The sequence below is a fragment of the Streptomyces sp. AK08-02 genome, assembly GCF_033795085.1.
In the GTDB taxonomy this organism is placed as follows: Bacteria; Actinomycetota; Actinomycetes; order Streptomycetales; family Streptomycetaceae; genus Streptomyces; species Streptomyces echiniscabiei.
Map to the genome: position 1 here is coordinate 1 of NZ_JARAZV010000026.1, position 113,975 is coordinate 113,975.

The window sequence follows — 113,975 nt, forward strand, 5'->3', positions numbered from 1 at the left end:
AGGGAAACGCCCGGTTACATTCCGAACCCGGAAGCTAAGCCTCACAGCGCCGATGGTACTGCAGGGGGGACCCTGTGGGAGAGTAGGACGCCGCCGAACTCCTTTTAAAGCTCCGGCTCTTGGGCATACCGCCCGAGAGCCGGAGCTTTTTTGCGTTGAGGTAGGGTCAGGGGGCATCGTTGGCTCATTTCCTTCAGGAGGCCCCCGGGTGGAGGTCCAGGAGACCCGTGTCCAGACAGACCGGGTCCTCACCATCCCGAACATCCTCAGCATGGCGCGCCTTGTCGGCGTCCCCGTCTTTCTCTGGCTGATCCTTCGGCCTCAGTTCGGTGGTCCGCAGAGCGACGGCTGGGCACTCCTGGTGCTGATGCTGAGCGGGATCAGTGACTATCTGGACGGCAAGCTCGCGAGGCGCTGGAACCAGATCAGCAGCCTAGGCCGGCTCCTCGATCCAGCCGCCGACAGGCTCTACATTCTCTCGACTCTGGTCGGGCTCACCTGGCGCGAGATTCTGCCAATCTGGTTGACCGCTGCACTCCTGGCGCGAGAGCTGGTTCTGCTGGTGATGGTGGGCATCCTCAGGCGTCATGGGTACCCGCCGCCGCAGGTGAACTTCCTGGGGAAGGCGGCTACCTTCAACCTGATGTACGCCTTCCCTCTACTTCTACTCAGTGACGGAAGTGGATGGATCTCGTCACTCGCTGCTGTTTTCGGATGGGCGTTCGCCGGATGGGGTACAACCCTGTACTGGTGGGCAGGAGTCCTCTACGTGGTACAAGTCCGCCGGCTGGTCCGTGCGGACGCCATGGCCGATTGAGCTCGCCGATTGGGCGACTGCGACTGTAGTGGCTCGATGGCCCGCGTCGTAAATGTGCGGGACAATCAGGACGGGTGAAGTCGGCTAGACCGTCTCTTCAAGGAGGACGCTTCCGACATGAAGGCCGTCGTGATGGCCGGAGGCGAAGGCACACGCCTTCGCCCAATGACCTCGAGCATGCCCAAGCCGCTCCTGCCGGTGGCCAACCGGCCGATCATGGAGCACGTGCTGCGGCTGCTCAAAAGGCATGGGCTCAACGAGACAGTCGTTACTGTCCAGTTCCTGGCATCACTCGTCAAGAACTACTTCGGTGACGGCGAAGAGCTCGGGATGGAGCTCACCTATGCCAATGAGGAGAAGCCACTCGGTACTGCCGGAAGTGTCAAGAACGCCGAAGACGCGTTGAAGGACGACACTTTCCTCGTCATCTCCGGTGATGCCCTGACCGACTTCGACCTCACCGAGCTCATCAACTTCCACAAGGAAAAAGGTGCGCTCGTCACCGTCTGCTTGACGAGAGTCCCGAATCCACTGGAATTCGGTATCACCATCGTCGACGAGGAAGGCAAGGTCGAGCGCTTCCTCGAGAAACCGACCTGGGGGCAGGTCTTCTCCGACACCGTGAACACGGGCATCTACGTCATGGAACCCGAGGTCTTCGACTATGTCGAGGCCGATACCTCCGTCGACTGGTCCGGTGACGTCTTCCCTCAGCTGATGAAGGAAGGGCGGCTGGTCTACGGCTACATCGCCGAGGGGTACTGGGAAGACGTCGGTACGCACGAGAGCTACGTCAAGGCACAGGCCGACGTCCTTGAGGGCAAGGTGGATGTCGAGCTCGACGGATTCGAGATGTCGCCCGGTGTGTGGGTCGCGGAGGGTGCCGAGGTGCATCCTGATGCCGTGCTTCGCGGGCCCCTTTACATCGGGGACTACGCCAAGGTCGAGGCCGGTGTGGAAATTCGTGAACACACCGTCGTCGGCTCGAACGTCGTTGTGAAGAGCGGGGCCTTTCTGCACAGGGCCGTGTTGCACGACAACGTGTACATCGGGCAGCACAGCAATCTGCGCGGCTGCGTGGTCGGGAAGAACACCGACATCATGCGCGCGGCGCGGATCGAGGACGGAGCGGTCATCGGCGACGAGTGTCTCGTCGGTGAAGAATCGATCATTCAGGGGAACGTCCGCGTTTACCCGTTCAAGACGATCGAGGCCGGAGCCTTCGTCAACACCTCGGTGATCTGGGAGTCGAGGGGGCAGGCGCATCTCTTCGGTGCCCGTGGGGTGTCCGGAATCCTGAATGTGGAGATCACGCCCGAGTTGGTGGTGCGGCTCGCCGGCGCCTATGCGACCACCTTGAAGAAGGGGTCCACCGTCACCACTGCCCGCGACCACTCCCGCGGTGCTCGCGCGCTGAAGCGGGCGGTCATCTCGGCCTTGCAGACCAGTGCCATCGACGTACGAGACCTGGAGAACGTACCGCTGCCGGTGGCGCGGCAGCAGACCGCTCGGGGGAGTGCCGGGGGCATCATGATCCGGACGACGCCCGGGGTGCCTGACTCTGTCGACATCATGTTCTTCGACGGGCAGGGGGCCGACCTCTCGCAGGCAAGTCAGCGGAAGCTGGACCGGGTGTTCGCGCGGCAGGAGTACAGGCGGGCGTTCCCCGGGGAGATCGGGGATCTGCATTTCCCGGCCAGTGTCTTCGACTCGTACACCGGGTCGTTGCTGCGGAACGTGGATACGACCGGCATCGCGGAGGCAGGGCTCAAGGTTGTCGTGGATGCGTCCAACGGCAGTGCGGGACTTGTGCTGCCCAGTCTGCTCGGAAAACTGGGAGTGGATTCGCTGACCATCAATCCCGGACTGGACGAGTCCAGGCCGACGGAGACCGCTGATACGCGGCGGTCCGGGATGGTGCGGCTCGGCGAGATCGTGGCGTCGGCGGGTGCCGCATTCGGCGTGCGTTTCGACCCGGTGGGTGAGCGGCTTTCACTCGTCGACGAGAAGGGGCGGATCATCGAGGATGACCGGGCTCTGCTCGTCATGCTCGATCTGGTGGCCGCCGAACGGCGCAGTGGGCGGGTTGCGTTGCCGGTGACGACTACGCGCATCGCCGAGCAGGTTGCCGCCTATCACGGTACGCAGGTTGAGTGGACCACCACCTCGCCCGACGATCTCACCCGGGTCGGGCGTGACGAGGCGACCATCTTCGGTGGAGACGGGCGTGGTGGGTTCATCGTTCCCGAGTTCAGCAGCGTGTTCGACGGATCAGCTGCCTTTGTGCGGCTTATCGGACTGGTGGCGCGGACGCAGCTCACGCTCAGCCAGATCGATGCCAGGATTCCGCGGGCACACGTCCTGAAACGGGATCTGGCGACTCCGTGGGCCGTCAAGGGACTTGTCATGCGGCGGGTTGTGGAGGAGGCCGGAGACAGGTTCGTCGACACCACCGACGGGGTGCGAGTGGTCGAGACCGACGGGCGGTGGGTGATGGTGCTGCCCGACCCGGCGGAGGCCGTCACACATCTGTGGGCCGAAGGGCCCGACGACGCCTCCGCCCAGGCGCTGCTCGACGAGTGGTCCGCCGTGGTGGACGGCGCCGGTCGCTGAATCGAGGTCCACGCGCGCGTGCCGGACAGGAATCCCCAATGGGGCCTGTCCGGCGCGTCGGTGGGGCCGTTCGGAGGCACTGGTCGCGACGTGGGACGATGTGCGGCATGCCGCAGCAGCCCCCCGTTCGGAGCATCCCCACGAGTCGTTCCCGTCCGGACGCGTCCATGTCGCTGCTCACCAACGTCATGGACCACAGCCTCGACGAGGGGTATGCCGAGGCTGCCGCGCGTCGGAAAGCCACGGGTGACGCCGGTCTGGCGAGGCCGCTGAGGGCGAAGCTCGGCCTTGCCGCGGGCCTGGTGCTGGCTGCTCTCGTGGTCACGGTTGGGGCGGCTCAAGCACGGATAGCCGCGCCCGGCGTCGCCAAGGAGCGTGAGGAACTGATCGACCGCATCGACCGCGAGACCGATGCGGCCGACAAGCTGGAGAAGGCGGTCGACCAACTGCGCGACAACGTGAGCGCGCGTCAGCGTGCGGCGCTGAAGTCGGAGGGCGGCAGCGGACAGGCCGACCTGGTGGGCATCCTGTCGGGTGCGACAGAGGTGCACGGACCGGGCGTCAAGCTGGTCGTGGACGACGCGAAGGAAGCGAGTACCGGTGCCGGTGGGGATGCCCGGGAGACCTCCGGATTCTCCGACACCGGGCGGGTACGCGACCGGGACATGCAGCGGGTCGTGAACGGGCTGTGGCAGTCGGGCGCCGAGGCCATCGCGATCAACGGGCAGCGGCTGACGGCGCTCTCGGCGATCCGGGCCGCGGGAGACGCGATACTGGTCGACAACAAGCCGCTGGTGCCGCCGTACACGGTGCTTGCGGTAGGGGACGGGAAGCGACTGAGCACGAGGTTCCAGGACAGCGCCGACGGACTGTATCTGCACGCGCTGCAGGAGAACTTCGACATCCGGACCGGCATCTCCGTGGAGAGTGACCTCCGGCTGCCCGCCGCACCGAGCGTGATCGTACGTACAGCACAGCCGAGAACAGAGAAGGGCACATCGTGATCGCGGTACTGGGCCTCGTCGTGGGCGTCGTGGCGGGGTTGTTGGTCCGGCCCGAGGTGCCGGCGGTTGTCGAGCCTTACCTACCCATCGCTGTCGTCGCGGCCCTGGACGCCGTGTTCGGTGGTCTGCGGGCCATGCTGGACGGCATCTTCGTCGACAAGGTCTTCGTGGTGTCGTTCCTGTCGAACGTCGTCGTGGCCGCGCTGATCGTGTTCCTGGGCGACAAGCTGGGCGTGGGCGCCCAGTTGTCCACCGGCGTCGTGGTGGTCCTCGGTATCCGTATCTTCTCGAATGCCGCGGCGATCCGCCGGCACGTGTTCCGGGCCTGACGCCGATGACTGACAACGACAAGAACGACGCGGGCGACAAGCATCCTGAGGCGGGCGAGAGGCGATTGCGCGAGGAACTGCCCGAGGAGATCTCTGCCACTCCCGCGGACGCTCCGGACGCGCATACCGCAGCCACGGAGGCCGACGAGGAGACCGTCGCTCCGTCCCTGACCGGCCGTCAGCGGCTGGTGAAGGGGCTGTGGCCGCCACGCGTGACCCGGGCGCAACTTATCGTCGCCCTGTTGCTGTTCGGGCTCGGATTCGGGCTTGCGGTGCAGGTCGCGTCCACCAGTGACAGCGACGGTGCGCTGCGCGGGGCACGACAGGAAGATCTCGTTCGCATCCTCGATGAACTGGATGACCGTACGCAGCGTCTTGAGGACGAGAAGCAAGGTCTCGAAGATCAGCGGACCGAGTTGGAGAACAGCTCGGACCAAGCTGAGGAGGCCCGTAAGCAGACGGTTGAGAAGGAACGGCAACTGGGCATCCTCGCGGGCACGGTGGCCGCGCAGGGGCCCGGGATCACGCTGACCATCGAGGACACGAAGGGGACGGTCGAAGCCGACATGCTGCTCGACGCGATCCAGGAGTTGCGTGCCGCCGGTGCCGAGGCGATCCAGGTGAACGGTGTACGGGTCGTCGCGGGGACCTTTCTGGCGGACGAGGACGGTGGGGGAGTGAGTGTCGACGGGAACAAGATCGACGCTCCCTATCGTTTCAAGGTCATCGGGAAGCCGCAGGACCTCGAACCGGCGCTCAACATCCCCGGAGGTGTGGTGCAGACCCTGGAGAAGGAGCAGGCCACGGCTACCGTGGAGCGGGCGTCCAAGATCGTCGTGGATGCCTTGCGAGCCGCGAAGCAGCCTGACTACGCTCGGTCGTCCTCCGAGTGAACCGGGGGTGCATGGGGGTTGTCCGCGGAGGGCAGGAGGTTGCGGGGGGTCGGCGCACCGAATGGGTGGTGCGTGGTGGAAACTGTCAGGTGGCGGCGGACGTTGTGAGGATGTCCGGGTCGACCGGTAGGTGCAGTCAGGGTTCGTCCTGCCCCACGGGCGGGTCTGTTTCGGTCAAGGGGAATCGCCCGTGAAGTTGTTTGGGAAGTTGTTCGGCAAGAGCGCGCGAGAGGGCGGCGGCGACAACGCGACCGCCCGCCATCGCGCACAGCCCGACGCGGACGGTCAGCGTCCGTTGTTCCGGGATCAGGTCGGCGGTCCGGGTGGTGACGTTCCGGGAGGTCAGGGCGCGCCTTCTGTTGACCCTGCCCAGTCCGGGCGCATAGGTTTCGGGGAACCGTCAACCTCAAGTACGGGTGGAGACTTTTCCTCCGGTCCGTATGCGTCCAATGCCCCGGCGGGGCAGCCGCGGCAGGAGGATCCGTCGATGTCGGCCCTGGTGTGTACGAGGTGCGGTAACCGCAACGCGGAGAACAGCCGCTTCTGTTCCAACTGTGGCGCGCCGCTGCGGGCCGGGGTCACCCCCGAGCGCCCGTCGGAGACGACGTCCACGATCTCGATCTCCGGCATCGAGGCGTACGACGCCGAGGTCACCGGTCAGACGCAGATGCCGATGCTCTCGCCCGAGGCGCAGGCCGCGGTGGACGCTCTGCCGCTCGGGTCGGCGCTCCTGGTGGTGCGCCGTGGCCCGAACTCGGGCAGCCGCTTCCTCCTGGACGGCGAGCTGACCACGGCCGGGCGTCATCCGCAGAGCGACATCTTCCTGGACGACGTGACCGTGTCGCGTCGGCATGTGGAGTTCCGGCGGGGCCAGGACGGCCTGTTCACAGTCGCTGATGTGGGCAGCCTCAACGGCACGTACGTCAACCGCGAGCGGATCGACCAGGTCGATCTGTCGAACGGTGACGAGGTGCAGATCGGCAAGTACCGGCTGGTGTTCTACGCGAGCCAGCGGGGCTACTGACCCTCCTCCGGACCGAGTCCGGGGGGACCCACAGGGAAGGTCCATGCTTCAAACACCGAGCGGCGGTGCCGGGCACGGCATCGCCGCCGCGGACAGTGGGCTGATGAGCATCGGCACAGTGCTGAACGCGCTGCGCGACGAGTTCCCCGAAGTCACCATCTCCAAGATTCGTTTCCTGGAGTCGGAGGGGCTCATCGAGCCGCAGCGGACCCCGTCGGGGTACCGCAAGTTCGGTCCGAGGGATGTCGAGCGCCTCGGGCATGTCCTGAGAATGCAGCGAGACCACTACCTGCCCCTCAAGGTGATCAGGGAGTACCTGGAGGCCATGGAGCGTGGGGAGGTGGCCCCGCCCCCCACCGTCGGCCGGCAGCGGGACGGTGAGCCCGTTCTGGAGCCCGAGGGGCCCACCGCCGTCCGGATCGGCCGCGCCGAGTTGCTCGCCGCCGCCGAGATCGGCGACGAGGAACTCGAGGAGTGGCAGTCGTACGGGCTGATCGCGCCGCTGCCCGACGGGGCGTACGACGCGGAGTCGGTCACCGTCGCCGCGCTCGTTGCCGAGCTGGGGCGGTTCGGGATCGAGCCGCGGCATCTGCGGGTGATGAAGGCCGCCGCGGACCGTGAGGCCGGCCTCGTCGACCAGGTCCTGGCCCCGCTGAAGCGTCACCGCAATCCGCAGACCAGGGCGCTCGCGGAGGCCCGTAGCAAGGAGCTGGCAGGGCTCACGGTGAAGCTGCACGCGGCCCTGGTGCGGATCGCTCTGGGAGTGCGGCAGCCCTGAGCGTGGCGGGTCGGCGGAGGGCGGATCGGTCACCCGTTCCGTGCCCGACTACCCAAACGTCCCGGGCACGGCCTAGGGTTGCTGTGTGAACGAGCTCGATGTCGTAGGTGTCCGGGTCGAAATGCCCTCCAACCAACCGATCGTGCTCCTGCGTGAAGTGGGAGGCGACCGCTACCTTCCCATCTGGATCGGACCGGGGGAGGCGACGGCGATCGCCTTCGCCCAGCAGGGCATGGCCCCCGCGCGACCGCTGACCCACGACCTGTTCAAGGACGTGCTGGAGGCCGTCGGCCAGGAACTCACCGAAGTGCGCATCACGGACCTGCGCGAAGGTGTTTTCTACGCGGAGTTGGTGTTCGCCAGCGGAGTCGAGGTGAGCGCACGCCCGTCCGACGCCATAGCGCTGGCGCTGCGTACCGGTACGCCGATCTACGGCAGCGACGGGGTACTCGACGACGCCGGGATCGCGATCCCGGACGAGCAGGAGGACGAGGTGGAGAAGTTCCGCGAGTTCCTCGACCAGATCTCCCCCGAGGACTTCGGGACCAACAGTCAGTGAGCCGTGTCAGCGTCGCCTGACGAGGCTCGGCCGCCCCACGGACCCCATGGTCGGTGGGGCCTGTCTTTTGCCCGGTGACGTCACGGATGATGGCAATTGCCAGCGGCGTGTGAGAGCGTCGTGCGGCCCTGACGGAGCGCATTCGGCTAGCCTTTCCCCGCGGTGGGGTACGGGAAACCACTCCTAGGGTGATTATCACTCGGCGTGCCGAGTGTGGCGATCGTTGACGCACCCCTGGTGACTGCCTACCGTCGAGAAGGCAGGTCAAGGACGGAGGTCGGCGTGAGAAGCAGCGGCGACGGTACGGCTGGGGGTGCCCCTGGATGCGTTCCGGGGGAGAGCGGCCCGTACCCGCTTCAGGGCAACGCGGCCGATCACGTTCCGCGGCGGCCGACGGCTGTAGCAGGCAGCGGAGGGGCGACATCCATGGCGTCCGAGGAGATCGGCTACCGCGGCCCCACGGCGTGCGCGGCGGCCGGCATCACATATCGGCAGTTGGACTACTGGGCGCGCACCGGCTTGGTGGAGCCGAGTGTGCGGCCCGCGCACGGGTCGGGGACGCAACGGCTCTACAGCTTCCGGGATGTTGTCGTCCTGAAGATCGTCAAGCGCTTTCTGGACACCGGCGTCTCGCTGCAGAACATCCGCACGGCGGTGCAGCATCTCCGGGCGTGCGAACTCCACGACCTGGAGCGACTGACGCTGATGAGTGACGGTGCGACCGTCTACGAGTGCACTTCCCCGGATGAGGTGCACGCGCTGCTCCAGGGTGGGCAGGGCATTTTCGGTATTGCCGTCGGCGTGGTGTGGCGCGATGTGGAAAGCGCTCTCTCGCAGTTGCACGGCGAGCGTGTCGACACCGGGGAGACCCTCGTCGGGCACAACCCCACGGACGAACTGGCGCGGCGGCGCAACCGGGCGGTCTGACCGGCGCCGCTGTGGTCCAGGGCATTGTCAGTGGCGTAGGGCAGCATCGGTGATGTGAGAAACGCGCCCACGATCCTGCATCTCGACATGGACGCCTTCTTCGCCTCGGCGGAGCAGGCGTCCAAGCCGAGCCTGCGTGGGAAAGCCGTGGTGGTGGGGGGACTCGGACCGCGCGGGGTGGTGGCCACCGCGTCGTACGAGGCCCGGGTTTTCGGGGTGCACTCCGCGATGCCGATGGCGCAGGCCCGCAGGCTCGCACCGAACGCCGCCTATCTCGTGCCCAGGGGCAGCTTCTACCGGTCGATCAGCGAGCAGGTCATGGGCCTCCTGCACGAGCTGTCGCCTCTGGTGGAGCCGTTGAGCCTGGACGAAGCGTTCGTGGACCTGGAGGCCGGGGACACGGCCTGGGACGAGGCGTCGGCGCGGCTGGCCGGGACCAGGCTGCGCGCGGACATACGGGCCGTCACGGGGCTCACAGGGTCGGTGGGGCTGGCCGCCTCCAAGATGCTCGCGAAGATCGCCTCGGAGCAGGCCAAGCCGGACGGGCTGGTGGTGATCGAGCCCGGGACCGAGCGGGCACTGCTCGGCCCGATGTCGGTGCGGACCCTGCCGGGGGTCGGCCCGGCCACCGGGGACCATCTGCGGCGGGCCGGGATGAGTACGGTCGACGACCTGGCGGAGGCGGGTGAGGACGAGCTCGTACGGCTGCTGGGAAAGGCTCACGGGCACGCGCTGTACGCGATGGCGCTGGCCCACGACGAGCGGCCCGTGGTGTCGGAGCGGGGGACGAAGTCCGTGTCGGTCGAGGACACCTACGACGTGGACATCCATGACCGGGGCCGGGTGGGCACTGAGGTGCAGCGGCTGGCGGACCGGTGTGTGCGGCGGTTGCGGGGTGCCGGGCTGTCCGGGCGGACCATCGTCCTCAAGGTGCGGCGGTACGACTTCTCCACGCTGACCCGGTCCGAGACGCTCCGGGGGCCCACGGACGACCCCGCCGTGGTGCGGGAGGCGGCGGCCCGGCTCCTTGAGGCGGTGGACACCACCGGGGGCGTCCGGCTGCTCGGCGTCGGGGTGAGCGGGCTCGCCGACTACACGCAGGAGGACCTGTTCGCCCAGGCCGCCGGGGAGCTGGCGGCACTGGAGCCGCTGGAGGAGGCGGAGCGCGAGGCCGTCGAGGAGCCGGAGGCGTCCGCCGAGCGGCACTGGACCGCCGGGCACGACGTGCGGCATGCCGACTTCGGGCACGGGTGGGTGCAGGGTAGCGGGCTGGGGCGGGTGACCGTCCGGTTCGAGACGCCCGACTCCGAGCAGCCGGGGCGGGTGCGTACGTTCCGGACCGATGACGCCGCGCTGGAGCCGGCGGATCCGCTGCCGTTGGTGGCCGCCCCGCCGCGAAGACCCGGTCGTCCGGACGGAGGACCGGGGGATCAGGCGTCGTCCGTGCCCGCCAGCCTGCCGAAGTCGTGGTCGGGGAAGGGGGGAGGAGGAGCGACGTCGAGGCCGTAGTGGTGGTAGAGCTGGAGTTCCTGCTCCGGGGAGAGGTGGCGGCCCACGCCGAAGTCGGGTGCGTCCTTGATCAGGGCTCGCTCGAAGGGGATGCGCAGAGTGCCGTCGATCAGTTCGCTGGGCTCCAGGGGCACGAAGGCGTCCCTGCTGAACAGCCCGGTTCTTATGGCCGCCCACTCCGGCACTCCCGTCGCGTCGTCGAGGTAGATCTCGTCGATCGTGCCGATCTTGGTGCCGTTGCGGTCGAAGGCCTTGCGGCCGATCAGGTTGCGCGGATCGATGTCGGTCTGCACGGCGCCTCCGTATGGTCGCAACTCATCCGTAAACACTACAAAAGAGCACATCCGCTGAGGCGGCCACTCGAAGGAGTGTGCGTGGAGCCCGCTGGTAGGCTGGCCAATGGCTGCTGACCCTGTGCGGGAGAGTCCTCCGGAACGTCGGAGGACGCCGAAGGAGCAAATCCTCCCCGGAATCTCTCAGGCCCCTGTACCGCACGGACGAGGTCACTCTGGAAAGAAGAGCGGATGGCGACAGCTTCCGCTCTCACCGACGGTGAAAGCCGGGACGTCAGCGCGTTGGCGGCCCGGTGAAGCTCTCAGGTTGAGATGACAGAGGGGGAGGCCGTTCGGGCACCCGTGTCGTGGTGCCCCTCGAAGGTCGCGACGACCAGGAGGCCTCCGCAATGACCGCCCACCGCACTCCGCTCGCCGTACTCGAACAGGGAACGCCCTTCGAGCGACGTCATATCGGGCCGGACCACGAGGACCGGGCCAAGATGCTCGCGCAGGTCGGCTACGGCTCGCTCGACGAGCTGACGGCCGCCGCGGTCCCGGACGCGATCAGGAACGCCGACGCGCTCGATCTGCCGAGCGCCCGCACCGAGGTCGAAGTGCTGTCCGAGCTGCGGTCGCTGGCCGACCGGAACCAGGTCCTCGGGTCCATGATCGGGCTCGGGTACTACGGGACCTTCACCCCGCCGGTCATCCTGCGGAACGTGATGGAGAGCCCGGCCTGGTACACCGCGTACACGCCGTACCAGCCCGAGATCTCGCAGGGGCGCCTCGAAGCGCTGCTGAACTTCCAGACCATGGTCGCCGACCTCACCGGGCTGCCCACCTCGGGTGCCTCGCTGCTCGACGAGGGCACCGCGGCCGCGGAGGCGATGTCGCTGTCGCGGCGCATGGGCAAGAACAAGAAGGGGCTCTTCCTCGTCGACGCGGACGCCCTGCCGCAGACCATCGCCGTGATCGAGACGCGGGCCGAGCCCACCGGTGTCGAGGTTGTCGTCGCCGACCTGAGCGCGGGCATTCCGGACGACCTCGCGGGCCGTGAGATCAACGGGGTGCTTCTTCAGTACCCGGGCGCCTCAGGTGTCGTACGGGACCTGAAGCCGGTCGTCGAGCAGGCGCACGAGCTCGGCGCCGTGGTCACCGTGGCCGCCGATCTGCTGGCCCTGACGCTGCTCACCTCGCCGGGTGAGCTCGGCGCTGACATCGCGGTCGGGACGACCCAGCGGTTCGGCGTGCCGATGGGCTTCGGCGGGCCGCACGCCGGATACATGGCCGTACGCGAGCAGTTCGCGCGCAGCCTGCCCGGGCGGCTCGTGGGTGTCTCCGTGGACGCGGACGGGCACAAGGCGTACCGGCTCGCCCTGCAGACGCGCGAGCAGCACATCCGCCGCGAGAAGGCGACCAGCAACATCTGCACGGCGCAGGTCCTGCTGGCCGTGATGGCCGGCATGTACGCCGTCTACCACGGGCCCAAGGGGCTGCGGATCATCGCCCGGCGCACCCACCGGTACGCCACGATCCTCGCCGCGGGGCTGACGGCGGGCGGTGTGGACGTCGTCCACGGCGCCTACTTCGACACCCTCACCCTGCGGGTGCCGGGCAGGGCCGGTGAGGTCGCCGCCGCCGCGCGCGAGCACGGGGTCAATGTGCACCTCGTCGACGCCGACCGACTCTCCGTCTCCTGTGACGAGACCACCACCCGGGACCAGCTGGGTGCCGTCTGGACCGCGTTCGGGGTCGAAGGCGACATCGACGCGCTCGACGCCGAGGCCGGGGACACGCTCCCCGAGGTGCTGCTGCGCACCGACGAGATCCTCACCCACCCCGTCTTCCACCAGTACCACTCCGAGACCGCGATGCTGCGCTACCTGCGCCGGCTCGCCGACCGGGACTACGCGCTCGACCGCGGCATGATCCCGCTGGGCTCCTGCACCATGAAGCTCAACGCGACCACCGAGATGGAGCCGGTCACCTGGCCCGAGTTCGGCCAGCTGCACCCCTTCGCGCCCGCCGAGCAGGCACAGGGCTATCTGACGCTCATCCGTGAGCTGGAGGACCGTCTCGCCGAGGTCACCGGCTACGACAAGGTGTCGCTGCAGCCGAACGCCGGTTCGCAGGGCGAGCTGGCCGGGCTGCTCGCCGTACGCGGATACCACCGGGCCAACGGTGACGAGCAGCGGACCGTCTGTCTGATCCCGTCGTCCGCGCACGGGACCAACGCGGCCAGTGCCGTCATGGCCGGCATGAAGGTCGTCGTCGTGAAGACCGCCGGGGACGGTGAGATCGACGTCGAGGATCTGCGGGCGAAGATCGAGCAGTACCGGGACGAACTGTCTGTGCTGATGATCACGTACCCGTCCACGCACGGGGTGTTCGAGGAGCATGTCGCCGACATCTGTGCCCAGGTGCACGAGGCCGGCGGCCAGGTGTACGTCGACGGGGCCAACCTCAACGCGCTGGTGGGGCTGGCCAGGCCGGGGCACTTCGGCGGGGACGTCTCGCACCTGAATCTGCACAAGACGTTCTGCATCCCGCACGGGGGCGGCGGCCCGGGAGTCGGCCCGGTGGGCGTGCGCGAGCACCTCGCGCCCTATCTGCCCAACCACCCCTTGCAGCCCGCGGCCGGGCCCGAGACGGGTGTGGGGCCGATCTCGGCGGCGCCCTGGGGCTCGGCGGGCATCCTGCCGATCTCGTGGGCGTACGTCCGGCTGATGGGCGGCGAGGGGCTCAAGCGGGCCACGCAGGTGGCGGTACTGAGTGCCAACTACATCGCCAAGCGGCTCGAGCCGCACTTCCCGGTGCTCTACACCGGACCCGGCGGGTTGGTCGCACACGAGTGCATCATCGACCTGCGGCCGATCAGCAGGACGACGGGCGTGAGTGTCGACGACATCGCCAAGCGGCTGATCGACTACGGCTTCCACGCGCCCACGATGTCGTTCCCGGTGGCAGGGACGCTGATGATCGAGCCGACCGAGTCCGAGGACCTGGGAGAGCTGGACCGCTTCTGCGACGCGATGATCGCCATTCGCGGCGAGATCGAGAAGGTCGGCGCGGGCGAGTGGCCGGCCGACGACAACCCGCTGCGCAACGCTCCGCACACCGCCGCCGCGCTCGGCGGCGAGTGGACGCACGCCTACACGCGCGAGGAGGCGGTCTTCCCGGCCGGGGTCTCGGCGGCCGACAAGTACTGGCCGCCGGTGCGCCGGATCGACCAGGCCTTCGGTGACCGGAACCTGGTCTGCTCCTGCCCGCCGCTGGACGCTTACGAGGAGTAGTCACCCTCGGACATGGGTCGGGGCCGGTTCGCAGTGGATGTCTGCGGGCCGGCCCCTCTTCGTCTCTTCCTCGGTTCAGCTCTGTTCGGGCAGTCACTCCTGACGTCGGGAGGCCGCCCTTCGTCCCCTGCGAGCAGGCCGTCAGGCGGCTGTCATCACGCGGTGCGGGGCGATGATCTGGCCGTCGGGCAGGAGCTCACCCGTGTCCTCGAAGAGGAGCACGCCGTTGCACAGCAGGCTCCAGCCCTGCTCCGGGTGGTGCGCCATGAGGCGGGCGGACTCCCGGTCGGTGGAGTGAGCTGTCGGGCACGGTGGCTGGTGCTGGCACATTGGTGGGATCTTTCGCTCTGTCGTGGAGTGTGAGATGGCTGTGGTGTCCGTCTTGCGGCTCGAAGCACTGTTCATGGCCGCCCCCCGTTGTGATAAATCGGTTTGAACCCAGTGTTGCCCCACGGGCGTCAATCCGCAGGTATTTGGGCGCACCACTTCTCACAGGTTCAAGACGCGTCACCCGGGCGGACGGTTCAGCCCAACTGGACTGTCCCTTTGGGTGGTTCTTGGGGGTCGGATAGGGCTAGTCCGGTCGGGTCGAAAGCTTTTGGTGGCTCGTACGAGCATATTGCCGCGCGAAAGAGCAGCTTGCCCCGCCGTCGGGAATTCGACGGCGGGGCACAGGTGAATACGGAGAGTGTCGTGGCGTGTGCGCTCAGGCGGAGGAACTCAGGAGCGGGGCCGGAGTCACCCGATGGGTCAGCATGGGGAGCAGTTCGGCGACCCGGTGCGGACGATGTGCGGCGATACCGGGCGGGGCGGGCGCCAGTGGGACGAGCAGGTCGGTCGCGGCCGGTTGGCCCTCGGCTCCGTCGGCGGTGCTGTCGCCGTGCAGCCAGAGCGTGAGCATGTAGAGCTCGGGAACGGACAGCAGGCGTGCCTGATGGGTCTGTTTCATCGCCTCGGCCTGACGGAGGGCGCGCTCGGTGGAGGCGATGTAGGGCCCTTCGAAGAAGTGCGAGAAGGCCCAGCCGTCGGGCGTCAGCATGGTCTCGGCGGCGGCCACCGCGCGGTCTCCGCAGCGGATCAGGAAGCGCCACCCGGTCAGCCGGGTGACGGACGCGCCCGCGGGGGTGACGTGGTCCAGGACGTGCACGGGCAGCGGGAGTTCGGGGGTGATGGGGCCCTGGGCGGTACGGAGGGACGGGGTGCGCGCCTCGCGGACCGCGGTGGGGGAACCGAGTGCCGTGAGGACGGTGCGCAGTGCGGGTGCGGGAGCCGGGGGGACATGCAGGGGCATGGTGGAACGCCTCTCGTTCGACAGGCAGGGTGGCGCGAGGGCGGGGGCGGACGGCGCTGTCAGCTCTCGAAGTCTGTCGGGGGCGAAGAGGCGGGGCCGGGGGCGCGGGCGTGGATGCGGCCTGCCGTACGGCATCTGGATGGCAGGACCCAGGACCTGGGCGCCGACTCTTCCCTTGTTCGCGGAGTTTATACGACACGTGTTCTGACTATGTTTCGTCTAACTGTTTTCCGCGTGAAGAGCAAGGGCTTGTTCGGTCGGCGTTGCGTGGTGTTTCTACCGTTACCCGGCCGGTCGCACGGCGATGACCTCGGTGGACGGGTCGGAGGCGGTCGGCCAATTACCGTCGGCGTTTTTCACGAGTTCGCAAGTGCGCGAAACTGTCCGGTCGGCCGGCCTGAACCGGCCGCGGCGCCATGCCGGACGAATGTGCCGCGGGTCATGTTGGCCAGCGTAGCGGGTGACGAGAACCCGGGGGACGTTATCGATCGCGTTTGGTGGGCATCATCCCACGTGACCCGGGACGTCAGCGGCCGATCTTCGGCCTGCCCATTCGAGGAGGAGGGACGCTTCCGATGGGGGAGAAGGTCGTGGCGGGGCCGTTCGACCTGTCCGCTCGCCGGCACTACCGCACCAAGCTCCGGCAGTGTCTGACGGGGCTGGAGCGACTGCTGGCCGAGAAGCGGTTCGACCGCCCGAAGAATCTCCTGGGCCTGGAGATCGAGTTGAATCTCGTCGGGCCCGACGGGATGCCGAAAATGATGAATGGGCAAGTACTCGAAAGGATCGCGAGTCGAGATTTCCAAACAGAACTCGCCATGTTCAATCTGGAAGTCAACATTGCCCCACACCGTCTTGCCGGGCGGGTATTCGACCGGCTCGCCGAAGAGCTCCGTACGTCACTGGCATATGCCCATCGGAAAGCGAACGAGGTCGACGCGGGAATCATGATGATCGGCATTCTGCCGACGCTCGGCCGTGACGACCTGGTTTCCTCCAACCTTTCCGACGTCGACCGTTACACCCTGCTGAACGACCAGATCGTGGCGGCCCGCGGTGAGGACTTCACCCTCGACATCGAGGGCGTGGAGCGCCTCTCGTGCACGTCGAGGTCGATCGCTCCCGAGGCCGCCTGTACATCCGTGCAGCTGCATCTTCAGGTCACTCCGGCGCGGTTCGCCGATGTCTGGAACGCGGCGCAGGCGATCGCCGCCGTGCAGGTCGCGATCGGAGCCAACTCGCCCTTCCTGTTCGGCCGTGAGCTGTGGCGCGAGTCGCGGCCCCCGCTGTTCACCCAGTCCACGGACACGCGTCCGCCGGAACTCCAGGCGCAGGGCGTGCGGCCGCGCACCTGGTTCGGGGAGCGGTGGATCTCGTCGGCGTACGACCTCTTCGAGGAGAACGTGCGCTACTACCCGGCGGTGCTGCCGATCTGTGACGACGAGGACCCGCTGAGCGTCCTCGACGCCGGAGGTGTGCCGAAGCTCGGTGAGCTCGTGCTGCACAACGGCACGGTGTACCGCTGGAACCGACCCGTCTACGGCATCGCGGACGGCGTTCCCCATCTGCGTGTCGAGAACCGGGTGCTGCCCGCGGGCCCCACCGTCGTGGACGTCATCGCCAACGCGGCCTTCTACTACGGTGTCGTCCGGGCGCTGGCCGAGGAGTCGCGGCCCGTGTGGAGCCGACTGCCTTTCGAGGCCGCCGCCGCCAACTTCGACGCCGCTTGCAGGCACGGTATCGACGCGCGGCTCCAGTGGCCCCGGGGCGGCCGGTTCGGCGGCACGGCGGAGGTCGACGCGGTGCGACTCGTACGGGACGAGTTGCTGCCGCTCGCCGAGGCCGGCCTCGACGCGTGGGGGGTCGAGCCCGCTGACCGGGACCTGTACCTCGGGGTGATCGAGGAACGGTGCCGGCTGCGGACCAACGGAGCGTCCTGGCAGTCGGCCACCTTCCACCGGGCGCTCGACAAGGGGCTGTCGCGGGAGGCCGCGCTGGCCGCGACCACCCGGCGCTACAGCGAGCTGATGCACCTGGGGGAACCGGTGCACACCTGGCCGGTGGGACTGCCGGAAGCGGTGCCCCTGGGGTGATCCCCGAGGTCCGGTGAGGGGCGCGGGGGATGCCCGGTGGGCGAGATCCGGGGTGCCTTCGCGCGGTGTCCGCCGTAGCCGCGGTGGTGGCGAGGCCGAGGGCCGCGGCGAGGGTGACCGGGCGCCGCCGGGCCGGCGCGGGGGTCGGTCACGCTCGTCTCAGGTGGATCGGGCAGACTGCGATGGCCCATGACGGTCGTATCCCTCGCAGGTGGGCGCGACGCGCGGCGCGAAACAGTCGTATGAGGTGAATCGGCCGCACCAGCCGTAAGGCAGGGAGCAGGGGAGGCACGCCGGAAGCGGCCCCGCCCCTTGACGGCCCGTCGCGCACGATCTTCGCAGCGTGTCGTCAGACTGCGGTCGGGCGCGGGCGTCCGTGCGGCGCGTATGACACAACTGGAGGCAGGAGTGCAGGTGGAGGCGGGCTCAGTGGCTGAGGCTTTTCCTGAGGAGCGGCCGTCGCGGCGGACTCTCCGGGACGAGACGCTGTTGGTTCTGGGGCTTTCACTCGGCGCGAGCGGTGTCTCCGCCCTGATCAGTTTTGTCGGGTCGGTCACGAAGCCGGGCGGCCTCAAGGACCAGGCGGCCACCCTCAACGCCTCGGCGGCGCCGGGCCGGCCCTGGCTGGACCTCGCCTGGCAGCTCTTCGGTATCACGACGGCGCTGGTCCCGGTCGCGCTGGTCGCGCACTTCCTGCTGCGCGAGGGGAAGGGGCTGCGGACACTGGGCTTCGACCGCACCAGGCCCTGGCCCGACCTGGGGCGCGGGGCCGCGATCGCGGCGGTGATCGGCAGCACCGGAATCGCCTTCTATCTGGCGGCCCGTGGCCTCGGTTTCAATCTCACGGTGGTGCCCGAGGCGCTGCCCGAGGTGTGGTGGAAGTACCCGGTGCTGATCCTCTCGGCGGTACAGAACGCCGTACTGGAGGAAGTGATCGTCGTCGCGTATCTGCTGCGCCGGCTGGGCCAGCTGGGGTGGACCCCGGGGACGGCACTGGTGGCCAGTGCCGTCCTGCGCGGGTCGTATCACCTGTACCAGGGCATCGGCGGGTTCATCGGCAACATGGTGATGGGGGTGGTGTTCGTGTACCTCTACCGGCGTTGGGGGCGGGTGGGTCCCCTGGTCGTCGCGCATTCGCTGCTCGACATCGGGGCGTTCGTGGGCTACGCCCTGCTGGCGGGAAAGGTCGGGTGGCTGCCCACCGCCTGAGGGTTCCGGGGGAGGGGGTGAGGGGCGTATCAGGGTTTCGTACGCCCCTTCCGTGTGCCCTCAGACGAGTAGCTCGCCGTCGATGGTGGTGACCGCTCGGCCGGTCAGCAGGGTGCGCTCGCCACGGAGTTGCGTACGGACCAGACCGCTGCGGGCTGAAGCCTGGAGGCCGGTGAGGTCGGGGCGGCCGAGACGCTCGGACCAGTAGGGGGCGAGGGCGGTGTGGGCGCTGCCGGTGACCGGGTCCTCGTCGATGCCGATCCGGGGGAAGAAACAGCGCGAGACGAAGTCATAGGCCCCGGCGGGGTCGTCGGCGCGGGCGGTGGCGATGACCCCGCGTTCCGAGTGGGCGGCCAGGGCCTTGAGGTCGGGGGCGAGAGCAAGGACCGTTTTCTCGTCCGCGACCTCGATCAGCAGGTCATTGATGTTCGGGCCCGTGTCGAAGGCCGCGAGAGGTTCGGTGCCCAGGGCCTCGGCGACCCCGGCGGGGGGTTCGACGCGGGTGAGCGGGGCGGTCGGGAAGTCGAGGGTGATGGAGCCGTCCTCGTGGGGCGTCGTGGTGAGGACGCCGCTGAGGGTGGCGAATCGTACGGGTCCCGTATGGCTGCCCGTGGTGTGCAGGACGTGGGCCGTGGCGAGCGTGGCGTGGCCGCACATCGCGACCTCGGCGGCCGGGGTGAACCAGCGCAGCGCCCAGTCGGCCTCGCCGTCGTCGGACAGCGGGTGCGCGAACGCCGTCTCGGCGTGGTTGACCTCCAGGGCGATCCGCTGCAGCCGGATGTCGTCCGGGAAGGCGTCGAGAAGCAGGACGCCGGCCGGGTTGCCGGCGAAGGGGCGGTCGGTGAAGGCGTCGACGATTCGTATGCGCATGGGGATGACGCTAAACGGGTGGCGGGGAGGCGGGCCAAGGCCAATTTCGGGGTGCTGGACCTGGTTCGGCGGGCGGGGAGGCCGGTGGACCTGTCGGGTGGGGCGGAGCGTCAGGCCGCCGCAGGTCGGACGAGGCCGGACTCGTAGGCGAAGACGACCGCCTGCACGCGCGCGCGTGCGCCGATCTTCGCGAGGATGCGGCTGACGTGGGACTTGACCGTGGTCGGCGAGATGGACAGCCGGGTGGCGATCTCGGTGTTGGAGCAGCCGGCGGCGACCGCGGTGAGGACGTCGCGTTCGCGACTGGTGAGCGCGACGAGCTCGCTCACCCGCTCGGGCGGGCCGAAGGCGCGCTCGTGCCGGACGGTGTCGATGAGCGCGCGGGTGAGGTCGGGGGTGGTGACGGCGTCTCCGGCAGCCACGATACGGACGGCCGCGGTCAGTTCCTCGGGGGTGGCGTCCTGGGGGAGGAACCCGCCGGCTCCGGCGCGCAGGGCGGCGTAGGCGTGCCGCTCGTGGCTGGTGGGGGTCAGTACCAGCACACGCGGGCGGGGTGCCGCCACTCTCGCGGACTCGGCGACCGGCAGCTGGGTGGGGGGCCGGCTGATGCGACGGATGACGTCGACGCCGTCCGTGTCGATCACCAGGCTGTCCATCAGGACGACGTCGGGTCCGAGCGCGGCGCTCATGCGAACGGCCTCGGCGCCGCTCGTCGCCTCGCCGGCGACGGTCAGGTCGGGCTGGGCCGCGAGAAACATGCGTAGTCCGAGACGTTGCAGGGACTGGCGATGTACGACGAGTACGGAGGCCATGGGGGGCACTCTCCTTGTACGAAACCGTTTCGTTCACTTCGGTGTCGTCAGCCTAGCTCTCACCTCTATCGAAACGTCATCGTTTCTACTGTGGTCTGGGTCACTTCTGCGTGGGGGTTGTCGTACGAGCTATTCCGATATATCGTTGACGCATCGCGACAGATCAACGACAAGACAACGAATGGAGTGGTTGCGATGCGTTCCCATGGAGAGGAATTCGGTCCGGGCTTCGGTCCCGGGCACGCACATGGTCATGGCGGCCCCCGAGCCTTCGGGCGGGGCGGCTTCGAGGGGCGGCGCGCCGCCTTCGGCCCCTTCGGGCCGGGTTTCGGCGGTCCCGGCGGTCCTGGTGGACCCGGCTTCGGCCCGGGACCCTGGGGCGGGCGCGGCGGCCGGGGCGGACCGCGGGGCAGGGCGCGGCGCGGTGACGTCCGCGCGTCGATCCTGGCCCTGCTGAAGGACCGGCCCATGCACGGCTACGAGATGATCCAGGAGATCGCCGAGCGCAGCGGAGGGGCCTGGAAGCCCAGCCCGGGCTCGGTCTACCCCACCCTTCAGCTGCTGGAGGACGAGGGCCTGATCGCCAGCGAGAGCGAGGGTGGCAAGAAGTTGTTCGCGCTCACCGAGTCAGGTCGCACCGCGGCCGACGAGGGTCCCGACGCGCCCTGGGAAGAGGCCGGGCGCGGCGTCGACTGGGAGGCGCTGAACGACATCCGCCAGGCCGGCGTCGGTCTGATGGAGGCCTTCGGCCAGGTCTGGAAGACGGGCAGCAAGGAGCAGCGCGAGAAGGCGCTCACGGTGATAAACGAAGCGCGCAAGAAGCTGTACCTGATCCTCGCCGACGAGGACTGATGGGCCGCCCTCGGAGACGTGACCGCCCCGGCGGCGTGTCTCCCAGTGCGCACAGGCGCCCCGCGGAAGTGTCCGCGGGGCGCCTTTCGCGCTGTCCGCCGTACGGTCATGGCGGCCGGGCTCAGCTCACCAGGCCGGCCAGTTTGCGCAGGGACTCGTTGAGGGCGGCCGTCCCCGAGTCCTTCAGTTTGCCGGCCATCAGGGAGACGGCCGCGCCGGTGAACTCACCGTCGATCCGGACCGTCGTGGCATCCCCGTCGGGTGTGAGGGTGTAACGCGTGGCCACGGTCACGGCCATCGGTCCCTTGCCCCGGATGGCCAGTGTGCGGGCGGGCTCCAACTCCGCGATGGTCCATTCGACCTCGGCCGGGAAGCCCATCAGCTTCATGTTCTCCTCGAAGGTGCCGCCGACCTCCAGAGTGGAGGGGCCGCCCTTCGGGAAGCTCGTGTGGGTCGCGTTCCACGCTCCGTACGCCGACCAGTCCGTCAGCTGCGCCCAGATCTTCTCCGCCGGTGCCTGGATCTGAGCCTCCGCGCTTATTTCGGCCATGCGACCACCTCTGTGTCTCGGGCTGCGGTGTCGCGGAACGTAGTCGCAAGGGCCGGAACATTCAATACTGACGAGTCGTCAGAAAATGTCGCGTCGGGTCGGCGAACGGGACCGGCTCAGCCGACCCGCCGTATCTCGGCCGCGTCGAACAGGTCCCACGCGCGCGGGAAGGGCCCTTCGTCGTGACAGTGCCACGCCTCCCAGAACAGGTCGGCGAGCAGCGCGTCCTCCGGGGCGTACACCCGGTACACGTACTGCCTCCCGTCCGTGGCCGGCAGCGCCACCAGCCAGCACCTCTCCATGTTGGTGTGGGACGTGGGAGGGGGTGGTCCGGTTGCGCCCGGGGCGTACGGAATGAGCGTGCGCGCCCCTTGTGTCGACCTCGTGGGGGAGCGGCGTGATGTCCTCCGTAAGGAGGAGATTCCACCGCTGGTGCACACCCTCCGTGGGATACGGAAATGGTGCGTCGCGGGGATGACCGGGAATGCGGGGACTGATGGGGTGGGGGTGTGCGATCCCGTATTCCCCGGCAGTCGACCACCGAGCACGGCGCGAACCGCTTGGACAACGATGCCAGGCTCACCTCCGAGCTGGCAGCGGTGGTCGCCGGCGCGCGCAGACGGGCGCTGCGGGACGGGGACCGGCAGATCGACACGGCCCATCTGCTGCACACGCTCCTGGAGTCCGATCCCGAGGTGCGTTCGGTGTTCGAGGGCGGCGACCCGCAGGTCGCACGGCTGCTCGGCTATCTCGTGCAGCGCAGCATCGGCTACGGGCTGCGCTGGCAGGGCTCGGTCGAGGACTCCGGGGCACTGCCCGTGCTGCCGGGGGCAGGCGGTACGACGGGCTGGTCGCCGGTCGCGGCGAGCGCGTTGGAGGAGGCGTGCGAACGGGCCGCGCGACGCGGTGACGCACCGGCCCGCGGGGTGGATCTGCTCGCGGCGATCATCGGGGATCCCCAGTCCCGGGCCGTCGAGGTGCTGCGCCGGGGCGGAGTCGACGCGCGGGAGCTGCCGGAACGGCTGAGGCAGGTCGAGCTGAGGGCGGCCGGCTGCGAGGAGTACGCCGAGGGACTCGACGGTTACTGCTGAGCCGTCGCCGTTGCCGCTGAGCGGTAGGCCTGTGTGAGCCCGCTCGGCGGGGTCCCGCGGGACGGTCCAGCCGGTGAGACAGGTGTCATCGGGGGTGACGCTCATGTCTTTGCCTGTCATCATGTTGCCGGTGCGTACGTCAGGGAGCGGTGAGGTCGGTCGGGGCAAGGGCGTGGGGCTCGGGTTCGCGCTGGTGTCGGCGGTCGCGTTCGGCGGGTCCGGGGTCGCGGCCAAGCCGTTGATCGAGGCGGGACTCGATCCGCTGCACGTGGTGTGGCTGCGGGTGACGGGCGCGGCCCTCGTGATGCTGCCCCTGGCCGTGCGGCACCGTGCGCTGGTGCGTCGGCGGCCCGCGCTGCTCGCCGGGTTCGGACTGCTCGCCGTGGCCGGGGTCCAGGCCTGCTACTTCGCTTCGATCTCCCGGATCCCGGTCGGGGTCGCCCTGCTCGTCGAGTACCTCGCACCCGCCCTGGTGCTCGGCTGGGTGCGGTTCGTGCAGCGGCGGCCGGTCACCCGTGCCGCCGCGCTCGGAGTCGTCCTCGCGGTCGGCGGCCTCGCCTGTGTCGTCGAGATCTGGTCCGGGCTCGGCTTCGATGCCGTGGGGCTGCTGCTCGCGGTCGCCGCCGCCTGCTGCCAGGTCGGCTACTTCGTCCTGTCCGACCAGGGCGGCGACGCGGGGGACGAGGCACCGGACCCGCTCGGTGTCATCGCGTACGGCCTGCTGGTCGGCGCCCTCGTGCTGACCGGCGTGGCGCGTCCGTGGCGCATGGACTGGTCGGTGCTCACGGGCACGGCGCACATGAACGGCACACCCGTCGCGGCCGGCTTGTTGCTGGGCTGGATCGTGCTGGTCGCCACGGTCGTCGCCTATGTCACCGGCGTCCTCGCCGTGCGGCGGCTCTCGCCGCAGGTCGCCGGGGTCGTGGCGTGTCTGGAGGCGGTCATCGCGACCGTGCTGGCCTGGGTGCTGCTGGGCGAGCATCTCTCGGCTCCCCAGATCGCGGGGGGCGCGGTGGTGCTCGTGGGGGCGTTCATCGCCCAGTCGTCGGCGCCCGCCAAGGGGTCGGCGAAGCCGGTCGCCCGAGGATCCGAAAAGGATGTGGCGGCCCGCCGTACCGCCGCATAGGGTCGTGATCATGCACGCGCGCGCACTCGTCCTTCCGCCTCCGGCCGCCTGAGGCGGGCTTCCCGAAGAACATGCCCGACGTATCTCCGTCGGGCTGGACGGTGCTGCCCGCAGACGAAGCCAGAGGACCTCGTGGAGCCCTGAGGGCTCGGGTCCTTTCGTCGACTTCCGCGCGGCGGGCGGCCTTCGGCCGGTCCTCGCGCGTCTGCGGAGACCCTCGTGTCGAATGCTGTTTCCGGTCTGCCCGTCGGGCGAGGCCTGCTCTTCCTGACCGTCGCCGGTGCCGCCTGGGGTACCGCGGGTGCCGTCGCCTCCCTGGTCTACCGGGTGAGCGACCTGGGCCCGGTCGCCCTCTCCTTCTGGCGCTGCGCGGGCGGCTTCGTGCTGCTGCTCCTCGCCCGGTCACTGCGCCGCCGTCCGGCCGTCAGGCCCGAACCCCGGCGCCGAAAGGCCCTGCGGGCCGGGGTCACCGGGTTCCTGCTGGCGGTGTTCCAGACCGCGTACTTCGCGTCGGTCCAGGCCACCGGCCTCGCGGTCGCCACCGTCGTGACTCTCGGCGCGGGGCCCGTCCTCATCGCGCTGGGCGCCCGGCTGACCCTGGGTGAACGGCTGGGGGCCGGCGGGACCGTCGCCGTCGCCGGGGCGCTCACCGGACTCGCGGTGCTGGTGCTGGGCAGCGACGGTGCCCAGGTGCGGCCGTCCGGTGTCGCGTGGGCGCTGGTGTCGGCGGCCGGCTACGCGGCGATGACCCTTGTCACCCGGTGGTGGGGGCGGGACGGCGGAACGGACGCGTTCGCCACCTCCGTCAGGGTCTTCGGTGTCACGACGCTCTGCCTGCTGCCGTTCGGGCTCGCCGAGGGGCTCCTGCCGCACACCGGCGACGGCCTGCGGTTCGCCGGGCTTCTGGTGTACGTCGCCGCCGTACCGACCGCGCTGGCGTACGGGCTGTACTTCGCCGGGGCGGCCGTCGTCCGGTCGGCGACGGTGTCCGTGGTCATGCTCCTGGAACCGGTGAGCGCGGCGGTTCTCGCCGTCACCCTGCTCGGTGAACGGCTGACGGCGGCGACGGTCGTGGGCACCCTGTTGATGCTGGGCGCGGTGGCCGGGCTCGCGGTGGCGGAGACGCGGAGCACCGGTACGCCGACGTGCTCGTCGACGTGACAGGGGAGGCCCGCTTCGCTACAGACCCCGCCTGCGCCGCTGAACCCTCAGCGCGTCCGCGTCCCCAGGGCCGCCCCGCGCCGCGAGCCCGGCGGCGATACGGTCCTGGACCTCCGTCGGCTTCTTCTCGGCGTACTTGAACTTCGCCTGTACGTCCGTCACTTCGAGCCTGATGCCACGGATACCGGCGAGCATCCGTCCGAACGGGTCCTCGCTCGCCGCCACTCGCGCCGAGCCGCCTTCCGGCTGGAAGTGACCCACCTGGCGGTTGAGCAGCGCGGCCTTCTCCGCCGGGTGGTCCACGATGTGGGCGGTGCAGTGGAGTTGGACCGCCGTGTAGAAGCTCGTCGGCGTCCCGTGCTCGGACGGACCGTCCGGCGCGGCCTGCCACGGGCCGGGGACGAAGGCGTAGTCGTCGACCACGCTGAGTACGACGTCCGGGTTCCTCTCCAGCGCGGGCCAGAGAGGATTCGGGCGGGCCAGATGGGTGACGGCCTCGGCGCGCTCGGCGTCGTACGCGAAGTGCAACGGCTGGACGTACGGCGCCTCGCCCGGAAGGCCGTTGACGCAGAGCTGGCCGAAGTCGTGTGCCGACAGCCACTGTTGCCATTCCGCGTCGTCGCGCGGCGCGTCCCAGGGGTGGATCAGCATCCGGATCAGAGGGTGGTGAGGTAGGCCGGGAGCTGGGTGCCGGGCGCCAACTCCGCGTCGTCGACCGGGGTTTCGTAGCCCTTGCGCAGTGGGACCACGCCGGCCCAGTGGGGGAGTGCGAGGTCCTCGGGCTCGTCGTTCACCCCGCCCGTGCGCACCTTCGCGGAGACCTCGTCGAGGTCGAGGCGGATCACGGCGGTGGCGGCCAGTTCCTTGGCGTTGGCGGGCCGCGAGTCCGCGGAGCGTCCCGCCACGACGTGGTCGACCAGGGCGTCCAGAGCCATGCGCTTCTCGTCGGGGTCCGTCACCTGGTGGGCGATGCCATGGACCACCACCGAGCGGAAGTTGATCGAGTGGTGGAAGGCGGACCGGGCCAGGATCAGGGCGTCCACATGCGTGACCGTCAGACACACCGGCAGGCCCGGGTCGGCCTGGCCCGTCATCCGCAACGGGCGCGAGCCCGTCGAGCCGTGCACGTAGAGGCGCTCGCCGACCCGCCCGTACAGCGTCGGCAGGACGACGGGTGCGCCGTCCCGGACGAACCCGAGGTGGCAGACGTACCCCTCGTCGAGGATCGCGTGCACCGACTCCTTGTCGTACGAGGCCCGGCCGGGAGAGCGGGTGGGGACCGTGCGGTCGGTCGGGGCGTAGGTGTCGGCGGTGGGTTGCGGGGAGGACTCGGCAGCTCCCCGCGGTGCCGCTGTCTGTGTGGCGTCCCGCGCGCCCTGAGTGTCCCGTGCGTCCTGTGTGGTCCCCGGCATCGTCGTCTCCTTGCGGGCTTGATTGCACTAGTGCATAATATGTGTTGTGCTAGGAGAATATCCGATCAAAGGTCGAGGCGCAGCAGAGATTTCCGCGAGCGTCGAACACGCGGTGGGTGCCGGCGAGCTGGAACCCGGGCAACTGCTGCCGCCCATGCGGGAGTTGGCGGAGCGGCTCGGAGTGAATCCGAACACCGTCGCCGCCGCCTATCGGACCCTGCGTGACCGCGGGGTCATCGAGACCCATGGGCGACGCGGCAGTCGGGTGCGCTCCAAGCCGGCCACCACCGGGCGCGAGTACATCCGGGTGGAGGTGCCGGCCGGGGTGCGGGACGTGGCGCACGGCAACCCCGATCCCGTGTTGCTGCCGTCTCTGGCGGCGGCCTTCGCGGCGGCGGGAGAGCAGGGTGACCTGGCGCCGGTGCTCTACGGGGACGCCATCGTCGAGCCGGAGCTGGCCCGCATCGCCCGCGCCGACCTCGACACCGACGGTGTGCCGGACGGGCCCCTCGCTGTCACCTCCAGCGCGCTGGACGGCATCGAACGCGTCCTCGCCGTACATCTCAAACCCGGTGACACGGTGGCCGTCGAGGATCCCGGGTGGGGCGGGCTGCTGGACCTCGTGCCGGCACTCGGGCTGCGCATGGTCCCGGTCGGCGTCGACGACGAGGGTCCGATCACCGAGGACGTACGACAGGCGCTGGCGGCCGGGGTGCGGGCGCTGATCGTCACCGACCGGGCGCAGAACCCGACCGGGGCCGCGCTGAGCGCCACGCGCGCGCGTGCCCTGCGTTCCGTGCTCCGGGAGCATCCGGAGACACTGCTCATCGAGGACGACCACGGCTACCGGATCGTCGACCAGTCACTTCACCCGCTGGCCGGGGTCACCCGGCACTGGGCGTTCGTCCGCTCGGTGGCCAAGGCCTACGGCCCTGATCTGCGCCTCGCTGTGCTCACCGGGGACCCCGTCACCGTGGACCGGGTCCTGGGGCGCCAGCGGCTCGGGCCGGGCTGGGTGAGCCGGCTGCTGCAACGGGCCGTCGTGCGGCTGTGGGTCGATGGCGCGCTGGACGCGCGCGCGGTCGCCTCGGCCTACGGGCGGCGCCGGGACGCGCTGGTCGACGCGCTGGCGCGGCGCGGGGTCAGGGCCCACGGGCGCAGTGGGCTCAACGTGTGGATTCCCGTGCCGGACGAGACCGGTGCGGTCGCCCGGCTGCTGCACGCCGGCTGGGCCGTCGCCCCCGGCGCGCGTTTCCGGATGAACGCCCCTTCCGGTATCCGGGTGACCGTCGCGACACTGACCCCGCAGGAGACGGGCCCGCTGGCGGACGCCATCGCCGCCGCTGTGAGACCGACGCAGGCGCGGACCTACGTCTGACGCGGATCCGGTCGGTGTTTGGCTCGGGGTTGAGCTCGGCGCGGACTCATGACGGAGGTTCGGTCCGACGGCGGCGGCCGGGCGTGGCCTGGGTGAGTGCCGCTCCGGCCAGGACCACCACCGCGCCCACCGGTGTCGACCAGGACAGGCTCTCGCCGAGCAGGGTGACGCCCGCGACCGTGGCGATGACCGGGATGAAGTACGTGACCGTCTGGGCGGTCGTCGGGCCCGTCTCGGCGACCAGGCCGTACTGGAGCAGCATCGCGAACCCTGTGCCCAGCGCGCCGAGGGCGACGATCGCGAGCAGCGGCCCGACCGGGAGATGGTCGGGTATCTCGGTGAACAGCGGTGTCACCAGGGCCAGTTGCAGGGTGGCCAACAGCAGCTGGGCGCCGCTGAGCGACAGATGGGAGTGACTCGACCCAGCCAGCGTACGACGGACGTAGATCCAGCCGACCGGATAGCTGAGCGACGCCAGGAGTGCCAGCGCCGTGCCCGTCGCGTCCAGGCCGTGGAAACCCTGCCAGGCGCCCAGAACGGTCAGTACGCCCAGGAAACCCAGGCCGAGACCGGCCACCCGCACCCGTGTGGGCCGGTCCTCCGAGAGTGCGACCAGGGACAGGGCCATGCCCCACAGGGGCGAGGTCGCGTTGCAGATACCGGCCAGGGTGGACGGGATCGTCAGCTCCGCGTACGCGAACAGCGAGAACGGCAGCGCGTTCAGCAGGAACGCGGCCACCGCGAGATGCCCCCACGTGCGGGCGCCGCGCGGCAGCCGCTCCCGCTTCACCGCCAGCGCAGCCGCCAGGACCGCCGTACCGAACAGCAGCCGGCCGAAGGTGACCTGGAACGGCGCGAACGCCTGGGTACCGACCTTGATCAACAGGAAGCTGAAGCCCCAGATCAGGGACAGCACGCCGAAACGCACGCGCCAGTCGAGGGTGGAGCGGTGGCCGCGGTCGGCGGCTGAGGCGGGGGTGGGCGTGGGGTCGGGCGGAAGTGCCGGTGTGGTGGGCTTCGGGGTGGTGAGGCGGCTCATACAGGCCAGGATCCCGGAGTCGATCTCGTAGCACAAGCGAGCATGCGTTCGCCTTATCTCGTAGAATCACTTACATGTTGAACCTGGAGCGCCTGCGTACCCTCGACGCCCTCGCCCGGCACGGCTCGGTCAGCGGGGCGGCCGACGGGCTGCATGTGACGACCTCGGCCGTCTCGCAGCAGATGTCCAAGCTGGAGCGGGAAGTGGGGCAGCAGCTCCTCGCGAAGAACGGGCGGGGCGTGCGCCTCACCGACGCCGGACGGCTGCTCGCGGACCATGCCGCGCGCATCCTGTCCCAGGTCGAGCTGGCCCAGTCGGATCTGGAGGCACAGCGTGGGCAGGTGGTGGGTGAGCTGCGGGTCTCGGCGTTCCCGACCGCCGCGCGCGGACTGTTCCCGGCTGCTCTCGCGGCCCTGCGCGCGGAGCACCCCGGGCTGCGGCTGCGCTCGTGCGAGCTGGAACCGGAGGCCGGGGTCGCCGGGGTGGTGCGCGGGGACCTCGACCTGTCGGTCGTGCTCGACTGGTACAACAAGCCGATGCCGCTGCCCGACGGCCTGGTGAAGGCACCGATCCTCGACGACCCGGCGGACGTGGCGATGCCGGTGGGCCATCCGCTCGCCGGCCGCGCCGAGGTGGACCTGGAGGAGTTCGCCGAGGACGAGTGGATCACGTGGGGCGAGGGCGAGTTCTGCCACGAGTGGCTGATGTTCACGCTGCGGTCCAAGGGCGTCGAGCCGTGCGTCGGGCACCGGGCGGCGGAGACACATACGCAGCTGGCGCTGGTCGCGGCGGGGCTCGGGGTGTGCATCGCGCCGTTGCTGGGCCGCCATCCCGTGCCGGCGGGAGTCGTCACCGTCCCGCTGCGGCAGCGTGTGCGTCGGCATGTGTATGTGGTGTGGCGTGCGGATGCGGATCGACGGCCGTCGATCCGGGCGGCGGTGGAGGCGTTGCGGGTGGTGGGGCGGGCGGTGGAGTCCGCGTCGTAGCGGGGGCTTGCCCCCGCCGCCCTTGTCTGGCCCGTTCCTGGGGGCGGCGCCCCCAGACCCCCTGTCGGCCCTGAACGGGCCTTGTCCTCAAGCGCCGGACGGGCTGGAAATGCGGTTCCCGTTACTGCGGGGGCAGTTTGCTGAAGTCCCAGGAGATCGTCTTCTCCGGGGTCAGGCGTATCCACGCGTGCCTGCCGTCGTGGGGCATCTCGTCCAGACGGAAGTTCTTGCGGGCGAACAGCGTCTCCGGGACGTCCAGTTCGGCGCGCAGTTCCCCGGTGCGCGGCGACTCGCCGACGAACTCGACGATGCCGGACAGCTCGACGCCGCGCAGTTCGTCGTACTCCTCGCCCGTGTCGACGACGATCGCGACCTTCGGGTTCCGGGTCAGGTCGGTCCAGCGCTTGCTGCGGACCACCGAGTACAGCCACATCGAGACGCCGTCCCAGGCGAACCACAGCGTGCTCACATGCGGTGCGCCGTCGGCCGACACGGTGGCGACCCGGCAGGTGCGCTGGGTCGTCAGGAACTCGTCCAGCTCGCCCGGCGTCATCATGATCTTCCGGCCTCGGCGCTGAGCCACGGTCATGTGATCCCCCTCTTGCTCTTGTTGCTCTTGTTGTCTCGCGTCGTCCTGCGTCAGAAGAGTAGATCGGGCCGTCTTCCGCCCGCACGCGGTGGGCGTTAGTCTCCCCCGGCCGTCCATACGGTCCGCGACCAGGGAGCGCCATGCCGTCGTACGAACAGCTCAGCGAACTCCTCGACCCCGCGACCACGGTCCTGCTCACCGTCGAGTGCCAGCAGGGCGTCGTCGGTCCGGACAGCGCCCTGCCCGAACTCGCCGGGGAGGCGCGGTCGTCGGGGGCGCTCGGCCAGGTCGCCAGACTGGTCGAGGCCGCCCACGAGACCGGGATCCAGGTCATCCACGCCATCGCCGAACGGCGTCCGGACGGCCGGGGCGCCAACCACAACGCCCGACTGTTCCGCGCCGCCGAACGGCTTCCCGTCCAGCAGCTCTCGGGTACCACCGCGGTACGCGTCGCGCCGCCGATCGAGGTCGCCGACGAGGACTTCGTCGTACGGCGGCTGCACGGCCTGTCGCCGATCCAGGGCACCGACGTCGACGCCCTGCTGCGCAACCTGGGCTGCCGCACGCTCATCGTGACCGGCGTCTCGGCCAACGTCGCGATCCCCAACGCCGTGTTCGACGCCGTGAACCGTGGCTACACCGTCGTCGTGCCCAGGGACGCCATCGCGGGGGTGCCCTCCGACTACACCCCCGCGATGATCCGCAACACCCTCGCGCTGGTCGCCACGGTCGCGACCACCGACGAGGTGCTGGCCTGTCTCGAGCGGCCTCGCCCCGACGGGCGAGAGTGAAGGTCAGGCGAGTGTGATGGAGTCCCCGGACACGGTGATCGTCTCGGCGGCCAGAGCCTCGGTCGCCGGGCCCTTCTTCACGCTGCCGTCCGCGACCGAGAACTCGCTGTTGTGGCACGGGCAGGTGATGACGCCGTTGGTGATGCCCGTCACCGCACAGCCCGCGTGCGTGCACTTCGACGAGAACGCCTTGTAGGTGCCCGCCGTCGGCTGTGTGACCACCACACCCTGGTCCTTGAAGATCTTGCCGCCGCCCTCCGGGATGTCGGAGGTCTTGGCGAGGGCGGTGCCGGCGGCGGCGCCCTGCTCTGTGGCGGAGTCCGACGAGTCGTCGTCCGAGCCGCACGCGGTCAGCGCGACGGCGAGCCCCGCCGCACCGGCCGCCGCCATGACCGTACGACGACCCGGTCCCGATACGGGCTGAAGCGAGGCGCTGCTCATGCTGACGTTCCTTCCGGAGGCGTTTGCTGATCCGTACGAAGATACGAACCCTGCGCGCGCGCCGTTCAGGCGGCCCGGGCATCAAGGCCGTGAACGCCCCGATACGTTCGTCGCCGACGCCTGCCGCCGGACCATCGGCTTGCTCGGTCGGGACAGGGCCGGAACGCCGCGCACGACCGGGGGCAGGCCCCGGGCCCGGTGCCCCCACGGGTCGGACGCCCCATCCCGTTACGATGCCATCGCCCGACCGGCGGACCGTACTCACCTGCGCCGGTGCGTGCGCCGGACAAGGAGATTCCGTCACGTCGATCATCAGGCTCACCGTCCCGTCAGGCTCCCTGGGTGAGAAGGGCCGCGAGACTGTGCAGCGCGACCTGGCCGACGTCCTGCTGCGCTCGGAGGGTGCGCCGGACACGCCGTTCTTCCGAGCCCAGTTGTGGAGTTACCTCGTCGAACTGCCCGTAGGAGCGCAGACCACCGCCGAGGACGACGCGCCCCGCTTCCTCGTCGACGCGACGGTCCCTCGGGGCGCGCTCTCGGAGGAGGGCAAGGCGAGCCTGGTGCGGGACGCCACGACAGTCGTGCTCTCGGCCGCGGGGCTCACCGAGGCCGACGCGTCACGGGTGTGGGTGCTGGTGCACGAACAGCCCGACGGGACCTGGGGCGCGGGCGGGTCCGTCATCCGCTACGCCGACCTCGTGGCCATCGCCCGAGGACAGCACGCCGAGGACTGAGCGGGCTGCTCCGCCGTCACCCTTGGTTACTGTGCTCCCTTCACGCCGGAGGTCGGCAGTCGCCCGCAACGCAGGTCGGGAAGCCCCGGATTCTCCCCAGGGTCGTTGACGGACCGTTCTCGCCGGGGCGCCTCTCCGGCAGTGTCGGCACTGCCGGCAGTGCTCGCGGAATTCACGGTCGAAGAGACGGGTGGCCTGGGAAAATGCTGAAAAGAGGTCACCGCGACCCCTCCATCACGCCTCTGCGTGAGGGCGGGTCGCTGCCGGGGCTCGTCGAGGGTGACGATCTCGGGACGTACGTCGTGAAGTCGTCCACCTGGTGGCGCTGACCTGCGCAGATGAGTCTTTCAGAGCGTTTCTCGCCCCGCGAACCGATCGGCGACCTCCAGCCGCAATCGTTCCCGATGGGTCCGCTCCTCGGGTGTGTACCCACCCGCTGCCGCATGCCTCACGATCCAGCAATGGCGTGAGGATAGTGACCCGTCGCCATCCATGGCGACTGGGAGTTCAATCTGGGCACGGATACGGCGTTTAAACATTGAGAGCGTCTTTGCTGGGCTGTGTATTGATATGCGGCATCGTTTGCCACCTCCCTCCGCGGTGGCGTTTGTCGGATTTCAACAACGTTGCCCCATTTTAAATGATGAACGCTTGACATCGCCCGCCAAGGCGGTCAGGATGGAGATCGGATTTCAGCGATCAGTCACGGGGGAGTGATTCGCGCTTGAATTTCTTCCTGCATTTGAGTCGGCCATTCTTTGGCGAATTTCTCAATGCAGTTGACGTAATCCGTTAGGTTCGACATCGGATGGACTCTTTCCTTTGGGTGGCCCTGGTGGCCTATGGCAAGGAAGATGGAAAATCATGGTGATCGTTATCGAGACGTGGCGTCTTAGGCCTGAGTTCGGGGGCCGAGCTTTGGAACTCATGCAGGAAATGGATGACATCGTGGGCCCGGCGGCCCATGTGAATCCAGGATGGTGTGAGCATGGCCGTTTCTTTCAGTTGCAGGATAACGTCTCCGAAATATGGATGAAGTACACGTGGAGGAGTCGGCCCGAGCATGAGAAATTTATCGCCGAGGAAGAGTTAATCCTCGGAGAATTCTATTCAAAATACTGCGTCGGGCCGCGTAGGATAACCTATCTGACGGAACTTCCGGTCGACGTCGACGCCTCAACACATGAATGATCCGACAGAGGGTGACAGTCATGCGGGCGACTGGGATCCGAGAATATTCGAGCAGAACGGCCGTGAAGTCCTCAAGGTGATTCGCGATCACTTCGAGTTGATTCACGAGACTCCCGTCACGAAACCTCGCGGCGCGGCAGAGATAACGGCTCTCTTGGATGCCGATCTCCCGGAGTCGGGCACGGATTTCTCTACCATTCTCGCCGATACGCGTGAGAAGGTGATCCCTAATCTGGTCCTCTGGAATCATCCTTCATTCTTCGGATACTTTCCGACCTCCGCGAGCTACTCAGGAGTTCTGGCCGAGACGCTGACCGCCGCGTTGAATGTCAATGCGATGCTGTGGAAGACCAGCCCTGCGGCATCCGCACTCGAACGTGTGGTGCTCCGCTGGATCGCCCAGCTGACCGGGTATCCCGAGGCCGCTGACGGCGTCCTGGTGAACGGCGCCTCCCTGGCCACCCTCTACGCCTTGACAGCGGCGCGTGACGCGGCGCTCGACTTCGACGTGCGAGCCACGGGCATCGCGGGCACAGGGGCAGCAGTGCAGCGCGTTTATGCTTCCGATCAGGCTCACAGTTCAGTGGACAAGGCAGCGATCACCCTGGGCATCGGTCTGGACAACGTGGTGAAAGTGCCGTCGGACGCCAGGTACCGGATGCGGCCGGATCTCCTGGAGGAGGCGATCCGATCCGACATCGCCGCCGGACTTAAACCGGTCGCCGTCGTCGCAACGGTGGGGACGACCTCGGTCGCGTCCGCCGATCCGCTCGAAGCTGTGGCCGCGGTCTGCTCCCGGTACGGTGTCTGGCTGCATGTCGACGCGGCCTACGGAGGCTTCTACGCCCTGGCGCCTTCGCTCCGCGGAAGACTGGAAGATCTGTCGGTCGGTGACTCCCTGGTGGTCAACCCGCAGAAAACACTGTTCGTGCCGTTGGAGGCGACGGCTCTGTACTGCCGGCGCGTCGGTGCGCTGGCCAACACCTTCCGTCTGGTGCCGGAGTACCTGACCTCCGAGCCCGATCATGACACTGTCGACTACATGGACTTCTCGCCACAGTTGGGGCGCAGCTTCCGTGCCCTCAAAGTGTGGTGGGTCATCAGATCCTTCGGCCGCTCGGGCCTCGCGGCCCGGCTCGACCACGCCGTTCAGCTCGCGGAATGGCTGCGGAAAGCCGCGGACGAGCATCCCGACTGGACGTGCGTCAGCAGCTCGGTATACCCACTGGTGTGTCTCCGCTACGAGCCCGCAGGGCTGCTCTCGGACGGCACGGACGACCGGACGCGGAGGGCGGAGCTCGACGCGCTGAACGCCAGGATCACCGATGCGGTCAATGCCGACGGCAGAGTGTACGTATCGCATTCGGTGATCGAATCGGGATACATCATCCGTGTGTCCATCGGGAATATCCACACCACACGTGTCGATGTGGAACAGCTCTGGGATGTGATCAGGGAAGTGGCCGAGCGCCAGTCGCCGCCTTCCCGTACCTAAGCCCACGGTTGCCCCGGAAGCCGCTGAAAAGTAAAGGGGGATGTGTGTCGGTACCAGCGCAGTCATATTCTCTGAGCGATTCCGAACGTGAGCTGCTGCCGTCCGATGACGAGGTCGCCTTCTATGTCGAACACGGCTGGTATCTCTCACGACAGCTGCTTGGTGACGACGAGGTGGAGTCGCTTGCCGAAGCGAGTGAGCGCTTCTATGCCGGCCACCGCGATCGTGTCCTGCCGTCCCGGCCGCCGCGGCTGTCGTACTGGAAGCCGGAAGCCGGGGACGTGCAGCGGCACAACGACTACATCCACTACGAGAGCGCCGCTGTCGCCGCCGTACTGAGAAAGCCCCTCCTGGGCGCGGTCGCGGCGAGGCTCGCCGGTGCCGTGGAGATCCGGGTGTTTCAGTCCACGCTCATCCTGAAGCCTCCTGGTGCCGCCGACCCCGACAATGTGGTGCCCTGGCACTACGACCGCGACTACTGGGCGACGTCGACGTCGGAACGGATGCTGACCGCGTTCGTCCCGTTCCACGACTGCGATGAGTCCATGGGCACGATATCCATGATCGACGGAAGTCACGTCTGGCGGGATGCGGGGGTCGAGAACATCACCTCGCTGCATTTCGCTGATCGCCGCAAGGACCTCGACGCCGTACTCCGCAGGACCGCGGAATTCAACGGTGCCGAAGTGCGCGAAGTTCCGGTCGTCATACCGAAGGGCCATGTGAGTTTCCATCACTGTCGCACCTATCACGGGAGCGGGCCCAATAGGTCGTCCGCGCCCAGGCGGGCAGTCTCTCTTCATCTGCAGGACGGGGAGAACGCCTACCGTGAATTCATCCTGCCTGATGGAAGCAGAGCTTCATACAATCACGACGCACTGGTGCGAAGAACGGCTGGGGGTGTCCCGGACTATGCAGACCCGGAATATTGCCCGGTGATATGGCGTCAAAACGACCAGTGAGGGAGCGGCCATGTCGAAAGAGATACTGCTGAGTCATCTGGAACTTTATGTGGGTGACGCCGCGGCCGGAGCGGCAGGGTTCGTGGAGAAGTACGGATTTGAGGTTGTGGAGACCTCCGGCTTGCCGGACGAGGGCGACGACCACTACTCGGTCGCGTTACGTCAGGGCGGGGTCCGGCTACTCCTCACCGAACCTCGGTCCGAGGAGCACCCCGCACACGCTTATCTGGCGGCCCATGGGGAGGGCGTGGTCGACATCGCACTGCGTGTTCCGGATGTGGCGGCCGCATTCGACGATGCGGTGGCGCGTGGCGCCCGGTCACTCATGCCGCCGGCGCCTGTCGGGGGCTCCCACGGGATCGTCACCGCTGTCATCGACGGCTGCGGGAGTGTCAGACACACACTCGTCCAGGAGTCCCCCCAGAGCGACGACACCGCGTGGCTGCACGGGTTCGCCACAGCCGAGTCCGCGTCCGGAGGACTGACCGGCGAGGAGGTCGGACTGCTCGCGGTCGACCACTTCGCACTCTGCCTCGGGGCCGGTGAACTGGACCCGGCGGTGGCTTACTACGAATCGGTTCTGGGATTCGAGACCGTCTTCGAGGAGCGGGTCGTCGTCGGTGCGCAGGCGATGCTCTCCCGAGTCGTGCAGAGCGCGTCCCGGGCCGTCACCCTCACCCTGCTCGAACCCGATACCTCCGCGGCACCAGGACAGATCGACGACTTCGTCGAGAACCACGGCGGCTCCGGCGTCCAGCATGTGGCCTTCAGTACCGACGACGTGGTGCGCACGGTCTCGGTGCTGAGGGAACGGGGGGTGGAGTTCCTGGAAGTGCCCGACGCCTACTACGGGATGCTCGCCGAGCACCTCACCCTGGCCGCGCACACCACGGCCGAACTGCGGCGGCTTCAGATCCTGGCCGACCAGGACCACGACGGGCAGCTCTTCCAGATCTTCACCCGTTCCACCCACGAGCGCCGTACGTTCTTCCTGGAGATCATCGAGAGGCTGGGCGCTCGGACCTTCGGCAGCGGCAACATCAAGGCCCTGTACGAGGCTGTCGAAGTGGAGCGGACCCAGCCGCGGGTCCTGTCGTGACCATCGCCGGGTCACCGAGAATCCTGGAACTGGCGGACGCCGCCGCAGCGGCAAGGCAGATCCTCCCCACTGACGTATGGGACTTCATCGAGGGTGGTAGCGGGGCGGAAACCACTCTCGCCGAGAACCGGGCCTTCCTTGACCGGACCTGGGTCACCCCGCGAGTGCTGGCCGGGGCCACGCACGCGGAGACCGCCGATGACCTGCTCGGCACCCCGGTCTCGATGCCACTCGGCATCGCACCCATGGCCTACCAGAGTCTCGTCCATCCCGACGGGGAGCTGGCACTGGCACGTGCGGCTCGATCGGCCGGCACGCTCTTCGTCGTCAGTACCATGAGTAGCCACTCCGTGGAGCGGATCGCCGAGACCGGGGCCCGGTTGTGGTTCCAGCTGTACTGGCTGCGTGACCGCGCGAAGACGGCGGAGCTGATCGAGCGGGCCGTGGCGGCCGGTTGCCGTGCGCTGGTTCTCACCCTGGATGTGCCCGTCATGGGCCGGAGGTTGCGGGACATGCGCAACGCGTTCGCCCTGCCCAGTGGGCTCACCGCCGCACATTTCACCGAGGACTCCGGCAGCGGGCTGCCGGGCACCGCCCGGCGCAGTGTGTCCGGGTCCTCGGCCCTGATGGTGCACACCGCGGCTGCCATCGACCCCTCGCTGAGCTGGGCGGACCTCGGCTGGATCCGTGAGCGGACCCGGATACCGCTGGTCCTCAAAGGAATTCTGAGTCCGAAGGACGCGGACCGGGCGGCGGCCATGGGGGTGGACGCCATCGTGGTTTCCAACCACGGGGGGCGCCAGCTGGACGGGGCGCCGCCCGCCGCCTCGGCGCTGCCAGCAGTGGTGCGGACCGTGGCGGGACGGTGTCCGGTGTATCTGGACAGCGGCATCCGCAGTGGTGCGGACATGGTGAAGGCGCTGGCGCTCGGAGCCAAGGGTGTGCTGTTGGGACGGCCCGCGCTGTGGGGGCTGGCCATGAACGGCGAAGAGGGCGCGGGCGAGGTTCTCGATCTGCTGCGTTCCGAATTCGAGGACGCGCTGCTGCTGGCTGGCTGTTCCGGCCCGGTCGCGGCCGGGCGGCTCACCGTGACGACGGGCGGTGCCCCGCCGCGGACCGAGGAGACCATGACGGAGGTACGACGACGATGAACCGGCTCCAGGAGCCAGCGATCTCCGCGCCGCCCTCGCGGCCCGGCCAGGTGACCTTGTGCGTCAGCGAACTGCACGGTTCCCTCGGCGACCCTGTGCTGGAGTCGATGAACTTCCTCAACGAGGTCTCCCACCGTTTCCCCGACGCGCTGTCGCTGGCCGCGGGCCGCCCCTACGAGGGTCTGTTCGATGTCGAGGACATCCACCGGTACCTGCGCACCTTCCACGAGCACCTGTCCGGCACCCTGGGCTGGCCGGAGGAGCGGGTACGTCGGACGATCTTCCAGTACGGCCGCACCAAGGGCATCATTCACGATCTGATCGCCCGCAACCTCGCCATCGACGAGGACATCCATGTCGACCCGGAGTCGATCGTGGTCACCGTGGGCTGCCAGGAGGCGATGTTCCTGGTGCTGAGGGCGCTGCGAACCGACGAGCACGACGTGCTGCTGGCCGTCGCGCCCACCTACGTGGGCATCACCGGTGCGGCGCGACTGGCCGACCTTCCGGTGCTGCCGGTGAACTCCGGGCCCGGCGGGATCGATCTGACCGACCTGGCGCAGACGGTGCACGGCGCCAGGGCGCAGGGTTTGCGGCCCCGCGCCCTGTATGTGATCCCGGACTTCTCCAACCCGCTCGGCGTCAGCCTCGACACCGCCACCCGGCAGGGCCTGTTGGAGCTGGCCGACGAACTCGACCTTCTGTTGCTGGAGGACAACCCGTACGGGCTGTTCTTCGCGGGCGAGCGCCTCGCCACGTTGAAGTCGATGGACAGGCAGCGGCGGGTCGTCTACCTGGGTTCCTTCGCCAAGTCCGCGCTGCCGGGTGCCCGGGTCGGCTACCTCGTGGCCGACCAGCGCGTCACGGCCGAGGGCGGCGGCGAACTGGGCTTTCTCGCCGACCAGTTGTCACGGATCAAGAGCATGCTCACGGTGAACACGTCACCGGTGGCCCAGGCCGTCATCGGCGGCAAATTGCTGACGCACGGCGGGAGCCTCGCCAAGGCCAACGCCCGCGAGACCGAGGTGTACCGGCGCAATCTCCGGCTGCTGCTCCAGGGCCTGGAAAAGCGTTTTCCCCAGGAGGGCGGTGACTCGGACGTCACCTGGAACATTCCCAGCGGCGGCTTCTTCCTCGTGCTGACCGTGCCCTTCGCCGTGGACGATGCGCTGCTCGAACATTCGGCCAGGCGGCACGGTGTGATCTGGACACCGATGCACCACTTCTTCACGGGGCGGACGAGCAGCAGGCAGATGCGCCTGTCGTACAGCCAGTTGGAGCCGGAGCAGATCGACGACGCTCTGGACCGGCTGGCGGCGCTGATCCATGAGCAGCGCGTCCTGGGGGCCGCCTGATGCTGTTGTCGAGCCACGAGACGAAGAGGCGGCTTCACCTCTGCCTCGATCCTCTTCAACCGGTCCTTTCCGGTGTGGAGACCACCCCTGCCCCACCCGCGCGGTCCCAGAGTCGTAAACCCGTGGGACGTACTCAGGAAGGCAGGGCGGCATGACGACCGGATCGGTCGCCGACGGGATCGACATGCTGGCGACGGGGCTGCGCGCGGGCCGGCTCACCAGCGTCGGACTGGTCGAGGAGTGCCTTCGGCGCATCGAGCGGGGCGCGTCGGTCAATGCCGTAGTGGAGTACTTCCCCGATGAGGCGCTACGGTCCGCCCGCGTGGCTGACGATCGGCTGAGGCGGGACCCGACGGACGTCGGGCCGCTGTGCGGGATACCTGTGACAGTGAAACGGACGTTCGCGGTCCGAGGGTTCACCCATGGTGAGAAGGACGTGGACCCGGGATCCCCCTACGGGGTCGCCGCCCGTCGTGACGCGGCGGTGGTCGCCTCCCTGCGCACGGCCGGGGCGGTTGTCCTGGGCCGTAGCAACGCCCCCGTCCGGGCGGCGGACATCGACACCTGGCACCCTGACCACGGCAGAACCGCGCACCCCATCGACACCCGGCTCAGCCCCGGTGGCTCCTCGGGAGGCTCGGCCGCGGCGGTGCGCGCCGGTCACAGCACCTTCGACATCGGCAGTGACGTGGCGGGCTCGGCCCGTATCCCCGCACACGCCTGCGGTGTGTTCGCCCTCCGGCCGACGATGGGGACCACCTCGGCACTGGGCCACGTACCGGGTCCCGCCACGCAGGACGACATGGCCGAGATGCTCACCGTCTGCCCCGTCACACGATCCGCCGAGGACCTCGAAATCGTGTGGAACGTGCTGTGGGGTCGTCACCGGCCCGAGCACGCCGCCGGGCGCTCGCCCGCGGGGACGGCGCGGCCCCCCCTCGCCGTCGTGTCGGCCGACGCGTCGGCGCCGCTGTCCGGCGAGGTGGCGGAGAGCCTGGAGATCGCCCTCGACCGGCTGCGCGCGCACGGCCACCGCGTCGAGGAGGTCCGGCTTCCCGTGGATCTGGCGGAGAACTGGCTGCTGTGCCAGCAGTTGCTGTACGCGGAGGACGAGGCGGACTCGCCGGCGCACGCCCTGCCGCGGCCACTGGCGGGGGCGGACCCGGTCGAGGTCGCGTGGTGGAGCGCCGGTATGTCCCATCGTGACTGGCGGCGGCTGCACAGGCAGCGCATCGACTTCCAGCTGAAGTGGGCACGCTTCTTCTCCGCGTACTCGGCGCTGCTGCTCCCTGTGCTGGGCAGGACCGCACTGCCACCGCGCGACCCGCGGATTCCCCTGCTCGCCGACCGGACCAGTGTCGGCGGCACGGACCTGCCTGTGTTCTCGCTGTCTGCCTGGTGCGCGGTGCCCAGCGTCGCGGGGCTCCCCGCCGTCTCCATGCCGGTGGTCCCGGGCGGCTCCGGCCTGCCCGTCGGCCTCCAAGTGATCGCCGGGCATGGGCAGGAGTCGGAACTGCTGGCCCTGGTACGGCGGTTCGCACGGCTGATCAGCCCGAATCCGGCACTGGAGGTGCGGACGTGAATCCCGTGGACGGCCACGACACCGCTCTCGCGGTCGAGACCGCGGGCGAGTACCTCGGTCACGTCGCCCGATGGCTGAACGGCCGGACAGCCTACGGCGGCTCCCTGATGGACCACGGCGTCCTTCGGCAGCGGCTGGCCCTGGGGATCACCGCGCATCGGGCCGCCGCCGCGGCCCAGGCGCAGGCCCAGGCACGAACGGGGCCCGAGCCGAGAACCCGGGAGGTGCACGCCCTGCGGGCCGCCGCCGTGAGTTCCGCGCTCGACTGTGTCCGCAGGTGCCAGGAGATCCACGCCGGCGCGGGGGTCTTCGACACCCGACCGGACACCGTACGCCGGATACATCTGCGACTGCCGGGGGCGCCCGGCCTCGGACCGACACCGGACCACCTGGGCCTCGGCCCGCTCGGCAGACTGGATCCGCCGTTCACGGATCGGCTGGCGAAGACGCTCGGAACCTCCCTCTCCGTGCCTGTGGTCCCGCCCCCCGTCTCGTCGTCCGGTCCCGTCACGGCCGAAGCTCGGCGGCTGGTGATGGCCCTGCAAGAGGCGAACCCCGCCGCGGCGACCACACTGCTCGACGACGTCATCACGGCCGAAGCGCTGGCCCGACTGCTGCCGCCCGGTCTTGCCGCCAGGGTGATGACCCACCGGCAGGTAGTACGGAGCTATCTGACGGGCCCCGGGGCCGCGCCGGCGAGCGCGCGAATCCTTCAGGAGGTACGAGCCGAGGGCGCGCTGGTAGCCGTCGCCGTCACCGAGCCGCAGGTGGGCAGTGATCTCTCCGCGCTGCGGACGACCGTGCGCCGGGCGGGGCCGGACCTCATGCTGGACGGCACGAAGACCTACGTCGCCGGCGCCGCCGACTGCGATTTCGTTCTGGTTGCCGCGCGGTGCGAAACCGGTCTGGTCCTCGCGTGGGCGGACACCCGCCGACCTGAGGTGCACCGCAGGCCGCTGCCCACCCGGGCCTGGCGCGGTGTCGGCTTCGCGGCGCTCGATCTGCGTTCGTACGCGTTGTCCGAGAGGGACCTGCACCGCGGAGAGGCAACAGGAACCCTGCTGACGGGACTGATCAGGGAGCGGCTGATCCTGGCGGCCCAACAACTGGCCTACGCGCGACGGTGGATCGCCGACATCCGCTCCGGTCGACGTACGGAACTGGCTCGTCGGACGCTCGCGGCGCAGGCGCTGCTCGAAGCGGTGCTGCGTGGCCCCGGTGCGCCGTCCATGGCTGACAGCGGCATGGCGAAAGTCGCCTCTTGCGCGGTCGCGTTGGAGGTCGCCGAGGCACGGACGGAGGCCGCGGTGGAACAAGGCCCGCGGGGCGTACCTGTCGACGAGTTGCTCGACGACGAGGCGAGTGCCAAAGCGTGCACGTTCGCTGGCGGAACCGCCGACCTCAACCTGGCCCTTGTCGAGGGAAACATCCTCTCTCTGCTCGCACCCCCAGCACCCCGTGCCTCTACCGAAGGTGGGCAGAATGGCCGAGCCGCAGAATGACCCGACGCCGTCCCCCGACTTACTGTACGACTTCGACGTACCGCCTGACCTCGGTGAATCGCCCGACGTCGGAGAGCTGATCGACAAGGTGTGCCTCGAACTGCGGGCGCACTCGGCGGCATTGGAGTTGCCTGGCGACTTTCCGGAAGAGGTCGCGGACCTGTTGTCACGCTCCGGGCTGACCGCGCTGTGCCTGCCCCGGAGGTACGGCGGCCGGGGTGGCCGGCTGCGGGATCTGGTGACCGCGGTCGAGCGGGTGGCGACGGTGGACGCGGCCTCGGCCTGGTGCCTGTTCATCATGGGTACCGCACCGTGGTTGCTGTGCCATGCGACGCCGGAGCTTGTCGCCGAGGTCTACGCCCGACCGGACACACGTATCGGCGGCGCCCTCGCACCCACGGGAACGGTTCGGCGCGGTGACGACGGGTATGTCGTCGAGGGGCGCTGGGCATTCGGGAGCGGGGTGAACTCCTGCCAGTGGGTGGCGGTGCACGCGGTCTTCGCGGACGAGCCCGTCCCTCGCTCGGCCTTCGTGGTGGTGCCCACGTCCGAGATCGCCTACCGCGAACCCTGGGACGGTCTGGGACTGGCTTCGTCGGGCAGCGGATTGTTCGCCGTCGACGCGCTGACCGTCCCGGCGCACCGGGTCGTCTCCAGCCTCAGTGGCCCCCCGGCCTGGCCGGACCTCGTTTTCCGGATGTCGTTCCGGGCGACTTTCGCCGCGTGCGCGGCGGTCCCGCTCGGCATCGCCACCGAAATGCTCACCACGTTCACCGACCACGCCCGGAGCAAGCGGCCGACGTTCGGCAACGGCCTTCTCGCGGACCAGCCGCATGCGCAGGCGCTGGTCGCCGAGTCCTGGGGCACGGTCCACGCGGCACGTGCCTTGCTGTACCAGTCGGTCGACCGGCTGGAGGAGGCATGCGCCGACGGCACACCCTCCGTCCGACACCAGGCCGAACTGCGCATCGCGATGAACACGGTGCGCGCCGGCTGCCTGCGGGTGGTCGACCGGCTGCACCTGGCTGCGGGCGGCGGAGCCGCGAAACGCGAGTCCCGGTTCGCGCGACTGCTGTGCGACGCGCACACCGCCAGCCAGCACGCCATGTTCGGCGCGGAACTGACGGCGCTGTCGGGCGCGGTGCTGCTCGGCAGGGACGTGCCGGAGGGACTGCTGTGAGTGACGGTCCGGTCCGCCGACCCCGCGTGCCCGGCACAGGCGCCCCTCGCGGGTGCTGGCGCCCTCCACCCGACCACGAGCGAAGTGAGGCCAGCACATGACGTCGTATCACCCCCTTGTACTGGACCGATGGCTGAGCGCGTCCGAACAGGCCCATGACGCGCCCGCCTGTCGTGACAGTCGCGTCACTTTGAATCATCAGGAGGTGTCCGATCTGGCACACCGCCGCGCCCGCCTTCTCGTGTCCCGGGGACTTCGGGTGGAGGACCGCGTCGTCGTCCTGCTGGGCACGGGGACGGACCAGGCGGTCTGGATCGCCGCCGTCATGCTCGCCGGCGGATGCGCGGTCCCGGTGGGCCTGCACCAGCCCGAGCACCGGCTGCGCGCACTGGTCGAACTCGCCAGTCCGGCCGCCGTGATCACCGATGCCGCGACGCGGTCGCTGGCCGATGGCTTCGTCAGCCACGATGGGTCGCACCCTGGCGAGGAGGGGACGGCGGCACTGCCGGCCACCGACCGGGACCGCGCCGCCTACATCTGCTTCACCTCGGGAACGACCGGTCGGCCCAAGGGCGTTGTCGTACCCCACGGCGTACTGGCCCACACCAGCGGGGAGATGGCCGCCTATCTTGGCCTGGCCGACCGACCGCGCACCCATGTGCTGACCACGTCGTGGTCGTTCGACGTCGCGATGATGGATCTCTGGCTCGCGCTGACGACCGGGGGAACGCTGTACGTGCCGGACCGCGACGACCTGCTGGGACCGGCGCTGGTCGGCACTGTCGCGGACATCCGCGCTCCGATCGTGCACGGGGTTCCCAGCCTGTTCGGCGCCTTCAGCGACAGCGACTTCCGTAGGCTGCCCGAGCACACGACGGTGATGCTGGGCGGTGAGTCGGTGCCGGCGTCGATGCTGCGCAATCTCTCCGACCACACCGACATGCACGCGGTGTACGGCATCACCGAGACCGGAGTGATCACCACCACCCACCGGGTGACGCCGAGCACCACGCCCGAGATCATCGGCAGGGCGCTGCCGGGGGTCGACTGCGTGGTGGTCGGCAAGGACGGGACGCCACTCCCGGACGGCGAGCAGGGTGAACTGCTCATCGGCGGCCCGGTGGTGGCTCGTGAGTACCTGGACGATCCGGCGGGTACGGCGGCCCGGTTCGTCGTGGACAAGGCGGGCGTGCGGCGCTACCGGACCGGTGACCTGGTACGCCGTGACGCGAACGGTGTCCTCTCCTTCCACGGCCGGATCGATCAACAGCTCAAGATCCGCGGTCACCGTCTGGAACCGTCCGAGATCGAGCAGGTACTGCTCGGCCTGCCCGGGGTCCGGCAGGCCGCCGTGGTGGCCAGGGCGAATCCCGCCGGGGAGCTGGCGGTGGTCGCCTACCTCGTCGGCACCGGACTGCGGGCTGACGAGGTGGGGCGGGAGCTGGCGACGAGGATGCCCGACTGGATGCGGCCCTCCGCCATCGAGCTGCTGCCGAGCTTGCCGGTCAGTGTCACCGGCAAGGTCGACCGTCAGCTGCTGCCCGAACCTCGCTGGCCGGCGGGAACGGACACGGGCGCGTCGGACACGGACGACAGGACTGAGACAGAGCGGGTGATCGGTGGGATGTGGAATCAGCTGCTCGGCACCAGACAGGCGGGGGCCGGCGACAACTTCGTCGCGCTCGGCGGCCACTCGCTCAAGGCCGCCCAGTTGAGCACGGCGCTCCGCGACCGCCTGGGGGTCTCCATCCCGGTCTCCGATGTGCTCAGCGCCGACACACTGAGGACGCTGGCGGAACTGGTGGACAGCGCCGTCGGCCAGGACCCGGAAAGCACCGAGCTGTCGGGGCCGCGGGCCGACGGTCCCTCCCCGGTGCAACGGCAGTTGTGGCTGCACCAGGAGCTCGCGGGCACGGACGGGATATACAACCTCGTGGTGGGCGTGCGCCTCCGAGGGCCGCTCCAGACCGTGGCACTGCAACGTGCCCTCCATTCGGTGGAGCGTCGCCACCCCGCGCTGCTCACCACCTTCCACTTCGACGGCGTCGATCTGACGACGGTCCGGCAGAGTCCCGGTGCCCGCCCGCTGGCCGTCAGCACCGTAGATCCCGCCGAGGCGGTCCGGCGTGCCGGTGCGCGGGCCATCGACGTTTCCAGGGAACTGCCGTGGAGATATCAGCTGATCAATACCGGTGAGAAGGAGCACCTGCTCCTTCTGACGTTCCATCACATCTCGGTGGACGGTGTCGCGATCTACCGGCTGTTGGAGGAGATCGCGCAACGCTACTCCGCCTTTGTCGAGCCCGCCCGAGCCTCGCGGGCCGGATCGCTCACTTCCGACGCCCGCACTTCAACGGCCCGCCCCGCAGTCGGCGAGGAGGCGGCGGACCGGGCCTTCTGGGCGGCCATGATGGGTGACGCACCGGAGCCGACCGCACTGCCCGGGCAACGGACCGCCACGGACCTGGCGGACTTCGCGGGCTGGTGCCGGCCGGTGGAACTGGCCGGCACCGAGCCCGACGGGCTTCGCCGAGCGGCGGCGGCGCACGGCGTCACTCCGCAGTCGCTGCTGCTCGCGGCGTTCGTACGTACTCTCGCCCGCCAGACCGGAACGCTCGACGTCACCGTCGGCGTGCCCGTGTCACGCCGGGGAACGGACACCGGCTTCGCCGCGATCGGCCAGTACGTGAGTGTGCTGCCGGTGCGCTTCCGGCTGCCCGCCGGTCTGGCCCCCGCCAGTTGCCTCGCGGCCGTCGCCCGGACGATGAGCGAGGTCCAGCGGCACGGTGCCCTCGACCCGGCGGTGATCCTCGAAGCCGCTCGCTCGGGGCAGGGGCGATCGGCGGGCGACCCGTTCCGGGTGGTGTTCGCCTGGGAGGACGAGCTGCCGGCGCCGGAGTTCGCCGGGCTGGAGAGCTTCTGGGACCTGGAATTCAACGGTTGGTCCGAATCGGACCTGACCGTGGAACTCGCCGACCGAGGTCACACCGTCGCGGGCCGGATCGTCGGACGGCAGGCGACCAGTACGGACGTCGATGTGCCGGGACTGATGCGCGCACTGGTCGAGAACATACGAGAAATCGTGGACAACTGACCGGAAGGGCGACTGGCCGAATGAACAGGGGAACCGAGAAATGAGCGATTCCGCAGAAGAGAAAAATGACCTCACCGGGACCGAGCGGACGCTGGCAAAGATATGGCAGGACCTGCTCGGCCCGGCCGTGATCGGACCCGACGACAACTTCTTCGCACTGGGCGGACGATCTCTCCAGGCGATGACCGTGGTCGTACAGGTGCGCCGCCAGAAAGGCGCGGAAGTGAGGCTCGCCGATGTATTCCGCGCCCCGACACTGGGCTCCTTCGCCGAGCTGATCGACAAGAAGGTCGCGGAACAGGGTGGGTCCGATGACGCGGGATGAGACCACCGTTCTCTACCGGGTGGTGGTGAACCACGAGGAGCAGCACAGTATCTGGCCGGCCGACAAGGACGTACCGGCGGGCTGGAGGGCTGTTGGTGAGGCGGCGGGCAAGGACCGGTGCCTGGCGGTGATCGCCGAGGTCTGGGTCGACATGCGCCCGTTGTCCGCGCGGCCTCCGTCCGGTGGGACCGAGAAGTGAGCGGATATCGCGCGATTCTCCACGAGAAAAGGGGACCGAGAACATGTCACTTGCGGAAATAAGGGCATCCTCTCTGGAGGACTGGCTTCGGGACCGGTACTTCACGGCGCGTATCGACATCTCCAGTTCGGGAGTCGAGGGGTATTCGCTGGGAGATCTGCGGCGTGAACTCGACATCACAGTCGAGGCTCTGGACGCTGTACCTCTGAGGGACAGTCCGTCACTGGGCAGTGACGAACTCCGTTCCGCCGTCGCTGACAGATACGGCGGTTCCGCGTCGAAAGTCATGGTGACGCACGGCTCCACGGAGGGGATATTCCTCGCATTGTCCGCTCTGGTGCGCCCGGGCGACGAGGTCGTGGTGCTGAGCCCGGTGTACGCGTCGCTCTCGGCGATCACCGAGTCGATCGGCGCCCGGCTGCATGTCTGGGAGCTGGACGCCGACGACGGCTTCAGGCCCGGCCTCGACCGGCTCCGTTCACTGCTGACCCCCCGGACCAGGGCGGTCGTGGTCAATTTCCCACACAACCCCACCGGGGTCTCCCTCGACCGGGAGACGTTCGAGGAACTTGTGCGAGCGGTCGCCGCGAACGGCTCCTACCTCATCTGGGACGGTGCCTTCGCCGAACTCGCCCACGACCGGCCTGCGCTGCCCGATCCGACCCTGACATACGAACGTGCTGTGTCCTTCGGCACATTGTCCAAGGCGTTCGGCCTGCCGGGTCTGCGGGTCGGCTGGTGCACAGGCTCCCCCGAGGTACTCGACCGCATGGTCCGGCTGCGGGACTACGTCACGCTCAACACCTCCCCGGTCACCGAGTTGCTGGCCACAGCCGTTCTCAGCCAGGCTGACCGGATCATCGCCCCGCGCCGCGCCCAGGCCCTCCACAATCGCGAGTTGCTCGGGGAATGGGTCGACAGCCACAGCGATCTCGTAACGTGGCGGCGTCCTGACGGCGGCGTCGCGGCGTTCCCCCGCATCCTCGGCGTGGCCACCACGGACGACATCTGTTCCGAACTCGCCGACAAACACGGTGTCCTGGTGGTCCCGGGTAGTTGCTTCGGTCATCCCGAGCGCATCCGGATCGGATTCGGCGGGCCGTCCGGCGAACTGGTGGCCGGGTTGGACGCCATCGCGTCGGTGGCCGCCGCGCACTCGCTCGACAGGGCCGGCCGATGACCACCGGCGCGGGGGGCACCTGGGACGTCGGGCAGGCTCGGGACGTCTGGACGGAGTTCAACCGGACGCGTCGGTCCTATCCCGAAACCGGTGGGATCGTTGCCTGGATCGAGCACGCGGCACGGGAGCATCCCGACCGGCCGGCCGTGCACACCGAGCAGGAGACACTCAGCTACCAGGAGCTGAGCCGACGGGCGGACCGGGTCGCGGATCTGCTGATCGCCTCCGGTGTGCCGCGGGGTGGCATCGTCGCCGTCGCGGCCGCACGGAGCGTCCATCCCTTCCCGGCCATCCTGGGCGTGCTGAAGGCAGGCTGCGGATACGTCCCCGTCGACGCGGGGGATCCGGAGTCCCGGCTGCGCTTCATCCTGGAGGACTCGGGAGCGGTGGCGGTCCTGGCCGGGCCCGCCGAACTGAGCGCACTGAGCGGGTCGACCGGGTCGGTTCCGGTGCACCCGATCCCCGCCGGACCCACCTCGCCGGACGGCACGGAGCGCTCGCCCCTGCCGAACGCCCGTCCGGTGACCGGCGGTGACCCGGAGCGGATCTGCTACATCATCTACACCTCCGGCACCACTGGGAGCCCCAAGGGCGTGCGCATCACCGAGGCGAACCTGCTCAACTTCGTGCACTGGTTCCTGGCCGAGCACGACATCGTGCCGGGCGACCGGCTGGCGCAGACGGCGCCACTCACCTTCGACCCGTCGGTTCAGCAGATCTTTCCGGCCTGGGCGGCGGGAGCCTCTCTCGCCCCCGTGCCCGACGCCGAACTGGTCGACCCGTTCGGCCTGATGCGCTGGCTCGCGGCGGAGCGGATCACCATCGTGGACGCGGTCACCGCCCAATGGCACCACTGGCGGGAGGCGGCCGAGCAGGAGCCCGCACTGCGCTCGTTGCCGGACCTGCGCTGGGTCGTGGTGGGCGGCGAGACCGTATACCACCACGAAACCCATCGATGGCACGAGGTGATCGACTCGCCGGCCGAGCTGCGCAATGTCTACGGCCCGACCGAGGCCACCATCAACGCCAGCTCGGTCGTGGTCGACCCCGTTGTGTCGGACGGGCAGGTCTCCATCGGAGTACCGCTGCCGAACTACCGCCTCTACGTCACGGACGCGGACGGAAAGCTCTGCGCGCTCGGTGTCGGCGGTGAGCTGCTCATCGCCGGTGACGGTGTGGCCGACGGTTACCAGTCGGCCGAGGCGACGGCGAAGGCGTTTGGCGAGCTGGCCCTCCCTGACGGCCGCACCGAGCGCGTCTACCGTACCGGGGACCTGTCGCGGCTGGTCCGTACGCCGGAAGGCACGCTGGTCCTGGACTTCCTCGGTCGCGCCGACACACAGGTCAAGATCCGCGGTTTCCGGATCGAGCTGGAAGAGGTCGAGCAAGCGGCCAAGACCACGGTCGGCGTCCGTGACGCGGCCGTACAGCTGCGCAGGGAAACCGCCGACCAACTGGTGTGCTTCTACACCGCGGACCCGGCTGTGGACGCCGACCACGTCAGAACCCACCTGAACGCACGACTGGCGGCGCACCAGGTGCCCAATCTCTTCTTCCGCCTCGACCGGTTTCCCGTGACACGCAACGGAAAGCTCGACCGGGCGGCCCTGGCGGCCGCGCTGGAGGACGGACTGCTCACCCGGGAGCCCATCGGAGACCGGCCGCGGACGGCGGTGGAGCGGCTGATCGCGCAGACCTGGGAAGAGGTGCTCGGGGTCGGTGGCGTCGGTCTGGACGAGAACTTCTTCGCCATCGGAGGCACATCGCTGCTCGCCGTGAGCGTGGTGCGCAAGCTACGGGTCGGCGGACTCTCCGTCCTGCCCACGGACCTGTTCGCCACACCGACAGTGTCCGGCCTCGCCGGTCGCGCGGGAGTCGTGTCGGACGGTATCGCGGCGTCGTAGGGAACCCCAGGGACGACCGGCGACGCGAAGGACCGCACGAATCCGACCACAAAAAACGGGAGGACCACCGGATGTATCGAGTTGTGATCGAGAAACAGGACGTCAAAGAGATCGAGGCGGTGGTCGGCGAGGTCGCCGCGACGTTCTCGTCCGTCGAGGACCCGGACTTTCAGCGCGTCGCGTCGGAATACGCCCAGGAACTGCCCAGGTCACTGCGCGCGGAACTCAACAACTTCCGGCTGACCGAACCGCACGGTGCCCTCGTGATCAGCGGATATCCGGTGGACGACGCCAGCCTCGGCCCCACACCGGGGCACTGGAAGGACCGCGTGGAAACCGCCACCCACAGCCACGCCGTCTACTTCTTTCTGGTCGGCTGCCTGTTGGGCGATCCCATCGCGTGGTCCACCCAGCAGGCCGGTCGTATCCTCCACGACGTCGTGCCGATCAGGGGTGACGAGTACGCGCAGGTCGGCTCGAACAGCGAGGAGCCGCTGACGTGGCACACGGAGGACGCGTTCCACCCGTTGCGCACGGACTATGTAGGTCTGCTCTGCCTGCGCAACCCCGACAACGTGGAGACCACCTACACCGCCGTGCGGGACCTGATGCTGGACGGCCCGGAGTACGAGGCCCTCTGGGAGGAGCGGTTCCCGATCCGGCCCGACAGCTCCCATTTCCCGGACCGCGCCGTCGAGGGCGCCGACGCCGAGCCGGAGACCGAGCGGCTGCGCCGGCGCAGCTACGAGTGGATCACCTGGCTGGTCGAGCGACCCGAGCGGATCGCCGTCCTGTTCGGCGACAGGTCGCGGCCCTATCTGCGCCTGGACCCCTTCTTCATGGAGCGGGCCTGGGGGGACCCGGAGGCCGAGCAGGCCCTCAAGGCGCTGGAGACCTCCATAGAGGGGGCCATGACCAGCTATGTCCTCGCCCCGGGCGAGGTGTTGATCCTGGACAACTACTCGGCGGTCCATGGCAGGAGACCGTTCACCGCTCGCTTCGACGGCAGCGACCGCTGGCTCAAGCGGCTGAACATCGCCCGGGACCTGCGCAAGTCCAGGGCAAGCAGGCAGTCCGCCGGGTCAAGGACGATCTTCTGACATGACGGCGCCCGTGCTCGCGCTGGAGTTTCCCGGGACCGGCACCGGGGACAGCACCGACTTCGCATTCCTGGCAGAGGCGGTCGGCCGTCACTGTCTGCGCCGCGTCGACCCCCTCGTCTTCCACACCGGACCGCCGAGGTCGCTGGCCGACCAGGCCCGTGAGCTCGCGTCGGAGACGCCCCGGCTGGTGCTGGCGCACTGCTCGGCGGCGGCACTCGGACTGCGGGTGGCCGGCCTGTCCGGTGTGCCACTGATCCTGGTGGACCCGGATCCGGTGGCCGAGGACTACCTGCGCCAGGAGTTCGCCGTCCTCTTCCGGCGACTGGGGCACGATCCGGACCCCGTGCTGGACCTGGCGGGCTTCTCGACCGGCGAGGAGCTGACCGGATATCTGGAGTCCGCGCTGTTCGGTGTGGCCGACACGCTGGCCGAGGAGTACGGGGGCGACGACGAGGCCCGGGTACTGGCCAGGGACCTGCTGGGACGGTACCGGGCCTGGCTCCGGTTCCTCGGGGCCAGCACCGAGGCCTGCCCCGCATACCCGGATGTCCGCGTGACGATCGTCGCGGGGAAACCGCTGCCGGCCCTGACCACGCTGCTGGTGGATCCCGGCAGCGCGCTCATCCACCATGTGCCGGTCGAGCCGGGCGGCACGCTGGACTCGCCGGAGATCCGCGACCTCCTGTGCACCCTGGCCTCCGGCGGCCGACCAGCAGAACAGTTCACCGGCGAACAGTGAACTGAGGAACAGCGCACCGGCGAACAGCGCCCAGAGGGAACGCAGATGGGAGAACAATGACCAACGCCGTCGATCCGGTCACCGCGCCTGCCTCCTCTTTCCAGGAGCAGATGTGGCTCAACGAGACACTCCGGGGAAAGGACGCCGACGCCGTCTACACGATGGCGGAGGTGCTCCGCGTCGACACGGACCTGGACCCGACCGGGCTGGCTGAGGCCATCAGGGCTCTCCAGAACCGTCACGAGGCGTTGCGCACCACCTTCGAGGCCGACGGGACAACACTCCGCCAGCTGATCCACCGTTCGTACCCCGTACCGTTGACAGCCCACGTTCTCGACCCGAGCGGTGACTCCGAGGGGGAGTTCCGGGCCGTACTGGATGCCGTACAGGCCGAGCCGTTCGCCCTGGAACGGGCCCCGCTGTGGCGCTGCGTGGTGGCCACGGGCGGTGGAGTGTCCTACCTGGCAGTCGTGATGCACCACATCGTCGCCGACGGCTGGTCGGCCGGCCTTCTGGTCGATGAGCTGGGCGCGCTGTACGCGGGGGCCGAACTGCCTCCTCCGGCGCCGCCCTACCGGGAGTTCAGCGCCGCCCAGAGGGACTGGCTGACCGGAGACGAAGCCGCCGCGTCGGTGCGCCACTGGCAGCATCGGCTGGCGGACGCGCCGACGGCCACCACCTTCCCCGGCCCCGGCCGCCGCACCTCGCACCGGGGCGAGCGTATCGGTTTCCCCTTCCCCGAAGGGATCGAGAGCGCGGTCGCGGAGGCGGCCTACGCCGCGGGCGTCACTCCATACATGCTGTACGTCGCCGTGTACGCGGTTGTTCTCGGGCGGCGCTGCGGCCGGGACGACGTTGTCATCGGGATACCGACCGCAAACCGTTCCGACGAGCGCTACCTCGGGACGATCGGCCTGTTCTTCAACCCGCTGCCACTGCGGATCAGGCTGCCCGAGCACTGCACACTGAGCGCGGTCGCGGAGGCCGTACGGGACGCCATGGTCGAGGTCGTGGAGAATCAGCAACTGCCTTTCAGTACGGTCGTCAAAGCGACGGGAGCGGTCCGGGAAGGCGGCGCGAGCCCGCTGTTCCAGACGATCGTGTCCCAGCGCACCGGCCAGACCGGATTCGTGAAATTCGCCGGGCACCGGGCGGAGCGGCTGCAGACCTCGACCGGGACGGCGAAGTACGACCTGATGGCGACATTCCCGGACGCGGACGACGACCGTCTTGGCCTCGTCATCGAGTTCGATGTCGGGCGCTACGACCGCCGGTACGTGAACGGTGTCGCGACCGACTACCTGCGGACGCTGGAGTCCCTGCTCGCGACCGGCGAGGACGCCGCGCCCCCGGTAGCGGGGAACGAACCGCCGACCAGCGGGTTTCAATCGGTGCATCACCTGTTCCGCCGGACAGCCCACCGCCACCCGCAGGCCGTCGCCGCCGTACAGGGGGAGCGCTGGAGCACTTACGCCCAACTGCTCGGCCGGTCGGAGCAGATCGCCGCAGCGCTGCACGATGCCGGAGTGACCCGGGGGTCGGTGGTCGGCCTCAGGCTCGCCAGGGGCACCGACTTCGTCGCCTCGGCCGCCGCGGTCCTCGCGCTGGGGGCCGTCTACCTCCCCACGGACAGACACTGGCCGTTGGCGAGCCTCGTGCAGGTGCTTGGGGAATCCCGGGCCGACGTCATCGTGCTCGACGCGTTCGCCGATGTGGCGGCCGGCGATCTGCCTGGGACAAGGGTCGTCGACCTGGCGGACGTATCCGGTCGTCCGGATGAGGGGCTCGGCGGGAGCGGCGCGTACGCCGAGGTCGGACCGGACGATGTGGCCATGGTCTGCTACACCTCCGGATCCACCGGCACACCCAAAGGGGTGATGGTCCGGCACGGCTCGCTGGTGGAGCTGTTGAGCGCGCGGCAACCGCACGCGGTGCGCGGCGACGACCGGGTCGCGCAGCACTCCAACCTGGCATTCGACGCGACGACGTACGAGGTCTGGGGCGCGCTGGCGGCGGGAGCCGCGCTCGTGTTCCCGCCCGACGGGCAGACGGGCCCCGCGGACTACGCGGCGATGTTCGAGTCGAGCACGGTCGCGTTCATCACGACCGGCCTGTTCACCGAGCTGATGCGGCACAGCGGATGCCGCCGTGCCCTGCGCGCGCTACGGCTGCTGCTCGTCGGCGGCGACGTGCTCGATCCTCTGGCGCCGACCTCCCTCAACCGGCCCGGCCAGACCCGTCTGCACGTCTACGGTCCGACAGAGACGACCACCTTCGCGACGTCGGGATCCCTGGACACGCGAACCCCCTGGAACACCGTGCCCATCGGTTCCCCGATCGCCGGAACGTGGTGCTACGTCCTGGACGACGGAGGGAATCCGGTCGCGCCGGGCACCGAGGGCGAACTGTTCATCGGGGGAGCGGGGGTGTCGCACGGCTATCTCGGGCAGCCTGCCCTGACGGCAGCCGTCTTCCTGCCCGATCCGTGGCGGCCGGGACAACGGATGTACTCCACCGGCGACCGGGTACGGATACTTGAGGACGGCACGCTCGACTTCGTCGGACGCCGCGACCAGCAGGTGAAGGTCAGGGGCTTCCGCATCGAACCGGGCCAGATCGAGGCTGTGCTCAGGAACCACCCTGTGGTACAGACCGCGCGGGTCGGTGCCGTGGGGTCCGGGTCCTCGGAGCGCCGTCTCGTGGCCATCGCACAAATTCCGGCCGACGCCGACCGCGCGGCGGTGACGGCGCAACTGCGAGAGGCGCTGCGGGTTGGGCTGCCCGCGTTCATGCAGCCGCACGACCTGCTCGTTGCCGATCGTATGCCGCTGACCGCCAACGGAAAGGTGGATCTGGCCGCAGCGGCAGCCCTTGCCGTGCGGGACGTGACGGCCACGGCGGGCAGCCCGGTTGTCGTCGCACCCGAGCCCGGCAGCCGGGACGACGACGCCGTACAGCGCATGGCCGGGATCTGGCACCAGATACTCAAGGTGCCGGTCGCCGAGGACGCGGACTTCTTCGCACTCGGTGGCGACTCGCTTGCCGCGTTGAGGGCCCTGGTCGCCGTCGAGGCCGAGTTCGGGGTGGCCCTGAGCCCGACCGACCTGTTCAGCAACTCGGACCTGCGCAGTTTCACCGACACGGTCACTGATTCCGCCGGGCATCCGATGACCGCCGCCGTCCATCACCGGTCCCTGATCCGTAGCGCCGCACGACCTGAGCGTGTCCCGCTCTCCTTCGCACAGCAGCGGCTGTGGTTCCTGAACCGGCTCGACGGCACGGCGGCTCCCTACAACATCCCGTTCGCGTTCCGGATAACGGGAACACTGGACCGCGACGCCCTGGCTGTCGCGCTGGAGGATCTCGTCGAACGACACGAGGTCCTCCGCACGGTCTTCCCCGAGGAGGACGGGACACCGGTGCAACGCGTTGTGACGGTCGGCCCCGCCCGGACGGCAATGATCCGGGCCGAGACCACCGAGGCCGGCCTCGCGGCGGACCTGCGGGAGGCGGCCCGGCACGCGTTCGCCCTCACCGAGGAGACGCCGCTGCGCGCCACCTTGTTCCGGCTCGGACCGGACGAGCACGTCCTGCTTCTGGTGCTGCATCACATCGCGGGGGACGGTTGGTCGCTGAAGCCACTGACGCGCGACCTGGCGGCTGCCTTCGCCGCCCGGCGCCGTGGGGAGGCACCCGACTGGCCGGCGCTGCCGACGCAGTACGCCGACTACGCCCTTCGGCAGCGTGAACTCCTCGGCCGGGAGGATGATCCGAACAGTCCGATCGCCCGGCAACGCGACTTCTGGGCCCGGACCCTGCGGGATCTGCCCGGGCAGCTTGCCCTGGCGACCGACCGGCCCCGGCCTGCGGTAGCGGGCCACCAGGGCGCCCGGGTTCCCCTCGCGCTCGGCCCGGCGCTGCACGAGCAGCTGACCGCCCTGGCCAGGCAGGGCGGCGCCACCTTGTTCATGGTGCTGCAGGCCGCGTTCGCCGCCGTACTCACCCGATCGGGAGCAGGAACGGACATCCCGCTGGGCAGCCCGGTCGCCGGCCGGTCCGACGCCGCCGTCGATGATCTGGTGGGGCTGTTCGTCAACACCCTTGTCATCAGGGCGGACACCTCGGGGGATCCCACCTTCCTGGAACTGCTCGCCCGGCTGCGCGCGGCCGATCTGGCTGCCTACGAGAACCAGAACATCCCGTTCGAGCACGTGGTGGAGATCCTCAATCCGGCGCGGTCCCTGGCCCGGCACCCGCTGTTCCAGGTCCTGTTCTCTTTCCAGGCCGACGCAGCGCTGGAACTGGACCTCGGCACGCTGCGGACCGAGCGGGAGCCGGTCGAATTCGACATGGCCCAGTTCGACCTGGCACTGCACCTCTTCGAGCACTCCGCACCGGTCGGCATCCGCGGATTCCTCGAATTCCGCACCGACCTGTTTGACGACTCGACAGCCGAAGCCCTGACACAGCGGCTGGTCAGGCTGCTGTCGTTCGTGACGGCCCACCCGGATCAGCCGCTAAGCCGGGCCGGACTGCTTTCGCCCGAGGAACTGCACAACGTGTCGGAAGGATGGAACGACACCTCACACCCCGCACCGCACACCACTCTTTCCGCACTGTTCGAGGAGCAGGCGGACCGTACGCCGCAGGCCACCGCGCTCGTCCACGGAAGGACGCGGCTGTCCTACGGGGAGCTCAACACCCGGGCGAACCGCCTCGCGCACCAGCTGATCGCGGGCGGGGCCGGCCCGGAACAGGTGGTGGCGGTCTCGCTGCCTCGCTCGGCGGAGCTCGTGATCGCTCTGCTCGCCGTGCTCAAGTCAGGTGCGGCGTACCTTCCGATGGACCCCGCCCTTCCGCCCGACCGCGTCGCGTTCATCCACCAGGAAGCCGCCCCCGTCCTGGTCGTCGACGACGCCGCCGCGGTCGGCCGTACCAGCGATCAGCCAGGTACCAACCCCGCCGCCGAACTCGGGGGAGCCGACCCGCAGAACCCGGCCTACGTCATCTACACCTCGGGGTCGACGGGCCGTCCCAAGGGTGTGGTGATCCCGCACAGAGGCATCACCAACCGGCTTCTGTGGATGCAGGCGACGTTCGCCCTCGATGCCGACGACCGTGTTCTGCAAAAGACACCAGCGAGTTTCGACGTCTCGGTGTGGGAATTCTTCTGGCCGCTGATCGCGGGGGCGACACTGGTGGTGGCTGAGCCGGAAGGGCACCGCGACCCGGCCTACCTGTCCGACCTGATCGAGGCCGAGGGCGTGACAACGGTCCACTTCGTACCATCGATGCTCAGCGCCTTCCTGGACGACCCCGACATCACCCGCTGCCCGAGCCTGCGGCGGGTGATCTGCAGCGGTGAGACGTTGCCGCCCGACCTCGTGGCCCGCGCACACCGCCACTTCGACGCGGAGTTGTACAACCTCTACGGGCCGACCGAGGCTTCGGTGGACGTGACCTGGTGGCATTGCCGACGTCACTCCGCCGAAGCCGCGCACGGTCCCGTTCCGATCGGCCGCCCGGTGTGGAACACCCGGGTCCACGTGTTGGACGACAACCTGCGGCAAGTCCCGCCGGGCGTATGCGGCGAGCTCTACCTGTCCGGCGTACAACTCGCCAGGGGGTACCTGCGCCGGCCCGGTCTGACCGCGGAGCGGTACGTTCCCGACCCCTTCGAGGGCGGGGGCGCGCGGATGTACCGCACGGGTGACCTGGCACGGTGGCGCGCCGACGGCGTCCTCGAGTTCGTCGGCCGGGCCGACCAGCAGGTCAAGATCAGGGGGTTCAGGATCGAGCCGGGTGAGGTCGAGGCGGCGCTCACCGAGATGTCCGAGGTCGCACAGGCCGTGGTGACGGTACGAGAGGACCGGCCGCGCGATCGGATGCTGGTCGGGTACGTTGTGCCCGTCGCCGGTGCCACGCCGGATTCACGGGCACTGCGCGCGGCGCTGGCGTCCCGGCTTCCGGAGTATCTGCTCCCCGCAGCCATTGTGGTGCTCGCCGAACTGCCGGTCACCGCGAGTGGGAAGACCGACCACCGCGCGCTTCCCGCACCGGACTTCAGCTCCGGCGCGGAGAACTACCGAGCTCCTGGAACGCCGCTGGAAAGCCTGCTCTGCGAGTTGTTCGCCACGACGCTCGGCCTGTCCCGGGTCGGCGTCGACGACAACTTCTTCGACCTTGGCGGGAACAGCCTGCTGTCTGTGCGGCTCGCCGGTGACCTGCGCCGCAGGACGGGACGGGAACTGCCCTTGCGTCTGGTCTTCGCGGCGCAGACGGTGTCGGTCCTCGCCCGCGCCCTGGAGACCGGCACCGAATCCGGCGATCCCCCCGACCTGCGGGCCGAGGCGGTGCTCGACCCGGCGATCGAGACCGGCTCCAGTGCACCGTACGACCCGGCACGGGCCCTTGACCCGCAGCACGTCCTGCTCACCGGCGCGACTGGGTTCCTCGGTGCCTACCTGCTCAGGGGAATCCTGGACCGGACGCAGGCAGAGGTGACCTGTCTGGTCAGGGCGTCGGACGCCGAGGACGGGTTCGAACGGATCCGGCGCAATCTGCGCAGGTATCACCTGTGGAGCCCCGAGCTGGAGCACCGGATCGTGGCACTGCCGGGTTCTCTGGAACTGCCGCTGCTGGGGCTGGCCCCGCAACGGTTCCACCAGTTGGCCGCTCAGGTGGACGCCATACACCACAACGGAGCGCGGGTCCATGTCGCCGACTCCTACGCGCGAGTGAGGGCCGCCAACGTGGCGGGGACGAAGGAGATCATCCGGCTTGCCGCCCGACACCGGGTGACGCCGATCCACTACGTGTCCACCAGCAGCACGCTCATCCCCCGTGTGCGAAGCACCGGGACGCTCCTCGAGGACAGCCGCCCGGCGCCGGAATCGGTGCCTGCCAACGGATACGTACAGAGTAAGTGGGTGGGAGAGGAACTGATGAGGATCGCGCGAGAGCGCGGGGTGCCCACCTCGATCTACCGGCCCGGCCGGATCAGCGGGCACACCGGCACGGGAGCGACGGGTGGCGACGACGCCTTCTGGCATTACGTCAGAGCATGTGTGGAGATCGGTGCCATGCCGGATCAGGACGGCGCCGACGCCTGGCGGGCCGAGGCGGACCTGGTTCCGGTGGACTACGTGGCTGACGCCATCGTCCATCTGGCGCACCATGAGCTGCCCGCGGGGCGGGCCTTCAACCTGGTGAGCGGATCCCGTACCCCGCTCGGGGCCGTAATGCGCCGGGTCCGGGCTGCCGGGTACCCGGTCATCAGTGTCACGCACCGGGAGTGGGTGGCAGAGTTGGCCGCTGCGGCCCGCAGGAGCCTCACGGACGAACGGAGTTCGGTTGCCGCGGTGGCCGTCCTGCACAGCTCGGTCACTGGCACGCAGCAGGATACTGTCCCGCCTTTCGGCCAGGACAACACGCGTAAGGGTCTCGCCGGATCCGGGATCGAGTGCCCGGAGATCGACGACGCCCTCCTCGACCGGTACCTGGCCCACTTCCTCGAATCCGGGTTTATGCCTGCGCCAGATGCATAGGAACAACTGACATTCACCGTCGATCGTCGGGAGAGAACACTGTGGAAACTATCGGAGTGAGGAAACCGGGCGGCCTCGGGGCTCGCCGGTCTCTTCCCTGCGGCTGCGATGGTACGAGGGCGAAGTGAAGAGCGAAGAGAGCGAGAACGTCCTGTCCGGCGCGGCCGGGGCCCAGCCCGGCACGGTCCTGAGTGACGACCCCGCCAAGTGGTGGCGGAAGAGCCGGTTCCCGCTCTTCATCGGCTCGCGCGCATTGTCACTGACGGGTGACATGGCGGCGACATCGGCGCTGTCGATCCACGTCTACCAGAGCACCTCGTCGGGACTGGCAGTCAGCGGAGTGTTCGTGGCGCGCGTACTGCCGCGCATCTTCGGGGCGTTGGCGGGTGCGATCGGCGACAAGGTCGATCTGAGGCAGTTGCTCATCTGGTGCGATCTTGTCGCCGGCCTGGTCTTCGTGGTCATCGGCCTGTCCGCGCCGGGGTATTTGGTACTACTGGGCATGCTGCTGGTCGCCGAGTCGGTGGCGACGGTGGCCTCACCCGCCAGCGAGACCATGGTGGCCAGAACCATCCCGGACCACGCGTTGGCCCGGGCCAACGGCCTCGTGATGGCGGTCGAGGCCATCGGCTTCGCGGCGGGATCGGCGCTCGGGAGCCTGGCGGCCATCAGTTGGGGCTACCAGTACGCGCTCTACGCCAACGCGTCGTCGTTCGTCCTGTCGGCCCTTCTCATCTCAGTGATCCCCAAGGTGCCCCCCGTGGTGCGGGAGGACGCTGCGGGTACGGGTTTTCTCTCCGAGACCCTTGCCGGGCTCCGTGAACTCCGGGGCGATCGGCAGGTGATGGTCGTAGCGGTCGCCATGATCGGTGTGACGTTCGGCGCTGCCCTGGACCGTCCGGCGCTCGTCGTACTCACCCAGCACAACCTCGGCGGTTCAGGTGTGGGCTACGGCCTGGCGTTGGGCGGCGTCAGCTTCGGTGTGCTGGCGGCCACGGTCCTGATGGGCCGGTGGCGATTGCTGACGCCTTCGGCCACTGTCCTCCTCATAGGGGTGGCCCTGGAAGCACTGGGCCATCTGGCGATGGGACTTTCACCGATGGTCAGTTGGCTGGTTGTCGCGGCCTTCGTCGGCGGGTTCGGCAACGGGGTCGAGGCCATCAGCGGCACGACTCTCCTGCAACGGTCTTCCGCCAGTGGGTCGATCGGACTGCTGATGGGGGTCGTGATGAGCGGCTGTTACCTGGCTGACGCGATCGGGTCCATCGTCGGCGGCGCCATTGTCGGCGTCACCGGCGCACGTTGGAGTTTCGTGATCGCCGCCGCACTAATGGCCGGTTGCGCCATTGTCGTTGGCCTGTCCAGCCGGCAGCCGACGTCGGAGCGGTCGGGAAATTCGGTTGAGAGCTCGATTTGATGCACAAGGAGCGCACAATGATCTCACCGCAGGACTACCCGATGTGGCACGGAGGTCGTCCGATGTCACGAGTTCTGAGAGACACTCTCGACGAGTCGAATTTCGTGGTGGAGGGCACAGGCGTCCGGGTGCGCGACCAGGGCGGCCGCTGGTACCTCGACGCGCGTTCGGCATTGTGGAACGTGACCCTGGGCTACGACCATCCGAAACTGCTCGCCGCGTTACACGCGCAGGCCGACCAGCTGCCGTTCGGGACGCTGTTGTCCTATGGGCGACCGCCGGCCGTCTCCGTCGAGTTCGCCAAGGCTCTCGCGGCACGCCTGCCGGAGAACCTCCGGCATATACGCCTCGGCAGTACAGGTTCGCAGATGACCGAAGGGGCGATGCTCCTGTCGCGATTCTTCCGGCACGCGACCGGTGAGCCGGAGCGGACCGCGGTCATCAGCTTCGAAGGGAGCTATCACGGCATGGGTCCCGGGGCGACCACGCTGAGCGGAGTGCTGCGCGGGGCGCACAGCTGGTGCGGGCCGGCTCTGCCGGACGTCCACCATGTTTCTCCCTACGGCGACTGGACCGGTGCCGTGACGAAGCGAGTTGAGGAACTCGGTGGAGAGCGTGTCACCGCGGTGATCGTGGAGCCGCTGATGGGCAGTGTGGGCGTAATCCCGGATGCCGGTGATCTCGTACGCCTTGCGGCCTACCTCGCGGCCCAGGGCATCCATCTCATCGCAGACGAGGTCACGACGGGCTACGGCAGAACCGGCCACCTGTCGCGTGTCCTGCAACTCGGAGTAGTGCCCGACATCCTGGTCCTGAGCAAGGGGATCACCGCCGGATACGTACCCGGAGCGGCAATCGCTGTGAACGATGCGATATTCGACCCGCTCTTCGAGCTGGAGTCCGGTGAGGCGTTTCTGCACGGATCGACGACGGACGGCCACCCGCTCGCTGCAGCGGTCGGCCTCGCGGTGCTCGAGGTTCTCTACGAGGACGGGCTCATGGCCACCGTGGAAGCGAAGGGGAAGGTGCTTCAGGAAGCGCTCGAACAGGTCCACAAGGAGAACGTGCCTGGGGGCGAGGTGTCGGGTGTCGGGCTCATGCAGCGGTTCCGACTGCACGACGCGGACGGACAGCCGTGGTCCGTGGAGAAGATCGACCGATTGCACGCCGCCTGTGAGGAGGCGGGCCTGCTGACCAGCATCGGGGACGCCTGCCTGTGGTTCCTCCCGCCGCTGGTCATCACCGAGCGCGAGTGCGAGGAGATCGCGGAGCGGATGGTCGAGGCGTTCCGGGCCCTGAGAGGGCGTTAAGTCCGTTTCAGGTAGCGGCCTCGTCCGGGCTGGGTGAGGAAGCCTTGGCGGGTGGGGCGTCCGAGGCAGCTGTGGGTGATGTCGACGGTCGCCTCGTCGGTGGGTATCCCGAGGAGTTTGTGCAGATCACGGGCTCTGAATGCCTGGTCGGGGTGCTGGTTGAAGGCTTTCACGATGGCCTGGTGGACGGTGTTCGTCTCGGACGTTTCGGGCTCGGTCCCGGGTGGGACGCATGCGGTGATGACCTTCTGCGTGTGGCCAGGTCCGCGAGTCGCGCTTCGGTCTCGGTCAGGGCGGCGGTCAAGTGCGCGATCTGGTCGCGTAATTCGTCGGTCCGGGCCGGTGGTCGCACTCGCGGGCCAGGCGGCGGTGGAGCATCAATGTGCCGTGGACCTGCTCCACTCTCCATCGCCTGGGCTGCTGGACGAAGCCCTTGCCCCTGGTCATCGGGGTTGCGGCGCACGATCTCGACGTCGATGTCCATCAACGCCGTGGATGAGAACCTCGTCCTTGAAGTCCTGGTCCACCAGAACTTTCTCCAGACACATCCCGCACCGCTCGGCTGCCTGGTCGAGCAGGGCTGTGCCGGCAGCGTTGTCGTGGGCGGAGGCGGCCGGCACCACGACGCCGATGATTCAGTCCAAGGACGTCGAAGGCCAGCCCCCGGCTGCGCCCCGATACCTTTGATCGGCCGGCGTTCTCCCGTACCTGGCAGCGCAGGAGGTCCTGGATCCGCTGGTCGAGCCCGTCCTGACGCCACGAGTTCGTAGACCCGCGCGATGACTCCATCACGCCGGCCGACTACATCGCGATGCACGGGACGCCGGGCAGAGGCGGTGTCCAGAAGACCCGGGGCCACCCGGTGGAAGTGGAGCTTCCCCGGGGGAAACCGGAGGGGCAGGCGAGGAAGTTCTCGCTGCTCCTCACCGCCCGATTCGGCAACGCCGTAGCAGTGAACACGTGGAACACCTACACCTGGAGGCCCGCGTTGGCTCGGGCACTCCTCGCCCGCGATCACCCTCGGTTACTATGCTCACTTCATGCCAGACGCTGGAAGCAAGGGGCGAACCGCCATCGACGGACTGCTCGGGGAGCAGGGAGAACTGCGAGCCGGCCGAAACTCCCCAGATTCTCCCCAGGGTCGCTGACGGGCGATTCGCGCTACCGCGCCCCTCTGGTAGCGGTCGTGGATTTCAAGGTTGAAGAGATGGGTGGCCTGGGAAAATGCTGAAAGAGGTCACCGCGACCCGCTTCATCACGCCTCTGCGTGAGGGCGGTTCGCTGCCGGGGCTCGTCGAGGGTGACGATCTCGGGACGTACGTCATGAAGTTCACCGGCGCGGGACAGGGCCGCAAGACGCTCGTCGCCGAGGTCGTCTGCGGTGAACTGGCCCGCCGACTGGGGTTGCGGGTGCCCGGGCTGGTGACGGTCGCCCTCGACCCGGTGCTGGGCCTTGGTGAACCCGACCAGGAGGTGCAGGGGCTGCTCAGGTCGAGCGGTGGCACCAACCTCGGTATGGACTTCCTGTCGGGAGCCCTCGGCTTCGACCCCCTCGCTTTCGAGGTGAGTGCCGAGGACGCCGGGCGGGTGGTGTGGTTCGACGCACTCGTCAACAACGTCGACCGGTCCTGGCGCAACCCCAACCTGCTGATGTTGCACGGCGACCTGTGGCTCATCGACCACGGCGCCACGATGATCTGGCACCACAACTGGCCCGGCGTACAGGCGTCCGCCGCCAAGCCGTACGACGTCTCCGAGCACGCGCTCGCCCGCTTCGGGCCTGACATCGCCTCGGCCGCCGCCGAACTGGCGCCGCTGGTCACCGCCGAACTGCTCGCCGAGGTGACCGCGGAGATCCCCGACGCGTGGCTCGCGGACGAACCCGGGTTCGACTCCCCGGACGCGCTCCGACGGGCCTACGCGGAGCCGCTTCTCGCGCGTGCCGCCGTCATCCACGAGCGGCTCAAGGGCGCCACCGGCTTCAAGGGCGTCACGGGCTTCGAGGGGGAGAAGTGAGCGAGCGGGACGTCTTCGAGTACGCGCTGCTGCGGGTCGTACCGCGGATCGAGCGCGGTGAGTGCTTCAACGCCGGTGTCCTGGTGTACTGCCGCGCCAGGTCCTTCGTCGCGGCGCGTACACATCTGGACGAGGGCAAGCTGAGGGCGCTGGACCCAGCGGCCGACGTGGCCGGTGTGCGGGCCGCGCTGCATGCCGTGGAAGGGGTCTGCGCGGGCGGCGAAGCGGCAGGTCAGGCCGGGTTGGACGACGCCGGGCGGCGCTTTCGCTGGCTGATCGCGCCGCGTTCGACGGTGGTCCAGCCGGGGCCTGTGCACACCGGGCTCACGGCCGATCCGATGGCCGAGACGGAGCGACTGCTGGCTCTGCTGGTCAGGTAATGGCTCACACCGGAGTGACATGGCGTTGACACCGGGTGCCAGGACTTCTAGCGTCACGGGTACCGAAGGTACTAAGCGGTCGCTCACCTGAGGGCGTACCGTGGACCGCAGGCTTTTCAAGGGCGAGGAGAACCAGCAATGTCCACCACTGAGCAGCGGGTCGCCGTGGTCACCGGCGGCGCGCGAGGCATCGGCGCCGCGACCGCCGTACGACTGGCGGCGGAGGGCCGCGCCGTCGCGGTGATCGACCTCGACGAGGCCGCGTGCAAGGACACCGTCGAGAAGATCACCGCGGCCGGTGGCAAGGCGATCGCTGTCGGCTGCGACGTCTCCGACGAGGCGCAGGTCGCGGCCGCGGTCACGCGCATCGCCGAGGAACTGGGCGGACCCACGATCCTCGTCAACAACGCGGGCGTCCTGCGCGACAACCTGCTCTTCAAGATGAGCGTGTCCGACTGGGACACGGTCATGAACGTGCACCTGCGCGGCGCCTTCCTGATGTCGAGGGCCTGTCAGAAGTACATGGTGGACGCCAAGTTCGGCCGGATCGTCAACCTGTCCTCGTCCTCCGCCCAGGGCAACCGGGGTCAGGTCAACTACTCCGCCGCCAAGGCCGGTCTCCAGGGCTTCACCAAGACCCTCGCCCTCGAACTCGGCAAGTTCGGCGTCACCGCGAACGCCGTCGCCCCCGGCTTCATCGCCACCGACATGACCGCCGCCACCGCCGAGCGCGTCGGCATGGGCTTCGAGGACTTCAAGGCCGCCGCCGCGACCCAGATCCCGGTGCAGCGCGTCGGCACCCCGGACGACATCTCCAACGCGATCGCCTTCTTCACGGACGAGGCCGCCGGATTCGTCTCCGGCCAGGTGCTGTACGTCGCCGGCGGACCGCTCGACTAAAGGCCGGGGAACAGGAAATGACCACAGTGGAACTCTCGGGCAAGGTCGCCCTCATCACGGGCGCCAGCCGGGGCATCGGCTACGGCATCGCGGAAGCGCTCATCGCGCGCGGTGACCGGGTCTGCATCACCGGACGCAACGAGGACGCGCTCAAGGAAGCCGTCGAGGCACTCGGTGCCGACCGGGTCATCGGTGTGGCCGGCAAGGCCCACGACGAGGCCCACCAGGCCGTCGCCGTCGAGCGCACCATCGAGGCGTTCGGGCGCGTCGACTTCCTCGTCAACAATGCCGGTACGAACCCGGTGTTCGGGCCGATCGCCGACCTCGACCTCAACGTGGCACGCAAGGTCTTCGAGACGAACGTCGTCTCGGCGCTCGGGTTCGCCCAGAAGACCTGGCACGCCTGGCAGAAGGACAACGGCGGGGCGATCGTCAACATCACGTCCGTCGCGGGCCTCTCGGCCTCGCCGTTCATCGGCGCGTACGGCATCAGCAAGGCCGCGATGGACAACCTGACCGTGCAACTGGCGTTCGAGTACGCGCCCGGGGTACGGGTCAACTCGATCGCGCCGGCGGTCGTGAAGACCAAGTTCGCGCAGGCGCTCTACGAGGGCCGCGAAGAGGAGGCGGCCGCCGCCTACCCGCTCGGCCGGCTCGGCGTACCCGCCGACATCGGGGGCGCCGCCGCGTTCCTGACCTCGTCCCAGGCCGCCTGGATCACCGGCCAGACGCTCGTTGTCGACGGAGGCATCTTCCTCAAGGCCGGCAACAGCTGACCTGTCGGTACGGAGTGAGGCGGGCGCTCGTCGAAAGGCGGGCGCCCGCTTCCGTGTGACGCCGAGTTGCTCGAGGTGTCCGGGAGCGGTCGGGCAGTGGGTTTTGACGTCTGCTTTGCCATTTACCGGAAGATGCATGGCGAAAAGCCTTTATGTCGACCGCTGCAAACTTATGCGTGTCACCTGACAGAAAAAGCTTCGGTGTCGACGCCCGAGGTCACACCGTCAGAGGGCGGTGCCGTCCGATACGTGCTGATCAAGTGGCCTGCCAAGAAGCTGGACCACCCGGTGGGGCACTGCGGTATGGTCTGCCGACCGTTGGCTTGGTATGGCAGATCGAGGAGCGTGCGCGTGTTCAACCGGAACCGGGGCCTGCGGCAGCTGGCGACAGCCGCGTCCATATCCATGGTCGCCGGATGCGGAGTCTTCTCCTCCGACTCCTCCAACGAGGGGAAGCCGATCGTCGTGGGGACGACCAGCGAGCCCAGCACACTGGACCCGGCCGCCTCCTGGGACAACTCGTGGGAGCTGTTCCGCAACGTGCACCAGACGCTCCTCAACTTCGACACCGGCGGGACCGAGCCCAAGCCGGACGCCGCCGAGAGCTGCGAGTTCACCGACAGTTCGAGCACGGTGTACAGCTGCGAGCTGCGCGACGGCCTGAAGTTCTCCGACGGACACGACCTGGACGCGCGGGCGGTCAAGTACTCCATCGACCGGATCAGGACGATCAACGTCAACGGCGGCCCCGCCGGACTGCTGACCAGTCTCGACCGGATCGAGCTGAAGGGCGACCGCGGGATCGTCTTCCATCTGAACCAGGCCGACGCGACCTTCCCCTTCGTGCTCTCCACGCCCGCCATGTCGATCGTGGACCCCGAGGAGTACCCCGCGAAGTCCCTCCGCCAGGACGGCAAGGTCAACGGCTCCGGGCCGTACACCCTGGAGTCCTACGACGAGGGCGACAAGGCCGTACTCGTCAAGAACGACCGCTACAAGGGCATCGCGTCTCCCAAGAACGACGCCGTCACCATCCGCTACTTCCAGAAGTCGTCCGCGTTGGCCGACGCCCTTCGGGACAAGTCGATCGACGTCGTCTACCGAGGTCTCAGCGCCGACGACATCGTCGACATCGAGGACAACGAGAAGAAGGAGGGGCTCCAACTCGTCGAGAACGCCACCACCGAGATCAGCTACCTGGTGTTCAACCCCAAGGACCCCTGGTCGAGCAAGCTCTCGGTCCGCAAGGCGATCGCCCAGATCGTCGACCGCCCGGCGCTCGCCCACAACATCTACAAGGACACCGTCGAGCCGCTGTACTCCATGATCCCCAAGGGTCTGGTCGGCCACACCACGGGCTTCTTCGACAACTTCGGCAATCCCAGTTCCTCCAAGGCGCGGCAGATCCTCCTTGAGGACGGCATCACCGAACGGGTCCCGCTCACCCTCTGGTACACGAGCGACCGTTACGGTTCCCAGACCAAGCCGGCCTTCGAGGAGCTGAAGCGGCAGCTGGAGTCCTCCGGCCTCTTCACCGTCACGCTGGAGAGCCGCCCCTGGAAGACCTACGTGGACGGCTACCAGAAGGGCGAGTACCCGGTGTTCGGGCGCGGCTGGTTCCCCGACTTCCCCGACGCCGACAACTTCATCGCCCCCTTCGTGGGTGAGCAGAACGCGCTCGGTACGCCGTACAAGTCCCCCGAGATCACCGGCGTCCTGCTGCCCGAGTCACGCCGCGAGAGCGACCGCGGGGCCGTGGGTGATCAGTTCAAGGCGGCTCAGCAGATCCTCCTGGACGACGCCCGCCTGCTGCCGCTGTGGCAGGGCAAGCAGCATGTGGCGGCGAGCGAGGAGATCGGCGGCGCCGAGGTGTCCATCGACCCGGCGACGATGATGGTGATGTGGCAGCTGTACTGGAAGACCAGCTGGTAGCGGAGCCCGAGGCAGGGGCAGGGGCCGACGTCGTTTCCCGTCGGCGGTGACCCGTTGTCAGTGGGCGCCGGTAGGTTCTTCGGTGAGTGGAACACACCGCACATCGGAGGAAGTTCACGTGACCGACATCGCCATGCTGCCCGAGTCCTGGCGCGGCGTCCTGGGTGACGAGCTGCAGCAGCCCTACTTCAAGGAGCTGACCGAGTTCGTCGAGGAGGAGCGGGCGAAGGGTCCTGTCTATCCTCCGCGCGACGAGGTGTTCGCCGCGCTCGCCGCGACCCCGTACGACAGGGTGAAGGTCCTGATCCTCGGTCAGGACCCCTACCACGGCGAGGGGCAGGGCCACGGCCTGTGCTTCTCGGTCCGCCCCGGTGTGAAGACCCCGCCCTCTCTCCGCAACATCTACAAGGAGATGAAGGAGGAGCTGGGCACGCCCGTTCCCGACAACGGCTATCTGATGCCGTGGGCCGAGCAGGGCGTGCTGCTGCTCAACGCGGTGCTCACGGTCCGTTCCGGCGAGGCCAACTCGCACAAGGGGAAGGGCTGGGAGAGGTTCACGGACGCGGTGATCCGGGCCGTGGCCGATCGTCCCGACCCGGCGGTGTTCGTCCTGTGGGGCAACTACGCGCAGAAGAAGCTCCCGCTCATCGACGAGGAGCGGCACGTGGTGGTGAAGGGGGCGCACCCGTCGCCGCTGTCGGCGAAGAAGTTCTTCGGTTCGCGCCCGTTCACCCAGATCAACGAGGCGGTGGCCGGTCAGGGCCACGAGCCGGTCGACTGGACGATTCCCGACCTGGGCTGAACCCGGAGCGGTGAGCCGTGTCGCCGGGCCGGTGTCGCACCGGCCCGCCTGACCACGATTGTCAGTGCCTGGAGCTAGCGTCGGGAAGGACAACGGGCACAGCTGACGAGGGTGGAGGGTGCGGTGACGGAGCGGCGGGATCAGGTGGCACCGGATGCCATGATGACCAGGATCGGACAGGCCGTCATGCTGCATCACGGCGGTGACCGCGAGGAGGCCCGGGGGCGTCTCCTGGTGCTGTGGGCGGAGATCGGCGCGGCCGGTGACCCCCTGCACCGATGCACACTCGCGCACTACATGGCCGACACGCAGGACGACCCCTCGGACGAACTGGCTTGGGATCTCCGGGCGTTGTCGGCGGCGCAGGAGCTGTCGGACGAACGGGTCGCGGAGGTCGTACAGCACGAGGGGGCCCTCGCGGTGCGCGCCCTGTACCCGTCGCTGCATCTGAACCTCGCCGCCGACTACGTGAAGCTGGACCGCCCCGACGCCGCCCGGACCCACATCCGACGCGCCCGGGGCGCGGCCGCCGCCCTGGGCGACGACAGTTACGGCGACGGGGTCAGGGCGGCCATCGGTCGGCTGGAGCAGCGACTGGGGGAGGGGGACTCCTCCGGGGGGCCGGAAGGGGATTCCTGGGGGACGCCGAGACAGTGGCCCTGAGGGGTCCCGTACGGCTCCGGGAAGTGCCCGCCCGTCAGCGGTCCTGCCCGGACCGCTCGACTGATCTCCGGACCGACCCCCGCGGGCTCAACGCCCGTACGCCTCCTTGCAGATGACCGTCTGGGGGCTGTCCTTGCCCCAGCCGCCGTACTTCCTGCCGAGGGCGCACACATCCGTGTTCTCGCGTACGGGGCGGGACACGTCGGGGACTTCGACGCGGGGCTGGGTGTGGCGGCGCTGCGGCTTCGGCGGACGCTTCTTCGGCTTGGTCCGGCGGGGCGGAGGCGCCGGAGCGGCAGCCGGTGGCGGCGCGGGCGCCGCTCCGGCCGGGCGGTGCCGCTCGTCCACGGCCCGGGGGGCCCGAGGGGCCTTGGGGGGCTCTCGGTCGGGGCCGATGAGCTCCAGTGCCTCCCGCGCGGGGGCCTGCACGATCTGGGGTTCGGCCCGGACGTCCGGACGTGGCACCGACACCTGGGACGGCGCCGGGAACGGGCCGGGAGCGGTCGGGTGCTGGATCGTGACGCAGCCGGAGAGGGCCGTGACAGCCACGGTCACCAGGAGCGTTGCGGTGGTCGTCGTTCGATGCACTCGCGCAACTCTGCTGCGTCCGGCCCGTTTCGCAGCCGTGGACGACCGCAGGATGCCCCACACGGGTGATCTCCGGCCCCTTAAGAAGGGGGCGAGGGGGTCCCGGCTGACGGCCTGGGCCGGTTCGACGCACGCACCTGCACCGGCTCGCCTCAGTCGCCGGTCGTTCCGTCGATCCGTTCGCGGAGCAGGTCGGCGTGGCCGTTGTGGCGGGCGTACTCCTCGGTCATGTGCGTGTAGATCCAACGCAGGTTGAACGGTTCGTCACCGCGCCTGTTCCTGCCCTTCGAGAGGTCGTCGAGGCCGAAGCCGGCGGCATTGGTCCGAGCGATCCCGATCTCGGCCTGCCAGGTGCCGTACGCCTCCTCCCAGGTGTCCGCCTCGGTCAGGTGGAACTCGCCGTCCGGATCCTCCTCGCTGTAGTAGATCGGGCCCACGGCCTCGGCCACGAGGACCTTGCGGAACCAGCCGCGCTCGACCTCTGCCATGTGTCGCACCAGGCCCATCAGGGAGAGCTCGGAGGGTTCGACCGATGTGGCCCTGAGCTGGGCGTCGGTCAGGCCCTCGCACTTCCACGCCAGGGTCTGCCGGTGGTAGTCCAGCCAGCCCTCCAGCATGGTGCGTTCGTCGGCGTTCTGGGCGGGTTCGCTGCGCGGGACCTGTGTCGTCATGCAGGCATGATCGCTCACGGAGACCGCCTCCACCATGTGTTTTCCGCCGGGCTCGGCCTGCCTGCGAAGCCTTTGGCGGCCGTATGCTTCCCGGATGACCCCGGCAGGGCAACCACTGAAGGAGACCCCGTGAAGGTCGGCTGCATCGGACTCGGTGACATCGCGCGGAAAGCCTATCTGCCGGTGCTGGGCGCGCGGGCCGAGGTCGAACTGCATCTGCACACACGGACGCCCACGACACTCGCCCGGGTCGCCGACGAACTGCGGCTGCCGGCCGGGCAGCGGCACGCCGGCCTCGACGAGCTGATCGCCCAGGGCCTCGACGCGGCCTTCGTGCACGCGCCCACCGTCGTGCACCCGGAGATCGTGACCAGGCTGCTGGAGGCGGGCGTGCCCACGTACGTCGACAAGCCTCTCGCGTACGAACTCGCCGAGTCGGAGCGGCTGGTGAGGCTGGCGGAGGAGCGCGGTGTCTCGCTCGCCGTCGGGTTCAACCGGCGCTTCGCGCCCGGGTACAACCAGTGCGCCGACCATCCGCGCGAGCTGATCCTGATGCAGAAGAACCGCATCGGACTGCCCGAGGAACCCCGCGCGATGATCCTCGACGACTTCATCCATGTCGTGGACACGCTGCGGTTCCTGGTACCGGGCCCGATCGACGACGTGACCGTGCGCGCCCGCACCGAGGGCGGTCTGCTGCACCACGTGGTGCTCCAGCTCGCCGGGGACGGCTTCACCGCGCTCGGCGTGATGAACCGGCTCAGCGGCTCGGCCGAGGAGATCCTCGAAGTGTCCGGGCAGGACACCAAGCGTCAGGTGATCAACCTCGCCGAGGTGATCGACCACAAGGGACAGCCGACCGTACGGCGGCGCGGCGACTGGGTGCCGGTGGCGCGGCAGCGCGGAATCGAACAGGCTGTGCTCGCCTTCCTCGACGCCGTGCGCACGGGCAAGGTGCTCAGCGCCCGGGACGCACTGGCGACCCATGAGCTGTGCGAACGGGTGGTACGAGCGGTGGAGAAGCGGACCGACGCCGCCTGAGCAGGCCCAGGCCCTCGACGCCGCCCAGGACGACGATGACCAGGACGGCCGCGTGCACCGGCCAGTCACCGAAGCGGACGTACGGCGTGACACCCCGGGCCAGCGGTACGTCGTACACCGCCGAAGTGCTCGCGTCGGTGCCGAGCCAGGAGCCGACGCGTTCGCCGCTCGGGCCGTAGACGGCGGAGACGCCGGTAAGCGTGGCGTGGACCATGGGGCGGCCGGTCTCGGCGGCACGCAGGGCGGCGATCGACGCGTGCTGCTCGGGGGCCCAGCTGTGCTGGAACGACGAGGTCGACGACTGCGCGACGAGCAACTCGGCGCCGTCCTGGGCGAGATGGCGGCTCATGTCGGGGAACGCGGACTCGAAGCAGACCATGGGCCCGATACGCAGCCCGTGCCCGACGTTCATCACCACCTGCTCGGTGCCGCGTTTGCGGTCCTCGCCCGCCGCCTTGCCGACGGAGGTGGCCCAGCCCAGCAGCGAACGCGCCGGAACGTACTCACCGAAGGGCACGAGCCGCATCTTGTCGTACCGGTCGCCGGTGGGGCCGTCCGGCCCGACGAGCACCGAACTCTTGTAAATGCCGGGCCGGTCGGAGCGCCTGGCATCCACGTTGACGAGAATGTCGGTCCCGGTCGCGCGTGACAGCGACGCAAGCCGTTTCGCCAGGTCGGGACGGTCGGCGAGGTCATAGCCGACGCTGCTCTCGCCCCAGACGACCAGATCCACGTCCTGCCCGGCCAGCCGACGCGTCAGCGCCTCCTCGAGCGCGAACCGTTTCCCGGCACTGTCCGCACCGTCGACGATGCCCGGCTGCACGACTGCGATCCGAACCCGGCCGTCCGCCTCCGGACGCGGTGACCACATCCAGGCCGCGGAGGTCACGGCGGCGGTGGCGAGGAGCCCGGCCACGGCCGGAGCCCGGGAGGCGCGCACCGTGACCAGCACGGCGACCGCCACGTTCACGGTCACCACCAGAAAGCTGAGCAGCCACACCCCGCCGACCGAGGCCAGCCGAAGCGCGGGCGCCACCTGCCACTGGCTGGATCCGATCATTCCCCAGGGCCCGCCCAGCCCCTGCCACGAGCGGACCAGCTCGACCATGAGCCACGCCGACGGCAGCACGACGAGCCCGGCGGCGATCCGCCCGGCCGACGCGCCGACCGCCAGGAACCGGCGTACGAGCAGGCCCCAGGGTGCCCAGAGCGCGCCCAGCAGCGCCGCGAGGACGAAGATGAACACATGGAGGCTCGGCAGCAGCCAGTGGTGCACCGCCACCATGAACCCGAGCCCGCCGAACCAGCCGTCGTACGCCGCCCGTTTGCCGGTGGGCGCGGACCGGACGAGCAGGATCCAGGGCACGAGCGCGACGTACGCGAACCACCACAGGGCCGGCGCCGGGAAGGCGAGCATCGGCAGGGAACCGGCAAGCGCGGCGACGACAGAACGCCGCCAGGGGGAGGCGAGCCAGTGGCCGGGCAGTTTCATACGGCGCCTCCTACCAGTCGGTTCCCCCGGATCACCGGTTCGACTACCCGGTCGATCACCCCTTACGTGTGTCCAGTGTGCGCGGTGTGGACGATCTCGGACCAGCAGGACTCCGGCCAGGAACGCTGGATTCCTCGTACGGCGTACGACCGCTGGTCCGTGCGCCGGGTGAAGCGTCAGTCGCCGGCCGGTTCGGGGACGGGTTCGGTGGCCGGGTCGGTGGCCCGTGCCGGCATGCGGCGCCACTTCTCCTGCACGACCACTTCGCGCAACCGCCAGCCGTCCGCAGTCCGGATCAGCCCGAAGGCGTAACGGCCACCGCACACGAAGTCGGGCGCGGTGGACGCGATTCCGGCTCCGCCTCCACGGTCCCGGTCCGCGAGGCGCATGGGATTGACGTAGTCGGCCTGGACGCGGGCCGTGTCGCCGGTGTCCTGCTCCAGGATGCCGAAGCCGACCCGGCGGTTGACGATCAGATGCTGCCGCATCGGAAACAGTTCCATGCTCTGCCTGAGCCACCCGGCCACCTGCCGGGCGTCCCCCTCGATGCCGCCGGCCGAACGGTAGTCGGCCCGTCCGTCCGGCGCGAACAGTTCCACGTACGTCTCCCAGTCGCCGTCGTCGACCGCCACCGCGTACGCGGTGACGAGTTCGTCGAGGGAGAGCCGGTCCATCACGGTCGCGAGCTCCACACGCTGCGTCATCGGCTCAGCGTTGGGCACGGGGCGGGCACAACCAAGGGAGGCGCGGATATTCGGTGGCCGATGAGCGCGTCCGGCCCCGAAGCTGGTCGCGTGAACGATCAGACCATCGGCCTTTCGGGCGTCTCTGACACCCAGGAACCCAAGTACCGTGTACGCGCCCGGCACACGGCGTCCACCGTGACCGTCTATCAGGCCTACCGCCCGGAGATCGGCCTCCCGGCGGCCCGCGCGGGGCGCTTCCCGGCGACGTGGAAGCGGGACCGTATGACATGGGTCATCAAGCCGTGCCGACAGACTATTGGGCGTTGCTGACTACGAAGGCTGAGGAGCGGTGGGCCCGCAGGTCGGGCCTGGCACCTGGAGCCAGCCCGCTCGGTAGACGTCGCACCCAGTGCGTTAGCCTCGCGAACTGTGTCAGACCTACCCGATTTTCATAGTGCGACCATCGACGCGATAGTCGATCACGCCGGCCGCTCGACGCTTCCCTTCCAGCGAGGCCACCGGAGGGAACAGCACGCCACGGCCTTCTGGTTCAACGAACTCGTGGAGACGACCGCCGACGGCGAGGTCATCCGGCAGTACCTGGTGACTGCCAGCGAGCCGGCGAGAGTCGAGTTGGCCGAGTTCACCCTGCGCCCGGACTTGTGCGCACCCGCGATGAGCGCGGAGAAGCTGATGATGATCGACTTCGCGGAGGGCTGGACTCATCTCGGCGATCTGGGGGTGGCAGTCATGCCCACCACCGGATTGCACGCGCACGGCGCTCGCAAGGGGTGGCGCTGGACGACCGACGAGATCACCGACGGCATCGCTGCGACGGAACAGGACATTGCCGACCTCGGGGAGCACCCGATCGCGGCCTACGTGCTGGGGCACATCACCGAGGACGGTGACCGGGAACAGGCGGTGATCCTCGGCGAGGTTACGTGCACCAGCGACGGCAGCATCCATTGGAGCGGAGACCTGCCGCAAGGGTGCGTGGGTGCGCCGGTATTTATCGGCGCCCGCCTCAGCGGGAACAGTTTCAAGCTGGTTTGTCTGGGGGTGATGCTGCGCGCCGACGGTCACTACGTGATTGCCCCGTTCGACCGGATCCGCGCCGCGCTCGCCACCTTCGGCGCCATTCCCTCGAACGCTGCGTCAGTCTCTGACGGGACTGCTGCCCCTCGGGCGACCGAGCCGAAACGGCGCTGGTGGCAGCGACGCGGCTGATCCTGCCCAACATCCTCAGAGGTACGTCCAGGGATGACCAGCCCGGACACCTTTGGCGGAAAGGTCTGTGAACGCGGCTTGACATGGATCAAGCCCAGCTTTCTCTGGATGATGTACCGCTGTGGATGGGCCACCAAGGAGGGCCAGGAGACCGTCCTCGCTGTGGAGATCACCCGTGAGGGATTCGAGTGGGTGCTTCGGCACGCGTGTCTGTCGCACTACGTGCCGGAACTGCATGCTGACCGGGCCGAGTGGCAGCGCCAGTTGAAGCGGGCTCCGGCGCGGGTGCAGTGGGATCCGGAACGGGATCTGCGTCTCGGCCCCCTTCCCTACCGTTCGCTCCAGCTGGGGCTCGCGGGCGAGGCGGCGGTGCGGTACGCCGACGAGTGGATCGTCGGGATCGAGGACGTGACGCCGCTGGCCGACCAGATCCATGCGCATGTGCGTGCGGGCGAACTGGTACGAGCGGCTGCGTTGTTGCCGGCGGAGCTGCCGTATCCGGTGGCGGAGGGGACCGTGTCGCGTCTGCGGGGATAGGTCCGCGGGGCGAGCCCAGTTCTGATGCGTGATGGTCGGGACGAGTGGTCTCCGGCTCACCTGGTCTGCTGTGCGGCCCGACGCAAGGCGTCCGACAAGGTGAGGAACAGAACGGCGTCCGGCACGGCCGCGACCGGCTCCCGGACCGGCTTGCGCTCACCGATCACCACCACGCAGACGGTCGATCCCATCAGCTCGACCTCGCTGATCTTCTTCCAGTCCATGACGGTGTCCCCGTGCTCGAGTCCGGCCAGGCTCACCGTGAACGGCCCGAACTCCACTCGTCCGCCGCTCTCCAACAACGCGCTCAGCTCGGCCATGCGGACCGTGGCGTCTTCTTCGGCGATCCGGTTCTGGACCGCCACCCAGCTGTTCGCGATCAGGGCGCAGACCTGCTCGGCGTCGGGCGCGTCACCCGACACCGTGAAGTTGCCGGCGGGCATCCGGACGTACACGGAATGTGTGGTGGACATGGTGACCCCGTTGCGCACGAGGTCCGTCGCATGACGCTGGCAGCTGGTGATCTCGTCCCAGGCCCCGGCGATCGGTGGCTGCGAACCGTACTGGTAGACGACACCGTGCTCGAAAACGACACACCAGGTGACCGGCCTGAACAGTGCGACCAGGGGGACGGCAATCGCTCCGAGGAAGGAGCACGCACCAAGGATGATGAAGAGGATCGCGTTCGTCCACTCACTCTCACCCTTGATGACGAAGAACATCATCACGCAGAACGCCGTGACGAGCAGGAACATGATCGAGCCCGCCCAGGACACCGCACTGGTCCGGGTACGAAAGGCGTATCGACCGGCGCCGAGTTGCCGCTCGAACGCCGCACCCGGCACGGTTTCCGGGATCTCGTCCCATGGATTTCCAGCCCCCACAGTCACTCCCACCCCGCGCTTCTGTGCCCCAACTGGCTTGCCAACAAGTCAAGTTGACGATCCAGAATATCGTCGAGATGCTACGGCGTCTGGCTGGAAACCGGTAGACGATCGTCTGCGGCCCGGCTGTTGCCGGTGGAGCTGCCGACCCCCTCGACGAGGATGTGCTCGCGCGCCTGCGACCGTGGAGGGCGTGGAGGACCTGGTGCGGAGCGACGCGATTCGGAGGTACGTCCATGAGCGGGTCGTCGGTCACTGTGGTCACCGGGGGCAGTCGGGGTATCGGTGCCGCGGTCTGTCTGCGGCTCGCGGCGGACGGTCATGATGTCGCGGTGGGTTATGTGCGGGACGCGCGGGCGGCCGAGTCGGTCGCGGCGGGGGTGCGGGAGGCGGGCCGTCGGTGTGTGACGGTTCAGGTGGACACCTCGGTCGAGGCGGAGGTGGACCGGCTTTTCGACACGGTGGAGGAGCGGCTCGGGACGGTCACGGGGCTGGTGAACAACGCCGGTGTGACAGGGCCGCTGGGCAGGCTCGCCGACACGGACCCCGCCGATCTGCGGCGCGTGGTGGAGGTCAACCTGCTGGGGACGCTGCTCTGTTCGCGCCGGGCCGCGCTCTCCATGACGGCGCGGGGAGCCGGCGTCATCGTGAACGTGTCCTCGGCGGCCGCCACTCTTGGCAGCCCTGGCGACTATGTGCACTACGCGGCGACCAAGGCGGCGATCGACGCGCTCACCGTGGGCCTGGCGAAGGAACTCGGCCCTGACGGCGTCCGCGTCAACGCGGTGGCCCCGGGCATCATCGACACCGAGATGCACTCGACGATGGGCGACCCGGGCCGGGCGGCACGAGCGGCCCCGGCGATTCCGCTCCGCAGGCCGGGGCTGGCCGGGGAAGTCGCGGCTGCCATCGCCTGGTTGATGTCCCCGGAGGCCTCGTACACGACGGGCGCGGTGCTGCGGGTGTCGGGCGGGCGGTGACGCTGCGTGGCAGGTAGGGGCGGGGGAGGAGACGTAGGGGATCAGTGGTGCGGGGCGCCGGTGAGCGCCCTGCTTTCCCTCGTGGACCTTGTGGTCAGGCGGCCTCGATGATCTCGCCGCGTATCGCCGCGGCCCACTTGACCACCAACAGCTCGTACTCCTCGCGCTCTTGGGCCGAGAGGGTTCCGCCCGCGCGGAGCCAGAGCGCACGGATCTGCTCGTTCAGCACAGCGGCAGACCGCACGGAACCAGGGGCCAGGGAATCGGGGGACATGCGCACCAGCGTAGGGGCAAGGACTGACACTGCGCTACCAAGTGGCTACTCGTCCGGTATGTGGTTGGTCACGGTCGGATGATCGTCCGCCGTGACCGCCGGTCCCTGGACGTCAGTTCGACGACTCGGCCGCGTGCGGGCTCAGGGCGCCCGACGCCACCAGGGCGATGATCACGATGCCGAGGGCCACGCGGTAGTAGACGAACGGCATGAACGACTTCGTCGAGATGAATTTCATGAACCCGCGGGTCTCCACGCGATGTGACCGTGTCGGTCTTCGTCCAGCCACTTCTTGCCGCCGTGACGAAGCAGGTGCAGCCGCTTCCTGGCGTACGCGGTTGCGGGGATCTCCGGAAGGGGACGGCGGGAGGTGACCAGCTGGGGCTGGTTCGGGCGAACCCTCGTGAACTCCTCGAAGGCTGGTCGACCGTGGGCGAGACCGGCTGCCAGTAGGAGTAGCTGAAGTTCGCGTTGGCCAGCCGCCCTGTCCTTGCCGGAAGCCTCGTCCGGCCTGGTCCCGCAGCATGCTGGTAGTCGTGAAGGAGGCCGCCGAGTCGGTCGAATTCCGGCGTGACGGAACGTGAGGGCGTGGCTTCCCCTTCTCCATGCTTTCGATGATCCATGACGCTGCCCGCCGTCCCCCTACCCGCTGCCGGGCGGAACGGGGAACGTGATGCCGCACAGTCTGCGGATCTCGTCCATTGCCCGGAGTGTGACGACGGATTCGCGCAGCGGGCGCAACGGGCTCTCCCGCAGGCCTGCGGCGATGCACCGGGCCGCCTCGGCCGCCTCGAAGTGCAGGGCGTCGTGGGCGCTGCGGGGTTCGGTGCGGATCAGCGGGGTGCCACCGCCCGCGGGGGTGAGGACGAGGTCGCCGGGCTGGTAGAAGGGGCCGGGCAGGCTGAGGGTGGCCCGGGTGCCCGCGATGGTCGCGGTGGTGGGAGTGTCGCTGAAGAGGGTGGTGTGGACGACGGCCTGGTTGCCGTGCGGGTCGTGGAGGATCGCGGATGTCTGGCCGTTCACCCCCGTGGGGTGCGGCTGGCCAAAGGCCTGCACCCGCGCCGGTGCGCCCAGGACCCAGGTGGCCAGTGAGACGGGGTAGGTGCCGAGGTCCAGCAACGGCCCGCCGGCCAGCTCGGGGCGCAGGATGCGGTGCCCCGGGCCGAAGTGCTCGCCCAGGTCGGCCAGGACGGTGTGGACGTCGCCGAGGACCCCCGATTCGAGGATCTGGCGGACGACGTCGAACTTGGGCAGAAAGAAGGTCCACAGCGCCTCGGCGCAGAACAGGCCTCGGGCGGCGGCGAGTTCGGAGATCTCGGTCGCCTGGGCGGCGTCCAGCCCGATCGGCTTCTCCACCAGTGTGTGCTTTCCGCCCTCCAACGCCAGCCGGGCGCAGACGAGATGGGCGGTGTGCTCGGTGGCGACGTACACGACGTCGACGTCCTCGGCGGCGACCAGGTCCTCGTACGAACCGTAGGCGCCGGGTATGCCATGGCGGTTCGCGAAGTCCTTGGCGCGGGCCGCGTCGCGGGAGGCGACGGCCGTGAACCGCTGGCGGGTGTGCCGCTGGACGGAGTCCACGAAGCGCGCCGCGATCCAGCCGGTTCCGAGGACACCCCAGCGCAGGGCGGGGGCGTCCATCGGGTCGGGGGTGCGGGGGAGAGGCAGAGTGGTGGGGAAGGCGGTCATCGGTCAGACCTCCGGGACCTGGACGGGGACGGTCCGGCCGCCGTCCTTCATGGACGCGATGACGGCCTCGGCCACGGCGGAGGCCACCAGTCCGTCGTACGCGGTGGCCAGCGGCGTCGGGTGGCCCGCGGTCACGGCGTCGGTCCACGCCTGGAGTTCCAGGCGGTAGGCGTCGGCGAAGCGGGGCCGCCAGTCCGCCGGGTATCCGGTGGACCGGGAGCGCGCCGAGTCGCTCACCAGCCGTGCCTGGCCGGTGAGGGCGAGCGTGCCGTGCTCGCCCGCCACCTCGCAGCGGACGTCGTAGCCGTACTCCGCGTTGAGGAACACCTCGGCGGTGGTCAGGACACCGTCGGCCGTGCGCAGCAGCATCAGTTGGGGATCGCGGAGTCCGGCCACCACCGAGGTGGCCCGCCCCATGTGCCAGCTCACCTCGGTGATCGGCGAGTTGAGCAGCCACGGCACGGTGTCGAACTCGTGGATGGCCGATCCGGTGACGCTGAACTCGTCGGTGCAGCCGGGCGCGGAGGACACGCCCCGGCTGACGCAGTGCACGAGCAGGGGAGCCCCGCAACTCCCTGCGGAGACGGCGGATTTCAGCTCGGCGTATGCCGGGTCGAAGCGGCGCATGAAGCCCAGGGAGATGAGCCCGCGGCCGGCCTGCCGCTCCTCCCGGACGACCCGTACGCATTCGTCGACGGTCGGGGCGAGCGGCTTCTCGCACAGCACCGGCTTTCCGGCCCGTACGGCGGCCACGGACAGATCAGCGTGGGTGGAGTCGTGCGAGGCGATGACGACGGCGTCCACGTCCGGGTCCGCGATCAGCGCGTACGGGTCGTCGGTGGCCCGCGAGCCGGGAACCGTACCGGCGACGGAGGCCGCGCGCTCCCTGTCGATGTCGGAGACCAGCACGACATCGGCACCGGAGACCTGGCGGTGCAGGGTGGTCACATGGTCGGCGCCCATGTTGCCCGCGCCGATCACACCGATCCGCAGGGCGCTCATACGAGGTTCACCCACGTTCCGCTCTCCACGGACCGCGTCATGGCGTCCACCACGGCCGCGCTGTGCACGGCGTCGTCCAGCGTGGCGCCGTACGGCCTGCCCTCGGCGACGGAGCGCAGGAAGCGGTACGCCTCGATGACCTTCAGGTCGTCGTAGCTCATGCTGGAGGCCGCGCCGGGCTGGAAGGCCGCGTACTCGCCGGCGCCGGGGCCGACGTACACGGTGCTGACGGGCTGGTCCTGATAGCTCGTGCCGCGGCTGACGCCCAGTTCGTTCATGCGGCGGAAGTCCCAGAAGACCGCTCCCTTGGTGCCGTGCACCTCGAAGCCGTAGTTGTTCTGCTCGCCGACCGAGACCCGGCAGGCCTCCAGGACCCCCCGGGCACCGGAGGCGAAGCGCAGCAGGCAGTTGACGTAGTCCTCGTTCTCGACCGGGCCGAGTTCGCCGCCGGTGGCCAGCGTGTGGCCGGCGGTGGCGCCGGTCGGGCGGGCCCGCTCCGGAATGAAGACGGCGGTGTCCGCGGTCAGGGAGGCGATGTCGCCCAGCAGGAAGCGGGCCAGGTCGGCGCCGTGCGAGGCGAGGTCGCCCAGCACGCCGCTGCCGCCGCGCTCCCGTTCGTAGCGCCAGGTCAGGGCCCCGTCCGGGTGGGCCGCGTAGTCGCTGAAGAGGCGGACGCGTACGTGGGTGACCGTCCCGAGTTCGCCGGAGGCGATCAGCTTGCGGGCCGCCTCGACGGCGGGCGCGTTGCGGTAGTTGAAGCCGACCGCGCCCTGCACGCCCGCCTTGGCGACCGCGTCGGCGACCGCGCTCGCGTCGGCCGTGGTGAGGCCGACCGGCTTCTCGATCCAGATGTGCTTGCCCGCCTCGGCCATCGCGACGCCGATCTCCCGGTGCAGGAAGTTCGGCGCGGTGATGCTCACCGCCTGTACGCGCGGGTCGGCGATGATGTCGCGCCAGTCTCGGGTCGTCGAGGCGAACCCGAACTGCGCGGCGGCATCCTCGGCCCGGCCGGGCACCTCCTCGGCGACCGTCACGAGTTGTGGCCGCAGGGCCAGCTGCGGGAAGTGGTGCGGGATCCGGGCGTACGCCTGGGTATGTACCCGCCCCATCCATCCGAAACCCACGACGGCGACACCGAGCGAAGTCACTGTGACTGCCCTTCTTTGGACCGGTCCATAAATGTTCCAATCACCCTGAGACCCAAAATTCCTCGTGTCAAGAGCTTGTGCTGAGGCCTTTGACAGCGAATCCATCGTATGGAACGGTCCATCCATGAGACCTCCGACCATCCGTGACGTGGCCGAACGGGCCGGCGTGTCGAAATCGCTGGTCTCCCTGGTGCTGCGCGGCTCCGACCAGGTGCGCCCCGAGAGGCGCCAGGCCGTGCTGGCCGCCGTAGAGGAACTCGGCTACCGGCCCAACGTCGCCGCCCGCAGTCTCAGTGAGCGCCGCACCCGCTCGGTCGGCGTACTGCTGCACGACATGCGCAATCCCTGGTTCGTGGAACTGCTCGACGGCCTCAACTCCCGCCTCCACGACAGCGGTCTGCACATGCTGCTGGCCGACGGTCATCTCAACCGCCGCCTCGGCGACGACCTCACCCGCACCTTCACGGACCTGCGGGTCGACGGCCTGATCGTCGTCGGCACACTGCCGCCCTCCGAGGCGCTGCGCGCGGCGGCGGCACAGATACCCACCGTCGTCGCGGGTGCCCGTGAACCCGCGCTGCCCCGCGTGGACATCGTCGCCAACGACGACGAACAGGGCGCCCGCCTCGCCACCGAACACCTCATCGGCCTCGGGCACCGCCGTATCGCCCACATCGCCGGACAGGGCGTCGTCGGCGAGCTGCGCCGGCGCAGCTTCGAGACGGTCATGCGCGAACACGCACTGGCCGGTCTCGCGACCGTGGAGCAGGGCGATCTGACGGAGGAGGGCGGCTACCGGGCGATGGTGCGGCTGCTGAGCGCCCCGGAGCGGCCGAGCGCCGTCTTCGCCTTCAACGACATCGCGTGCGTGGGCGCCCTGTCGGCGGCAGAGGAGTCGGGGCTCCAGGTGCCACGGGACCTTTCCCTCGTCGGGTACGACAACACGTACCTCTCGCGCCTACGTCATCTGTGGCTCACCACGGTCGACAACGCCAGCCACGACGTCGGCCGCCGCGCCGCGCAGCACCTCCTCGACCGGATCACGGACCCTGCTCGTCCGAGTGAGACCGTCCTCGCGACACCGACACTCGAAGTGCGGGGCACGACGGCGCCTCCCGCGGCCGTGTACTCGGTGCCACGCCCCTGACCGGTGCCGCCGCCGTCAGGAAGTCCGGGTGGCGCTCCGCCGGGCGTGGGCGAAGGCCGTCACGGCCATGGGTCGCCCCCTTCGGCTCTCCACGGGTAGGACGTCACGGTCCCGCCCGGAGCGGGGAGGACGGATGAGGTCCGCTGTGGTTCGCGTGCCGCGGTGTGAGCGCGCAGGCCGACACCTCGGGATCGGCGATCCGAGCCGTGTGGATGAGGAAATCCGGCTGGGTCCAGGTGCGGTGGGCCTGGTCCACGAGTGCAGCCGCCTCGTATCCCGTCCACAGACGATCGACGCGGATTCCTTCGGCACCGCCCCGTGAGTGTGCCTTGATACGGCGGGCCATGAGGGAGGACAACGGGATGGCAGCCACCGGCACCAGCGCGCCCAGCCGCGGAAACCCGGCAGGTGCTCAAGCCGTGGTGCCCACCCTCTGGACGCAGATGGACACCACGGCTTGCTGCTTGGGGAGTCGGCCAGAGGGCAGTCAGGAGGCCTTTTGACCGGCGGCCGAGGCTGGCGTGACGAGGTCTTCGGCCTCGGGGAGTTCGTCGACGTCGACGCCTCGGACTTGGGCCAACTCGTGTTTGAGTGCTGCGAGTTCGGCGCCGCCGGCCATGTGGTTGGTGAGTTCTTCGAGACTGACCTCGCTGCGGGCGGCGCTCAGTTCCATGGTGCCCAGGCGCAGGACGCTGAAGTGGTCGCCGACCATGTAGGCGTGGTGCGGGTTGTGGGTGATGAAGATGACGCCCAGACCCTTGTCGCGGGCTGCGGCGATGTACTTCAGCACGACACCGGACTGCTTGACGCCCAGGGCGGCGGTGGGCTCGTCGAGGATGAGGACGCGGGCGCCGAAGTAGACGGCGCGGGCGATGGCGACGGACTGGCGCTGGCCGCCGGAGAGGGTGCCGATGGGCTGGTCGAGGTCGTCCAGGACGATGCCCATGTTGCGCAGTTCCGCGTCCGCGGTCCGTTTCATCTTCTCGATGTCGAGGCGGCGCACGGGCCAGGGGCCCTTGGTCATCTCGGAGCCGAGGAAGAAGTTGCGCCACACCGGCATCAGCGGGACGGTCGCCAGGTCCTGGTAGACGGTGGCGATACCGGCGTCCAGGGCTTCACGGGGTGTGGCGAAGTGGACGGGGCTGCCGTCGATGAGGAGTTCGCCCTCGGTGTGCTGGTGCAGCCCGGAGATGATTTTGATCAGGGTCGACTTGCCGGCGCCGTTGTCGCCCAGGACGCAGGTGACCTGGCCGGAGCGGACGGTGAGGTTCACGCCGTGCAGGGCACGGATGTTGCCGTACGACTTGCCGGTGTCGCGCAGTTCGACGATCGGCCGCCCGTCCTTCGGCGAGTCGTCCCGCGGCGAACTCTCGTCGGTGAGCGTGTCGTTGGGCGAGACGCCGCCCGGGGAGGTTTCGTTGGTTGTCATCAGTTCACCTCCGGGTCGCCTGGCGGCGGACCCACAGATTGACGAGGGCGGCGACCAGGAGCATCACGCCGAGGAACGCCTTGAACCAGTCGGGGTTCCAGTTGGCGTAGACGATGCCCTGGGAGACCATGCCGAAGATGAAGGCGCCGATGACCGGGCCGATCGCCGAGCCGTAGCCGCCGGTCAGCAGGCAGCCGCCGATGACGGCCGCGATGATGTAGAGGAACTCGTTGCCGACGCCCTGGCCGGACTGGACGGTGTTGAACGAGAACAGCAGGTGCATGCCGACGAACCAGGCGCCCACGCCGACGCCCATGAACAGGGCGATCTTCGTGAAGTTGACCGGGACACCGACCGCGCGGGCGCTCTCGTTGCTGCCGCCGACGGCGAAGATCCAGTTGCCGAACCTGGTGCGCAGCAGGATCCAGGTGGCGATCGCGGCGAACACCAGCCAGTACACGATGGTGATCTTGAAGCTGACGTCGCCGATGGAGAACTCGGAGGCGAAGACCTTCTTGGCCTGGTCGAAGCCGTCCATGTCGGCGATCGAGTCGGACGCCACGTTCCCGGTGAAGATCTTCGTGACGGCGAGGTTGGCGCCCTGCAGGATCAGGAACGAGCCCAGGGTGACCAGGAAGCTCGGCAGTCCGGTCTTGATCAGCAGCCAGCCGTTGAACGCGCCCACGGCGAGGGACACGATCAGGGCGACGAAGACGCCGGTCCACACGTTCATCGACAGCTGGAAGCTGAGGATCGCGGCGGTCAGCGCGGAGGTGGTGACCGCGACACCGGCGGACAGGTCGAACTCCCCGCCGATCATCAGCAGGGCCACCGGCAACGCCATGATGCCCATCACGGACGCCTGGTAGAGCACGGTCGCGAGGGCGCTGGTCTCACGGAACGAAGGCGCCACCGCGAAGAAGAACAGATACACACCGATTGCCGCGATCAGCGCACCCACCTCGGGACGGGCCAGCAGCCTGCGTCCCAGAGACCGTCTGTCGGTGCGGCCGTCCTTCTGGGCGGCCGGCGAGGCCGGCGACGAGGGGGAGCTCGTCGCCGGTGCCGTTACTTGAGTCATGACCGGATCACCGAGTGCCCTTCGCGGCGAACGTTGCCACGGCGTCGGCGTTTTCCTTGGTGATGAAGGCGGGTCCGGTGAGGACGGGTGCGGTGCCGCCGCCGCTGAAGTTGCCGTTGGTCCTGTAGAGCCACAGGGAGTCGACGGAGAGGTAGCCCTGGAGGTAGGGCTGCTGGTCGACGGCGAACTGGATGCTGCCGGCCTGGACGGCCGTCACCAGGTCCTTGTTGAGGTCGAATGTGGCGATCTTGGCCTTGCTGTTGGCGTCGGACACCGACTGGATCGCGGTCAGGGCGAACGGGGCGCCGAGGGTGATGACCTCGTCGATGGACTTGTCCTGGTTGAGCTTCGCGGTGATCGTCGACTTCACGGACGGCATGTCGGTGCCGTTGACGTAGAGGTTGTCGGTCTTGCCGGTGAAGCCCTTCTTCAGGCCGGCGCAGCGGGCCTCGAGGGCGACATGGCCCTGTTCCTGGACGACGCACAGGGCGTGCTTGGCGCCGAGCTGGTTGAGGCGTTCGCCGAAGGCCTGGCCGGCGATGTTCTCGTCCTGGCCGAAGTACTCCAGCATGCCGAGCTTCTTCCAGTCGTCGAGGCCCGCGTTGAAGCCGACGACGGGGATGCCCGCGGCGGTGGCCTTGGCCACGGCGTCCTTCATGGCGTCGGGCTTGGCCGCGGTGAGCGCGATGCCGTCGACCTTCTGGGCGATCGCGTTCTGCACAAGGTTGGCCTGGTTGCCCGCGTCCGGGTCGCTGGCGTAGACCAGCTTGATGTTGTCCTTGGCGGCAGCGGCTTCGGCGCCCTTGCGGATCAGGTCCCAGAAGGTGTCACCGGGGGCGGCGTGGGTGATCATCGCGACCGTCATCCGAGGGGTGTCGGCCTTGCCCGCGGAGGCGGCGGCTCCGCCTTCCTCGGATTTCTTGCCGCCTGAACTGCTGGAACAGCCGGTGGCGAGCAGTGCCCCGGTGATGGCGACGGCGGCCAGAGTGGCGGCTCGGTGGTTTCTGTACATGTCCCTCGCACCTCGCTGTGCTGGTAAGGATGGTTTTGTGTCGGGCGGTGTGGAGCGGCTTCGGGTATGTGCCGGGCCGGTGTCCGCGGCGTGTGACAGACACCGGCTGAGGGCGCGGGATGATCCCGCGGTGATAACCGGAGCCGGCGGGTCGACGACCGCGATCAGCGGATGCGCCCTCGGGCCGTGAGGCTGGTGAGCGAGGCCGCGAGCGCCTGTCCGGCGGCGGAGGGTCGTGCTCGGTGGTCTTGGTGCGGACCACCCGGCCACTTCACTAGAGCGCTTTATTAGCGCGCTCTAGTTGGCGTAACTATGGATCCGGCCACCAGTGATGTCAATAACCTTGTCAGGACGTATCGACAAAGTCTGTGCAGGTGGCGTGAGGCGTCAGCAGGGCGGCGTAGTCCTCTGTCGCTCCGGCACCATGCGGGACGCTGGGCATGGTGAGGGCGCCGGTCGTCACCGCTGACCGGGATCGGTCGGCGAAGGCTTCGCTCAGGAAGCGAGTTCCTTGCGGATGCGGTCGAGCATGAAGGCGGAGGATTCGTGCGCCCGTTCCTCCCAGGCGAAGACGCAGGCGGTGGCGACACCGTCGAAGTCCAGTTCGCGCAGGGTGCCGAAGAAGGCGTTCCAGTCGACCTCGCCCTGGCCGATGTCCAGGTGCTGATGGATACGGGCCGTGGTGCCGGGCGGGTTGAGGATGTAGCGCAGGCCCGAGGAGCCCTTGTGGTTGAAGGAGTCGGCGATGTGTACGTGCTGGAGCTTGTCGCCCGCGTATCGCATCATCGCCGCGATGTCCGCACCGACTTCCGAGGCGCCGGAGAGGTGGAAGGAGTGCGGGGCGCAGTACAGGTAGTTCACCCAGGGTTTGTTGACGGCGCGGACCAGGTCGACCGCCGGGGTGTTCTCCTCGCAGAAGTCGTCCGGGTGCGCCTCCAGGTTCAGCGCGATGCCCTCCCGTTCGAACAGCGGCAGCAACTCCTCCAGCGAGCGCCAGAACGCGGCCTCGCTCTCGGCGGCGCGGTCGGGGCGGCCGTTGAACTCGGAGTTCATCAGCGGGCATTCGAGGTCGGCGGTGATCTCGATCATCCGCTTCCAGTAGCGGACGGCGGCTTGCCGCTCGGTCTCGTCGGGTGAGGACCACTTGTACAGCGGCAGCACCGAGGAGAGCCGAACTCCGTGTGTGCGCAGGGAGTTCTTCAGTTCGGCGATCCGCTCGTCGTCCGCGCGCGGATGCAGGAAGAACGGCATGAAGTCGTCGCGCGGCGACAACTCGATGTGCTCGTAGCCGAGTTCGGCCACCGTACGCACCATGCCGTCGATCGGCAGGTGGCGGAACATGTACGGGTCGAGGGCGATCTTCACGCGGCACCTCCGTAGAGCGCGGGCCTGGGCTTCATGTCGGCGGCGACGACGGCGCCGCCGGACTGGAGGGAGTGAACGGCCGCGTCGGTGATGACGGTCGCCGCGTAACCGTCCCAGGCTGACGGCCCGGTCGGCTCGGCACCCGCCGCGACGCCGGCGATCCACTCACGGAACTCGGTGTCGAAGGCCTCGGCGAAGCGCGCCTTCCAGTCCTGCGGTACGGCGCTGCTGTGCTGTCCGGCGGTACGGACGGCGACGGCTGCCGGGTCGGGCAGCTGCCCGAGACCGTCCTCGCCGACCACCTCGCACTGGATGTCGTAGCCGTACTGGCAGTTGACGAACACCTCCAGATCGATCCGGACACCGCTCGCGGTCTCGAAGAGCATGATCTGCGGGTCCTTCAGGTGCTCGAACCGCCTGTTCGTGGCGCGCGGAGTGATCACCTGGGCGGAGACGATCTCGTCGTCCAGCAGCCAGCGCAGTACGTCGATCTCGTGCACGGCGGTGTCCTGCGCGGCCATCGGGGAGGTGTACGACTCGGGGACGGTCGGGTTGCGGTGCGCGCAGTGCACGATCAGCGGCGCGCCGAGGGACCCGGAGGTCAGGACGTCCTTCAGCTGCCGGTAGCCGGGATCGAAGCGGCGCATGAAGCCGACCTGGACCAGACGACGGCCGTGGGCGCGCTCGGCCTCGACGACGCGCAGACAGTCCTCGGCGGTGGTGGCCAGGGGCTTCTCGCAGAAAACGGGCTTGCCGGCCGCGATGGCGTTGAGCACATGCTCGGCGTGGGTCGGGCCCCAGGAGGTGACGAGGACGGCGTCCACGTCGGGGGAGACGATCAGATCGGCACCGGTGGGCAGCGCGACGGCGCCCACCCGGGCGGCGACCTCGGCGGCGCGCTCGGCGTCGATGTCGGTCACAGCGGAGACCCGCGCCTCTGTGACGGCCTCGGTCAGGCGCCGGATGTGGTCCTGGCCGATCATTCCGGCGCCGATGACGCCTACACGTACAGTCATGGTCATGTCCTAATACAGGGAGAGGGACAGGAGCGGCAGGCTCATGCCACCGTGGGCGGTGCTGTGTCGTCCCCGACACACATGGGCGCGAACTACCGTCCGAGCACTGGACGTCGGGCCCCGCTGAGCCCGTGTTCGGCCAGATGCTCCCGGGTGCGTACGGCGATGGGGAGCGGCACCTCGGGCGCGCACGGGTACAGGTCCTGCTCGACGATCACGAACAACTCGGCGTCGAGCCTGCTCAGTTCGGCGACGACGTCGGCGGGGTTCGGCACCCCGGCGGGCGGCGTCACGCACACCCCACGCTTGACGGCCTCCCCGAAGGACAGGTCCTCGGCGGCGACCTGGGCGAGGACGGCCGGGTCCATCTGCTTGATGTGGACGTATCCGACGCGCTCGCCGAACCGACGGATCAGGTCGAGGTTGTCGCCGCCGCCGTACGCCACGTGTCCGGTGTCCAGGCACAGGTTGGTGTACCGGGAGTCGGACTCGTTGAGCAGCCGCTCGATCTCCGGCTGGGTCTGGATGTGGCTGTCGGCGTGCGGGTGGACGACCAGCCGTACGTCGTACTCGTCGAGGAGGAGCCGGCCGAGCCGGTCGGCGGCGCGGCCGAAGCCGGCCCACTGCTCGGGGGTCAGTTCCGGCGACTCGGTGAACGCGCCGGTCTTCTCCTCCCGGTACATCGGCGGGATGAGTACGAGGTGGTGGGCGCCCGCGGCAGCCGTGAGCGTGGCGACCTGGCGGACATGAGCGAGCATCTCGTCCCACGCCTCCGGCCGGTGCAGCGCGCCGAACGCGGTGCCACCGGACACCTGAAGGCCGCGGGAGTCGAGCTCCTCCTTCAGCCGCTGGGGGTCGGTGGGGAGGTAACCGTACGGGCCGAGCTCCAGCCACTTGTAGCCGGCCGCGGCCAGCTCGTCGAGGAAGCGGGCGGGCGAGACCTGGTGCTCGTCCTCGGGGAACCACACGCCCCAGGAGTCGGGCGCGGAGCCGAGGCACAGGTTGCCCACGGTGGTACGGAGGGATGGCGTCGTTGCCATGGTGTAGGCCCTTCAGCTTGAGGTGGGGAAGTCGAACCCGGCGGTGAGCTGCTGCTTGGGCTGGGGCCAGCGGGTGGTGACGACTTTGGGGCGGGTGTAGAAGCGGATGCCTTCGGGGCCGTGGATGGGGGAGTCTCCGATGAGGGAGTCCTTCCAGCCGCCGAAGGAGTAGTACGACATGGGGACCGGTACCGGGACGTTGATGCCGATCATGCCGACCTTGACCCGGCGCTGGAACCGGCGTGCGGCCTCGCCGCTGCTGGTGAACAGGGCGGTGCCGTTGCCGTACGGGTTGGAGTTGATGAGGTCGATGGCCTCGTCGAGGGTGTCGACGCGGACGACGGCGAGGACCGGTCCGAACAGCTCTTCCTTGTACGCGTCCATCTCGGTGGTGACCCGGTCGAGCAGGGACGGTCCGGTGAAGAAGCCCTCCTCGTGGCCGTCGACCTTCAGCCCACGCCCGTCCACGACCACCGTCGCGCCCTGGGTGGCGGCGACCCCGACGGCGTTCTCGACGCGCTCCTGCGAGGCCTTGGTGACGAGCGGTCCCATCTCGGTGCCGGGCACATCGCCCGGGCCGACCTTGACCTCGCGGGCCTTGCGCTCCAGCACCTCGATGAGGGGGTCGGCGGCGTCACCGACGGCCACGGCGACCGAGACGGCCATGCAGCGTTCGCCGGCGGAGCCGTAGGCGCCGGCGGTGATGTGGTTGGCGGTGAATTCGAGGTCGGCGTCGGGCAGGACGACGGCGTGGTTCTTGGCGCCGCCGAGGGCCTGGACGCGCTTGCCGTGCGAAGTGGCCTGCTCGTGCACGTACTTGGCGATCGGCGTCGACCCGACGAAGGAGACGGCTTCGATGCCGGGGTGGGTGAGGATCGCGTCGACGGCCGGCTTGCCGCCGTGGATGATGTTGAAGACGCCGTCGGGGAGGCCTGCCTTCTTGTACAGGCCGGCGACGAAGTTGGCGGCGGAGGGGTCGCGTTCGCTGGGTTTGAGGATGAAGGTGTTGCCGGTGGCGATGGCCATGGGGTGCATCCACAGGGGCACCATCGCGGGGAAGTTGAAGGGTGTGATGCCCGCGACGACTCCGAGCGGCTGGCGGAAGTCGTGCACGTCGACGCCGCGCGACACCTGGTCGGAGAAGGATCCCTTGAGTACGTCTCCGAGCCCGCACGCGAACTCGACGACCTCCCGGCCGCGGGTGATCTCGCCGCGCGCGTCGTCGACCGTCTTGCCGTGCTCGGCGGAGATGATCCGGCCCAGTTCCTCCTCGTGTTCCACGAGCAACTGGCGGAAGGCGAACATCACTTGGGTGCGCTGTGCGAGCGAGGACTCCGACCATGTCTCGAACGCGGCGGTGGCGGCCACGACGGCGGCGTCGACCTGGGTGGCGCCGCCGAGGACGACCCTCGCCTGCTCCTGGCCGGTGGCGGGGTTGAACACCGGCGCGGTGGTGGAGGTGCCTGCGGTGACCGGGGACCCGTTGATCCAGTGCTGGATGGTTGTCACGTGAGGGGTGTCCTTACAGGTAGTGGCGCTGGCCGGGCTTGTGGGCGGCGTAGGTCTGGTAGGCGGCGCGGGTGGTGTCCAGGGCGGAGGTCTGGGCGACGGGGACGTCCCACCAGCCGTGGCCGGGCGGGTTCGGCCCGTGAAGGTCGGTCTCGACGTGCACGACGGTGGTGCGGGTGGCGGCCTTGGCCTTCTCCATCGCGGTACGGAAGTCGTCGACGGTGGTGGCGTGCAGGACGTCGGCGCCGAGGCTGGAGGCGTTGGCGGCGAGGTCGACGGGGAGGACATCTCCGTCGAGCTGTCCCGAATCGCCGTTGCGGTAGCGGTAGTTGGTGCCGAACCGCTGCGAGCCGAGCGATTCGGAGAGGGCTCCGATGGAGGCGAAGCCGTGGTTCTGGACGAGGACGACGATGACCTTCAGGCCTTCGGAGATCATGGTCACGATCTCCTGAGCCATCATCAGATACGAGCCGTCGCCGACGAGGACGACGACTTCGCGCGACGGGTCGGCCATCTTCGCGCCGACGCCGGCGGCGACCTCGTAGCCCATGCAGGAGTAGGCGTACTCGACGTGATAGGCCTTCGGATCCCTCGCCCGCCACAGCTGTTGGAGGTCACCGGGCATGGAGCCGGCCGCGTTGATGACGACGTCACGGTCGCCGAGTACGTCGTTGAGGGCGCCCAGGATCTGGGTCTGGGCGGGGAGGCGGCCGGTGTTGCGCTCCGGTGCGAAGCAGGTCTCCTCGATCTCCCTTGTACGGGAGACGAGTTGGCGTGTCCGGTCCCGGTACTCCTGGTCGACTTCCCAGTCGGTGAGCGCTCCCGCCAACGCCTGGATGCCGAGGCGGGCGTCCGCGACGAGGGGTTCCGCGGAGTGCTTGACGGCGTCGAGGCGGGCGACGTTGAGGTTGACGAAGGTGACGTCGGGGTTGGCGAAGACGGTGTGGCTGGCGGTGGTGAAGTCGGAGTAGCGGGTGCCGATCCCGAGGACGATGTCGGCATCGCGGGCGAGTTCGTTGGCGGCGTACGAGCCGGTCGAGCCGAGGCCGCCGACGGCGTACGGGTGGTCCCACGGCACCGCGCCCTTGCCCGCGTGGGTGTCGGCGACCGGGATGCCGGTGGCCTCGGCGAAGGCGCGCAGCGCGGTCTCGGCACCGGAGTAGACGGCTCCGCCGCCGGCCACGATCAGCGGCTTCTTCGCGTTGCGGAGAAGAGCGGCAGCCCGCTGCACGGCCTGGGGTTCCGGAACCGGGCGGCCGATGTGCCACACCCGGCGGCGGAAGAACGCGAGCGGCCAGTCGTACGCCTCCGCCTGCACGTCCTGCGGCAGGGCGAGGGTGACGGCGCCGGTCTCCACCGGGTCGGTGAGCACCCGCATCGTCGCGAGCGCGGCGGGGATGAGCTGTTCGGGCCGGGAGATGCGGTCGAAGTACTTGGAGACGGCGCGGAAGGTGTCGTTGACGGTGACGTCCCCGCCCCGGGTGTCCTCCAGTTGCTGCAGGACGGGGTCGGCGGCGCGGGTGGCGAACATGTCGGACGGCAGCAGGAGGACCGGGATGCGGTTGGTGGTGGCCAGGGCCGCGCCGGTGATCATGTTGGTGGAGCCGGGGCCGGTGGAGGCGGAGCAGGCGAAGGTCGCGAGCCGGTCGCGCATCTTGGCGTAGGCGACGGACGCGTGGACCATGCCCTGCTCGTTGCGGGCCAGGTAGTAGGGGAGATCGGCCTCCCTGGTGACGGCGGCCTGGAGGAGCGCCTGGCCGAGGCCGGCCACGTTGCCGTGCCCGAAGATGCCCCACACACCCGGGATCAGCCGCTGCTCCTGTCCGTCGCGCTCGCTGTACTGGTTCGCGAGGAAACGGACCAGGGCCTGCGCGGTGGTCAGTCGGACGGTAGTCATTGGTTCTCTCCGAAGGGCAGCCGGTCGTCGACGTCCTGGGCCTGCCAGGTGGAACGCACCCAGCCGTGGGCGGGGTCGTCGCAGATCAGCCAGGCGCGGTCCTGTCCCGGGCCGGCCATGACGTTGAGGTAGTAGAGGTCGTAGCCGGGTGCGGCGATCGACGGGCCGTGCCAGCCGTGCGGGATCAGCACGGTGTCGCCGGAGCGGATCTCGGCGAGCACGTCGATCGGCCGGTCCTCGGTTCCGTACACCCGCTGGTAGCCGAAGCCGTTCCCGTCGCCGGAGACCTGGAAGTAGTAGATCTCCTCCAGCTCCGACTCGACCGGGTTGCCTGCCTCGTCCGTACGCGCCTCGTCGTGCTTGTGGGGCGGGTAGGAGGACCAGTTGCCGCCGGGTGTGAGGACCTCGCAGACGAGGAGCTGCTCGGCCTCGAAGGTGCCGGGCAGGCAGTAGTTGTTGACCTGGCGGGAGCAGGCGCCGGCGCCGCGCAGTTCGACGGGGACGTTCTCTTTGGGGCCGTACCGGGCGGAGAGTGAGCTCCGCCCGGTACGGGCTGCGGGCAGCGCGAACGTCCCACCGGACGCGCTGCTGATCAGGGCCTCCGACTCGGCCGGGAGGTAGGCGAAGTCGGTGGCGGAGGCGAACACGCCTGTCCGCCCGGCGAGTTCGAAGGCCCTGCCGTCCGTGGTGACGGTGCAGGAGCCCGTCAGCGGCAGGACCAGGAACTCGCAGTCCCGGGTGGACAGGGCGTGCGCCCCACCCGGCTTCAGGGTCAGGATCCTGAGGCCGGAGTATCCCCAGCCCGCCGACTCGGGCGTGACCAGGAGGTCGTAGGGTCCGTCGGCCGAACTCCCCGCAGGGAGGTGGTACTTGCTGGTGTCGCTCACAGCAGGCTCACCGCCTTGTCGACCGCCCCGGCGACATCGCCGTTGGAGGGGTAGAGGAGGGAGCGGCCCACGACCAGGCCCTGCGCGGTCGGCTGCTTGAGTGCCCTGCCCCAGGACGCGAACGCGGCGGCGGCGTCCTTGACCTCCCCGCCCAGCAGCAGCGCGGGGAGCGTGGAGGCGGACAGTACGCGCTCCATGTCGTCCACGACCGGCAGCTTCAGCCAGGTGTGGGCGGTACGCCGGCCCAGCCCCGCAGCGATACTGACCGACGTGACGACAGCATCCGTCGAGAGGTCGTTGCGGACCTTCCCGTCCTGCCAGGAACTGAGGAACGGCTCGACCATCGCGATGAGTTGACGGTCGTTCAGCTCGTTGACGGCACGTGCCGTGTTCTCCAGCGCGGACGGTGTCGCCGGGTCGTCGAGCGCGATCCGGGTGAGCATCTTGCCGCCGTCGAAGCCCATCGCGGCGATCGTCGCCGCGTCGTAGCCGGTGAACCGGTCGTCGATCTCGAAGACGGAACCCGCCAGCCCGGCCCGGTTCATCGACCCGAAGACGCTCTTGCCGTCGAGGACGCCGAGCAGGAGGAGGTCTTCGAGGATGTCGGCCGTGCCGAGCACACCCGTGACGCCGGGCCGCTCCAGGGCGGTGCACAGGCGGTCGAGGAGTGCGAAGCGGTCGGCCATGGCGTTCGGGTCGCCACCCACGCCATTGGCGCCGCGCGCCGGATGGTCGGCGGCGATGATCATCGCCCTGCCGTGCTCGCCGAACGGCGAGGCGGCCCTCACCCGGCGTTCGGCGGCCACCGCGATGGCACCGGGGTCGCCGACCCGGGCTGCCACGATCCGGTTCACGTTGTCGGACAGCACGTCGTCACGCCTTTCCTTCGACGGCGGAGGCGGCGATGGACGCCTCGCGGAGCTTCGCCTCGACCTCGGCCTCGGTGGGCATCGCGTCGGAGCAGGACAGCCGGCCCGCCACGATCGCGCCGGCGGCGTTGGCGAAGGCGACGGTGCGGCGGGTGTCCCAGCCCGACAGCAGCCCGTGACACAGGGCGCCGCCGAAGGCGTCACCCGCGCCGAGCCCGTTGACGACATCGACCGGGACCGGCGGGAACTCGGCGGCCGAGCCGTCACGGCCCACCGCCAGCACACCCTTCGGGCCCTGCTTGACCACGGCCAGCTCCACGCCGGCCGCCAGCAGCGCCTTCGCAGCGGCGTACGGCTCACGCTCACCGGTCGCCACCTCGCACTCGTCGAGGTTGCCCACCGCGACGCTGGTGTGGCGCAGAGCCTCGGCGTAGTACGTACGGGCGTCCGCCGGATTGCTCCAGAACATCGGCCGCCAGTCCAGGTCGAACACCGTCGGCCCCGCCTTCGCCCGGTGCGCCAGTGCCGCGAGGGTCGCCGAGCGGCTCGGCTCCTCGCTCAGGCCGGTGCCGGTGACCCACAGGATCCGGGTATCGCGTACGGCCGCGAGGTCCAGCTCCTCCGGACGGATGTCCAGGTCGGGAGCCTTCGGCAGCCGGTAGAAGTACAGGGGGAAGTCGTCCGGCGGGAAGATCTCGCAGAACGTCACCGGCGTCGGCGCGATGTCCGACGTACCGACGAAACGGATGTCGACGCCGTAACCCTCAAGAGCCGACCGCACGAAGTCCCCGAACGGGTCCCGGCCCGTCTTGGTGACCACGGCCGCGGAGTGTCCGTAACGGGCGGCGGCCACGGCGACGTTGGTGGGGCTGCCGCCGAGGTACTTGCCGAACGACGTGACCTCCGCCAGCCCCACACCCGTCTGGAGCGGATACACATCCACTCCCACACGGCCCATGGCCAGTACATCGAACGGCATCGCTGGGTTCCCTTCGCTCCGGAGGTACCGGGGGAGTTCCTCGGGGGATGTTTCACTCTCGCGCTCTACTAGCGCGCTCTAGGTGAGTACGATGACCCTGTCCAAATGTCATGTCAATAGCTTGTTGCCAGGAGATTTCGCGACCGCCCATAGGGTGGGGCGCGTCGAAGGGGGTTTTCACCGGTGGATGCGTCAGCCAAGCAGCGGCCCACGATGGCGGACGTAGCCGCGAAGGCAGGTGTGTCCAGGGCGCTCGTGTCGATCATTTTCCGTGGCCGGCCGGGGGCCAGTCAGGAAACCCGTGAACGCGTCCTGCGTGTCGCCGACGAGATGGGCTACCACCCCGACAACGCGGCCAGGCTGCTCGCCCGGGGCCGCAGCCGCACGCTCGGCGTGATGTTCACCGTGCACCAGACCTTCCACCTGGACCTCATCGCGGGCATCTACCCCGAGGCCGAACGGCTCGGCTACGACGTCCTGCTCTCCGCAGCCACGCACAGCCGGGAGGAGACCAAGGCGGTCGAAGCTCTGCTCGGTCACCGTTGCGAGGCGGTGATCCTGCTCGGCTCCGACGCGGAGGCCGAGTACCTCGACGAGCTGGGGCGTCGCACGGTCACCGTGTCGGTCAGTCGCCGAGTGCCCCACGCCAATGTCGACTTCGTGCACTCGGCCGAGGGCAAGGGGGTGCGGCAGGCCATGGACCATCTCGTCGAGCTGGGGCACCGTCGGATCGTGCACATCGACGGCGGCAGCGGCCCTGGGTCGGCGGAGCGGCGACGTGCCTATCGGGCCGCGATGCGCCGCCACGGGCTGGAGTCCGAGGCGCGGGTCATTCCCGGTGACCACACCGAACTGTCGGGTATCGAGACAGGGGAGTCGCTTCTGGCGGAGCGCGGTCGGGGACAGGCCCTGCCGACCGCGGTCCTCGCGGGCAACGACCGTTGTGCGTGGGGGCTGTTGATGTCCTTGACGCGGGCAGGGGTTGAAGTCCCCGGGGACGTGTCGGTCGTCGGGTACGACGACAGCCATCTGTCCCACCTGATGCCGATCGGGCTGACCACGGTGCGCCAGGACGCGGTCCTCATGGCGGAGCACGCGGTGCGCTTCGCCGTGGAGCGGCTGGAGGGCCGGGGCGTGGCGCCGAGGGAGGCTGTGCTGGACCCGGAACTGGTGGTCAGGGGGACCAGCGGGCCGGCTCCGGAGCCCCAGGCCTGAGTTGCGTGGTCTCACCTGGCGAGACGGTGCGGCTCTTGTCGGACGAGGCCGGCCGGGGCCGCAGCCGGGTCCGGACCACAAGCGTCTGAGGGATCTCGGCCCGGAATTGGTCCCGGACCTGCCGGCACTGGTCGAGCCGTGACGAACACGGTGGCCCGGAGTCGCCGTTGCGGTGGACCGTGAATCTGGGTCACGGTGTTGTGCTACAGGGGACGCCATCCCCGCCCATGGTGGGCGCACCCCTCCTGTCCGGGCTGCGGCGCCTCGATGTTCACTGGATGGACAGGGGCTTTGTGCGGACCGGACGGTCTTCGGATACTCGCGGGGCAGTGCTTGCCGTGTGTCGGCAGTCGACCGTCACGAGGGGACACCGACGTGATCATCCAGGACGAAGAGCAGCTGACCGTGGCGGTACTTGCCGAGACGGCCGGTGGACGGGCCCGTGTGCGATCTCCTGACCGCGCTCGACCTCCCTCCCTTCCGGCCGGCGCATTTTCACGCGCTGATCCACAAACCGGGGTACGAGGCGATCGCGTCCCAGCTCTACAGCCACGACGACCCCATCCTGGAGACCCGCACGACGACCACCTCAAGCCCGAAGACCGCCTGGCAGGACTGCTTCTCCTCCTCTGTGCCCAAAGGGCATCAGCGATCAGCCGGTTGACCGTCGAGGACGTCGAGATCGGCGCCCAGGCAGTACGTCTCCACCTCGGCGATGCTCCCGTCCGGCCGCCCGACCCGTCGCCCGGCCGACCCGCACCGTCGCCGCGAACCGCAAGGGTTACGCGGCCATGGGCGCCCTGGTCCCGTCCCCGTGGCTCTTCCCCGGCGGCCGGCCTGGACGCCCGATCAGCGCCACACAGCTGACCCAGCGGCTGAACCGGCTCGGAATCCGGCCCAACCAGGCCCGCAGCACCGCGCTCTTCCAACTCGCCACCGAGTTACCCGCCACGGTCCTCGCTCGCACCCTGGGCATCCACACTGACGTCGCCGTCGTTTGGCAACGGCTCGCTGCGGGCGACCGGGCCACCTACGCCGCCGAGAAGCTGTCGTCATGATGGACAGAGCCGGCGGGGTTCAAGGTCGGACGGTTCACCCGGGAATGTACGCGCACGCCGAGCGGGAGGTGCTCAGGAGCATTCGGGCTGTCAGGCGGGGTCGGGTATCCAGCTGCCGTGGAAGCCGAGCGGTACGCGCGTCGGCAGGTGCACTGTGGCGATCGGGGCGCCGGTGAAGTCCTGCCCGGAGAGGATCACCAGGTCGGTGGCACCGCGCTCGGGGTCGAAGACGTAGGCGAGGACGTAGCCGTCGTCTTCGTCTTCCGTCCGCGCGTTCTGCGCGGGCACGAAGTACGCCTCACTTGTGTAGTGGCCGGTGCCGAAGTCGCGGACCGTGGCGGTCTGCCGGTGGAGGTCGTGCTTGATCAGTGAGTCGCTGAACGCGTCGACGGGCAGGCCGTCCAGCGTGCCGACCGGGCCCGCGTAGCGGATCAGGTCCGGGGTGACCGCAGAGTATCCGTAGCGATAGGTGCCGGTGACGACGGCCGGACTGACCACGGGGAACTCCTGTGGGTGGTCGTCGAGGCGCGTCTCGGTGACCCTCCCGGAGACCGTGTCTATGACCCAGCGGTCGAGCGTCGGAAGGCTGTTGCCCATCAGCTCGGCCCCCGCGAACATCTGCGGGTAGCGCACGACGTCGACCACGACCGTGTCGCCCTGGTCGTAGGCGTTGAGTGTGTGGAAGACCCAGCACGGATTGACATCGAACCAGCGCACCTCGGTGCCGCTGCGGGGCAACAGGCCGATGCGGCTGCCGCGGGCCTCGTTCCAGTTCATCGGGAACGCCTTGCCGGAATCCGCGGCAGCCCGGCTGAAGGTGACCGGGAGGTCGTACAGCACGGCGTACCTCTGGGTCAGCGCGAAGTCGTGCATCATCGGCGCGTGCGGAGCGGAGATGGCCACGCTGCGCACGACCTTGCCGAGTGGGGAGACGACCAGGTAGGTCAGCGTGTCGCCGCCGAGGACGTAGGTGACGGCGTGCAGTTCTCCGGTGGTGGGGTCCAGCTTGGGGTGGGCGACGAAGCCGTCGCGCAGGGTCCCGTCGAAGTCGCAGGCTCCCACGGTGTCCAGGTCGTAGGTGAGTTCGTAGGGCCGGGAGCCGGCCTCGACCAGGGCGAAGGTGCGGTTGGCGTGGCCGATGACGTGGGTGTTGGGGCCGGTGTCCACGCGGCGCATGGAGGCGCCGGGGCGAGGCTGTTCGCCGAGTGCCTCGGCGACGTGCGCCGAGCGCACCCAGCGGTTGCGGTACCACTCGGCCTTGCCCTCGCGCAGTCGTACGCCGTGCACCATGCCGGTTCCGGTGAACAGGTGGAGCCGGGGCTCGTCGAGGTTCAGGGGGTTGGGGCCGTTGCGCAGGTAGCGGCCGTTGAGCTCGGCGGGGATGGTGCCGGTGACCGGGAGGTCGAAGGAGGTGACCTCCTCGGCGACAGGCGTATAGGCGCCCTGGAAGCCGTTGTTGGGGTTCATGGCAGTCCTCTCACGGTGGCGTGGCGTCCGGCGCTGGCGAGCCGGGCTCTCTACGGCGGGCCCGAGTCGCGAGGAGCTCCGGGGGTGTGCCGCACAAACCATAGTACTCAATAAGTTGAGTAATCGCTAAGTTGAGTAGAGTATGAGGGTCGACGCCCCGCCGACGCTCTGCACGGGCCCAACGGCGTGCTATGGACAAGGAGGTCGACGACCATGGCTCTGAGGCATGCGGTACTGGCCGCGCTGTTGGACGGCGAATCCAGTGGCTACGAACCGGCCAGGAGGTTCGACGCGGGCATGGCCAACTTCCGGCTCGCACTGTCTCGACGGTCCATGAGGCGCCCTGCTGAGGCGAGTTGAACACCCGGTGGGGCGGAGTCGGCGTCACCGATCTGCGGATCCCGACTCCTTGATCGCCCGCCCCATCTGGCGGGACGCCGTCGGTCGGCGAAGGGATCGGCGTACTGCCTGACCACAGGGCTCACGCACTTGAGCGATGGCTGCACGCGTATGTCGGCGTCGTGGTCGTCTGCCGCGAACGGCTCGCGGGCTTACGGCGAGGCGATCCGCCGGGCGCCGGGAGTCACGGCGTCGACAAGCGACACCTCGGTCCGCTGCCAACAAGCGTGTTCCCGTTCGCCGTTCGCCGTTCGCCGCTCGACCCGGGACCGCGCATGCTGTTCGCGCCACGCACCTGGCTGAGCACTCAGGTGTATCCGAGTAGCGTGCGGACGGCGGAGCGGACGATGTCGCTCGGATCTACGGGGAGGCTGCACGATCGCCATGCGACGAACCCGTCGGGACGAACCAGTAACGCGCCATCTGCCTCGGTGCCCGCCATCTCGGTGAACACGGCGGAGTCACCGTCGAGCATGGGAGCCGTGATCTGCCGTACTTGTAGGTCCAGGCCATCTGTATCTGCTGTGAGCCAGCCGGCACCGTTCGGCCCGGCCGGCGGAGTCCACTGCGCCCCGACGACGTCGAGTGTGGACGGTTGGCGGCCACCGTTGGTGAGCCATCGATGCGGCAGGCGGCAGCCAGGTACCGCCTGATCGTCAAAGACGTCGACCTCCGCGGTCGCATCGGTGAGCACGGCGCCGGAGTCGGAGCGGTAGAACATCATCGCGTGCAGGTAGCCGGCGGCCAGTCGCGCGTACAGCTGGCCAGGAGGTCGGCGAGGGCTGGCGCGGCCCCTGTCCGGCATCCCCGCCCACCGCTGCAGATTCCGGCGGACCGGTCGTCAGGCCTGGTGGCTCGGCGTGCCGGTGACGACGTCCACCGCGTGGCGGCGGTGGGCGGCGAAGAGGGGGAGGGCGGCCTGGGGGGCGCGAGCGCGCAGTGCGGCGGCCAGTGCGTGGTGCTCCTGGGGGATGCAGCCGAGGTAGCCCTCGGTGCTGAGGCCGATGCGGGTCAGCAGGAACAGGTGGACCTGGCAGCGGATGGTCTCCCAGGCCGCGACGAGACGCTGGTGGCCGGTGGCGGCGAACACGGCGTCATGGAAGGCGATGTCCAGACGGACCATGGCGTGCGGGTCCGTCGTGCGGTCCATCGCGCCGGCTGCCTTCTCGATGGCGGCGAGGTCCTCCTCCGAGGCGTACGCGATGACCTGCTGGACGGCGAGGTCCTCGAGCGCGCCGCGCAGGCTGTCGAGTTCGGCGACATCCTCGGCGGACAGTGTCGTGACCAGCGTTCCGCGGTGCCAGGCGCAGTGCACGAGCCCCTCGCGCTCCAGTACGCGCAGAGCCTCACGCACCGGCCCCCGGCTGACCTGCAGTACGCCGGAGAGTTCGACCTCTCGCAGTGGTGCCCCGGGTGCGTATGCACCGCTGAAGATCGCCTCCCGGATCCGGTCGGCGACCTCGTCGGCCAGTCCGCGGCGGCGGGCAGGGGCCACCGATCGATCTCCTGTGGGTTGACTCTTCTCCATGTCCTGATGTTAACATTCCGTCATTGTCCCAATGTCAACATTAGGACAAGTGGTGAGACCGGGCATCCGGCCAGGAAGGAGACGATTCCCGTGAAGGTGTTCCAGATCGGTGCCGCCGGAGGTGTCGGCAGGAGGCTCGCCGCCCTGCTGACCGAGCGAGGCGACGAGGTGACCGGCATGCACCGCGGCCCGGCCCAGGCCGACACGATCCGCGCGGCCGGTGCGACGCCTGTGACCGGCGATCTGATCGCCGACTCTGTCGAGGAGCTGGCAGGCAAGCTCGCCGGGCACGACGCGGTGGTGTTCTCGGCCGGCGCCCACGGAACCGGCATGGACAAGACCACGCTCATCGACGGCAAAGGCCTGGAGAAGGCAGCCGACGCGGCTGCCGCCGCCGGGGTGACACGGTTCGTCCTCGTCTCGGTCTTTCCCGACGCGCTGCGCGGCGGCGAGGGCGGTGAGGGCTTCGAGCACTACATCAAGGTCAAGAAGAGCGCCGACGTGTACCTGGCGCGCACCGATCTCGACTGGCTGATCGTCCGTCCCGGAACCCTGCTGGACACCGCCGGCAGCGGCCGGGTCACCGCCGGGCCCGCCGTCGAGTACGGCGACGTACACCGCGAGGATGTCGCCGCGTTCATCGACGCCGCCCTGCACGAGCCCGCCCTCAGCCGCGTCATCGTCGAGCTGACCTCCGGCGAGACCCCCGTCGCGGACGCGGTCGCCCGCCTCGCCTGAGCCCGGCGTCCTGCCCGCCCTCGCATCTCCACGGCGTCTTGGGCGAGTCCTTCAAGCGGCCTACGCCCCAGTCCGTGCAGCCTTCGCAGGCATCCACACGGTCATCGCCTGACACCGGACGGCAGCCGACCCGTCCGATGACACCGATCACCGACCACCGACCACCGACCACGAAAGAAGTACCACCCGCATGAGTTCCCTGTTCACGCCCCTCACCCTGCGTTCCCTTCGGATACCCAACCGGGTGTGGATGTCCCCGATGTGCATGTACTCCGCCGCCTCCGAAGGCCCGGACACCGGTGTGCCGACCGACTTCCACCTCACCCACCTGGCCTCCCGCGCCGCCGGCGGCGCGGGCCTGGTCATGGTCGAGGCCACCGGCGTGCGCCCGGACGGACGCATCACCCCCTGGGACCTGGGTCTGTGGAACGACCGCCAGCAGGAGGCGTTCACCCGCATCGTCGAGGCCATCAAGGCGCACGGCGCCGTCCCGGCCATCCAGCTCGCCCACGCCGGCCGCAAGACGTCGATGGACAAGCCCTGGCTCTCCGACCGGTACGTGCCCGAGGCCGAGGGCGGCTGGCAGCCCGTCGCCCCCAGCTCCATCGCGTTCGGCGGACTGGCTGTTCCTCATGAGCTGACCGTGGAGGAGATCCAGCAGCTCGTCCGGGACTTCGCGGACTCCGCTCGGCGCGCACTGGCCGCCGGCTTCCAGGTCGTCGAGGTGCACGGCGCCCACGGCTTCCTGATCAACTCCTTCCTCTCCCCGGCCGCCAACCACCGCACCGACGCCTACGGCGGCAGCTTCGAGAACCGGCTCCGCTTCGCCCTGGAGGTCGTCGACGCCGTCCGCGCCGTGTGGCCCGAGGATCTGCCGGTCTTCTTCCGCACCTCGGCCACCGACTGGCTGACCGAGAATCCCGAGGACCAGCGCGAGGGCTGGACCGGGGACGACACCGTCCGCCTCGCCAAGGAGCTGCACGCCCACGGCGTCGACCTGCTCGACGTGTCCACCGGCGGCATGGTCCCCGACGCCAGGATCGTCGCCGGACCCAACTACCAGGTGCCCTTCGCCGCCCAGGCCCGCCAGGCCACCGGCATCCCCACCGGCGCCGTCGGCATCATCACCGAGCCGCAGCAGGCCGAGGACATCCTCACCAGCGGGCAGGCCGACGCGGTCCTCCTCGGCCGTGAACTCCTACGCAACCCCTACTGGCCCCAGCACGCCGCCCTCGCGCTCGACGCCGAGCCGACCTGGCCCGACCCGTACGCCTATGTCGTCGAGCGCCGCAAGCGCTGACATCTCCGCAACCGCGTCGCTGCATTTCCCCCGCCCGCCAGAACCGGTAGGCGCCAGGCACTCCCACGCCGTACGGAAGGAAACCCAGGCCCATGACCCGTCTCGCTTCCCCCATTCCCCGCTTCCACCTCGCTGTCCCGGTCGACGACCTGGACGCCGCCCGCCGCTTCTACGGCGAGGCGCTCGGCCTGGAGCAGGGCCGTAGCGCCGACACCTGGGTGGACTGGAACCTGCACGGCCACCAGTTCGTCACCCACCTCGCCCCGGCCCGTACCGAACAGATACACAACCCGGTCGACGGCCACGACGTCCCCGTACCGCACTTCGGGCTGATCCTGACCATCGACGCCTTCCACCGGCTCGCCGACCAACTACGCGCCGCTGAAACCGAATTCGTCATCGAGCCCTACGTGCGCTTCGCAGGCGAAGCCGGCGAGCAATGGACGATGTTCCTGCTCGACCCGGCCGGCAACGCCCTGGAGTTCAAGGCGTTCGCCGACGACTCCCAAGTGTTCGCCACCTGACTCCGCCGGGACTCTGCGGCGCGTCCCAGCCGTGAATCGGCAGGTACCCCAGCTGTTCATGGGCTGGTTGCTCAACAACCGGAACAAGCCCCGGTTCGGGTTTTGGCCAAGTGGCCACCGACGCGGCCTGACCCACGTCTCGACCAACCCGGCGCAAGAGCGCGCCCCAACCTCAGACCGGAGACACACCATGTCGAAACCGACCTATGTCGCTGACCACATCGCCATCACCGAAGTGCTGGAAAAGTACAACCAGGGCGTCGCCAAGGCCGACAGCGCCATCATGAAGCCCGCGTTCGCCGAAGAGGCGACGATTTTCGGCGTGGAGAACGGAAAGCTCTCCGGCGGTGCGATCACGGCCCTCTACGAGGGGATCGACAGGGATTTCCGACCCTCACCGGAAGGCCGCGCCGTGATCGCCTACATCAACGTCACCGGCACTGCGGCCAACGCACGTGTCGATACCAACGACGTCTCCGGCCTGTGCTTCACCGACTACTTCAATCTTCTGAAAGTCGATGGCACGTGGACCATTGTCAGCAAGATCTACCACACCAACGACGCGCCGAAATCCTAGATACGAACTCGGCCGGGTGCGCGTGGGTTTCTCCCCGCCTCCGCCCAGGGCACCTTCCTGTGAGCGCCGAACCGCCCGTCATCGCGATCTCCGGGCCGATCGGCGTAGTCAAGGCCGGCCTCGCGCTCGCCGACGAGGGAACGCGGCCCCCGTGGTGCGGATCGTCGGTGTTCGAGGCGTTCGCCGGCAGAGTGGCGCCGCGCCGGGCGTCCTGCGGTGGGGTCGGCCCGGGGCTTGCTGCCGGCCGAAGCGGCGGCCGGTCAGGGGGCGCTGACCGCGGCGCCCGGCGCTGCCGACGGATGCGGAGCGGGATCGGGTCCACCGTCGAACACTCGCGTCATCGGCACCCGCGCCGGGCCGTCGTCCTGGGCGGACTGCTCGGCAGTGCACGGGAGTTGGCCCGGGAGGCCGGGGCGCCGCGCGCAGTGGCGCCCCGGCTGGTGCTGTTGTGACTCACCAGGGCAGCGGACCGTCGGCGTCGAAGTAGCCCCCGGTCGGGCCGTCGGGACCGATCTGCGCCATGCGGACGATGATCTCGGCGCCCTGCTCGACGGGGTACGTGCCCGTGTTGTCGTTGAGGTCCGTCCTGATGAAGCCGGGCTCGACGGAGTTGATCCGTATGTCCGGGAACGCCTTCGCGTACTGCACGGTGAGCATGTTGACCGCGGTCTTGGAAGCCGGGTAGGCGACGCCCGGGTAGAAGTGCGTGGGATGCCCTGGGTCGGAGAGGTTGCTCAGCGAGGCGAGGCCGCCGCTGATGTTGACCACGACCGGTGCGGCCGAGCGCTGCAGCAGGGGCAGGAAGGCGTGGGTGACGCGGACGACGCCGAAGACGTTCGTCTCGAAGGTGTTCCGCATCTCGTCGGCGGTCAGGGTCGCGGCGGTGGGCACACTGTGGGCGTCGGCCCTGCTCGCGATTCCGGCGTTGTTGATGAGTACGTCGAGGCCGCCGTCGGCCTCGACGGTCTTGGCCGCGGCCTCGACCGTGGCGTCGTCGGTGACATCGAGGAGGACGAACCGCGCGCCCAGCTCCTCTGCGGCCCGGCGTCCGCGCTCGGCGTCGCGGGCACCCACGTAGACCGTATGGCCTGCGGCGATGAGCTGACGGGCGGTCTCGTGGCCGAGGCCCTTGTTGGCTCCGGTGATCAGTGTTGTCGTCATGCGTCCAGACTGCGGAGCGGTGGCACGATCAGCCGGGAGACCCTTCTTCCTGGGACTGCGAGTACCAGGCACATGCGGGGCCGGCGGTGTTCACTGGGGACCATGACGGCGACGGAACTCGGACAGGTGCTGCGGCGATGGCGCGACCGGGTTGCCCCGCACGCGGCGGGCCTGCCTTCCGGTGGCCTTCGGCGCGCGGCCGGTCTGCGGCGCGAGGAGCTGGCCCTGCTGGCCGGGATCTCGGTCGACTACGTCACCCGCCTCGAACAGGGCCGGGGGCCAACCCCTCCGGGCAGGTCGTCGGGGCGCTGGCCCGTGGGCTGCGGCTGTCGGGGGACGAGCGGGCCTACCTGTTCGGGCTGGCGGGGCTGATCGCGCCCGGTCCCGACATGGTGCCCGGGCATATCACGCCCAACGTCCAGCGGCTGCTGGACGTTCTCGTCGACGCACCCGTCGCGGTCTCCGACGCGGCCATGACGCTGCTGCTGGCCAACCCGATGTACGCGGCGCTGATGGGCGACCCGTCCGGCCTGCGTGACCTGGAACGCAACGACGCGTGGTGCAACTTCATGGGTGTGCCGACCAGGGTGCGGCATTCGCCCGAGGAACGGAGTGCCTGCGAGGTCGGCCCGGTCTCCCAGCTGCGGAGGACTGCGTGCCGGTACCCGGCGGACCGCCAACTACGGCGCCTGATCGCGGAGTTGCGTGCCAACAGTGAACGGTTTGCCGAGCTGTGGGACGTGGGCGCCGTGGGACGGCTCGAGGCCTGGCACAAGACGATCGAGCATCCGCAGGTGGGCCTGCTCACGCTGGACTGCGACCTGCTCCGGCTGGAGGAGAGCGGCCTGTACATGCTCGTCTACTCGGCCGAGCCGGGCACCCGGGCCGCCGACAAGCTGGACCTGATCTCGGTGGTCGGCACCCAGAGCCTGGTCGAGTAGCGACTACTCGGGCTTCATGACGTCACCGGCCCGCAGTGCGGCCACCAGGTCCGCGTTGCTGCCCTCCTTCAGGACGGTGAACGCGATTTCCGGCTCCCGCGCGCCGAAGGCGCTGATCATCGTGGGGACGACCTCGTCGCCCATGGACCTCAGGAAACCGAAGCGCACGTGGCCGTGCCGCGGATCCACGGATCCGCCCAGTTCGCCCACCGCCCGGTCGATGTGGCGCACCACGGGTTCCAGCAGCGTGGCGAGCTCGTGCCCGGCGGGAGTCAGCGTCAGCCGACGGCCCTGACAGTTCGGCCGAGGCGCGCGCCCGGGCCCGCGAGCGATGGGTAGAGCCGCATGCTCGCCATGGACACCAGGAGTACGCGAAACAGCGCAGCAAGTTCCTCGTCGGCGTCGGCGTCGGCGGCGTGACAGCCGTGGTCGCGCTCGGCGGCCTCGGCACGTATCTGCTCGCCGGCACCGAGTCGACGACATGGAGGGAGCACCGACCCGGTGGGGGAGTCGCCTGCCAGAGGTCGTCGAGCGGTATGACGTCCCTCTGGTGAGGGGACCACGGCGGTGGGATGCCCCCTCCACACGCACAGAAGCTGCCTTGTCGGGATGCCAGGTTCCGGAGGACGGCTGAGGAGACCGCGGTGGGCAGGATGCTCAGGCTCCGCGAGGGCCCGCCTCTGGTACTGGTACTGGCGCTGGTTCGGGCGTAGGGGCCGGGGCGCGGTCGGGGACCGTCGCGTCACAGGACGGGCTGGCCGCGGGGGTGCCGACAGGGCTCCGCTGGGGGGTCGGCGTCGACTCGTGAATGCCTGCGGCCTGCGAGGGCGGGCAGAGCGGGGGCAACGGCTGCCCCGTCCGATGGTGGGCCGCGGCGACTGAGGCCGTGACGCACGCCAGAAGGGTGAAAGTGCCGACACAGACCGCGAGTGGCCGCCGCCGCCACCTGCGGGGGGCAGGCGCGTCCCTCTCGCGGTCTCCGCCGGACCGATGCGTTCCATGTCGTGGAAGAGGGCTTCCGTCCGGACCGGTTTCCGCGTCAAAGGCTTGTGGCATGGTCCCCGGTCCTTGTGTCACTGAGGTGCAGTGCGTTCGCGGTCACTGTTCGGCGGTCTCTCGTGCGATCTGCTCGAACTGGGTGCCCATGGCCTCGGCCGGCGCCTGGGTGGCGGAGAGCGGGGGCACCATCACTGTGAGGTCCTCGATCCCGCCGTTCTCGTCGAAGTGCAGGAAGTCGCAGCCCTGGAGCTTCTTGCCGGCGACGCAGGAACGCGGCGGTCATCGCCTTGCTCGGGTGCGGCTTGAAGGCGATCGGACTGGTGAAGACGACGTCGTCGGCCGGCAGGTCGGCCACGGCATCCAGGTCACCGCTCTTCATGGCTTCGCGGAACGGGTGCATGATCCGCCTTTCATAGTCAACTATTTGAATAATCTACTTAGATAGTAGATGTGTGGTCAATCCTTGTCCACAGGGGCGGGAGCGTCATAAGTCACCTAGTTGAGTAGTCTCAGAGCTGCTAGGTTCTGTTCATGGTTTTGCGGAACGCGGTGATGGCTGCGCTGCTGGAGGGTGAGGCGTCCGGGTACGACCTCGCGAAGGGATTCGACGCGTCGGTCGCCAACTTCTGGATGTCGACACCTCAGCAGCTCTACCGGGAGCTGGAACGCATGGAAGCCGAAGGGCTTGTCACGGCCCGCGTCGTCGAGCAGGAGCGCCGCCCCAACAAGCGGCTGTTCTCCCTGACCGAGGCCGGGCGTGAGGCCGTACACGCCTACACGGCCGAACCTTTGGACAAGCCGGCGGTAGTCCGGGACGAGTTGATGGTCAAGGTGCAGTGCCTGGACGCGGGCGACATCCACGCGGTCCGCAAGGCCGTCACCGAGCGCATGGAGTGGGCAACCGACAAGCTGGCCCGCTATGAGCGGCTCCGGCAGCGCCTGCTCGACGGACGCTCCGAGGAGGCCTACTTCGCCGAGGCCGAGCGCATCGGCCCCTACCTCACCCTGCTGCGCGGGATGTCGTTCGAACGGGAGAGCCTTCAGTGGGGGGCAATCGCGGTGCGCAGGCTCGACCAGCGTGCGGCTGCTCTCCAGGCGAACGGTTGGCCCGGCGACAACCGCGCGTGACGACCGGCAGATCCAGAACCTGACGAAGCGCGACCAGGGTCCCGGCACGGGACGGGCCGGCCGATTCCTGCGCGTGTGAGCGCAAGGGCAGTGAAACCCGAAGGGGCAGCCGCAAAACCGGTGCCGCTTTCCAGGTGGACTTCACTCTGCGATCGGTCCCGTTGAATGCCAGGGGGGAACGGCCGAAACGATCCACGCTTACGGCCCCGTCGTGTCACTGGGTGCCTCGCCGATTCACGGAACGGGCCCGCCCCGAGCGTGAGCCCGTCAACCCGGCCTGAGCGCGCCCCACTACGGCGGAAGCCGCACACGACCACTGGCGTACGTCTGCTCCGTCGGCCGTTGAGCAGTCGGCGACGTCGCCGGTGGCCTGATTGATGCGTTCCAGGTGAACTTCCGCGCACGCGTCGTCCGGCCGTTGTCGCAGCCTTCGCCCGCGCTGTCGTTGGCGTGGTGGACGATCTGGCTCTCGGTGCCGTCCAGCGAGTTGAAGAAGCCGTTGTGCCCCGGCCCGTAGAGCCCGTTCGCGTCGTTGCGCTGGAAGACGGGCGTGGACCTCTTCGTCCAGGAGGAGGCGGACAGGGGGTTGGAGCCGGTCAACTCCAGTTGCCCGAGCTTGTAGTCGGGCGTCCAGCAGCCGCTCGCCGAGTAGATCAGGAAGGTGCGGCTGCCCCGCTGGAGTATCTCGGGGCCCTCGTTGACCGTCCTGCCTGAGCGCTCCCAGTCGTATGTGGGAGTGGAGATCGTCGAGAAGGAGCCGCTGACCGTGCACGGGTTGGACATTCGCGTGGCGATGAGGTTCTGCGTTCCGCCGCTCGCGCTGCCCAACAGATACAGGCTTCCGTTGATGGTCGCGACGCTCGGGTCGAGCATCCAGGCGCTGTTCAGCTGGTTCCTGTACGTGTACGGGCCCAGCGGGTCCGAGCCGGCGCTCTCCAGGACGTGGGTGCGCTGGGTGGGGACGTGGTCGGAGACGTTCTGGTCCGCGACGTGCTAGAGGTTCCAGTGGCCGTTGAGGAAGTGCAGCTCCGGCGGCCCAGATGTTGGAGCAGCGTGAGGCCGCGTGGCCCGTCCGCACCTGGACGCTCGGCGCGGTCGAGAGACCGGCAAGTGTCGGCGACTTCCGGATGGTGATGGCGTCGGTCCAACTCGTCGTCACCAGGTAGTAGTTGCCGTTGCGGGACGAGATCCAGAGGTCGATGTCCTGCTGGGCCTAGACCGGGTTGGTGAAGGAGCGGGCGCTCGCCGGGGAGCGGGTCATGGACAGTGCGAGCAGGAGCGCCGTCACCAGGGTCAGTAGGCGACGGGCCATCCGCTGCTCCAGTCGAGAAGGTTGATGCCGAGCTTCGGAGTGCCGCCTGCCTGGCCGTCGTAGTAGTGGTAGACGATCAGGTCGCCACTCTCGTCGTTCATGATCGACTGTCCGCCGGGGCCGACGTACCGGCCGTGCGACTCCAGCACGGGCGTACCACCGTTGTTCATCATGGCGACGCCGTTCCTGTCGGAGTACGGGCCGGTGACGCTGGTGGCCCGGCCCACCTTGACCTTGTACGTGGAGCCGGCGCCCGCGCAGCAGGTGTCGTACGAGGCGAACAGGTAGTAGTAGCCGTTGCGTTTGACGATGTACGGGGCCTCGACGGCCTTGGTGCCGGTGGGACGGGAGGCGAGCGAGTAGCGGGCGGTGTTGGACGAGAGCTGCTTCCCGGTCGATGGGTTGATCTGGATCATCTTGATCCCGGTCCACCAACTCCCGAAGGAGAGCCACCACTTGCCGTCGTCGTTGACGAAGAGGTTCGGGTCGATGGCGTTGTAGTCGTTCGACGAACTCGACGTGTAGACGATGCCCTGGTCGGTCCAGCTGCCCGGTCGGCCGGTCGTCGACGTGGCCAGTCCGATGGCCGAGTTCTGCGAGCCGAAGGACGAGACGGAGTAGTACATCAGGTACTTGCCTCCGTGGTCCGAGATGTCGGGCGCCCAGGCCTCCGGCACGGAGGAGTAGGCGCGCCACCAACTCGGCCGGCTGGAGAAGGCGTCCGAGCCACCGGTGAAGGCGGTGCGGTCGGTGGAGGTGCGGCTGCCGATGCCCCCGCCGGTGGCGTAGAGCAGGTACTGGCCCGACGATGTGCGGATCATCGTCGGGTCGTGGACCACGACCGAGCCGGTGACGGGGCCCGGGTTCGGATACGCGGACGCCGAGCTCGGGACGAGTGCGATCAGGATCGCCGCGGGTACGGCGAGGAGAGCGGTTCTACGGGGGGCTCTGCGGGCGACTTTGCGGGACGTGCGGCTCACGCGGACCCTCCGACCTGTTGGGACGTGTTCGGCTGCCGAGCGTCCAGCCTGCCCGGGCCAATTCGATGCGTTCGGTATCACGAATGCCGGTCACAACTTCGAACGGGAACGTAGAATCGAACGCCTCGCGCGTCAACGTTTCGCGCAGCAACTCCCATCACGACGGTCGTCGAATCACGTTCGACAACTCACTTGACGTACACCCACCGACGGCGCGCCCACCACATGCCGGTTCATGGACGTGCCGTCGCCAAACCGGGGTCTGGAACGCTTCGAGGCGGGTGACCGACGCCCTTGCCGTCGTAGCCCGCCTTTCAGGCCGTCGGGGCACCGATCTGCGCGACCCCGCCGTGCGGATCGGGAGCGACGGTGTCCTGCGCGCTGATCCTGACCCGGCCATCCAGCCACACCCGGTCGATACCGGGGGCCATGGTGAAAGGGCGGTCCCGAGTCACCGAAGGGGGGATGGGTGACCGGGACCGCCTGCTGAGGGCCGATGGCGAGGGAGTGCCACCGGCCGACACCGACTCTGCAAGGCCCAGGAGTTGATAAGCAGGCCCTGACCCGCACCGAAAAATGAGGAGTGCCGGCTGATCCGCGTCCACCTCGGCACGACGCCGGGATTGCCGCCGGGGCGGGTCCGCGCGCAGCAGGTCCGCCGCGCGGCACCCCGAACTGTGGGTCACGCGAATTCGGGCATGGTCGAACACCAAGTCTCGACAGAATCCTTGACGGCGCGTCAGGGGCTTCCTACGCTCCGTGGGAGCGTTCCCATGCCCGCCTGAGTGAAGGACCACCTTGCGGCCCGCAAGGGCCCCGGTTCACTCGGCACCCCCACGCATCGGAGACCCCAGTGATCGACGCATGCCTCGGCATCAGGCCACCACCGCGAAGATCCACGATCCGGTCCGCGGAGGCCGACCGGCCGGCAGCGTCACCACCGTCGCACTGACCGGCCCGCGCATCACCACGCCGCTCCATGACACCCAGTACCGCGCAGGCCCGGCAGAACACCGCCGACAACCAGCCCTGCACCCTGGGTACTTCTACGGGAACAACATGCCCACCTCGCCCCGCCCTGGCGTCCGCACTGCCTGAACCCCGCGCACCTGACCAGTGGCGGGCACGAACCAGGCGCGCCGACGTCGCGGGCACCACGTCGGCGGCGAGGCGTGCAGTCACTGGACCACCTCTCTCAGAACGCTCGCGCAGGAAGGGACTGGCATGCGCAGCACCCCGCCCTTACCGTTCTTCCGGATTCTTCTGACCCTGCTCCTGCTCGCCCTCGGCGTGACCCTCGCACCCGCGGTCGCTGCCACCCCCGCGGTTGCCCCCGTACGCATCATGCCGCTGGGGGACTCGATCACCGGCTCACCCGGCTGCTGGCGGGCGCTGCTGTGGAACCAACTGCGCAATGCCGGTCACTCGAACATCGATTTCGTCGGCACCCTCAGCCAGCAGGGCTGCCCCCAGGCGTTCGACGGCGACAACGAGGGCCACGGCGGTGAGCTCGTGACCAACGTGGCGAACCAGAACCTGCTTCCCGCCCGTCTCTCGGCGACACGTCCCGACATCGTTGTCATGCATCTCGGCACGAACGACGTCTGGAGCAGCATCGCGCCCGACCGCATCCTCACCGCCTACACCAGGCTGGTTGCACAGATGCGGGCGTCGAACCCGAACATGAAGATCCTCGTCGCACAGATCATTCCGATGAACCCCACCAACTGCACGGGCTGTGCCCGGCGAGTGGTCGACCTGAACGCGCGGATCCCCGGCTGGGCCCGCGCGACGAGCACAAGCCGCTCCCCGGTGACCGTGGTCGACCAGTGGACGGGCTTCAACACCTCGGGCGACACCTACGACGGGGTGCACCCGTCCGCCCCCGGCAACACGAAGATCGCCGCCCGCTGGTATCCCACCCTCGCCGCTCTCCTCTGAAGGG

Annotated in this window: 105 protein-coding genes, 1 rRNA gene, 7 pseudogenes and 1 riboswitch; of the genes and pseudogenes, 70 read left to right on the top strand and 43 right to left on the bottom strand. The window is 69.0% G+C overall.

Going from position 1 to position 113,975, the window contains the following annotated elements; genetic code table 11:
- The 11 genes from rrf to PV734_RS40440 form a co-directional block, all read left to right on the top strand.
- Positions 1-99 (top strand): 5S ribosomal RNA (gene rrf, locus PV734_RS40390); the annotation flags it as partial.
- Positions 100-208: 109 nt separating this feature from the next.
- Positions 209-817: a CDP-alcohol phosphatidyltransferase family protein gene (locus PV734_RS40395; RefSeq protein WP_319294418.1), complete on the top strand. Its 609-nt coding sequence runs from the start codon at positions 209-211 to the stop codon at positions 815-817.
- A gap of 117 nt (positions 818-934) precedes the next feature.
- The gene (locus PV734_RS40400; RefSeq protein WP_319098396.1) at positions 935-3,430 is read left to right on the top strand and encodes a mannose-1-phosphate guanyltransferase; all 2,496 of its coding nucleotides are present in this window, start codon (positions 935-937) and stop codon (positions 3,428-3,430) included.
- A gap of 167 nt (positions 3,431-3,597) precedes the next feature.
- The gene (locus PV734_RS40405; RefSeq protein WP_319098473.1) at positions 3,598-4,434 is read left to right on the top strand and encodes a DUF881 domain-containing protein; all 837 of its coding nucleotides are present in this window, start codon (positions 3,598-3,600) and stop codon (positions 4,432-4,434) included.
- A complete protein-coding gene (locus tag PV734_RS40410; RefSeq protein WP_006376801.1) occupies positions 4,431-4,763 on the top strand; it encodes a small basic family protein in 333 nt (110 codons plus the stop codon). The genes PV734_RS40405 and PV734_RS40410 overlap by 4 nt, the downstream gene beginning before the upstream one ends.
- Before the next feature lie 5 nt (positions 4,764-4,768).
- On the top strand, positions 4,769-5,656 hold the full coding sequence (locus PV734_RS40415) for a DUF881 domain-containing protein (protein WP_319098397.1): 888 nt from the start codon (positions 4,769-4,771) through the stop codon (positions 5,654-5,656).
- A 487-nt stretch (positions 5,657-6,143) separates the two neighbouring features.
- Positions 6,144-6,680, top strand: a complete 537-nt coding sequence (locus PV734_RS40420; RefSeq protein ID WP_319294420.1) for an FHA domain-containing protein — start codon at positions 6,144-6,146, stop codon at positions 6,678-6,680.
- Between the two features lie 43 nt (positions 6,681-6,723).
- A complete protein-coding gene (locus PV734_RS40425; RefSeq protein WP_319098399.1) occupies positions 6,724-7,458 on the top strand; it encodes a MerR family transcriptional regulator in 735 nt (244 codons plus the stop codon).
- A gap of 85 nt (positions 7,459-7,543) precedes the next feature.
- Positions 7,544-8,017: a bifunctional nuclease family protein gene (locus PV734_RS40430; RefSeq protein ID WP_006123076.1), complete on the top strand. Its 474-nt coding sequence runs from the start codon at positions 7,544-7,546 to the stop codon at positions 8,015-8,017.
- A gap of 282 nt (positions 8,018-8,299) precedes the next feature.
- On the top strand, positions 8,300-8,944 hold the full coding sequence (locus PV734_RS40435) for a MerR family transcriptional regulator (RefSeq protein ID WP_319098400.1): 645 nt from the start codon (positions 8,300-8,302) through the stop codon (positions 8,942-8,944).
- A 54-nt stretch (positions 8,945-8,998) separates the two neighbouring features.
- Entirely contained in the window at positions 8,999-10,453 is a 1,455-nt protein-coding gene (locus tag PV734_RS40440; protein ID WP_319098401.1) for a DNA polymerase IV, read from the top strand.
- On the opposite strand, the gene PV734_RS40445 is transcribed toward PV734_RS40440, so the two are convergent.
- Complete coding sequence (locus PV734_RS40445) at positions 10,375-10,746, bottom strand: PRC-barrel domain-containing protein (RefSeq protein ID WP_006376812.1); 372 nt, start codon at positions 10,744-10,746, stop codon at positions 10,375-10,377. The genes PV734_RS40440 and PV734_RS40445 overlap by 79 nt on opposite strands.
- Before the next feature lie 114 nt (positions 10,747-10,860).
- Positions 10,861-10,955, top strand: a riboswitch (glycine riboswitch).
- A gap of 180 nt (positions 10,956-11,135) precedes the next feature.
- Between PV734_RS40445 and gcvP the strand changes: the two genes are divergently transcribed.
- Positions 11,136-14,021, top strand: a complete 2,886-nt coding sequence (gcvP, locus tag PV734_RS40450; protein ID WP_319098403.1) for an aminomethyl-transferring glycine dehydrogenase — start codon at positions 11,136-11,138, stop codon at positions 14,019-14,021.
- Between the two features lie 141 nt (positions 14,022-14,162).
- On the opposite strand, the gene PV734_RS40455 is transcribed toward gcvP, so the two are convergent.
- The gene (locus PV734_RS40455; RefSeq protein ID WP_044472287.1) at positions 14,163-14,351 is read right to left on the bottom strand and encodes a DUF5999 family protein; all 189 of its coding nucleotides are present in this window, start codon (positions 14,349-14,351) and stop codon (positions 14,163-14,165) included.
- Positions 14,352-14,727: 376 nt separating this feature from the next.
- Entirely contained in the window at positions 14,728-15,312 is a 585-nt protein-coding gene (locus tag PV734_RS40460; protein ID WP_319098404.1) for a hypothetical protein, read from the bottom strand.
- A 575-nt stretch (positions 15,313-15,887) separates the two neighbouring features.
- Between PV734_RS40460 and PV734_RS40465 the strand changes: the two genes are divergently transcribed.
- Positions 15,888-17,405, top strand: a complete 1,518-nt coding sequence (locus PV734_RS40465; RefSeq protein WP_319098405.1) for a glutamate-cysteine ligase family protein — start codon at positions 15,888-15,890, stop codon at positions 17,403-17,405.
- A 408-nt stretch (positions 17,406-17,813) separates the two neighbouring features.
- A complete protein-coding gene (locus PV734_RS40470) occupies positions 17,814-18,614 on the top strand; it encodes a type II CAAX endopeptidase family protein (RefSeq protein ID WP_319294422.1) in 801 nt (266 codons plus the stop codon).
- A 60-nt stretch (positions 18,615-18,674) separates the two neighbouring features.
- On the opposite strand, the gene PV734_RS40475 is transcribed toward PV734_RS40470, so the two are convergent.
- Positions 18,675-19,484, bottom strand: coding sequence for a PhzF family phenazine biosynthesis protein (locus tag PV734_RS40475; protein WP_319294425.1), 810 nt, complete (start codon positions 19,482-19,484; stop codon positions 18,675-18,677).
- Between the two features lie 110 nt (positions 19,485-19,594).
- On the bottom strand, positions 19,595-20,296 hold the full coding sequence (locus tag PV734_RS40480; protein ID WP_319294427.1) for a response regulator transcription factor: 702 nt from the start codon (positions 20,294-20,296) through the stop codon (positions 19,595-19,597).
- Between the two features lie 195 nt (positions 20,297-20,491).
- Here PV734_RS40480 and PV734_RS40485 point away from each other — a divergent pair, with 195 nt between their 5' ends.
- Complete coding sequence (locus PV734_RS40485) at positions 20,492-21,148, top strand: PadR family transcriptional regulator (protein ID WP_319098409.1); 657 nt, start codon at positions 20,492-20,494, stop codon at positions 21,146-21,148.
- Between the two features lie 121 nt (positions 21,149-21,269).
- On the opposite strand, the gene PV734_RS40490 is transcribed toward PV734_RS40485, so the two are convergent.
- Both PV734_RS40490 and PV734_RS40495 read right to left on the bottom strand, forming a co-directional pair.
- Positions 21,270-21,698, bottom strand: coding sequence for an SRPBCC family protein (locus PV734_RS40490; RefSeq protein WP_319294429.1), 429 nt, complete (start codon positions 21,696-21,698; stop codon positions 21,270-21,272).
- Positions 21,699-21,814: 116 nt separating this feature from the next.
- A complete protein-coding gene (locus PV734_RS40495; RefSeq protein WP_415924347.1) occupies positions 21,815-21,982 on the bottom strand; it encodes a hypothetical protein in 168 nt (55 codons plus the stop codon).
- A gap of 225 nt (positions 21,983-22,207) precedes the next feature.
- Between PV734_RS40495 and PV734_RS40500 the strand changes: the two genes are divergently transcribed.
- From PV734_RS40500 to PV734_RS40510, 3 genes are all read left to right on the top strand, one after another.
- The gene (locus PV734_RS40500; RefSeq protein ID WP_319098414.1) at positions 22,208-22,789 is read left to right on the top strand and encodes a Clp protease N-terminal domain-containing protein; all 582 of its coding nucleotides are present in this window, start codon (positions 22,208-22,210) and stop codon (positions 22,787-22,789) included.
- Between the two features lie 124 nt (positions 22,790-22,913).
- A complete protein-coding gene (locus PV734_RS40505) occupies positions 22,914-23,915 on the top strand; it encodes an EamA family transporter (RefSeq protein ID WP_319294523.1) in 1,002 nt (333 codons plus the stop codon).
- A 219-nt stretch (positions 23,916-24,134) separates the two neighbouring features.
- Positions 24,135-25,076, top strand: a complete 942-nt coding sequence (locus PV734_RS40510; RefSeq protein WP_319294431.1) for a DMT family transporter — start codon at positions 24,135-24,137, stop codon at positions 25,074-25,076.
- Between the two features lie 18 nt (positions 25,077-25,094).
- Here PV734_RS40510 and PV734_RS40515 read toward each other — a convergent pair whose 3' ends face one another.
- On the bottom strand, positions 25,095-25,727 hold the full coding sequence (locus PV734_RS40515) for an FMN-binding negative transcriptional regulator (protein ID WP_319098416.1): 633 nt from the start codon (positions 25,725-25,727) through the stop codon (positions 25,095-25,097).
- Between the two features lie 5 nt (positions 25,728-25,732).
- Complete coding sequence (locus PV734_RS40520) at positions 25,733-26,488, bottom strand: pyridoxamine 5'-phosphate oxidase family protein (protein WP_319294433.1); 756 nt, start codon at positions 26,486-26,488, stop codon at positions 25,733-25,735.
- A 46-nt stretch (positions 26,489-26,534) separates the two neighbouring features.
- On the opposite strand from PV734_RS40520, the gene PV734_RS40525 reads away from it, so the two are divergent.
- Positions 26,535-27,866, top strand: a complete 1,332-nt coding sequence (locus tag PV734_RS40525; RefSeq protein ID WP_319294435.1) for an aminotransferase class I/II-fold pyridoxal phosphate-dependent enzyme — start codon at positions 26,535-26,537, stop codon at positions 27,864-27,866.
- Positions 27,867-27,912: 46 nt separating this feature from the next.
- On the opposite strand, the gene PV734_RS40530 is transcribed toward PV734_RS40525, so the two are convergent.
- A complete protein-coding gene (locus PV734_RS40530; RefSeq protein WP_319294437.1) occupies positions 27,913-28,905 on the bottom strand; it encodes a DMT family transporter in 993 nt (330 codons plus the stop codon).
- Positions 28,906-28,979: 74 nt separating this feature from the next.
- Between PV734_RS40530 and PV734_RS40535 the strand changes: the two genes are divergently transcribed.
- Entirely contained in the window at positions 28,980-29,891 is a 912-nt protein-coding gene (locus PV734_RS40535) for a LysR family transcriptional regulator (RefSeq protein ID WP_319294439.1), read from the top strand.
- A 121-nt stretch (positions 29,892-30,012) separates the two neighbouring features.
- Here the strand turns inward: PV734_RS40535 and PV734_RS40540 are convergent, their stop codons facing one another.
- The gene (locus PV734_RS40540; RefSeq protein ID WP_319294441.1) at positions 30,013-30,480 is read right to left on the bottom strand and encodes a pyridoxamine 5'-phosphate oxidase family protein; all 468 of its coding nucleotides are present in this window, start codon (positions 30,478-30,480) and stop codon (positions 30,013-30,015) included.
- Between the two features lie 140 nt (positions 30,481-30,620).
- Here PV734_RS40540 and PV734_RS40545 point away from each other — a divergent pair, with 140 nt between their 5' ends.
- Positions 30,621-31,271: a cysteine hydrolase gene (locus PV734_RS40545; protein WP_319294443.1), complete on the top strand. Its 651-nt coding sequence runs from the start codon at positions 30,621-30,623 to the stop codon at positions 31,269-31,271.
- 3 nt (positions 31,272-31,274) lie between these two features.
- Here PV734_RS40545 and PV734_RS40550 read toward each other — a convergent pair whose 3' ends face one another.
- Complete coding sequence (locus PV734_RS40550) at positions 31,275-31,712, bottom strand: Rieske (2Fe-2S) protein (protein ID WP_319098423.1); 438 nt, start codon at positions 31,710-31,712, stop codon at positions 31,275-31,277.
- A 233-nt stretch (positions 31,713-31,945) separates the two neighbouring features.
- Here PV734_RS40550 and PV734_RS40555 point away from each other — a divergent pair, with 233 nt between their 5' ends.
- The 21 genes from PV734_RS40555 to PV734_RS40655 all read left to right on the top strand — a co-directional run bounded on the left by PV734_RS40555 (position 31,946) and on the right by PV734_RS40655 (position 62,781).
- The gene (locus PV734_RS40555; RefSeq protein WP_319294445.1) at positions 31,946-32,446 is read left to right on the top strand and encodes a tautomerase family protein; all 501 of its coding nucleotides are present in this window, start codon (positions 31,946-31,948) and stop codon (positions 32,444-32,446) included.
- 203 nt (positions 32,447-32,649) lie between these two features.
- Positions 32,650-32,775: a hypothetical protein gene (locus PV734_RS40560; RefSeq protein WP_319098477.1), complete on the top strand. Its 126-nt coding sequence runs from the start codon at positions 32,650-32,652 to the stop codon at positions 32,773-32,775.
- A gap of 535 nt (positions 32,776-33,310) precedes the next feature.
- Positions 33,311-33,637 (top strand): hypothetical protein, encoded by a 327-nt coding sequence (locus PV734_RS40565; protein ID WP_319098425.1) that lies wholly within the window; start codon positions 33,311-33,313, stop codon positions 33,635-33,637.
- Entirely contained in the window at positions 33,630-35,132 is a 1,503-nt protein-coding gene (locus PV734_RS40570; protein ID WP_319098426.1) for a pyridoxal phosphate-dependent decarboxylase family protein, read from the top strand. The genes PV734_RS40565 and PV734_RS40570 overlap by 8 nt, the downstream gene beginning before the upstream one ends.
- A gap of 44 nt (positions 35,133-35,176) precedes the next feature.
- Complete coding sequence (locus PV734_RS40575) at positions 35,177-36,094, top strand: phytanoyl-CoA dioxygenase family protein (RefSeq protein WP_319294447.1); 918 nt, start codon at positions 35,177-35,179, stop codon at positions 36,092-36,094.
- Between the two features lie 10 nt (positions 36,095-36,104).
- Positions 36,105-37,193 (top strand): 4-hydroxyphenylpyruvate dioxygenase, encoded by a 1,089-nt coding sequence (gene hppD / locus PV734_RS40580; protein ID WP_319098428.1) that lies wholly within the window; start codon positions 36,105-36,107, stop codon positions 37,191-37,193.
- Positions 37,190-38,344 carry an alpha-hydroxy acid oxidase gene (locus PV734_RS40585; RefSeq protein WP_319294449.1) on the top strand — a complete coding sequence of 385 codons (1,155 nt, stop codon included), beginning with the start codon at positions 37,190-37,192 and terminating at the stop codon, positions 38,342-38,344. Before hppD ends, PV734_RS40585 begins: the two co-directional genes overlap by 4 nt.
- The gene (locus PV734_RS40590; protein WP_319098430.1) at positions 38,341-39,699 is read left to right on the top strand and encodes a PLP-dependent aminotransferase family protein; all 1,359 of its coding nucleotides are present in this window, start codon (positions 38,341-38,343) and stop codon (positions 39,697-39,699) included. The genes PV734_RS40585 and PV734_RS40590 overlap by 4 nt, the downstream gene beginning before the upstream one ends.
- A 151-nt stretch (positions 39,700-39,850) precedes the next feature.
- Positions 39,851-41,281 carry an amidase family protein gene (locus PV734_RS40595; RefSeq protein WP_319098431.1) on the top strand — a complete coding sequence of 477 codons (1,431 nt, stop codon included), beginning with the start codon at positions 39,851-39,853 and terminating at the stop codon, positions 41,279-41,281.
- Positions 41,278-42,783: an acyl-CoA dehydrogenase family protein gene (locus PV734_RS40600; protein WP_319294451.1), complete on the top strand. Its 1,506-nt coding sequence runs from the start codon at positions 41,278-41,280 to the stop codon at positions 42,781-42,783. Before PV734_RS40595 ends, PV734_RS40600 begins: the two co-directional genes overlap by 4 nt.
- Positions 42,764-43,963 carry an acyl-CoA dehydrogenase family protein gene (locus PV734_RS40605; RefSeq protein WP_319098433.1) on the top strand — a complete coding sequence of 400 codons (1,200 nt, stop codon included), beginning with the start codon at positions 42,764-42,766 and terminating at the stop codon, positions 43,961-43,963. The genes PV734_RS40600 and PV734_RS40605 overlap by 20 nt, the downstream gene beginning before the upstream one ends.
- A gap of 97 nt (positions 43,964-44,060) precedes the next feature.
- Positions 44,061-47,057, top strand: a complete 2,997-nt coding sequence (locus PV734_RS40610) for an AMP-binding protein (protein WP_319294453.1) — start codon at positions 44,061-44,063, stop codon at positions 47,055-47,057.
- Between the two features lie 40 nt (positions 47,058-47,097).
- Complete coding sequence (locus PV734_RS40615) at positions 47,098-47,382, top strand: phosphopantetheine-binding protein (RefSeq protein ID WP_319098435.1); 285 nt, start codon at positions 47,098-47,100, stop codon at positions 47,380-47,382.
- Entirely contained in the window at positions 47,369-47,581 is a 213-nt protein-coding gene (locus tag PV734_RS40620; RefSeq protein WP_319098436.1) for an MbtH family protein, read from the top strand. Before PV734_RS40615 ends, PV734_RS40620 begins: the two co-directional genes overlap by 14 nt.
- A gap of 43 nt (positions 47,582-47,624) precedes the next feature.
- The gene (gene vioD / locus PV734_RS40625) at positions 47,625-48,761 is read left to right on the top strand and encodes a capreomycidine synthase (protein WP_319294455.1); all 1,137 of its coding nucleotides are present in this window, start codon (positions 47,625-47,627) and stop codon (positions 48,759-48,761) included.
- The gene (locus tag PV734_RS40630) at positions 48,758-50,665 is read left to right on the top strand and encodes an amino acid adenylation domain-containing protein (protein ID WP_319098438.1); all 1,908 of its coding nucleotides are present in this window, start codon (positions 48,758-48,760) and stop codon (positions 50,663-50,665) included. Before vioD ends, PV734_RS40630 begins: the two co-directional genes overlap by 4 nt.
- A gap of 71 nt (positions 50,666-50,736) precedes the next feature.
- Entirely contained in the window at positions 50,737-51,765 is a 1,029-nt protein-coding gene (gene gntD / locus PV734_RS40635) for a guanitoxin biosynthesis L-enduracididine beta-hydroxylase GntD (protein WP_319098440.1), read from the top strand.
- A gap of 1 nt (position 51,766) precedes the next feature.
- Entirely contained in the window at positions 51,767-52,507 is a 741-nt protein-coding gene (locus PV734_RS40640; RefSeq protein WP_319294457.1) for an alpha/beta fold hydrolase, read from the top strand.
- 56 nt (positions 52,508-52,563) lie between these two features.
- Positions 52,564-60,054 carry a non-ribosomal peptide synthetase gene (locus PV734_RS40645; RefSeq protein WP_319294459.1) on the top strand — a complete coding sequence of 2,497 codons (7,491 nt, stop codon included), beginning with the start codon at positions 52,564-52,566 and terminating at the stop codon, positions 60,052-60,054.
- Between the two features lie 124 nt (positions 60,055-60,178).
- Positions 60,179-61,471 (top strand): MFS transporter, encoded by a 1,293-nt coding sequence (locus PV734_RS40650; protein ID WP_319294461.1) that lies wholly within the window; start codon positions 60,179-60,181, stop codon positions 61,469-61,471.
- Positions 61,472-61,533: 62 nt separating this feature from the next.
- Positions 61,534-62,781, top strand: a complete 1,248-nt coding sequence (locus PV734_RS40655) for an aspartate aminotransferase family protein (protein WP_319098444.1) — start codon at positions 61,534-61,536, stop codon at positions 62,779-62,781.
- On the opposite strand, the gene PV734_RS40660 is transcribed toward PV734_RS40655, so the two are convergent.
- Both PV734_RS40660 and PV734_RS40665 read right to left on the bottom strand, forming a co-directional pair.
- Complete coding sequence (locus PV734_RS40660; RefSeq protein ID WP_319294463.1) at positions 62,778-62,954, bottom strand: hypothetical protein; 177 nt, start codon at positions 62,952-62,954, stop codon at positions 62,778-62,780. The genes PV734_RS40655 and PV734_RS40660 overlap by 4 nt on opposite strands.
- 163 nt (positions 62,955-63,117) lie before the next feature.
- Positions 63,118-63,540: pseudogene (locus PV734_RS40665) on the bottom strand (transposase); the annotation flags it as partial.
- Between the two features lie 465 nt (positions 63,541-64,005).
- Between PV734_RS40665 and PV734_RS40670 the strand changes: the two are divergent.
- The 7 genes from PV734_RS40670 (at position 64,006) to PV734_RS40700 (ending at position 70,250) form a co-directional block, all read left to right on the top strand.
- Complete coding sequence (locus PV734_RS40670; protein WP_319098446.1) at positions 64,006-64,797, top strand: HipA family kinase; 792 nt, start codon at positions 64,006-64,008, stop codon at positions 64,795-64,797.
- Positions 64,794-65,177: a DUF3037 domain-containing protein gene (locus tag PV734_RS40675; protein ID WP_319294465.1), complete on the top strand. Its 384-nt coding sequence runs from the start codon at positions 64,794-64,796 to the stop codon at positions 65,175-65,177. Before PV734_RS40670 ends, PV734_RS40675 begins: the two co-directional genes overlap by 4 nt.
- A gap of 138 nt (positions 65,178-65,315) precedes the next feature.
- On the top strand, positions 65,316-66,077 hold the full coding sequence (gene fabG, locus PV734_RS40680; protein ID WP_319098448.1) for a 3-oxoacyl-ACP reductase FabG: 762 nt from the start codon (positions 65,316-65,318) through the stop codon (positions 66,075-66,077).
- 17 nt (positions 66,078-66,094) lie between these two features.
- A complete protein-coding gene (locus PV734_RS40685; protein ID WP_319098449.1) occupies positions 66,095-66,853 on the top strand; it encodes an SDR family oxidoreductase in 759 nt (252 codons plus the stop codon).
- A 351-nt stretch (positions 66,854-67,204) separates the two neighbouring features.
- Entirely contained in the window at positions 67,205-68,785 is a 1,581-nt protein-coding gene (locus PV734_RS40690; RefSeq protein WP_319098450.1) for an ABC transporter substrate-binding protein, read from the top strand.
- Positions 68,786-68,903: 118 nt separating this feature from the next.
- Positions 68,904-69,587, top strand: a complete 684-nt coding sequence (gene ung / locus PV734_RS40695; RefSeq protein WP_319294467.1) for a uracil-DNA glycosylase — start codon at positions 68,904-68,906, stop codon at positions 69,585-69,587.
- 123 nt (positions 69,588-69,710) lie between these two features.
- Positions 69,711-70,250 carry a hypothetical protein gene (locus PV734_RS40700; RefSeq protein ID WP_319098452.1) on the top strand — a complete coding sequence of 180 codons (540 nt, stop codon included), beginning with the start codon at positions 69,711-69,713 and terminating at the stop codon, positions 70,248-70,250.
- Positions 70,251-70,337: 87 nt separating this feature from the next.
- On the opposite strand, the gene PV734_RS40705 is transcribed toward PV734_RS40700, so the two are convergent.
- Positions 70,338-70,838 carry a hypothetical protein gene (locus PV734_RS40705; RefSeq protein ID WP_319098453.1) on the bottom strand — a complete coding sequence of 167 codons (501 nt, stop codon included), beginning with the start codon at positions 70,836-70,838 and terminating at the stop codon, positions 70,338-70,340.
- Positions 70,839-70,990: 152 nt separating this feature from the next.
- A complete protein-coding gene (locus PV734_RS40710) occupies positions 70,991-71,509 on the bottom strand; it encodes a DinB family protein (protein WP_319098455.1) in 519 nt (172 codons plus the stop codon).
- A 129-nt stretch (positions 71,510-71,638) separates the two neighbouring features.
- Between PV734_RS40710 and PV734_RS40715 the strand changes: the two genes are divergently transcribed.
- The gene (locus PV734_RS40715; RefSeq protein WP_319098457.1) at positions 71,639-72,550 is read left to right on the top strand and encodes a Gfo/Idh/MocA family oxidoreductase; all 912 of its coding nucleotides are present in this window, start codon (positions 71,639-71,641) and stop codon (positions 72,548-72,550) included.
- On the opposite strand, the gene lnt is transcribed toward PV734_RS40715, so the two are convergent.
- Positions 72,468-74,042, bottom strand: a complete 1,575-nt coding sequence (gene lnt, locus PV734_RS40720) for an apolipoprotein N-acyltransferase (RefSeq protein WP_319294469.1) — start codon at positions 74,040-74,042, stop codon at positions 72,468-72,470. The two genes, PV734_RS40715 and lnt, sit on opposite strands and share 83 nt — an antisense overlap.
- Before the next feature lie 176 nt (positions 74,043-74,218).
- Positions 74,219-74,746, bottom strand: a complete 528-nt coding sequence (locus tag PV734_RS40725) for a nuclear transport factor 2 family protein (RefSeq protein ID WP_319294471.1) — start codon at positions 74,744-74,746, stop codon at positions 74,219-74,221.
- Between the two features lie 60 nt (positions 74,747-74,806).
- On the opposite strand from PV734_RS40725, the pseudogene PV734_RS40730 reads away from it, so the two are divergent.
- From PV734_RS40730 to PV734_RS40740, 3 genes and pseudogenes are all read left to right on the top strand, one after another.
- Positions 74,807-75,031, top strand: a pseudogene (locus PV734_RS40730) (DUF4291 family protein); the annotation flags it as partial.
- A 126-nt stretch (positions 75,032-75,157) separates the two neighbouring features.
- On the top strand, positions 75,158-75,958 hold the full coding sequence (locus PV734_RS40735; RefSeq protein WP_319098460.1) for a hypothetical protein: 801 nt from the start codon (positions 75,158-75,160) through the stop codon (positions 75,956-75,958).
- A gap of 33 nt (positions 75,959-75,991) precedes the next feature.
- Positions 75,992-76,495, top strand: coding sequence for a DUF4291 domain-containing protein (locus tag PV734_RS40740; RefSeq protein ID WP_319294473.1), 504 nt, complete (start codon positions 75,992-75,994; stop codon positions 76,493-76,495).
- Between the two features lie 56 nt (positions 76,496-76,551).
- Here PV734_RS40740 and PV734_RS40745 read toward each other — a convergent pair whose 3' ends face one another.
- Positions 76,552-77,391: a DUF6585 family protein gene (locus PV734_RS40745; protein ID WP_319098462.1), complete on the bottom strand. Its 840-nt coding sequence runs from the start codon at positions 77,389-77,391 to the stop codon at positions 76,552-76,554.
- 224 nt (positions 77,392-77,615) lie between these two features.
- On the opposite strand from PV734_RS40745, the gene PV734_RS40750 reads away from it, so the two are divergent.
- On the top strand, positions 77,616-78,359 hold the full coding sequence (locus PV734_RS40750) for an SDR family NAD(P)-dependent oxidoreductase (protein ID WP_319294475.1): 744 nt from the start codon (positions 77,616-77,618) through the stop codon (positions 78,357-78,359).
- A 94-nt stretch (positions 78,360-78,453) separates the two neighbouring features.
- Here PV734_RS40750 and PV734_RS40755 read toward each other — a convergent pair whose 3' ends face one another.
- The 5 genes and pseudogenes from PV734_RS40755 to PV734_RS40775 all read right to left on the bottom strand — a co-directional run bounded on the left by PV734_RS40755 (position 78,454) and on the right by PV734_RS40775 (position 82,433).
- The gene (locus PV734_RS40755; protein WP_044472873.1) at positions 78,454-78,633 is read right to left on the bottom strand and encodes a hypothetical protein; all 180 of its coding nucleotides are present in this window, start codon (positions 78,631-78,633) and stop codon (positions 78,454-78,456) included.
- 112 nt (positions 78,634-78,745) lie between these two features.
- A pseudogene (locus PV734_RS40760) lies at positions 78,746-78,874 on the bottom strand (UDP pyrophosphate phosphatase); the annotation flags it as partial.
- Between the two features lie 401 nt (positions 78,875-79,275).
- Entirely contained in the window at positions 79,276-80,322 is a 1,047-nt protein-coding gene (locus tag PV734_RS40765) for a Gfo/Idh/MocA family oxidoreductase (protein ID WP_319294478.1), read from the bottom strand.
- A gap of 3 nt (positions 80,323-80,325) precedes the next feature.
- Positions 80,326-81,339, bottom strand: a complete 1,014-nt coding sequence (locus tag PV734_RS40770) for a Gfo/Idh/MocA family oxidoreductase (RefSeq protein WP_319294480.1) — start codon at positions 81,337-81,339, stop codon at positions 80,326-80,328.
- A complete protein-coding gene (locus PV734_RS40775; protein ID WP_319294524.1) occupies positions 81,321-82,433 on the bottom strand; it encodes a Gfo/Idh/MocA family oxidoreductase in 1,113 nt (370 codons plus the stop codon). Before PV734_RS40775 ends, PV734_RS40770 begins: the two co-directional genes overlap by 19 nt.
- Before the next feature lie 163 nt (positions 82,434-82,596).
- Between PV734_RS40775 and PV734_RS40780 the strand changes: the two genes are divergently transcribed.
- Positions 82,597-83,619 (top strand): LacI family DNA-binding transcriptional regulator, encoded by a 1,023-nt coding sequence (locus PV734_RS40780; RefSeq protein WP_319098466.1) that lies wholly within the window; start codon positions 82,597-82,599, stop codon positions 83,617-83,619.
- Positions 83,620-84,106: 487 nt separating this feature from the next.
- Here PV734_RS40780 and PV734_RS40785 read toward each other — a convergent pair whose 3' ends face one another.
- The 11 genes from PV734_RS40785 to iolC form a co-directional block, all read right to left on the bottom strand.
- Positions 84,107-85,048, bottom strand: a complete 942-nt coding sequence (locus PV734_RS40785; protein WP_319294482.1) for an ATP-binding cassette domain-containing protein — start codon at positions 85,046-85,048, stop codon at positions 84,107-84,109.
- 4 nt (positions 85,049-85,052) lie between these two features.
- Positions 85,053-86,129, bottom strand: a complete 1,077-nt coding sequence (locus PV734_RS40790) for an ABC transporter permease (protein WP_319294484.1) — start codon at positions 86,127-86,129, stop codon at positions 85,053-85,055.
- A gap of 7 nt (positions 86,130-86,136) precedes the next feature.
- The gene (locus tag PV734_RS40795) at positions 86,137-87,141 is read right to left on the bottom strand and encodes a sugar ABC transporter substrate-binding protein (RefSeq protein ID WP_319294486.1); all 1,005 of its coding nucleotides are present in this window, start codon (positions 87,139-87,141) and stop codon (positions 86,137-86,139) included.
- Positions 87,142-87,636: 495 nt separating this feature from the next.
- Positions 87,637-88,506: a sugar phosphate isomerase/epimerase gene (locus tag PV734_RS40800; RefSeq protein ID WP_319098470.1), complete on the bottom strand. Its 870-nt coding sequence runs from the start codon at positions 88,504-88,506 to the stop codon at positions 87,637-87,639.
- Positions 88,503-89,522, bottom strand: coding sequence for a Gfo/Idh/MocA family oxidoreductase (locus PV734_RS40805; protein WP_319294488.1), 1,020 nt, complete (start codon positions 89,520-89,522; stop codon positions 88,503-88,505). The genes PV734_RS40800 and PV734_RS40805 overlap by 4 nt, the downstream gene beginning before the upstream one ends.
- Before the next feature lie 92 nt (positions 89,523-89,614).
- A complete protein-coding gene (locus PV734_RS40810) occupies positions 89,615-90,562 on the bottom strand; it encodes a TIM barrel protein (RefSeq protein ID WP_319294490.1) in 948 nt (315 codons plus the stop codon).
- A 12-nt stretch (positions 90,563-90,574) separates the two neighbouring features.
- Complete coding sequence (locus tag PV734_RS40815) at positions 90,575-92,071, bottom strand: CoA-acylating methylmalonate-semialdehyde dehydrogenase (protein WP_319294492.1); 1,497 nt, start codon at positions 92,069-92,071, stop codon at positions 90,575-90,577.
- A 13-nt stretch (positions 92,072-92,084) separates the two neighbouring features.
- Positions 92,085-93,968 carry a 3D-(3,5/4)-trihydroxycyclohexane-1,2-dione acylhydrolase (decyclizing) gene (iolD, locus tag PV734_RS40820; RefSeq protein WP_319294494.1) on the bottom strand — a complete coding sequence of 628 codons (1,884 nt, stop codon included), beginning with the start codon at positions 93,966-93,968 and terminating at the stop codon, positions 92,085-92,087.
- Positions 93,965-94,855 (bottom strand): 5-deoxy-glucuronate isomerase, encoded by an 891-nt coding sequence (gene iolB, locus PV734_RS40825; protein WP_319294496.1) that lies wholly within the window; start codon positions 94,853-94,855, stop codon positions 93,965-93,967. Before iolB ends, iolD begins: the two co-directional genes overlap by 4 nt.
- Entirely contained in the window at positions 94,852-95,724 is an 873-nt protein-coding gene (locus tag PV734_RS40830; protein WP_319294498.1) for an aldolase, read from the bottom strand. The genes iolB and PV734_RS40830 overlap by 4 nt, the downstream gene beginning before the upstream one ends.
- A 4-nt stretch (positions 95,725-95,728) precedes the next feature.
- The gene (gene iolC, locus PV734_RS40835) at positions 95,729-96,703 is read right to left on the bottom strand and encodes a 5-dehydro-2-deoxygluconokinase (protein ID WP_319294500.1); all 975 of its coding nucleotides are present in this window, start codon (positions 96,701-96,703) and stop codon (positions 95,729-95,731) included.
- Between the two features lie 213 nt (positions 96,704-96,916).
- Between iolC and PV734_RS40840 the strand changes: the two genes are divergently transcribed.
- The 3 genes from PV734_RS40840 (at position 96,917) to PV734_RS40850 (ending at position 98,976) form a co-directional block, all read left to right on the top strand.
- On the top strand, positions 96,917-97,918 hold the full coding sequence (locus PV734_RS40840) for a LacI family DNA-binding transcriptional regulator (RefSeq protein WP_319294526.1): 1,002 nt from the start codon (positions 96,917-96,919) through the stop codon (positions 97,916-97,918).
- A 442-nt stretch (positions 97,919-98,360) separates the two neighbouring features.
- The gene (locus tag PV734_RS40845; protein WP_415924348.1) at positions 98,361-98,582 is read left to right on the top strand and encodes a hypothetical protein; all 222 of its coding nucleotides are present in this window, start codon (positions 98,361-98,363) and stop codon (positions 98,580-98,582) included.
- A 127-nt stretch (positions 98,583-98,709) separates the two neighbouring features.
- Positions 98,710-98,976: a hypothetical protein gene (locus tag PV734_RS40850; protein ID WP_319098700.1), complete on the top strand. Its 267-nt coding sequence runs from the start codon at positions 98,710-98,712 to the stop codon at positions 98,974-98,976.
- 90 nt (positions 98,977-99,066) lie between these two features.
- Here the strand turns inward: PV734_RS40850 and PV734_RS40855 are convergent, their stop codons facing one another.
- Positions 99,067-100,443, bottom strand: a complete 1,377-nt coding sequence (locus tag PV734_RS40855) for a carotenoid oxygenase family protein (RefSeq protein ID WP_319294504.1) — start codon at positions 100,441-100,443, stop codon at positions 99,067-99,069.
- A 213-nt stretch (positions 100,444-100,656) separates the two neighbouring features.
- Here PV734_RS40855 and PV734_RS40860 point away from each other — a divergent pair.
- Positions 100,657-100,773 (top strand): annotated as a pseudogene (locus PV734_RS40860) (PadR family transcriptional regulator); the annotation flags it as partial.
- A gap of 376 nt (positions 100,774-101,149) precedes the next feature.
- Here the strand turns inward: PV734_RS40860 and PV734_RS40865 are convergent.
- Entirely contained in the window at positions 101,150-101,566 is a 417-nt protein-coding gene (locus PV734_RS40865; protein ID WP_319294506.1) for a hypothetical protein, read from the bottom strand.
- A gap of 117 nt (positions 101,567-101,683) precedes the next feature.
- The gene (locus PV734_RS40870) at positions 101,684-102,337 is read right to left on the bottom strand and encodes a GntR family transcriptional regulator (RefSeq protein ID WP_319294508.1); all 654 of its coding nucleotides are present in this window, start codon (positions 102,335-102,337) and stop codon (positions 101,684-101,686) included.
- Between the two features lie 123 nt (positions 102,338-102,460).
- Here PV734_RS40870 and PV734_RS40875 point away from each other — a divergent pair, with 123 nt between their 5' ends.
- The 5 genes from PV734_RS40875 to PV734_RS40895 all read left to right on the top strand — a co-directional run bounded on the left by PV734_RS40875 (position 102,461) and on the right by PV734_RS40895 (position 105,961).
- Positions 102,461-103,108, top strand: coding sequence for an NAD(P)H-binding protein (locus PV734_RS40875; RefSeq protein ID WP_319098704.1), 648 nt, complete (start codon positions 102,461-102,463; stop codon positions 103,106-103,108).
- A 190-nt stretch (positions 103,109-103,298) separates the two neighbouring features.
- The gene (locus PV734_RS40880) at positions 103,299-104,408 is read left to right on the top strand and encodes an NADH:flavin oxidoreductase/NADH oxidase (protein ID WP_319294510.1); all 1,110 of its coding nucleotides are present in this window, start codon (positions 103,299-103,301) and stop codon (positions 104,406-104,408) included.
- A 92-nt stretch (positions 104,409-104,500) separates the two neighbouring features.
- The gene (locus tag PV734_RS40885) at positions 104,501-104,932 is read left to right on the top strand and encodes a VOC family protein (protein WP_319098707.1); all 432 of its coding nucleotides are present in this window, start codon (positions 104,501-104,503) and stop codon (positions 104,930-104,932) included.
- Positions 104,933-105,122: 190 nt separating this feature from the next.
- Positions 105,123-105,509, top strand: coding sequence for a nuclear transport factor 2 family protein (locus PV734_RS40890; protein ID WP_319098708.1), 387 nt, complete (start codon positions 105,123-105,125; stop codon positions 105,507-105,509).
- A 59-nt stretch (positions 105,510-105,568) separates the two neighbouring features.
- Entirely contained in the window at positions 105,569-105,961 is a 393-nt protein-coding gene (locus tag PV734_RS40895) for a hypothetical protein (RefSeq protein ID WP_319098709.1), read from the top strand.
- A gap of 1 nt (position 105,962) precedes the next feature.
- On the opposite strand, the gene PV734_RS40900 is transcribed toward PV734_RS40895, so the two are convergent.
- Positions 105,963-106,670, bottom strand: a complete 708-nt coding sequence (locus PV734_RS40900) for an SDR family oxidoreductase (protein ID WP_319098710.1) — start codon at positions 106,668-106,670, stop codon at positions 105,963-105,965.
- Between the two features lie 102 nt (positions 106,671-106,772).
- On the opposite strand from PV734_RS40900, the pseudogene PV734_RS40905 reads away from it, so the two are divergent.
- Positions 106,773-107,611, top strand: a pseudogene (locus PV734_RS40905) (helix-turn-helix transcriptional regulator).
- Between the two features lie 3 nt (positions 107,612-107,614).
- Here the strand turns inward: PV734_RS40905 and PV734_RS40910 are convergent.
- Positions 107,615-107,845, bottom strand: coding sequence for a hypothetical protein (locus PV734_RS40910; protein WP_319098711.1), 231 nt, complete (start codon positions 107,843-107,845; stop codon positions 107,615-107,617).
- Between the two features lie 182 nt (positions 107,846-108,027).
- On the opposite strand from PV734_RS40910, the gene PV734_RS40915 reads away from it, so the two are divergent.
- Positions 108,028-108,165: a hypothetical protein gene (locus PV734_RS40915; RefSeq protein ID WP_319098712.1), complete on the top strand. Its 138-nt coding sequence runs from the start codon at positions 108,028-108,030 to the stop codon at positions 108,163-108,165.
- 544 nt (positions 108,166-108,709) lie between these two features.
- On the opposite strand, the pseudogene PV734_RS40920 reads toward PV734_RS40915, so the two are convergent.
- A pseudogene (locus tag PV734_RS40920) lies at positions 108,710-109,010 on the bottom strand (nuclear transport factor 2 family protein).
- 131 nt (positions 109,011-109,141) lie between these two features.
- Here PV734_RS40920 and PV734_RS40925 point away from each other — a divergent pair.
- Entirely contained in the window at positions 109,142-109,738 is a 597-nt protein-coding gene (locus PV734_RS40925; protein ID WP_319098713.1) for a PadR family transcriptional regulator, read from the top strand.
- Between the two features lie 291 nt (positions 109,739-110,029).
- Here PV734_RS40925 and PV734_RS45970 read toward each other — a convergent pair whose 3' ends face one another.
- Positions 110,030-110,677 (bottom strand): family 43 glycosylhydrolase, encoded by a 648-nt coding sequence (locus PV734_RS45970; protein WP_415924352.1) that lies wholly within the window; start codon positions 110,675-110,677, stop codon positions 110,030-110,032.
- 101 nt (positions 110,678-110,778) lie between these two features.
- On the opposite strand from PV734_RS45970, the gene PV734_RS45975 reads away from it, so the two are divergent.
- Entirely contained in the window at positions 110,779-110,904 is a 126-nt protein-coding gene (locus tag PV734_RS45975) for a hypothetical protein (RefSeq protein WP_415924349.1), read from the top strand.
- A gap of 127 nt (positions 110,905-111,031) precedes the next feature.
- Here the strand turns inward: PV734_RS45975 and PV734_RS40935 are convergent, their stop codons facing one another.
- Positions 111,032-112,030, bottom strand: a complete 999-nt coding sequence (locus PV734_RS40935) for an arabinan endo-1,5-alpha-L-arabinosidase (RefSeq protein ID WP_319294512.1) — start codon at positions 112,028-112,030, stop codon at positions 111,032-111,034.
- Between the two features lie 864 nt (positions 112,031-112,894).
- Between PV734_RS40935 and PV734_RS40940 the strand changes: the two genes are divergently transcribed.
- Both PV734_RS40940 and PV734_RS40945 read left to right on the top strand, forming a co-directional pair.
- Positions 112,895-113,128 carry a hypothetical protein gene (locus PV734_RS40940; RefSeq protein ID WP_319294514.1) on the top strand — a complete coding sequence of 78 codons (234 nt, stop codon included), beginning with the start codon at positions 112,895-112,897 and terminating at the stop codon, positions 113,126-113,128.
- A gap of 126 nt (positions 113,129-113,254) precedes the next feature.
- Positions 113,255-113,968, top strand: a pseudogene (locus tag PV734_RS40945) (SGNH/GDSL hydrolase family protein); the annotation flags it as partial.
- Positions 113,969-113,975: the final 7 nt, after the last annotated feature.

What these genes read in the sequence shown, in the direction of transcription:
- PV734_RS40400 (WP_319098396.1), top strand. Translation starts at nt 935, where the DNA reads ATGAAGGCCGTCGTGATGGCCGGAGGCGAAGGCACACGCCTTCGCCCA.
- PV734_RS40405 (WP_319098473.1), top strand. Translation starts at nt 3,598, where the DNA reads ATGTCGCTGCTCACCAACGTCATGGACCACAGCCTCGACGAGGGGTAT.
- PV734_RS40415 (WP_319098397.1), top strand. Translation starts at nt 4,769, where the DNA reads ATGACTGACAACGACAAGAACGACGCGGGCGACAAGCATCCTGAGGCG.
- PV734_RS40420 (WP_319294420.1), top strand. Translation starts at nt 6,144, where the DNA reads ATGTCGGCCCTGGTGTGTACGAGGTGCGGTAACCGCAACGCGGAGAAC.
- PV734_RS40425 (WP_319098399.1), top strand. Translation starts at nt 6,724, where the DNA reads ATGCTTCAAACACCGAGCGGCGGTGCCGGGCACGGCATCGCCGCCGCG.
- gcvP (WP_319098403.1), top strand. Translation starts at nt 11,136, where the DNA reads ATGACCGCCCACCGCACTCCGCTCGCCGTACTCGAACAGGGAACGCCC.
- PV734_RS40455 (WP_044472287.1), bottom strand. Translation starts at nt 14,351, where the DNA reads ATGTGCCAGCACCAGCCACCGTGCCCGACAGCTCACTCCACCGACCGG.
- PV734_RS40460 (WP_319098404.1), bottom strand. Translation starts at nt 15,312, where the DNA reads ATGCCCCTGCATGTCCCCCCGGCTCCCGCACCCGCACTGCGCACCGTC.
- PV734_RS40465 (WP_319098405.1), top strand. Translation starts at nt 15,888, where the DNA reads ATGGGGGAGAAGGTCGTGGCGGGGCCGTTCGACCTGTCCGCTCGCCGG.
- PV734_RS40475 (WP_319294425.1), bottom strand. Translation starts at nt 19,484, where the DNA reads ATGCGCATACGAATCGTCGACGCCTTCACCGACCGCCCCTTCGCCGGC.
- PV734_RS40480 (WP_319294427.1), bottom strand. Translation starts at nt 20,296, where the DNA reads ATGGCCTCCGTACTCGTCGTACATCGCCAGTCCCTGCAACGTCTCGGA.
- PV734_RS40485 (WP_319098409.1), top strand. Translation starts at nt 20,492, where the DNA reads ATGCGTTCCCATGGAGAGGAATTCGGTCCGGGCTTCGGTCCCGGGCAC.
- PV734_RS40490 (WP_319294429.1), bottom strand. Translation starts at nt 21,698, where the DNA reads ATGGCCGAAATAAGCGCGGAGGCTCAGATCCAGGCACCGGCGGAGAAG.
- PV734_RS40515 (WP_319098416.1), bottom strand. Translation starts at nt 25,727, where the DNA reads ATGCTGATCCACCCCTGGGACGCGCCGCGCGACGACGCGGAATGGCAA.
- PV734_RS40520 (WP_319294433.1), bottom strand. Translation starts at nt 26,488, where the DNA reads ATGCCGGGGACCACACAGGACGCACGGGACACTCAGGGCGCGCGGGAC.
- PV734_RS40530 (WP_319294437.1), bottom strand. Translation starts at nt 28,905, where the DNA reads ATGAGCCGCCTCACCACCCCGAAGCCCACCACACCGGCACTTCCGCCC.
- PV734_RS40535 (WP_319294439.1), top strand. Translation starts at nt 28,980, where the DNA reads ATGTTGAACCTGGAGCGCCTGCGTACCCTCGACGCCCTCGCCCGGCAC.
- PV734_RS40540 (WP_319294441.1), bottom strand. Translation starts at nt 30,480, where the DNA reads ATGACCGTGGCTCAGCGCCGAGGCCGGAAGATCATGATGACGCCGGGC.
- PV734_RS40545 (WP_319294443.1), top strand. Translation starts at nt 30,621, where the DNA reads ATGCCGTCGTACGAACAGCTCAGCGAACTCCTCGACCCCGCGACCACG.
- PV734_RS40550 (WP_319098423.1), bottom strand. Translation starts at nt 31,712, where the DNA reads ATGAGCAGCGCCTCGCTTCAGCCCGTATCGGGACCGGGTCGTCGTACG.
- PV734_RS40555 (WP_319294445.1), top strand. Translation starts at nt 31,946, where the DNA reads ATGCCATCGCCCGACCGGCGGACCGTACTCACCTGCGCCGGTGCGTGC.
- PV734_RS40560 (WP_319098477.1), top strand. Translation starts at nt 32,650, where the DNA reads ATGCTGAAAAGAGGTCACCGCGACCCCTCCATCACGCCTCTGCGTGAG.
- PV734_RS40565 (WP_319098425.1), top strand. Translation starts at nt 33,311, where the DNA reads ATGGTGATCGTTATCGAGACGTGGCGTCTTAGGCCTGAGTTCGGGGGC.
- PV734_RS40570 (WP_319098426.1), top strand. Translation starts at nt 33,630, where the DNA reads ATGAATGATCCGACAGAGGGTGACAGTCATGCGGGCGACTGGGATCCG.
- hppD (WP_319098428.1), top strand. Translation starts at nt 36,105, where the DNA reads ATGTCGAAAGAGATACTGCTGAGTCATCTGGAACTTTATGTGGGTGAC.
- PV734_RS40590 (WP_319098430.1), top strand. Translation starts at nt 38,341, where the DNA reads ATGAACCGGCTCCAGGAGCCAGCGATCTCCGCGCCGCCCTCGCGGCCC.
- PV734_RS40595 (WP_319098431.1), top strand. Translation starts at nt 39,851, where the DNA reads ATGACGACCGGATCGGTCGCCGACGGGATCGACATGCTGGCGACGGGG.
- PV734_RS40605 (WP_319098433.1), top strand. Translation starts at nt 42,764, where the DNA reads ATGGCCGAGCCGCAGAATGACCCGACGCCGTCCCCCGACTTACTGTAC.
- PV734_RS40610 (WP_319294453.1), top strand. Translation starts at nt 44,061, where the DNA reads ATGACGTCGTATCACCCCCTTGTACTGGACCGATGGCTGAGCGCGTCC.
- PV734_RS40615 (WP_319098435.1), top strand. Translation starts at nt 47,098, where the DNA reads ATGAGCGATTCCGCAGAAGAGAAAAATGACCTCACCGGGACCGAGCGG.
- PV734_RS40620 (WP_319098436.1), top strand. Translation starts at nt 47,369, where the DNA reads ATGACGCGGGATGAGACCACCGTTCTCTACCGGGTGGTGGTGAACCAC.
- vioD (WP_319294455.1), top strand. Translation starts at nt 47,625, where the DNA reads ATGTCACTTGCGGAAATAAGGGCATCCTCTCTGGAGGACTGGCTTCGG.
- PV734_RS40630 (WP_319098438.1), top strand. Translation starts at nt 48,758, where the DNA reads ATGACCACCGGCGCGGGGGGCACCTGGGACGTCGGGCAGGCTCGGGAC.
- gntD (WP_319098440.1), top strand. Translation starts at nt 50,737, where the DNA reads ATGTATCGAGTTGTGATCGAGAAACAGGACGTCAAAGAGATCGAGGCG.
- PV734_RS40640 (WP_319294457.1), top strand. Translation starts at nt 51,767, where the DNA reads ATGACGGCGCCCGTGCTCGCGCTGGAGTTTCCCGGGACCGGCACCGGG.
- PV734_RS40645 (WP_319294459.1), top strand. Translation starts at nt 52,564, where the DNA reads ATGACCAACGCCGTCGATCCGGTCACCGCGCCTGCCTCCTCTTTCCAG.
- PV734_RS40655 (WP_319098444.1), top strand. Translation starts at nt 61,534, where the DNA reads ATGTCACGAGTTCTGAGAGACACTCTCGACGAGTCGAATTTCGTGGTG.
- PV734_RS40670 (WP_319098446.1), top strand. Translation starts at nt 64,006, where the DNA reads ATGCTGAAAGAGGTCACCGCGACCCGCTTCATCACGCCTCTGCGTGAG.
- fabG (WP_319098448.1), top strand. Translation starts at nt 65,316, where the DNA reads ATGTCCACCACTGAGCAGCGGGTCGCCGTGGTCACCGGCGGCGCGCGA.
- PV734_RS40685 (WP_319098449.1), top strand. Translation starts at nt 66,095, where the DNA reads ATGACCACAGTGGAACTCTCGGGCAAGGTCGCCCTCATCACGGGCGCC.
- PV734_RS40710 (WP_319098455.1), bottom strand. Translation starts at nt 71,509, where the DNA reads ATGACGACACAGGTCCCGCGCAGCGAACCCGCCCAGAACGCCGACGAA.
- lnt (WP_319294469.1), bottom strand. Translation starts at nt 74,042, where the DNA reads ATGAAACTGCCCGGCCACTGGCTCGCCTCCCCCTGGCGGCGTTCTGTC.
- PV734_RS40725 (WP_319294471.1), bottom strand. Translation starts at nt 74,746, where the DNA reads ATGACGCAGCGTGTGGAGCTCGCGACCGTGATGGACCGGCTCTCCCTC.
- PV734_RS40740 (WP_319294473.1), top strand. Translation starts at nt 75,992, where the DNA reads ATGACCAGCCCGGACACCTTTGGCGGAAAGGTCTGTGAACGCGGCTTG.
- PV734_RS40750 (WP_319294475.1), top strand. Translation starts at nt 77,616, where the DNA reads ATGAGCGGGTCGTCGGTCACTGTGGTCACCGGGGGCAGTCGGGGTATC.
- PV734_RS40755 (WP_044472873.1), bottom strand. Translation starts at nt 78,633, where the DNA reads ATGTCCCCCGATTCCCTGGCCCCTGGTTCCGTGCGGTCTGCCGCTGTG.
- PV734_RS40765 (WP_319294478.1), bottom strand. Translation starts at nt 80,322, where the DNA reads ATGACCGCCTTCCCCACCACTCTGCCTCTCCCCCGCACCCCCGACCCG.
- PV734_RS40775 (WP_319294524.1), bottom strand. Translation starts at nt 82,433, where the DNA reads ATGGGGCGGGTACATACCCAGGCGTACGCCCGGATCCCGCACCACTTC.
- PV734_RS40780 (WP_319098466.1), top strand. Translation starts at nt 82,597, where the DNA reads ATGAGACCTCCGACCATCCGTGACGTGGCCGAACGGGCCGGCGTGTCG.
- PV734_RS40785 (WP_319294482.1), bottom strand. Translation starts at nt 85,048, where the DNA reads ATGACAACCAACGAAACCTCCCCGGGCGGCGTCTCGCCCAACGACACG.
- PV734_RS40790 (WP_319294484.1), bottom strand. Translation starts at nt 86,129, where the DNA reads ATGACTCAAGTAACGGCACCGGCGACGAGCTCCCCCTCGTCGCCGGCC.
- PV734_RS40795 (WP_319294486.1), bottom strand. Translation starts at nt 87,141, where the DNA reads ATGTACAGAAACCACCGAGCCGCCACTCTGGCCGCCGTCGCCATCACC.
- PV734_RS40805 (WP_319294488.1), bottom strand. Translation starts at nt 89,522, where the DNA reads ATGACTGTACGTGTAGGCGTCATCGGCGCCGGAATGATCGGCCAGGAC.
- PV734_RS40810 (WP_319294490.1), bottom strand. Translation starts at nt 90,562, where the DNA reads ATGGCAACGACGCCATCCCTCCGTACCACCGTGGGCAACCTGTGCCTC.
- iolD (WP_319294494.1), bottom strand. Translation starts at nt 93,968, where the DNA reads ATGACTACCGTCCGACTGACCACCGCGCAGGCCCTGGTCCGTTTCCTC.
- iolC (WP_319294500.1), bottom strand. Translation starts at nt 96,703, where the DNA reads ATGCCGTTCGATGTACTGGCCATGGGCCGTGTGGGAGTGGATGTGTAT.
- PV734_RS40840 (WP_319294526.1), top strand. Translation starts at nt 96,917, where the DNA reads ATGGCGGACGTAGCCGCGAAGGCAGGTGTGTCCAGGGCGCTCGTGTCG.
- PV734_RS40850 (WP_319098700.1), top strand. Translation starts at nt 98,710, where the DNA reads ATGGGCGCCCTGGTCCCGTCCCCGTGGCTCTTCCCCGGCGGCCGGCCT.
- PV734_RS40855 (WP_319294504.1), bottom strand. Translation starts at nt 100,443, where the DNA reads ATGAACCCCAACAACGGCTTCCAGGGCGCCTATACGCCTGTCGCCGAG.
- PV734_RS40865 (WP_319294506.1), bottom strand. Translation starts at nt 101,566, where the DNA reads ATGATGTTCTACCGCTCCGACTCCGGCGCCGTGCTCACCGATGCGACC.
- PV734_RS40880 (WP_319294510.1), top strand. Translation starts at nt 103,299, where the DNA reads ATGAGTTCCCTGTTCACGCCCCTCACCCTGCGTTCCCTTCGGATACCC.
- PV734_RS40885 (WP_319098707.1), top strand. Translation starts at nt 104,501, where the DNA reads ATGACCCGTCTCGCTTCCCCCATTCCCCGCTTCCACCTCGCTGTCCCG.
- PV734_RS40890 (WP_319098708.1), top strand. Translation starts at nt 105,123, where the DNA reads ATGTCGAAACCGACCTATGTCGCTGACCACATCGCCATCACCGAAGTG.
- PV734_RS40900 (WP_319098710.1), bottom strand. Translation starts at nt 106,670, where the DNA reads ATGACGACAACACTGATCACCGGAGCCAACAAGGGCCTCGGCCACGAG.
- PV734_RS40925 (WP_319098713.1), top strand. Translation starts at nt 109,142, where the DNA reads ATGGTTTTGCGGAACGCGGTGATGGCTGCGCTGCTGGAGGGTGAGGCG.
- PV734_RS45975 (WP_415924349.1), top strand. Translation starts at nt 110,779, where the DNA reads ATGTTGGAGCAGCGTGAGGCCGCGTGGCCCGTCCGCACCTGGACGCTC.
- PV734_RS40940 (WP_319294514.1), top strand. Translation starts at nt 112,895, where the DNA reads ATGCCTCGGCATCAGGCCACCACCGCGAAGATCCACGATCCGGTCCGC.